Annotated in this window: 100 protein-coding genes and 1 pseudogene (2 of these 101 running past the window's edge); 51 read left to right on the forward strand and 50 right to left on the reverse strand. The window is 63.4% G+C overall.

All coding sequences use genetic code 11. The annotated features are described in order from the left end of the window. A protein-coding gene (locus tag M1E17_RS00285; protein ID WP_457964616.1) for an acetyl/propionyl/methylcrotonyl-CoA carboxylase subunit alpha crosses the window boundary here: on the forward strand, positions 1–552 show its 3' portion. It extends 1212 nt beyond the left edge of the window; 552 of the gene's 1764 nt are visible here — the last part of the coding sequence; its start codon lies off the left edge, out of view; its stop codon occupies positions 550–552. Between the two features lie 147 nt (positions 553–699). Beyond that, entirely contained in the window at positions 700–1389 is a 690-nt protein-coding gene (locus M1E17_RS00290; protein WP_457964617.1) for a GntR family transcriptional regulator, read from the forward strand. Positions 1390–1511: 122 nt separating this feature from the next. Here M1E17_RS00290 and M1E17_RS00295 read toward each other — a convergent pair whose 3' ends face one another. From M1E17_RS00295 to M1E17_RS00310, 4 genes and pseudogenes are all read right to left on the reverse strand, one after another. Continuing rightward, positions 1512–2336, reverse strand: a complete 825-nt coding sequence (locus M1E17_RS00295; RefSeq protein WP_457964618.1) for a putative hydro-lyase — start codon at positions 2334–2336, stop codon at positions 1512–1514. Between the two features lie 6 nt (positions 2337–2342). Next, positions 2343–3578 (reverse strand): NRAMP family divalent metal transporter, encoded by a 1236-nt coding sequence (locus M1E17_RS00300; RefSeq protein WP_457967914.1) that lies wholly within the window; start codon positions 3576–3578, stop codon positions 2343–2345. Positions 3579–3763: 185 nt separating this feature from the next. Further along, positions 3764–4767, reverse strand: a pseudogene (locus M1E17_RS00305) (IS481 family transposase). Positions 4768–4876: 109 nt separating this feature from the next. After that, on the reverse strand, positions 4877–5266 hold the full coding sequence (locus M1E17_RS00310) for a DUF5997 family protein (RefSeq protein ID WP_457964620.1): 390 nt from the start codon (positions 5264–5266) through the stop codon (positions 4877–4879). A gap of 95 nt (positions 5267–5361) precedes the next feature. On the opposite strand from M1E17_RS00310, the gene M1E17_RS00315 reads away from it, so the two are divergent. Continuing rightward, a complete protein-coding gene (locus M1E17_RS00315; RefSeq protein ID WP_457964622.1) occupies positions 5362–6108 on the forward strand; it encodes a LysR substrate-binding domain-containing protein in 747 nt (248 codons plus the stop codon). A 528-nt stretch (positions 6109–6636) separates the two neighbouring features. On the opposite strand, the gene M1E17_RS00320 is transcribed toward M1E17_RS00315, so the two are convergent. Continuing rightward, positions 6637–10152 carry an SIR2 family protein gene (locus M1E17_RS00320; RefSeq protein WP_457964624.1) on the reverse strand — a complete coding sequence of 1172 codons (3516 nt, stop codon included), beginning with the start codon at positions 10150–10152 and terminating at the stop codon, positions 6637–6639. A 196-nt stretch (positions 10153–10348) separates the two neighbouring features. Here M1E17_RS00320 and M1E17_RS00325 point away from each other — a divergent pair, with 196 nt between their 5' ends. Beyond that, the gene (locus M1E17_RS00325) at positions 10349–11275 is read left to right on the forward strand and encodes a hypothetical protein (protein WP_457964625.1); all 927 of its coding nucleotides are present in this window, start codon (positions 10349–10351) and stop codon (positions 11273–11275) included. A gap of 330 nt (positions 11276–11605) precedes the next feature. On the opposite strand, the gene M1E17_RS00330 is transcribed toward M1E17_RS00325, so the two are convergent. Beyond that, on the reverse strand, positions 11606–13084 hold the full coding sequence (locus M1E17_RS00330; protein WP_457964626.1) for a serine/threonine-protein kinase: 1479 nt from the start codon (positions 13082–13084) through the stop codon (positions 11606–11608). A gap of 899 nt (positions 13085–13983) precedes the next feature. Beyond that, on the reverse strand, positions 13984–14241 hold the full coding sequence (locus M1E17_RS00335; protein ID WP_457964627.1) for a hypothetical protein: 258 nt from the start codon (positions 14239–14241) through the stop codon (positions 13984–13986). A gap of 409 nt (positions 14242–14650) precedes the next feature. Here M1E17_RS00335 and M1E17_RS00340 point away from each other — a divergent pair, with 409 nt between their 5' ends. Together M1E17_RS00340 and M1E17_RS00345 are read left to right on the forward strand one after the other, a co-directional pair. After that, positions 14651–14926, forward strand: coding sequence for a type II toxin-antitoxin system Phd/YefM family antitoxin (locus M1E17_RS00340; protein WP_457964629.1), 276 nt, complete (start codon positions 14651–14653; stop codon positions 14924–14926). Continuing rightward, entirely contained in the window at positions 14923–15204 is a 282-nt protein-coding gene (locus tag M1E17_RS00345; protein WP_457964631.1) for a type II toxin-antitoxin system RelE family toxin, read from the forward strand. The genes M1E17_RS00340 and M1E17_RS00345 overlap by 4 nt, the downstream gene beginning before the upstream one ends. Before the next feature lie 308 nt (positions 15205–15512). Here M1E17_RS00345 and M1E17_RS00350 read toward each other — a convergent pair whose 3' ends face one another. Then, positions 15513–17075 (reverse strand): amino acid permease, encoded by a 1563-nt coding sequence (locus tag M1E17_RS00350; RefSeq protein WP_457964632.1) that lies wholly within the window; start codon positions 17073–17075, stop codon positions 15513–15515. A gap of 618 nt (positions 17076–17693) precedes the next feature. On the opposite strand from M1E17_RS00350, the gene M1E17_RS00355 reads away from it, so the two are divergent. The 4 genes from M1E17_RS00355 (at position 17694) to M1E17_RS00370 (ending at position 21709) form a co-directional block, all read left to right on the forward strand. After that, entirely contained in the window at positions 17694–19097 is a 1404-nt protein-coding gene (locus M1E17_RS00355; protein WP_457964633.1) for a DUF6421 family protein, read from the forward strand. Then, complete coding sequence (locus M1E17_RS00360) at positions 19094–19843, forward strand: SDR family NAD(P)-dependent oxidoreductase (RefSeq protein ID WP_457964634.1); 750 nt, start codon at positions 19094–19096, stop codon at positions 19841–19843. Before M1E17_RS00355 ends, M1E17_RS00360 begins: the two co-directional genes overlap by 4 nt. Beyond that, positions 19840–20934: a threonine aldolase family protein gene (locus M1E17_RS00365; protein ID WP_457964635.1), complete on the forward strand. Its 1095-nt coding sequence runs from the start codon at positions 19840–19842 to the stop codon at positions 20932–20934. The genes M1E17_RS00360 and M1E17_RS00365 overlap by 4 nt, the downstream gene beginning before the upstream one ends. 247 nt (positions 20935–21181) lie before the next feature. Further along, a complete protein-coding gene (locus M1E17_RS00370) occupies positions 21182–21709 on the forward strand; it encodes a MarR family winged helix-turn-helix transcriptional regulator (protein WP_457964637.1) in 528 nt (175 codons plus the stop codon). Between the two features lie 39 nt (positions 21710–21748). On the opposite strand, the gene M1E17_RS00375 is transcribed toward M1E17_RS00370, so the two are convergent. Next, complete coding sequence (locus M1E17_RS00375) at positions 21749–22084, reverse strand: hypothetical protein (RefSeq protein ID WP_457964639.1); 336 nt, start codon at positions 22082–22084, stop codon at positions 21749–21751. Positions 22085–22244: 160 nt separating this feature from the next. Between M1E17_RS00375 and M1E17_RS00380 the strand changes: the two genes are divergently transcribed. After that, positions 22245–22514, forward strand: coding sequence for a hypothetical protein (locus M1E17_RS00380; protein WP_457964640.1), 270 nt, complete (start codon positions 22245–22247; stop codon positions 22512–22514). 10 nt (positions 22515–22524) lie between these two features. Here the strand turns inward: M1E17_RS00380 and M1E17_RS00385 are convergent, their stop codons facing one another. Further along, on the reverse strand, positions 22525–23781 hold the full coding sequence (locus M1E17_RS00385) for a D-arabinono-1,4-lactone oxidase (RefSeq protein ID WP_457964642.1): 1257 nt from the start codon (positions 23779–23781) through the stop codon (positions 22525–22527). Between the two features lie 153 nt (positions 23782–23934). Between M1E17_RS00385 and M1E17_RS00390 the strand changes: the two genes are divergently transcribed. Continuing rightward, positions 23935–25215 carry a glycoside hydrolase family 27 protein gene (locus M1E17_RS00390; protein ID WP_457964644.1) on the forward strand — a complete coding sequence of 427 codons (1281 nt, stop codon included), beginning with the start codon at positions 23935–23937 and terminating at the stop codon, positions 25213–25215. Positions 25216–25291: 76 nt separating this feature from the next. On the opposite strand, the gene M1E17_RS00395 is transcribed toward M1E17_RS00390, so the two are convergent. Next, a complete protein-coding gene (locus tag M1E17_RS00395; protein WP_457964645.1) occupies positions 25292–26161 on the reverse strand; it encodes a pentapeptide repeat-containing protein in 870 nt (289 codons plus the stop codon). Between the two features lie 315 nt (positions 26162–26476). Here M1E17_RS00395 and M1E17_RS00400 point away from each other — a divergent pair, with 315 nt between their 5' ends. The 5 genes from M1E17_RS00400 (at position 26477) to M1E17_RS00420 (ending at position 30981) form a co-directional block, all read left to right on the forward strand. Then, on the forward strand, positions 26477–26857 hold the full coding sequence (locus M1E17_RS00400; RefSeq protein ID WP_457964647.1) for a hypothetical protein: 381 nt from the start codon (positions 26477–26479) through the stop codon (positions 26855–26857). A gap of 64 nt (positions 26858–26921) precedes the next feature. Beyond that, positions 26922–27644, forward strand: coding sequence for a TetR/AcrR family transcriptional regulator (locus M1E17_RS00405; protein ID WP_457964648.1), 723 nt, complete (start codon positions 26922–26924; stop codon positions 27642–27644). A 1-nt stretch (position 27645) separates the two neighbouring features. Beyond that, entirely contained in the window at positions 27646–30177 is a 2532-nt protein-coding gene (locus M1E17_RS00410) for an MMPL family transporter (RefSeq protein WP_457964650.1), read from the forward strand. A gap of 90 nt (positions 30178–30267) precedes the next feature. Then, on the forward strand, positions 30268–30654 hold the full coding sequence (locus M1E17_RS00415) for a hypothetical protein (protein WP_457964651.1): 387 nt from the start codon (positions 30268–30270) through the stop codon (positions 30652–30654). Positions 30655–30687: 33 nt separating this feature from the next. Beyond that, positions 30688–30981, forward strand: a complete 294-nt coding sequence (locus M1E17_RS00420; protein ID WP_457964653.1) for a DUF4287 domain-containing protein — start codon at positions 30688–30690, stop codon at positions 30979–30981. 78 nt (positions 30982–31059) lie between these two features. Here M1E17_RS00420 and M1E17_RS00425 read toward each other — a convergent pair whose 3' ends face one another. From M1E17_RS00425 to M1E17_RS00435, 3 genes are all read right to left on the reverse strand, one after another. Then, positions 31060–32979, reverse strand: a complete 1920-nt coding sequence (locus tag M1E17_RS00425) for an alpha-amylase family protein (RefSeq protein ID WP_457964654.1) — start codon at positions 32977–32979, stop codon at positions 31060–31062. Between the two features lie 14 nt (positions 32980–32993). After that, the gene (locus tag M1E17_RS00430) at positions 32994–33698 is read right to left on the reverse strand and encodes an alpha/beta fold hydrolase (protein ID WP_457964655.1); all 705 of its coding nucleotides are present in this window, start codon (positions 33696–33698) and stop codon (positions 32994–32996) included. Between the two features lie 83 nt (positions 33699–33781). Further along, on the reverse strand, positions 33782–35254 hold the full coding sequence (locus M1E17_RS00435) for a glycoside hydrolase family 43 protein (protein WP_457964656.1): 1473 nt from the start codon (positions 35252–35254) through the stop codon (positions 33782–33784). A 310-nt stretch (positions 35255–35564) separates the two neighbouring features. Between M1E17_RS00435 and M1E17_RS00440 the strand changes: the two genes are divergently transcribed. The 6 genes from M1E17_RS00440 (at position 35565) to M1E17_RS00465 (ending at position 42340) form a co-directional block, all read left to right on the forward strand. Next, positions 35565–36896, forward strand: a complete 1332-nt coding sequence (locus tag M1E17_RS00440; RefSeq protein ID WP_457964658.1) for an ABC transporter substrate-binding protein — start codon at positions 35565–35567, stop codon at positions 36894–36896. A gap of 132 nt (positions 36897–37028) precedes the next feature. Beyond that, positions 37029–37931, forward strand: coding sequence for a carbohydrate ABC transporter permease (locus M1E17_RS00445; protein ID WP_457964660.1), 903 nt, complete (start codon positions 37029–37031; stop codon positions 37929–37931). Positions 37932–37942: 11 nt separating this feature from the next. Continuing rightward, positions 37943–38896, forward strand: a complete 954-nt coding sequence (locus tag M1E17_RS00450) for a carbohydrate ABC transporter permease (RefSeq protein ID WP_457964662.1) — start codon at positions 37943–37945, stop codon at positions 38894–38896. 2 nt (positions 38897–38898) lie between these two features. Continuing rightward, the gene (locus tag M1E17_RS00455; RefSeq protein ID WP_457964664.1) at positions 38899–39579 is read left to right on the forward strand and encodes a YesL family protein; all 681 of its coding nucleotides are present in this window, start codon (positions 38899–38901) and stop codon (positions 39577–39579) included. A gap of 135 nt (positions 39580–39714) precedes the next feature. Continuing rightward, a complete protein-coding gene (arfA, locus tag M1E17_RS00460) occupies positions 39715–41265 on the forward strand; it encodes an arabinosylfuranosidase ArfA (protein ID WP_457964666.1) in 1551 nt (516 codons plus the stop codon). Position 41266: 1 nt separating this feature from the next. After that, positions 41267–42340, forward strand: coding sequence for an arabinan endo-1,5-alpha-L-arabinosidase (locus tag M1E17_RS00465; RefSeq protein WP_457967916.1), 1074 nt, complete (start codon positions 41267–41269; stop codon positions 42338–42340). A gap of 80 nt (positions 42341–42420) precedes the next feature. Here the strand turns inward: M1E17_RS00465 and M1E17_RS00470 are convergent, their stop codons facing one another. Next, positions 42421–43428 (reverse strand): LacI family DNA-binding transcriptional regulator, encoded by a 1008-nt coding sequence (locus M1E17_RS00470; RefSeq protein WP_457964667.1) that lies wholly within the window; start codon positions 43426–43428, stop codon positions 42421–42423. Between the two features lie 121 nt (positions 43429–43549). Further along, positions 43550–44734: a ribosome small subunit-dependent GTPase A gene (rsgA, locus tag M1E17_RS00475; RefSeq protein WP_457964668.1), complete on the reverse strand. Its 1185-nt coding sequence runs from the start codon at positions 44732–44734 to the stop codon at positions 43550–43552. Positions 44735–45168: 434 nt separating this feature from the next. On the opposite strand from rsgA, the gene M1E17_RS00480 reads away from it, so the two are divergent. From M1E17_RS00480 to M1E17_RS00490, 3 genes are read left to right on the forward strand one after another with little or no spacing between them, the layout of a single operon-like run. Continuing rightward, positions 45169–45393, forward strand: coding sequence for a hypothetical protein (locus tag M1E17_RS00480; RefSeq protein WP_457964669.1), 225 nt, complete (start codon positions 45169–45171; stop codon positions 45391–45393). Positions 45394–45412: 19 nt separating this feature from the next. After that, positions 45413–45799, forward strand: coding sequence for a hypothetical protein (locus M1E17_RS00485; RefSeq protein ID WP_457964671.1), 387 nt, complete (start codon positions 45413–45415; stop codon positions 45797–45799). A gap of 38 nt (positions 45800–45837) precedes the next feature. Then, the gene (locus M1E17_RS00490) at positions 45838–46224 is read left to right on the forward strand and encodes a VOC family protein (protein WP_457967918.1); all 387 of its coding nucleotides are present in this window, start codon (positions 45838–45840) and stop codon (positions 46222–46224) included. Here the strand turns inward: M1E17_RS00490 and M1E17_RS00495 are convergent. Both M1E17_RS00495 and M1E17_RS00500 read right to left on the reverse strand, forming a co-directional pair. Then, positions 46195–47136 carry an NAD(P)-dependent alcohol dehydrogenase gene (locus M1E17_RS00495; RefSeq protein ID WP_457964673.1) on the reverse strand — a complete coding sequence of 314 codons (942 nt, stop codon included), beginning with the start codon at positions 47134–47136 and terminating at the stop codon, positions 46195–46197. The genes M1E17_RS00490 and M1E17_RS00495 overlap by 30 nt on opposite strands. Positions 47137–47219: 83 nt before the next feature. Beyond that, the gene (locus tag M1E17_RS00500) at positions 47220–47870 is read right to left on the reverse strand and encodes a DUF2306 domain-containing protein (RefSeq protein WP_457964675.1); all 651 of its coding nucleotides are present in this window, start codon (positions 47868–47870) and stop codon (positions 47220–47222) included. A 106-nt stretch (positions 47871–47976) separates the two neighbouring features. On the opposite strand from M1E17_RS00500, the gene M1E17_RS00505 reads away from it, so the two are divergent. The 5 genes from M1E17_RS00505 to M1E17_RS00525 all read left to right on the forward strand — a co-directional run bounded on the left by M1E17_RS00505 (position 47977) and on the right by M1E17_RS00525 (position 53095). Beyond that, positions 47977–48720 (forward strand): TetR/AcrR family transcriptional regulator, encoded by a 744-nt coding sequence (locus tag M1E17_RS00505; protein ID WP_457964676.1) that lies wholly within the window; start codon positions 47977–47979, stop codon positions 48718–48720. Positions 48721–48795: 75 nt separating this feature from the next. After that, a complete protein-coding gene (locus tag M1E17_RS00510; protein WP_457964677.1) occupies positions 48796–49410 on the forward strand; it encodes a DM13 domain-containing protein in 615 nt (204 codons plus the stop codon). Positions 49411–49514: 104 nt separating this feature from the next. Beyond that, a complete protein-coding gene (locus M1E17_RS00515; protein ID WP_457964678.1) occupies positions 49515–50666 on the forward strand; it encodes a diguanylate cyclase in 1152 nt (383 codons plus the stop codon). A gap of 170 nt (positions 50667–50836) precedes the next feature. Then, complete coding sequence (locus M1E17_RS00520) at positions 50837–52102, forward strand: MFS transporter (RefSeq protein WP_457964680.1); 1266 nt, start codon at positions 50837–50839, stop codon at positions 52100–52102. A 36-nt stretch (positions 52103–52138) separates the two neighbouring features. Continuing rightward, positions 52139–53095 (forward strand): LysR family transcriptional regulator, encoded by a 957-nt coding sequence (locus M1E17_RS00525; RefSeq protein ID WP_457964681.1) that lies wholly within the window; start codon positions 52139–52141, stop codon positions 53093–53095. 121 nt (positions 53096–53216) lie between these two features. On the opposite strand, the gene M1E17_RS00530 is transcribed toward M1E17_RS00525, so the two are convergent. The 4 genes from M1E17_RS00530 to M1E17_RS00545 form a co-directional block, all read right to left on the reverse strand. Further along, entirely contained in the window at positions 53217–56417 is a 3201-nt protein-coding gene (locus M1E17_RS00530; RefSeq protein ID WP_457964682.1) for an RICIN domain-containing protein, read from the reverse strand. Positions 56418–56516: 99 nt separating this feature from the next. Then, positions 56517–57863 carry an ABC transporter substrate-binding protein gene (locus M1E17_RS00535; RefSeq protein ID WP_457964683.1) on the reverse strand — a complete coding sequence of 449 codons (1347 nt, stop codon included), beginning with the start codon at positions 57861–57863 and terminating at the stop codon, positions 56517–56519. A 48-nt stretch (positions 57864–57911) separates the two neighbouring features. After that, entirely contained in the window at positions 57912–58862 is a 951-nt protein-coding gene (locus M1E17_RS00540) for a carbohydrate ABC transporter permease (protein WP_457964684.1), read from the reverse strand. A gap of 3 nt (positions 58863–58865) precedes the next feature. After that, the gene (locus M1E17_RS00545) at positions 58866–59792 is read right to left on the reverse strand and encodes a carbohydrate ABC transporter permease (RefSeq protein ID WP_457964685.1); all 927 of its coding nucleotides are present in this window, start codon (positions 59790–59792) and stop codon (positions 58866–58868) included. A 109-nt stretch (positions 59793–59901) separates the two neighbouring features. Between M1E17_RS00545 and M1E17_RS00550 the strand changes: the two genes are divergently transcribed. Further along, positions 59902–60960: a LacI family DNA-binding transcriptional regulator gene (locus M1E17_RS00550; RefSeq protein ID WP_457964686.1), complete on the forward strand. Its 1059-nt coding sequence runs from the start codon at positions 59902–59904 to the stop codon at positions 60958–60960. A 612-nt stretch (positions 60961–61572) separates the two neighbouring features. Here M1E17_RS00550 and M1E17_RS00555 read toward each other — a convergent pair. Genes M1E17_RS00555 through M1E17_RS00575 form a run of 5 tightly spaced genes read right to left on the reverse strand, consistent with a single transcriptional unit; the run spans position 61573 to position 67318 of the window. Beyond that, positions 61573–62649, reverse strand: coding sequence for a LacI family DNA-binding transcriptional regulator (locus M1E17_RS00555; RefSeq protein WP_457964687.1), 1077 nt, complete (start codon positions 62647–62649; stop codon positions 61573–61575). A gap of 29 nt (positions 62650–62678) precedes the next feature. Then, positions 62679–63584: a carbohydrate ABC transporter permease gene (locus M1E17_RS00560; protein ID WP_457964688.1), complete on the reverse strand. Its 906-nt coding sequence runs from the start codon at positions 63582–63584 to the stop codon at positions 62679–62681. Beyond that, the gene (locus tag M1E17_RS00565) at positions 63581–64462 is read right to left on the reverse strand and encodes a carbohydrate ABC transporter permease (protein WP_457964690.1); all 882 of its coding nucleotides are present in this window, start codon (positions 64460–64462) and stop codon (positions 63581–63583) included. The genes M1E17_RS00560 and M1E17_RS00565 overlap by 4 nt, the downstream gene beginning before the upstream one ends. A 43-nt stretch (positions 64463–64505) precedes the next feature. Then, complete coding sequence (locus M1E17_RS00570) at positions 64506–65840, reverse strand: ABC transporter substrate-binding protein (RefSeq protein WP_457964692.1); 1335 nt, start codon at positions 65838–65840, stop codon at positions 64506–64508. A 41-nt stretch (positions 65841–65881) separates the two neighbouring features. After that, entirely contained in the window at positions 65882–67318 is a 1437-nt protein-coding gene (locus M1E17_RS00575; protein WP_457964694.1) for a GH32 C-terminal domain-containing protein, read from the reverse strand. 277 nt (positions 67319–67595) lie between these two features. On the opposite strand from M1E17_RS00575, the gene M1E17_RS00580 reads away from it, so the two are divergent. After that, positions 67596–68180, forward strand: coding sequence for a TetR/AcrR family transcriptional regulator (locus tag M1E17_RS00580; protein ID WP_457964695.1), 585 nt, complete (start codon positions 67596–67598; stop codon positions 68178–68180). Positions 68181–68527: 347 nt separating this feature from the next. Here the strand turns inward: M1E17_RS00580 and M1E17_RS00585 are convergent, their stop codons facing one another. Next, positions 68528–68893: a hypothetical protein gene (locus M1E17_RS00585; protein ID WP_457964696.1), complete on the reverse strand. Its 366-nt coding sequence runs from the start codon at positions 68891–68893 to the stop codon at positions 68528–68530. A gap of 130 nt (positions 68894–69023) precedes the next feature. Between M1E17_RS00585 and M1E17_RS00590 the strand changes: the two genes are divergently transcribed. The 3 genes from M1E17_RS00590 (at position 69024) to M1E17_RS00600 (ending at position 70627) form a co-directional block, all read left to right on the forward strand. Continuing rightward, positions 69024–69485, forward strand: coding sequence for a DUF4238 domain-containing protein (locus M1E17_RS00590; protein ID WP_457964698.1), 462 nt, complete (start codon positions 69024–69026; stop codon positions 69483–69485). A 214-nt stretch (positions 69486–69699) separates the two neighbouring features. Then, positions 69700–70290, forward strand: a complete 591-nt coding sequence (locus M1E17_RS00595) for an SMI1/KNR4 family protein (RefSeq protein WP_457964699.1) — start codon at positions 69700–69702, stop codon at positions 70288–70290. A 154-nt stretch (positions 70291–70444) separates the two neighbouring features. Continuing rightward, complete coding sequence (locus tag M1E17_RS00600) at positions 70445–70627, forward strand: hypothetical protein (protein WP_457964700.1); 183 nt, start codon at positions 70445–70447, stop codon at positions 70625–70627. A 147-nt stretch (positions 70628–70774) separates the two neighbouring features. Here M1E17_RS00600 and M1E17_RS00605 read toward each other — a convergent pair whose 3' ends face one another. From M1E17_RS00605 to M1E17_RS00615, 3 genes are all read right to left on the reverse strand, one after another. After that, positions 70775–71218, reverse strand: a complete 444-nt coding sequence (locus M1E17_RS00605; protein ID WP_457964702.1) for a hypothetical protein — start codon at positions 71216–71218, stop codon at positions 70775–70777. A 158-nt stretch (positions 71219–71376) separates the two neighbouring features. Next, positions 71377–71838 (reverse strand): Imm10 family immunity protein, encoded by a 462-nt coding sequence (locus tag M1E17_RS00610; protein ID WP_457964704.1) that lies wholly within the window; start codon positions 71836–71838, stop codon positions 71377–71379. Between the two features lie 287 nt (positions 71839–72125). Beyond that, entirely contained in the window at positions 72126–72425 is a 300-nt protein-coding gene (locus M1E17_RS00615; RefSeq protein ID WP_457964705.1) for a hypothetical protein, read from the reverse strand. Between the two features lie 471 nt (positions 72426–72896). On the opposite strand from M1E17_RS00615, the gene M1E17_RS00620 reads away from it, so the two are divergent. From M1E17_RS00620 to M1E17_RS00635, 4 genes are all read left to right on the forward strand, one after another. Next, complete coding sequence (locus M1E17_RS00620; protein ID WP_457964707.1) at positions 72897–73040, forward strand: hypothetical protein; 144 nt, start codon at positions 72897–72899, stop codon at positions 73038–73040. A 111-nt stretch (positions 73041–73151) separates the two neighbouring features. Continuing rightward, positions 73152–74885, forward strand: coding sequence for a choline dehydrogenase (betA, locus tag M1E17_RS00625; protein WP_457964709.1), 1734 nt, complete (start codon positions 73152–73154; stop codon positions 74883–74885). A gap of 31 nt (positions 74886–74916) precedes the next feature. Further along, the gene (locus M1E17_RS00630) at positions 74917–76470 is read left to right on the forward strand and encodes an aldehyde dehydrogenase family protein (RefSeq protein ID WP_457964710.1); all 1554 of its coding nucleotides are present in this window, start codon (positions 74917–74919) and stop codon (positions 76468–76470) included. A 120-nt stretch (positions 76471–76590) separates the two neighbouring features. Then, positions 76591–78318 (forward strand): APC family permease, encoded by a 1728-nt coding sequence (locus tag M1E17_RS00635; RefSeq protein ID WP_457964712.1) that lies wholly within the window; start codon positions 76591–76593, stop codon positions 78316–78318. A 182-nt stretch (positions 78319–78500) separates the two neighbouring features. On the opposite strand, the gene M1E17_RS00640 is transcribed toward M1E17_RS00635, so the two are convergent. The 5 genes from M1E17_RS00640 to M1E17_RS00660 form a co-directional block, all read right to left on the reverse strand. After that, entirely contained in the window at positions 78501–79403 is a 903-nt protein-coding gene (locus M1E17_RS00640; protein ID WP_457964714.1) for a glycoside hydrolase family 43 protein, read from the reverse strand. An 84-nt stretch (positions 79404–79487) separates the two neighbouring features. Next, the gene (locus M1E17_RS00645) at positions 79488–81962 is read right to left on the reverse strand and encodes a carbohydrate binding domain-containing protein (RefSeq protein WP_457964715.1); all 2475 of its coding nucleotides are present in this window, start codon (positions 81960–81962) and stop codon (positions 79488–79490) included. Between the two features lie 49 nt (positions 81963–82011). Next, positions 82012–82920: a carbohydrate ABC transporter permease gene (locus M1E17_RS00650; RefSeq protein WP_457964717.1), complete on the reverse strand. Its 909-nt coding sequence runs from the start codon at positions 82918–82920 to the stop codon at positions 82012–82014. Further along, positions 82920–83795, reverse strand: coding sequence for a carbohydrate ABC transporter permease (locus M1E17_RS00655; RefSeq protein ID WP_457964719.1), 876 nt, complete (start codon positions 83793–83795; stop codon positions 82920–82922). The genes M1E17_RS00650 and M1E17_RS00655 overlap by 1 nt, the downstream gene beginning before the upstream one ends. A 79-nt stretch (positions 83796–83874) precedes the next feature. Further along, complete coding sequence (locus M1E17_RS00660; protein ID WP_457964720.1) at positions 83875–85182, reverse strand: ABC transporter substrate-binding protein; 1308 nt, start codon at positions 85180–85182, stop codon at positions 83875–83877. A 361-nt stretch (positions 85183–85543) separates the two neighbouring features. Between M1E17_RS00660 and M1E17_RS00665 the strand changes: the two genes are divergently transcribed. Beyond that, positions 85544–87511 carry an alpha-L-fucosidase gene (locus M1E17_RS00665; protein WP_457964722.1) on the forward strand — a complete coding sequence of 656 codons (1968 nt, stop codon included), beginning with the start codon at positions 85544–85546 and terminating at the stop codon, positions 87509–87511. A 116-nt stretch (positions 87512–87627) separates the two neighbouring features. Here the strand turns inward: M1E17_RS00665 and M1E17_RS00670 are convergent, their stop codons facing one another. Further along, entirely contained in the window at positions 87628–88638 is a 1011-nt protein-coding gene (locus M1E17_RS00670; RefSeq protein ID WP_457964724.1) for a LacI family DNA-binding transcriptional regulator, read from the reverse strand. Positions 88639–88756: 118 nt separating this feature from the next. On the opposite strand from M1E17_RS00670, the gene M1E17_RS00675 reads away from it, so the two are divergent. Beyond that, positions 88757–89683: a hypothetical protein gene (locus M1E17_RS00675; RefSeq protein ID WP_457964725.1), complete on the forward strand. Its 927-nt coding sequence runs from the start codon at positions 88757–88759 to the stop codon at positions 89681–89683. Here the strand turns inward: M1E17_RS00675 and M1E17_RS00680 are convergent. The 10 genes from M1E17_RS00680 to M1E17_RS00725 all read right to left on the reverse strand — a co-directional run bounded on the left by M1E17_RS00680 (position 89667) and on the right by M1E17_RS00725 (position 100842). Next, complete coding sequence (locus M1E17_RS00680) at positions 89667–90482, reverse strand: universal stress protein (protein WP_457964727.1); 816 nt, start codon at positions 90480–90482, stop codon at positions 89667–89669. The two genes, M1E17_RS00675 and M1E17_RS00680, sit on opposite strands and share 17 nt — an antisense overlap. Positions 90483–90695: 213 nt before the next feature. Further along, a complete protein-coding gene (locus M1E17_RS00685) occupies positions 90696–91694 on the reverse strand; it encodes a fumarylacetoacetate hydrolase family protein (protein WP_457964729.1) in 999 nt (332 codons plus the stop codon). Between the two features lie 12 nt (positions 91695–91706). Further along, positions 91707–92792 carry an amidohydrolase family protein gene (locus M1E17_RS00690; protein WP_457964731.1) on the reverse strand — a complete coding sequence of 362 codons (1086 nt, stop codon included), beginning with the start codon at positions 92790–92792 and terminating at the stop codon, positions 91707–91709. Beyond that, the gene (locus tag M1E17_RS00695; RefSeq protein WP_457964732.1) at positions 92789–93913 is read right to left on the reverse strand and encodes an FAD-dependent monooxygenase; all 1125 of its coding nucleotides are present in this window, start codon (positions 93911–93913) and stop codon (positions 92789–92791) included. The genes M1E17_RS00690 and M1E17_RS00695 overlap by 4 nt, the downstream gene beginning before the upstream one ends. Positions 93914–93972: 59 nt before the next feature. Beyond that, the gene (locus M1E17_RS00700) at positions 93973–95010 is read right to left on the reverse strand and encodes a cyclase family protein (RefSeq protein WP_457964734.1); all 1038 of its coding nucleotides are present in this window, start codon (positions 95008–95010) and stop codon (positions 93973–93975) included. Next, on the reverse strand, positions 95007–95951 hold the full coding sequence (locus M1E17_RS00705; RefSeq protein WP_457964735.1) for a fumarylacetoacetate hydrolase family protein: 945 nt from the start codon (positions 95949–95951) through the stop codon (positions 95007–95009). The genes M1E17_RS00700 and M1E17_RS00705 overlap by 4 nt, the downstream gene beginning before the upstream one ends. Positions 95952–95957: 6 nt before the next feature. Beyond that, positions 95958–96977, reverse strand: coding sequence for a VOC family protein (locus M1E17_RS00710; RefSeq protein WP_457964737.1), 1020 nt, complete (start codon positions 96975–96977; stop codon positions 95958–95960). A 235-nt stretch (positions 96978–97212) separates the two neighbouring features. After that, the gene (locus tag M1E17_RS00715) at positions 97213–98034 is read right to left on the reverse strand and encodes an IclR family transcriptional regulator (protein WP_457964739.1); all 822 of its coding nucleotides are present in this window, start codon (positions 98032–98034) and stop codon (positions 97213–97215) included. A gap of 85 nt (positions 98035–98119) precedes the next feature. Further along, entirely contained in the window at positions 98120–99376 is a 1257-nt protein-coding gene (locus M1E17_RS00720; RefSeq protein ID WP_457964740.1) for an aminopeptidase P family protein, read from the reverse strand. A 59-nt stretch (positions 99377–99435) separates the two neighbouring features. Beyond that, positions 99436–100842: an MFS transporter gene (locus M1E17_RS00725; RefSeq protein WP_457964742.1), complete on the reverse strand. Its 1407-nt coding sequence runs from the start codon at positions 100840–100842 to the stop codon at positions 99436–99438. 506 nt (positions 100843–101348) lie between these two features. Between M1E17_RS00725 and M1E17_RS00730 the strand changes: the two genes are divergently transcribed. The 6 genes from M1E17_RS00730 (at position 101349) to M1E17_RS00755 (ending at position 110256) form a co-directional block, all read left to right on the forward strand. Continuing rightward, positions 101349–102452 carry an S-(hydroxymethyl)mycothiol dehydrogenase gene (locus M1E17_RS00730; RefSeq protein ID WP_457964743.1) on the forward strand — a complete coding sequence of 368 codons (1104 nt, stop codon included), beginning with the start codon at positions 101349–101351 and terminating at the stop codon, positions 102450–102452. After that, entirely contained in the window at positions 102452–103072 is a 621-nt protein-coding gene (locus tag M1E17_RS00735) for an MBL fold metallo-hydrolase (protein WP_457964744.1), read from the forward strand. Before M1E17_RS00730 ends, M1E17_RS00735 begins: the two co-directional genes overlap by 1 nt. 118 nt (positions 103073–103190) lie before the next feature. Then, positions 103191–105491, forward strand: a complete 2301-nt coding sequence (locus tag M1E17_RS00740; RefSeq protein WP_457964745.1) for an FdhF/YdeP family oxidoreductase — start codon at positions 103191–103193, stop codon at positions 105489–105491. 161 nt (positions 105492–105652) lie between these two features. Then, positions 105653–107629, forward strand: coding sequence for an amino acid transporter (locus M1E17_RS00745; protein ID WP_457964747.1), 1977 nt, complete (start codon positions 105653–105655; stop codon positions 107627–107629). Positions 107630–107677: 48 nt separating this feature from the next. Then, positions 107678–109588 (forward strand): DUF4118 domain-containing protein, encoded by a 1911-nt coding sequence (locus M1E17_RS00750; protein ID WP_457964749.1) that lies wholly within the window; start codon positions 107678–107680, stop codon positions 109586–109588. After that, positions 109585–110256 carry a response regulator gene (locus M1E17_RS00755; protein ID WP_457964751.1) on the forward strand — a complete coding sequence of 224 codons (672 nt, stop codon included), beginning with the start codon at positions 109585–109587 and terminating at the stop codon, positions 110254–110256. Before M1E17_RS00750 ends, M1E17_RS00755 begins: the two co-directional genes overlap by 4 nt. Before the next feature lie 48 nt (positions 110257–110304). Here the strand turns inward: M1E17_RS00755 and M1E17_RS00760 are convergent, their stop codons facing one another. After that, positions 110305–110772, reverse strand: coding sequence for a hypothetical protein (locus tag M1E17_RS00760; RefSeq protein ID WP_457964752.1), 468 nt, complete (start codon positions 110770–110772; stop codon positions 110305–110307). Between the two features lie 290 nt (positions 110773–111062). Continuing rightward, positions 111063–111464 (reverse strand): nuclear transport factor 2 family protein, encoded by a 402-nt coding sequence (locus M1E17_RS00765; RefSeq protein ID WP_457964753.1) that lies wholly within the window; start codon positions 111462–111464, stop codon positions 111063–111065. An 82-nt stretch (positions 111465–111546) separates the two neighbouring features. On the opposite strand from M1E17_RS00765, the gene M1E17_RS00770 reads away from it, so the two are divergent. Beyond that, positions 111547–111930, forward strand: coding sequence for a winged helix-turn-helix transcriptional regulator (locus M1E17_RS00770; RefSeq protein ID WP_457964755.1), 384 nt, complete (start codon positions 111547–111549; stop codon positions 111928–111930). 47 nt (positions 111931–111977) lie between these two features. On the opposite strand, the gene M1E17_RS00775 is transcribed toward M1E17_RS00770, so the two are convergent. Then, entirely contained in the window at positions 111978–112943 is a 966-nt protein-coding gene (locus M1E17_RS00775) for a GlxA family transcriptional regulator (protein WP_457964757.1), read from the reverse strand. A gap of 134 nt (positions 112944–113077) precedes the next feature. Here M1E17_RS00775 and M1E17_RS00780 point away from each other — a divergent pair, with 134 nt between their 5' ends. Next, positions 113078–113716 (forward strand): isochorismatase family protein, encoded by a 639-nt coding sequence (locus M1E17_RS00780; protein ID WP_457964758.1) that lies wholly within the window; start codon positions 113078–113080, stop codon positions 113714–113716. Positions 113717–113857: 141 nt separating this feature from the next. Continuing rightward, positions 113858–113859 carry a 2-nt sliver of a pyridoxamine 5'-phosphate oxidase family protein gene (locus M1E17_RS00785; protein WP_457964760.1) on the forward strand. 577 nt of this gene lie beyond the right edge of the window, so just 2 of its 579 coding nucleotides fall inside the window; only part of the start codon is in view: it crosses the right edge, with 2 bases visible at positions 113858–113859; the stop codon falls past the right edge of the window.

Raw genomic sequence — 113859 nt, forward strand, 5'->3', positions numbered from 1 at the left:
TTGGACGAAATGCAGATCAAGGGCCTGCCTACCGTGCTGCCGTTCCACCGGGCCGTGGTGCGCCACCCAGATTTCCTGGCCGAAGACCGCCTTGGCGTCCACACCACGTGGATCGAGAACGAGTTTGCCGAACCCCTCGCCGCGTCGCCGGAGATTGCCCGTACCGCGCCCGACGCCGCGCGGAACACCATCACGGTGGAGCTGGACGGAAAGGCGGTGCAGCTTGGGCTGCCGGCCAGGCTCTATGAGGCTTTGCTGAGTGGCGGCGGTGGTTCGGGGGCGCTTGCCGGTTCTGGCTCCGTTGGGGCTGGGCTGTCCGGAGGTTTGGTCGGGGCCGAGGACACCGGCCTCACCTCGCCGATGGCTGGGTCGCTGGTGAAATGGCTGGTGGAGAGCGGTGATGCTGTGGTGGCCGGGCAGCCTGTGGCGGTGCTCGAGGCCATGAAGATGGAGACCACCGTTGCCGCCCACCGGTCAGGCACTGTGGCCAGGGGCCCGCAAGAGCCGGGCACCGCCGTCGGGCGTGGAGACGTCCTGGCCAAAATCAGCTGACGACCCCCACCCCTCACATGGAGTTTTTGTCCAGATATAGCGACTTGCCCACGTTGTAAGTCGCTACAACTGGACAAAAACTCCGGCGGGTGCCAGCGGAAAGGGCGGGTGCACTGATCCATCTCCCGCTTTAGGTAGATTGGGATCATGCCCATGAACGCTGCACTCCAAGGGATCGCCGACGGCGACCATGCAACCCACGCCCACACCGGGGCGTGGGTTGCCGGCGTGCTGCGCGCACGCATCTCCGCCGGGCAGCTTCCGCCCGGGACCAAGCTGTCCGAGCAGAAGCTCTCAGAAGCCCTGGGCGTTTCGCGGAACACGCTGCGGGAGGCGTTTACGGTATTGGCTGGCGAGTCGGTGGTGCAGCGCATCCCCAACCGCGGCGTGTATGTTGCCGCGCCGGATGCGGAGGATGTGCGCGAGATCTACCGGGTGCGGCGTCTGATCGAACCCGCGGCGGTGCTGTGGGGCGAGAAGACAGAGGGAGTCCTGGACCGGCTTGACGCGATCATCGCGGGGGCCCGGGAGGCCCTGGCCGCCGGCTCCATTCCCGGCATGGCGGACGCCAACCAGGAACTGCACAAGGCGCTGGTCTCACTCTCCGGCAGTGCCTCCTTGGATGAGCTGATGGAAAAGGTCCTGGCCGAGATGCGCCTGGTTTTCCATGCCATGGCCACCACTCCTGATTTCCACAGCCACTATGTGGAGCGCAACGCGGCCCTGGTGGCCCAGATCCGCTCCGGCCAGCGTGAAGAAGCGGCCGCGGAGCTTCGCCGTTACCTTGACGCCGCCGAGCAGGAGCTGCTGGCCCACATCGGCGCCGTCCCCGCCTGACCCTCTGAAACGCAGCAGTGCCACGGCTCCGGAGACGGAACCGTGGCACTGTATAGAAGTGGCACTTTGCGGAAGCCGCAGAAGCCGCAGGAACTGCAGAGGCGGCAGCCGACAGGCAGGGGCTAAGGCACCAGGTAGCTACTGTCCCTGGCGTCGGTGATCAGCATGTGCCCAGGAGCATGCCCAATGGCCAGGGCCGGCCTGGACTCCATGACGGCGGCCTGCGGCGTCACCCCGCACGCCCAGAACACAGGCACATGGCCGGCGGGGATGTCCACGGCATCGCCAAAGTCCGGGCGGCCAAGGCTGGCAATGCCGAGCTCGGCCGGATTCCCCACATGCACGGGTGCACCGTGGACTGCCGGATACCGCGAGGTGATCCGGACGGCGTCGGCCACCTGAGACGCCGGAACGGGCCGCATGGACACCACCAGGGGTCCGGCCAGGGAACCGGCCGGTTCACAGCGCACCGCGGTGCGGTACATCGGCACATTGACCCCCTGGTCGATGTGGGCCACCCTGATGCCGTTCTCCTGGAGGGCAGCCTCAAACGTGAAGCTGCAGCCGACAATGAATGTCACCAGGTCATCGCGCCAGTAGCCTGAGATGTCCGTGGGCTCGTCCGTCTTTTCGCCGTCGACGTACACGGCATAACGGGGAACGTCGGTGCGCACATCGCCGCCGGCCAGCAGCGCCCCGGTGGTTTCGCCGGCGTCGAGCACTCCCAAAATGGGGCAAGGCTTCGGGTTGCGCTGCGCGAACAGCAGAACGTCGAACGCCTGGGCTTTGGGAACGATGATCAGGTTGGCCTGTGCGTATCCGGCGCTCCAGCCGGAGGTGGGTGTCACCAGGCCCGACCTGAACAGTGCGCGGGCCTGGGACGGCAGCAGCGCTGCCGGATTGTGGGGAAGTTCGACGCCGGCAGGAAGGTTTGTTGAAACAGTCACCGTCGCCTAGGCCCACAGCTTGGCGAGGCCGGCCAGTGAATTCCAGCCAAGGAACAGGGTGAGCAACCAGGCCAGGACGCCGATGATGAGCAGCCATTTGGGGTAGGCATAGCCCTGCATAAGATCGCGGCGCCGCCAGGCCACCCACAGCAGGAGGGCGAAGCCCACGGGGAGGATCAGGCCGTTGAAGGCACCGGCGAAGATGAGCAGCTGCTGTGGTGCCTGGCCGATGAGAAGGAAGGCGACAGCACAGAAGGCAATGAAGCCGACGGTGATGAGGTTGCGGGTGCGTTCCTTGGTGGAGGACTTCGTGACAAAGGAAACGGAGGTGTAGGCGGCGCCGATCACCGAGGTGATGGAGGCGGCCCAGAGGATCACGCCGAACATGCGCAGGCCCACTTGGCCGGCTGCGGCTTCGAAGGCCGAGGCGGCAAGGTTGTTGTTGGCCAGGGCCACACCGCCTGCCACCACTCCGAAAATTGCCAGGAAGAGCAGGACGCGCATCACGCAGGTCACCAGGATGCCCAGGATGGAGCTTCTGGTGATCTCCTTGACGTGCTCCACGCCGGTCGCGCCGGAGTCGAGCATCCGGTGCGCGCCTGCGTACGTGATGTAGCCGCCGATGGTGCCGCCGATGAGGGTGGTGATCACCAGGAAGTCCACTTTCTCCGGCATTACTGTGTTCCGGAGGGCCTCACCCAGGGGCGGGGCCGAGACGATGGCCACGTAAAGGGTCATGAGAATCATCAGTGCGCCCAGGATTACGACGATTTTGTCGAGTGCCACGCCTGCTTTTTTGCTCAGGAAGATCAGGATGGCAATGACAGCGGAGATGGCACCACCGAGCTTGGGATCCAGCCCCATCATGGCGTTGGTACCCAGGCCGGTACCGGCGATGTTGCCGATGTTGAAGACCAGGCCGCCCAGGAAGACCAGGCCGGCGAGGAACCAGCCCACACCGGGCAGGACCTTGTTGCCGAGCTCCTGGGCCCGCATCCCCGAAACACCGATGACTCGCCAGACGTTGGTCTGCACCGCGATGTCCACGAGGATCGAAACGAGGATGGCGAACGCGAAGGCAGCCCCCAGCTGCACAGTGAACGCTGCCGTCTGGGTGATAAAACCTGGACCGATTGCGCTGGTTGCCATGAGGAACATGGCTCCCAGGAGAGCCGAGCGCCTGCCGGCTTTCGTTGTGCTTGGTTTGAGTGTTGCCGTACTTTCCACAGGAGCCGTCCAAATGGGTGCGGGTGACCGTAGTCACAGGATGGGGTGTCACGGGCAACACTACAGACTGTTGAACAATCTTGGCAAGAGATTGTTCAACAATGATTAAGTTTCTTTCCCACGACGATGTCCGCTCCCTCGGGTGTGGACGTTGCACGCAACTCAAGCATGCGCCGCCCGGAGAAGCCCGGCTAGCTGTACTAACCCGGTTGGTTGATAACGCGGCTGACCGGTGAGGCGCCTTTGAGTGCGGTGTGAGGCCTGCGCTGATTGTAGTACTCGATGAAGTCTGGGTAACAGGCTTGCCGTGGGCTTCGGAGCCATAGGATCTGGCGTAGGCCCACTCCTCTTGGAGGATGCGGTTGAAGCGCTCGACTTTGCCATTGGTTTGGGGTCGGTAGGGCCTGGTGCGTTTGTGCGTGATCCCGGCTTCGGCCAAGACAGCGGCGAAGGAGCGGGAGCGGTAGCAGGAGCCGTTGTCGGTCAGCACTCGCTGGATCCTGACGCCCTGGGCGGCGAACGCGGCGATGGCGTTGCGCATGAACGCCGACGCGGTCTCCTTGGTTTCATCGGGCAGGATCTCGGAATAGACAAACCGGGAATGGTCATCCACTGCGTGGTGCAGGAACGTGTAGCCCCGGACCTGGCCGCGGTCCTTGGGTCGGCCTTCGGCGAGGTTCCTTGCCCGGGAGTTCGCTTCGCCCCGAACCCTCCCCTGGACGCGGTGTCCGCCGCCGTGGGGGATGCGTCCGAGCTTCTTGATGTCCACGTGGATCATTTCGCCCGGCCAGGCATATTCATACCGTCGGGCGCGGTCCCGGCCGCGGACCCTGATCCCTGTGGCCGGATCGGTGAAGCGCAGCGGCGGGCAGAGGTACCGGGTCAGGATGCGGTGAACCGTGGAGACGTTCAGGTGCAGGTGGTACGCGATCCGCGCCGGACCCCAGCGCCTGTTCACCCTCAGTCCGAGCACCCGCCGCTCAGTCCGCATCCGGGTTTGGTGCGGGCACGTCAGGGGCCGGCTCCTGCGATCCTCAAGCCCCGCCTCACCGAACTCCCGGTAGCGGCGGGACCAGCGCGCGGCCGTCGGGACAGAAACGTTGAACCTCTCCGCTGCCCGGCGCAGCGGCCAGCCATCAACCACAATGCACCGGGCCAGCTGCAGACGCCCTGAATGAGCCAAAAACGCGTTACGGTGGGACACGAGGACCTCCTGGTTTGTGTTCGCTCTCGACAAGCACCACACAACACCCGGAGGTCCTCTTATTGCGTCAAATCAATTCCCGTGTCACGAACCTGCCGGGACAGTACAGCTAGCCCTTCTTGGCCGCCTTCTTGGCGGCCTCGTCCTTTACGCGCTGGGCCTCGGCACGCACAGCGGCGTGCGTGGCGCGTTCCGTGACCAGCCACTGCGGAGGAGCCTGCAGCAGCGCGGTGATTTCGGCCGTCGTTAGTGCTTCCTCAACACCGCCGCGGGCCAGGCCGCTGATGGAGACGTTCAGCTTCTGGGCCACCACGGGGCGCGGGTGCGGGCCGTTCCGGCGGAGCTCGATGAGCCACTCGGGCGGATTGGACTGGAGTTCGGCGAAATCTGCGCGGCTGATGGTTGAATCCTGGAACTCCTGCGGTGTTGCGGGCAGGTAGATGCCAAGCTTCTTGGCAACGGTGGCCGGCTTCATGGACTGGGAGTTATCAGAGGTCATGGTTCAAGGGTATCCGGGTCACTGCCCCCGGGGCACCAGCACCGTATCGCCCCGGACACCGTACTGACGCAGCGTGCGGGCGGTACTGTGAAGACGTGCCCGCTGACATTGACTCCCAGAACCCCAGCTCCTTCGAAACTTCCGCACCTGAGGCCCCGCGGGTGCTGCGGTTTGCATACGTGGCCGGAGTTACTCCGGGGAAGTGGATCCGCCGCTGGGAAGAGCGCGTGCTGGATATCCCGCTGCAGTCCTTTATGACCGACGACGGCGCGCAACTGGAAGTGTTGCGGGACGGCACCGCCGACCTCAGCTTTGTCCGGCTGCCGGTGGAGCGCGAAGGCCTGAACGTCATCCCGCTCTACGAAGAGCAGCCGGTGGTGGTTGCGCCCAAAGGCCACGAAATTTCAGTTTTTGAGGAAGTGGCCCTGGCTGACCTGTCCGAGGATACGTTCCTGGACGTCGCGGCACTTGGTGGCCCCGAGCAGGCACTTCAGGTTGTCGCGACGGGCGCCGGCCTGGCGATCCTGCCCATGTCCGTGGCGCGGCACTTCAACGTCAAAGACACCGTTGCGCGCCGGCTTACAGGGGCGCCCGTGACAGAGATAGCGCTGGCATGGCCAAGCGGATCCGAGGACGAGATCATCGAGGAGTTCATCGGAATAGTCCGGGGACGCACGGCGCAAAGCTCCCGGCAGCCGTCCGCGCAGCAGGAGAAGCCCAAGAAGGAACCCAAGCCGGACCGGCGCGGCACCGGCGTCAAGAAGCCAAAAGTGGCGCAGCGATACGCCCCCAATCCGGACAAGGGCCGGGGCAAGGGCTCGCGGAAAAAGGGCAAGCGGTAGTCGTTCGGCGTCGGAGCTGGGGGCTGTCGTGGTTCAACCTTCTTTTACGAGCGCGGATTGGCATCCGTATGGCCGATCTGGTTGTGCCACAGGCTGTTGCACAATTGCCTTAGGCTGTCAGGTTTCGATCTAAGAGTTTCTCGGCCCGTCGTCAGAAAAGTGGAATTCAACCCTACTCTGACGGCCTCTGGAGTCCCTGCCTGACGTCAGGTTGGGGTGTAGCTCACCAGACATCGCATTCCGATGGTTTTCGGTTTTTCGCGCGCGCCTGCACTGGCTGTCCAGAGTCCTACGCAGCCATGATCTGGTGGGGTGGGTCTTTGTCAGGGTGCGGCGGGCTTCACGGTCCTGACCGGTAGGGGACCCATGTTCGGGCGAGGTGAGCGACCATCTCGTCTCGCGCCGGTTGTGGCAGGCAGCAGCGAATGGCCTGGAGAACGGATCAGCACGCTCGCATGGCTTCTGGGGTTTTACATGGCGCGTAAACCATGGTTCGAAAGAAGCGGTTCGGTCGCCTCGGCTCAAGGGCTAATCAGGCCAATCTGTGGCCGCCTCGATACCCAACCGCAGTGATTGCTCTCGGATGGTGCGTAGATGTGTTCTTTCAACTCGCGTGTCGGCAGCAAGGATCATGTACAGCTTCTCTAGATCCCTTCCCAAGTATTGAGGGCGAGCGGTGTTCGCCAGTAGATGAGCCAACAGCTTCGCGTATGCGTTGGGGGCCGACTTGACGCGGCTGTCCTCCATCTTGCGGAGTCTCGGAGGGAAGCTCAGTGCAGCTGGCATCAGGCGGATGTACTCGATGGCCCTTTCGATACTTTGTGGGGAGTCCAAGACTTCCACCCACTCGGCTAGGGCCGAGGCCTCTTGTGCATCCACGGTTCTTGGACGTCCCTCGACCCGAGCCGCTAAGTAGGCTTTCATCCAATCGTTCCAGCATTTTGAGAGCACTTCGTGCGTAGCCTCTGCCAGCTGCTGGCGGATTGACCGGATAATGATTGCGCAAAATTCGGGGGTTGATGCACGTGTTAGCTCCAAGAGCCACTGGAGTTTGATATTGACGGACCACACGCTGTGGACTGTCACGGAAGCGCAGAGCTTGGACAGTTGACGCTGAGCGGTTTCGGCTAGGTCCGTAGAGCGTTCAACTGTCTTTATCAGCTCTGGCTTCAGGCCATCGTCCAATAGAGCTTGATTGATGCCAGCTGTTTGCACGACCACCGTCCACGCGGCCGCTGCCACTGGTGACGAGCTCCATTTCAGTAGAGGCACGATATGTGCGGTGGTCCACTCGGCGTCGGCTGAGTGGAGGAACCGAAGGTGCCGTACAAGGATTGCCCATCCGGTTGTGTTGAGCAGAACCTCGCGACTACATATGCAATCTACTGCCTCACGGATTTGGCCTTGGATGCCTTCCCAATCGTCCTTGTGGAGGCGCCAATCATGGCGTATTGCTTCTATCCAAAATTCGGCCAAATGTCCGTCGTCGCTGTTGAGCGCGGAGCCGAATGGGTCCGCGCTTGTACTCGGTGACCGACCAAGTTTGTACCAGGCGGCAAAAGCCAGGTCTCGGGCTTGGGGGAGTGCCGGCCAGGGTGGTCCTGCTGTTTGATTACTCGCTCGCGGACTCAGAAGGGAAGCCACTGCTGGCCCGCTTTCCTTAAGGTCCAACGTTGAAATAACGCTGATCACTCGTTCGGCGTAGGCCGCGTCTGCAGGGTTTCCGGCCCATCCATTCATAATGCTGGCCAGCAATCTCGGTTCACTGAGGGCGTTGTTCCATAGCAGGAAACCGTCATCTGGCCATCGGGAAACCACCGCTGCCACCTGCTGAGTGACTCCTGACCAACGTATGGAGGACGAGGAAAGCGCAAGTTGGCTAGTGATTTCGTTTGCCGCTGATGCCGGGTCACCGTTAATAAGACTGTGCAGATACTCTTCGGACCAGGGGCTCTCGTTTGTAGAGGTTGCCCAGTCAAAATCCACCTCCGGCGCGTCCAGATCTGCATACGGAAGCCTCCCGAGATCTGGATACTTTTCTTTCAAGTCGGTCAGTGCTCTTGCTGCCTCGACCAAGGCCGAATCGAGATTCAGCAGCCATGCCAACACATCATGGGTTTCGTAGTCTCGATAGGGCTGCTTGGCATGGGAACCATGGAGCACCACGGTTACAAGCCTTGAGCGCATGGATTGGTCCGTTTTGGGAAGGGCCGCCCGAATAAGCTTTAGCGACTCGTACCGGAGCTGAGGTTCGAAGAGCAGGTGTCCGTCCTCTTGGTCAAGCAGCCATTCGAGCTTCTCGGCCTCTGACACATCTGACCGCTGGCGCCATCCGAATACAGCAAGGCGCCTAAGCATGGGCACCGGGCCGGCCAGCCACCTGTTCAGGCTACTTCCCAGATTAGGATCCCGTGTCTGGACGAGACACAGGATGCAGTCCCGGGCCAAATCGATAACCAGGTCTGCAGACTCGTCAATTCCATTCTGGGGCGAGTCTTCTATGGATCTTCTGCTGAAGGCCCATGAGTCGTAGTCCGAGCCGGAGAGAGAACGGTTCCTGATAAAGATGCCGTACATGGTACCTTCAAGAATCCTCAGAAGCTCTAACGCACTCGAAGCTTCAGATGTCAGGCTCGAGCATCTTTCTTGCAGCGAATCCATCCATGTAAGGCTCACCTCGACGACATATTCTGTTCTGTCACCCAGCAGCTGATTGGTTGTCCGCGGCCGGGGCTTGAGTAGCTCTTCAAGAACAACGAGCAGATCAGCTGTCGATAGGCACTTAGCCTCCGCAATCAGCCAAGCCAATCCCTCGAGTTCAGCGGCATGGTCGGGGGATAGGTGATCCAGTAGCCAGAAAACCCACGGTGTAACCCAATCACGACGTTCAGTTACGTCGATAAGTTCCATACAGACGGCGCTCCAGAGCGCCCGGCTTGGTCGCTTGTTTTGCTTTGTGAGGAGAGAGAGTGCATAAAGGGACTCCGAGTCGGAAACGACGAAATCCTTAGCAAACCAGTTCGCTAAGGCGGCTTGGCTTAAGGAGAAAGTCGTTTCAGATGCGTCTGTAAGTCGCCGGAACGCGTTCTTGCTTACGACCCAGTCCAACCATTCCCTGCCCCGGGCCTTCGTGCAAAATGCCCGGGCAAGGACATCGTCATCCAAGGCCTTTTCAAGGAAGTCGTCTTCATCCGGGATCCCCGTTGGCGGATTGCCCACCATTTCTCGCACCAGCTCGTGCTTATCTAAAAGCCCGGATGCTGCCCAGATGCCCCAGTCTTGAATCGCAGTCAGCAACTGCTCATGAGAGTTGTCCGTATCCGCGTACAAAATCGGAACGATGCCTAAACTGGACCAGCGCGCACTGCCTGAGACTCCCTCGGAGGTGAAGGCATATCGCTTGGACCCTGGTCGAAGACCTCGCGCCAGATAAGAAAGCACCATGTCGTGATGGCTGTACCCCACAAAGCACACGACATATTGGTGGAACATCCGCTCGAGAAACCTTGCCGCCCACGCATCGCTTAGATATGCACGCCCAAAGTCCTTGTCTGTGAGGACCAGTTTTCGCGAATCCTGATGCACCGAACCATGCAAGTAGACCAGGCCTTCGAAATCATCGCCCATGGGCAATGCGGGCGCGCGAAACTCCTCAAGTTCTGCTCCCGCGGTCTCGAGGGCTAATGACAGGAACGGGTCGTAGTTTGTGGTTACAACCTTTGGGGCCGGTCCCGCCGAGGCAAGCCTTGCTAAGGCTGCATGCAATGCATTTCCCTGCTTTGCCCGCAAAATGTGTCGTTGGACTATCGTGTGAACGTCTTGCTGCGGGTCATCGTCGAGTTGCCCCAGTACCAGATCTTCCGCCCCTGTTGCCTCCGAGATGTCGGCTCCGAGGTCCGCCGCAACATCGTCTGCGAGTTTAGTGAAGCTAGGAAGTTTGCTAGGAGCTCCCATTGATACTCCTGCACCCACAAAGAGGACCAATCGTCCGGCTTCATGGGCCTCCAGAAGCTCTAAGGGAATATCCACGCCGGAAAAATGCATCGACCATGCTCCCTACGGTTGCAACCGAAATATGCCATTAGGTGAGCTTACGCACTCGTTGCCTTGCACCATGGGAGGAAGTCCTCTCGAAAAGGCGCCATCATGGCCAAGCATTATGTGCTGATTCTCAGAAACAATCACTAGGATTCGTAACCGGTACGCGGTTCCGATACCACCTTCCTGAGAGAGAGCAACCATGCCGACCAACCAGCTGCCCCCGACTATTTGGAAGAACCTTGTCGTCGAGACTCAGTTCGCCACAGAGCTGACGTTGACCGGCCTCCGAAGGTTATGCTCCGTCCCTACCGATCCTGCGCTCGAGCAGTGGGGGAGTGATGAGCAGAACTATGCACTCCACGTCGGGATGTACTCATACTCGTCCGGCTTAGAACGTCTGTGCAAGCTGGCCATCGCCTGCAACGGGTACGCGGCCACGAAGGAGTTCCCCAAGCTCCGCAGCTACTCGCACAAAATAGGGAAACTGCTTGACGCTGTTGAGGAGTTAACTCCCGCAGGCCCTAAGGCCACTTTCCACGACGCAAAGTACGTCGTTCGACCTGTGGATGGCCTCGATCCTGACCTTACGAACACGGTCGAGCGGTTCGCTAACGGAGCCGGACGGTACGAACACCTGGACTCGCTATGGAACGACGATGCTGAGGTCAATACCTATAACGAGTGGTCTGAACTTGCCGCAAGGTCTTCGGTCTCAGAAGAAGTGAGCCAACTAATCTCCCTCAGGGATGCCATGGCGCGCGCGATCCGATCCGAACTGAGCGACGTCGGGCTCGAATCTGCCGGGGAGACCGTGATGGAAGATCTGGAGCTCCCGATGTTCGAGCCATCGGTAGGCGTGGTGATCAGCCTGTTCCGGAAGGTCCGATGGGTATCAACCATCCTTGATGTTGCCACCGGCTACACGGATCCCGGTCTTCCGATTCTCGGCGATGTCGTCTCTCCAACCTTCATTCACCCGTCGGCGGACTTTTTCAACTACCACATCGCCAGATTCTCAGATGATTCTGTCGTCCAAGAGGAGCTGGCAGAGGTGTACCCGCGGATTAATGCACGTGAGGAGGAAGAAGGCGAAGGGGAGTTCGAAGACAGCAGGATCAAGGTTTGAAATGCCAGAATCTTGATCTTGCCGCCACGTGTCAACCCTCCGATATGCACGCGCTTGTGTAGTACCCTCACCTAAGCACCCCAGCCGCCAGGGCGGTGAGTGACTCGATATGGTCTCTAGGAGTGTCGGATACTACCTTAAGGCAACCGAGGCCAGGAAGGCCCGAGCGGGGGCATCGGAGGTTGCTGAGAGAAGTAAGAACGGCCTGAGCCGCTAAAATTTGGCCTACGAAGGAGTGGCTGCTATCGAAGGCCCCTCCTTTAGTGCGCCAATTCAGGGGTCGCCACTGCTTCAGCTGGCCCTCTGGATCCAAAGGGCCAGCTTCTCGCTCTACTTCGTGCGCCAGGATCCGCTGGGGATTCGTTCTGGCATGGTGCTGGGTTGGCCCAACGTTCCCACTCCTGCGTCTGCAAACCAGCCCAGCCATCTATTGAGGAACTCGCTGGGATCGTCCCTGTCCACTTCGGTCACTGGCCAAGCAAGCTGGCCGGTTCCCATAACCATGGCAAAGTGATCTGAAGCCAATTTTGGTTCCAGCGAAAAAGGTTCAATTTGATCCTGCGGCCCTCGGAAAAACGTTTTCATGAAAGCCAACTCATACCACCCGTACTGCCCTCGCCTATGCGCATCACAGAACCAAAGCGAGTGGCTTCGTCCTAGCCATCCACGACTATTGGGGCGTTGCCGAACGACGCTGACCACCGCGCTGCCGATGACGTCGAACGGGCCATCCCATTTAGGCTCTTGTTTAGGGCGGCTGAGCCCCAGTTTTGCGCCCATGAGTTCGGCCGTGAATATCTGGTTCCCGTTCCCCAATCCTCTTTTGATCGACGCAGTCGGAGCATTGTCCTCAACTGCTTCGATTAGCGGTTGGGCGAATGATTCAAACATGCCTGCTGATGATGCAAAGAGGCGGGCTCTGCTTGCAGCGTGATCCTCCAGTACCCGTTGTTCGGCGTGCGCCTGGGCCCGGCGTGCAACTACTTCGGTGTTGACGTTGGCCAGCTTCTGTATGCCGGCGAGAGCTGGTTCAATAGTGGATTTTTGAAGCCGAGACAGAATGTTGGCTGCTCTCGGCCGCGCTTCAGGGGCCTTGTTTAAGCACTCGGAGATGATGTTGCGCAGCCGACCAGTCCCACCGGTAAGTGGCGGGGGGAGCACTTTGAGGTGCTGTTCCCGATAGTCTGCTGGACTCGGTCCAGGAAACGGCAAATGTCCCGCAACCACTTCGTAGGCCATGACCCCAAAGGCATAGATGTCTGTGGCGGCCGTGGCCCGTTCCGCCAGCCATTGTTCTGGGGCCGCATACATGACCGTGGCAGTGTCTTTCCATGTATGCTCCGCCGTGGCAGCTTCCGTGTATCTGGATGTTCCAAAATCTGCAAGGCACCACGTACCATCCAACAATAGGACGTTCGCGGGTTTCAGGTCTCGATGGACAACATGACCGTCGAGGCTGACCAAGGCTTGAGCCACGTCGTCGAGAATCTTCAGGCACTCTGCGAGTTCTACGGGTTCGGGTTGAGCCAACCGCTGGGCGAGAGACATTTCTGCGCGAGGCATGACAATTACCCAAAAGTTCTCGTGTTCACCCGAGTCCAGGACAGGAACGACATTAGCGCAATTCGTGGCCTGCAAATACTCTCCAATGAGCATTTCACGGGTGGCGCCCGGAGTCTTTTCCACAAACTTCGCAACAGCATCCTCGGCCTCGGCGTTTGATGCGAGATATACCTTGCCGAAGCCGCCTTCACCTTCGGTCAAGGCAGGTCCTCGGGTCCACGTTTTTCTGTCGAGCTTGATCTGCATGAATCTACGCTACGTGGGGATAGTGCACGACGCGAAAAGGGAGGGCTGCCTCTTAGTGGCGAGGCTAAAGTGCCGTGAGAGCACCCCCCGGCAGTTTGGTGGGTGGGTTATACGAGATCCACCCGACCGGATTCGCGCACTCTCTGATGACGGCAGCACATTCGCTGCTGAGTTCGGCTGACTTTCGGGCGCCCGGCACCCTTGTTTAGGGATGATGGAGGAAGTCGGGCAAGTCAGTTCCTCAACCATGCTTGGCGTAGTCTCAGGCTGAGGAGCGTGCAACGTGGAGGAGCTGGAACCGGCCGAGGTGATCGCGCTCGAAGTTGCCCGGATCGACAACCTTATGTGGCGGCGACGTTGTTTCATGCGCCGCCAGAGTTGGCCGTGCGGAGATCGCGCTGGTTCTGTAGGGGCTATGGCTGCATACGAATCGCAGCTGCATTTCGCGAGAACGCTGGGGTGGAAGCTGGAGGCCAAATGGACTCCGGGCTACTGCGAAGGCTGCTCGGATGAGCGGCAAGTTCTTCGCCGACAACAATCGTAACGTTTCATCAAATGCATCATCGCAGCATATCCGTAGTTCAGGGGCTTTTTCTGCTCCTTCAGCCTGCTCGCGGCGGAGCGCCGCCCTAAGGCCCCGGACGCCCCATCGGTATCGGAGAAACCCTTAAATATCGCGCCCGACGCCCGGCGCCGAACCCCGCGGGAGAGAGCCAGAATGATTCATCTGAGGAGACACGCAGAGTACTACTGGTAACGTCCGATATCGGCGTTCGAAAATGCGTGGGGGAATGGCCTCGAAAGAGGCTCGCGAATGCTCCGTTCCTGGCCTTGACGGCGTTGTTTCCGGCAACTCTTCAGGAGTGTCCCGAGTCGGATCGAAGAAACCGCGGGTGCGCTCAGACGATATCCGGTGCGCTGGCGACGATGTAGTCCGCGGCCGCCGGTCCTTTCATGACCAGGTGATTGTGTGCAGGCGCGATGCGGTGGGCCTTCAGTGCGGCCCATAGGGCTGCGGGAGCCTCGGGTTCCTCGTTGTTCAGAAGGCACCAGCTGGTATAGACCCCGTAAAGCTCGTCTGGGCTGAGGCCTGCCTCGTTGTCGCGCTCCTCGTGGATGGTCTGCGCGAGAAAAACCTCAAAATGGGACTTGCTCATGGCAGCTCACTTCCTCAATCACAACGAAAAGGACGTCCCTGATGTACGCCTGCGATGTTGGCAATCTACACGGAATATGGGCCTCTGTGAGTCATTTATAGCCTCGTCGATTTGAGTGGGAGACCCTGGCTGCAAGGCACCGGCCACAGGAATATGGGGAACTTGAGCGTCAAATCTTGTCCTCTCGGACAAGTCAACATCCCTGCTGCTGATTCCCAGCCAATTCCAAAGTTTAAGCACACGTAATGGACCGGAGCTTCGGTCAACAGCTATTTTGACCGGAGCTTCGCCAATCGAGCAACCACGTGGCGCCTCATTGTGTGCCATTACTCGGAGTCGGTGAACGAGGCTCACCTATAGGCCAAAACATAGGCTAGTTGGTGGCCTAATGTCAGGCTATAATTCAAGCATGAGAACTGTACCGCTCAGCGAGGCCAAGGACAAACTCTCAGCCCTCGTGGAGGAAGCAGACAGAACCCACGAAATCATTCAGATCACACGGCACGGGCACCCATCAGCGGTGCTGATGTCAGCGGACGACCTGGAATCCCTGCAGGAAACGATCCACTGGCTGTCCCAGCCAGGTATCCGCGAGGATGTGGATCAGGCGCGGCGCGACATCGCCGAAGGCAACACGACCAGCGGCGCCGACCTGCGCCGCGAGTTCGGACTGCCGCCGCGGTGAGCGAAACAGAATCAGACGACACGGCCGCGTGGAAGGTCGAAGTCACGAGCCCGGCCCTGAAAGGATTCCACCGGCTTCCCGCGAAGGCGGCAGCAGCCATCGTTGAATTCGTCACCGGCCCGCTGGCCGACAATCCCCGTCGGTTCAGCAAACCCCTCACAAACGAACTGCTTGGCCTGCGAACGGCACGACGCGGCGACTACCGTGTGCTGTTCACCCTCGACGCTGAAGACCACATCCTGTACGTCCACCGCATCGAACACCGATCCGACGTATAGAAGCCGCGATAGCCAACTCTTCGAGGAAGATCTGCCGCTGCGGCGCCTCTCCCCTAGCTCAGGCTGACCGAGCCTTGATGACTTACGTGCCCGGGTCAGGACCTGACGCGCAAAGGCGTGCGGGCGGAGTTCGTCAAGAGAGCCTGTCTTCACCGGCGAGGAGCTAGTCCGAAACGTTCCATATTGACCTGCGCATGCAGACGGAAAGCCGGGTGATGTTTTCACCCGGCTTTCCTTTTGTTCGTCTAGTCCCGCGTTTAGTCTCTATATCCGTGCGGTTTCCGAAAGGTAGCCGTGCAGCAGCATGGCTATTGGGTGCCGTCCCGAGGTCCGTCCTCGAGGTCCTTTGGTCCCGTGAGATCCATCTCGAGCAACGGTACGACCTTTGATTTGGTGATGTAGCGGTGAGTCAGCCATAGGGCGATGAAGATCGGCAGTCCAATGTAGGAGGAAAGTACCTCCAGGCTCCGTCCGGCAAGCACTGCCTCGTAGTTCTGTCCTGCGATTACCAGGATCAACAAGGCGAAGGCCAGCAGTGGGCCGATGGGGAACAGGGATGCTCTGTATGGCAGGTCGCTGACTTTATTTCCCTGGGCGAGGAAGCCGCGCCTGAAACGGTAATGGGAGATTGCGATTCCCGCCCAGACGATGAAGCCGCACAGGCCTGACATGTTCAGCAGCCACGAGTACGCCGCGCCCTGGCCGATTATCGCCGAGAGGAACCCGAAGAGTCCCACGGATGCGGTGGCGAGCAGGGCCGGGATCGGCACGCCGCGCCCATTCGTTCGGCCGAAGATTTTCGGGGCCATGCCGTCATGGGCCATCGCGTAAAGCATCCGGGTGGAAGCATACAGCCCGGAGTTGCCAGCGGACAGGATGGCGGTCAGGATCACCGCGTTCATCAAGGCCGCTGCGAAGGCGATCCCTGCATTTGAGAAGACCAAGGTGAAGGGGGAGGCTGCGATATCGGCTTCGCCGGATGCCAACAGGCTCGGATCGGTGAAGGGGATCAGGCAGCCAATGATGAAGATGGCGCCGATGTAGAAAAGCATGATGCGCCAGAAGACGGTGCGGATAGCCTTTGGCACCTCGCGTCGTGGGTTCTTGGCTTCGCCTGCCGCCACACCCACCAGCTCGGTGCCTTGGAACGAGAACCCGGCAATCATGAAGACCGAGATGATCGAGACCCAACCCCCGTGGAATACGTCTTCGCGGTTTTCCCAGTTGCTTAGTCCTGGGGAGGAATTGCCGAGGATGCCGAAGATCATCAGCACGCCGGCGACCAGGAAAATCACCACTGCGCTGACCTTGATCAGGGAAAGCCAGAACTCCGACTCACCGAAGGCTTTCGCCGAGAGGGCGTTGAGCCCGGTCAGCACCAGCAGGAAGATCCCGGCCCATACCCAGCCGGGGACCCCCGGGAACCAGAAATCCATGATGATTCCGGCCGCGACCAGCTCGGCTGCCACGGTGATGGCCCAGTTGAACCAATAGTTCCAGCCGATCGCGAACCCAAAGGACGGGGAGACGAAACGGGTGGCAAAGGACTGGAAGGAACCGGCGACCGGGATTTTGGCCGACATTTCGCCCAGTGACTGCATCAGCAGGAATACCATCAGCCCGACCAGCGCGTAGGCGGCCAATGCACCGCCGGGACCCGCCTGTGCAATGGTGCCGCCCGAGGCAACAAACAGCCCCGTACCGATCGCACCGCCAATGGCAATCATCTGCAGGTGGCGGCTGCTTAATCCGCGCTTGAGCTCATTGGCGGTACCACCGGAGCTAGGATCCTCCCGTGTCGCAAGGGAAGAACCGTGTTGCGCCGCTTTGTCTGGCTTGATATCTGCGGAAGTTTCGTTCGTTAGCGTCATGCAACACCTCCGAAGGGCATCAGTGCGCTCCGGCTCAGGTTCCCCGTACTGCCAGCGGCTCGACCGGTGCAGGCATCTTCGCCTGCCGTTCCGAGTGGGTGGGCAGGAGCAATGGCCCGATCATTTGTTTGCGTGTGGGAACCAAGTCCCATGGTGCCTCCGAAAAGGTAGCTGCGGTTAGGAAAAGCTTTCCGGCGCCCTGGCCGGGAAGAAGAAGGTGATCAAGCTAACACAGGAGAAGAAGGCGACTTCGGGCGAGGCGAATGTTGCACGTCGAACCCACCAAGTCCTTACGAAAAGGCAGGCATTAGACATCACGAGCATAAGAATTGCTGATCTGGTCCACAAAAATGAGTAAGCAGCGCTAAGGGGCTGCTACGAGACGCGGCACTCAGTTGCAGGAGTTGAGCGGCGGACTGTTCCGTCTTCGGTTCGATGGAAACCGCGAGGAGGGCGCCTCCGGAGTGTCTGAGATGGACGACCGCAAGGCCCATCTCATGCCCAGGGGCGAAGGAACCGCTTTGAGCAACAGAATCCCTTACGCATTGGGCTGCCAGCTTTCACCTCTGCTTATGCATTGCTACGTTCTTCAGGAATCCCCGAACGGAAGGAACGAGCATGTCTGTAATTGCAAACCTGGAAGTGGCACCCACCCAGGTAGAAGACCTGGTGGCGCTCCCGGCATGGCAGGCTCTGAAGGCCGCCGTCATTGGGCTGCAGCAGGTTCAGGTCCAGGACGGTTCCGTTCCGGAACCAGCTGACCATGGCCAGGCGCGCCAGTATGTGGGCATCATCACTGATTCCGTCAACGAGCTGCGCGCCCATCTTCCCCACGACAGCGAATACCTGGAACTGCTCGTGCAGGACTTCCAGCGGTGGGAGTCTGAGGGCTTCGTCGGACCTGACTTCCTCGACTCGTTGGTAGCCTTCCACCCCGAGCAGTGGCGCATCGATGGGCTGCCGCACCTGGTTGTGTTCCCCATGTACACGCAAAACGGCAGCACCAACCGCTACATTGAGGCCGTCATCGTCGAGGTTATCTGGCCCTCTTTCGTCGCTGAACTGGAGGCGGGCAACTACTCGAACAAGCTGTTTGTCCCCATTAGGTTCGTGGATTTCACGCCCGGCTACGACACGAACTCTGCAGTGCTCTTCCCCGAGAGCGTTGCGGTCCGAAGCACCCCCTCGTTCACCTGGGGAGGCATATTTGCGGACCGCGAAGCTGCCCGGTTCCGCCGCGTCCTGAAAGCTGCTGCCGACATTACCTCGTTGGACCTGCCTGCTGACGCCGCGGAATTGATCGAAGACCACCACCTCACGGAGAAAACCTTCGTGATGTGGGATCTGATTCATGATCGGACCCACATGCGCGGGGACTTGCCCTTTGACCCGTTCATGATCAAGCAGCGGATGCCATATTTCCTTTACTCTCTGGAGGAACTCCGCTGTGACCTGACCGCTTTCCGCGAATCAGTCCTCATCGAGCGGGATGAAACGGCTTCCGAGGATGCACGCAAGCACGCCAAGCTGGTCCAGTACGCCGTGATCTTCGACCGCATTTTCCGCTTCGCCATTACCGGAAACCGGGTTCGTAACTACGACGCCGTGGGCGGCCAGTTGCTGTTCGCGTGGATGCACCAGCACCGGGTCCTGCACTGGACCGATGGGAAGTTGAGCATCGACTGGAAGGACGTCGCTGACGTGGTCGTCGAGCTGGGCCGGCGCATCGAAGAACTCTACTGGCGTTCGATCGACCGGCCGAAGACGGCACACTGGCTCGCTGCCTATGAGCTGGTCTCCGAAACCCTCACCCCCCACCCGGCATCCGTGTGGGCCAAGGGACCGGAGGCACTTCCGCTGGACGGCCCGCCCCGGGGTCTGACGGATCAGGTCCTCGATGACGAATTCCCCCTGTCGATGTTCTACGAGGCACTGGAGAAGAAGATGCGCCCTGTTATTGATTCAACTGCGGGAATCACCGGCAAGAGCCCCGTGAAGACTGAGGGCGAGGCGGGCGCATGAGCCAGGATCTCTCGGAGCGTACGATCGTCGTCGCCGGTTCAACAAGCGCTGCCGGAGTGGCAGTAGTCCGCGCTCTTTCGCAGGCAGGGGCACGCGTAGCCGCAGTGGACATTCTTGAGGACCGGGTGCAGGAGCTCTCTGGCACATACGCCAACGTCGAGGGCTATGTCTGCAACCTCGCGGACCTGCAGGCCGTTGAGGACTTAGCGGCCTCGGTCCGGAACGATCTGGGTCCCGTGGACGGCCTTATCCACCTTGTAGGAGGGTGGCGAGGCGGTGCCGGCATCAGTGGCCAGGCGGATGAAGACTGGGACTTCCTGCACACCAGCGTCCTCACCACCCTGAGGAACACCAGCCGCGCGTTCTACGACGACCTGGCTGCCTCCCCTGTGGGACGCCTGGCCATCGTTTCCGCACAGTCCGCTTCCGCTCCGACAGCCGACGGCGCCGCTTACGGCGCCGTTAAGTCCGCGGCTGAGGCATGGACCCTGGCCGTGGCTGACGGCTTCCGGCAACCGCAAGGCGGAAAGGAAAACACCCAGCACTCGGCCGCCCTGATCTTCGTGGTCAAAGCTCTGGTCGACGACCGGATGCGGGCAGCCCAGCCGGAACGGAAATTCCCTGGTTTCACCGATGTCAGTGTCCTTGCCGACGCTGTTCAGCAGATCTTCGACATGGAGGCAGAAAAGATCAACGGGCAGCGCTTGCCCCTCACTGCCGGCCAGCTCGTGGGTCTGCCGGCATGAGCGTCAGCATTGATTCCACAGCAGGGCAGCTACTGTCGGCGCGCCTGCACGACCCGACCTACCGGGGCTTCGCTTCGGATAACTACGCCGGGGCTCACGCCGAAATCATCGAAGCGGTTCAGGCGGCCAACGAAGGCCACGTCACCGCATACGGCGAAGATGTCTACACGGCCGCGCTACAAGAGCTCGTCCAGTCCCACTTCGGGTCAGCTGCCAGCGCATACCCGGTCTTCAATGGCACCGGTGCCAACGTGCTTGCCCTGCAAGCCCTGCTCCCGCGCTGGGGCGCTGTCATCTGCGCGGCGACAGCCCATATCAACACCGACGAAAACGGCGCCCCGGAACGCATCGGCGGAATAAAGCTCCTCCCGGTCCCCACACCCGATGGCAAACTAACCCCGGAATTGATCGACGCCGAGGCCTGGGGGTGGGGAGACGAGCACCGGGCGCAACCGCTGGTGGTATCGATCACCCAGACCACCGAGTTGGGGACCTGCTACACGCCAGGTGAAATCCAACGGATCGCGGAACACGTCCATGCCAAGGGCATGAAACTGCACCTGGACGGTGCAAGACTGGCCAACGCCGCAGCACATCTCGGCCTTCCTCTGCGGGCATTCACCACCGACGTCGGTGTGGACGTCCTGTCCTTCGGCGGCACCAAAAATGGGCTGCTGTTCGGCGAAGCCGTCATCTGGCTCAACCCACAGTGTGACCCGGGCATGAGCTACCTGCGCAAAATGAACATGCAGCTCGCATCAAAAATGCGGTTCGTCTCGGCACAACTGATAGCCCTGCTGACAGATGGGCTGTGGCTGCGCTCCGCCAGCCACGCCAACGAGATGGCGAAACGCCTCAGCGAAGGGATCTCCGCCATTGACGGTGTTTCCCTGACGCAAGCCACACAGTCGAATGGCGTCTTTGCCGTCCTCCCACCGCACCCAGCCGCGAAAGTCAGGGAATCCTTTCGCTTCTACGACTGGGACCAGGCACGCGGGGAAGTCCGGTGGATGTGCTCCTGGGACACCACCGAAACGGATGTCCAAGCCCTTCTTGCCGCCGTTCGGGATGCCATAGACTCCCCGACTTAACATAAGAAACGACCGATTAAGGAAACGTACCCGCCACCAATGGCGGAACCCTCAGCGGGAGCGGTCTCACGAGGCCGCTCCCGCACCAGCATCAGGGAACAACAAAAGACGAATGCGGAACCTCGACGGCAGAAATTAGTAAGCATACTTGCAAAAGGGATGGTAAGCATGCTTATGGTAGTGGCTGAAGCGACGCAAGAAATGGTGGTAGCTCCGCCGATTCGCCATCCACAGGAAGGCCGCGGCCATGACAGGCAGTCTCGATCCAGATGCCCGGAACAGCTACCGCTTGCTCACCGTGGCGGCCCGGCTGGTACAGCGGCGGCAGGACGATGCGCTGGCTCCGCTCGGACTGACACGGGCTGCCGTGATCGCCTTGGAAGGACTTGCCGCGGGGCCGTTAAACCAGGAACAGCTCGCCGCGGTGATCCACGTCCAAAGCCAGACCCTCGGCAGGGTCCTGACCCGGCTGGAAGGCAGCGGCCACATCACCCGGGCGCGGCAGGCCGCGGACCGCAGGCAGTTCAAGGTGGAGCTGACGGAGGCGGGGTGGGCGGCGCTGGTGGCAGCGCGGACTGCCGAGGTCAACGCCTATCCAAGCGATCCGGACATCAGCTGGAAAGCACTCCGGGAGGAACTCACAAAGTTCGTCAGTTCCTTCCCGGCAGCCCAGCCCGACTCCGGCGTTCTTCCGTTCTCCAGCCCTGATCACAAGGGCCGGCGGTCCGGCTGGCACGGCTCCATGCTCCACGGCGTGGACGACAGCGGCGAATGAGTGGCCGGCGGCCCGGCCGTCCGGCATCCGGCTTGGCCGTTAAGCTGTGCAGGCGTCCTTCAATGCGGTGACTGACTCAGCCGGCACCTGGTCGCCGGCATCGGCGATCTGGCCCAACGGCGTCGTGATTTCTGCGGGAACGCCAGCTGTCTCCGCGGCGGAGACCAGCCCGCCCAGCAGGGCCTTGTCCTCAACGCTGACCAGTCCGTCCTGCACCACCGCGCACACCTGCTTTTTCACTTCGTCAGCGGCGGCGGTGGCCACCTTCGATGACGCATCACTCGCGGCGGATTCGGCGGCTTCCTGTACGGAGGCACAGCTGGAAAGAAGCAGCATCAGGGGGAGGGCGGACAGGGCGGCAAGACGGCGATTCATCGTTCCAGCCTAACCGCTCATCCCGAATCGGCCCGCGAACGGCCTTTTGCGGAAGAGCTGGGCAATGAGTTCCGCGGGTTGCCGCCTGGCGTTAATTCAACGTTCACCCGCCGGCTCTACGGTTTACCTCTAGCCATCACCCGTTGGGAGGGGACCCATCATGACCGATATAGCTGCTGTGCTTGGCAGGCTGTCGCAGGATGAGCTTGAAGAGCTCCGGACCATTGGACCCCAGGGGCATCTGCCAAAACATCTGGTTGCGGCGCTGGACACGGCGGCCGGCGGACCCGGTGCCGGACGGGGGTACTACGTTCCCACTGGAAGTGTCAGTGAGACCGGGGGCCCCCACGTGGCGCTCCGCAGCGATGTTTCACGCTGGCTCTTCCCGCCGATCCTTCACGCTGGCCAAACGACTCCTGAGGACCGGTAGGGTAACGCCGCTACCGGGCGCTCGCCGCGGGGACCCCCAGGATGCTGTCCAGCAGGTCGTTGCGGAACTTGCCCTCCGGATCATGTGCCGAGGCCAGTGACCGGAAGTCACCGAACCTGGGATAGAGCGCTTCCCAGTCGTGGCCGGCAGGGGTAAAGAGCTTGCCCCAGTGTGGCCGGGCACCAAACGGACGGAGCAGGTCCTCGAGCTCCGGAAGGACAGCCTCAACCTCAGCCTGCAGGGGCTTCCAGGTGAAATGCAGGGCCACGCTCTGTTGCCGGTAGAACGGGCTCAGCCAGAACTCGTCAGCCGCGCCCGTGCGGATCTCGGACACGAACAGCAGCGGCGCCACCTTGGCCGCCAGGGTGCGTACCGCCTGCAATGCGGCCGGCGCCTGCTCCAGTGGCATGATGAATTCACTTTGCAGCTCCGCGCCGTTGCTGGGAGTGAACTCGTGCCGGAAGTGCGGCAGGCGGTCCAGCCATGGCCCGGGTTCGTCCAGTTGGGGTGTGCACGTTTCCGCCGACATTCCGGGCAGGGGATGCCGCGCCTCTGCGGCCGCGGTGGCGCCAAAGAGCCCGGTTAGGGCAGGTTCGGAATCGAGGGCCTTCAGCCAGACCTGATCGATGACGTCTCCCGCGTAGTCAGTAAAGAGGCTGACGCTGTACGCGCTGGAGACCAGGGCGGAGAAGTTCTCCAGGGCACTGTCCCACGGCAGATTTTCGAGGACGCGCTGCCGCATGTGGAAGCTTGGCCGGACGGACAGTTCCAGTCCGGTGACGATTCCCAGGGCGCCGAGGCCTACAACACTGCCCAGGAACTGGTCCCCGTCCGCGGCGGACAGCGAGACCTGTTCACCCGAGGGGCGGACCAGGTCGATGCGTTTGACGGCGCCCGCCAGGGAGGGGTTGTTGACTCCGGAGCCGTGGGTTCCGGTCTGGATGGCCCCCGCCACGGAGATGTGGGGCAGGGAGGCCAGGTTGTGGATGGCGACGCCGGCCTGGTCCAGCCTGCGGCACAGCTCGCCGTAGCTGACGCCACCGCTCACCCTGACGGTCCGAGCCTCGGAATCCAGCTCGATTTCCTGCGGCAGTCCGTCGAGGAGCACGTGGACGCCGCTGGTGTCGCCCACCCGGTTAAAGGAGTGCCGGGACCCCAGGGCCTTAACCCGGCTGGCGCCTGCCACCACCTCAGCGAGTTCCTCCACAGAGCGTGGACGGCGAATCTCCGTAGAGGAGTATTCGAGGTTTCCTGCCCAGTTTTGCATTGACTCGACTCTCTGTTGGGGTGGGGTTGGCTCCATCAACACTCAACGCTAACAATCGCGGCTGTCAAGGCAGTTCCAGCCTTGGTAGCTCGTTCTGAAAGCCATTTCCGAGATGGGCTGGCGCCCCATTCTATATCGTTGTAAATTATCCCGATGACTCTCGCTCAGACACCGCCCATGGGCTGGAACAGTTGGGACTGCTACGGCACCACGGTCACCGAGGAGGAGGTGCTGGCCAACGCTTCTTTTATGGCTGAACACCTGCTGCCTCATGGCTGGGACACGGTGGTGGTGGACATCCAGTGGTACGAACCCGCAGCCCGCGCCGGCGGCTACAACGATGGCACCGCCCTGGAACTTGATGCCTTCGGCCGGCAGTTGCCTGCCGTCAACAGGTTCCCGTCGGCCGCTGAGGGAGTTGGCTTCAAGGACCTTGCGGACAGGATCCACGGCCTGGGCCTCAAATTCGGCGTACACATCATGCGCGGCATCCCGCGACAGGCTGTCAGGGACCGTCTTCCGGTGGAAGGCACGGACTTCACGGCTGACCAGGTTGCCGACCAATCGTCCGTCTGCAACTGGAATACGGACAACTTTGGGCTGAACCACCAGCATCCGGGTGCCCAGGCCTACTACGACTCACAATTGCGCCTCTTTGCCGCCTGGGGAGTGGACTTCGTCAAGGCTGACGACATGCTGGGTCCCTACTACGCGGAGGAGATAGCGGCCTACCAGCGCGCCATCTCGAATTCTGGGCGGGAAATTGCCCTGAGCCTGTCGCCAGGCCGCGCGCTGTCCCTGGCCCACCTGGAACACCTGCAGGGCAACTCACAGATGTGGCGGGTATCGGATGACCTCTGGGATGTCTGGGAGGACGTGGAGGCCCAGTTCGCCCGGATGGCCCGCTGGGCACCCCACCAGCGCGCAGGCGCCTGGGCAGATGCCGACATGCTGCCCGTGGGCAGGATCGCCCTCAGGGCCGAGCGCGGTGCCGAGCGGCTGAGCCGGCTGACCATGGATGAACAGCGGACCATGATGACCCTCTGGTGTGTGTCCCGGTCGCCGCTGATGCTGGGCTGTGACCTGCCGTCCTCGCCCCCGGAAACGCTTGAACTCCTCACCAACCGTGACCTCCTTGACGTCCTGAACGCCAGCCGAAACAACCGCGAACTGCTGCGGGACGGCGATCTTGTCCTGTGGGAAGCGGAAAGCGCGACGTCGGAGGACCGTTTTGTTGCGGTCTTCAACACCGGGACAGGGGACTTGGTCCGCTCGCTTCCGCTCGGTGACCTTGGTTTGGCCTCCGCATCATGGAAGGCGAGGGAGGCCTGGAGCGGCAACAACGCCGTGCCCAGCCTGAAGGATGGCCTGCCCGCGCTCGACGTGAAGCTGCCTGGCCATGGTTCACAGCTCTTCCGCTTCACGGCGGAATAGGCGCGAACGGACACTTAAGCCCCGGGGCTTAAGTGTCCGTTCGCGCGTCATCCAGCGTTAGGGAGAGCTCCCCTGTTTAGCCAACCAGCCAGTGCGACGGCGGCGTAAGGCGCGGCGGGAGGACGGTGGCCCTGTTGCCCCTGGCTGAGTTGAGTTGCGGCTGGGTGAGGAACAGCGCGGCGGAAAGATCAGCGCCGTCCAGCCGTGCATCCCGGAGGTCGGCCCCCAACAGGTCCACGCCGGCGAGGTCGGCGCCCCGGAGGTCGGCACCAATAAGATAAGCGCCCCGCAGATCCGCCCCGCAGAGCTGGCGCTGGCGGAGGTTGGCTCCCATCAGGTCCGCGCCCGGCTGCAGGTCCGGATCAAGGTGACCGCCGCCGTCGGCAAAGCGGGCCGCCCGCACCTCTTCGCTGATCTCCATCAAGGTTCCCCTGACTTCGCCGTGAAGGCTTTCCATGTCGCAGTTGAGGAGCCCGGAGACAGTCCCGCCGGCAATCGCCTCGATCCTCCCGGCCAGTTTCTTCGCATCCCCGGCGGCATAGGGATCGAACGTTCTTGCCTGGGCCTCGGCCAGGTGCCACAGCATTTCGTGCAGCTGCCTCATGGATTTGAACGCGGCGAACATGTCCTGCTGTGAGCCCGGGTTATCCCGCCAGCTGATGCCGCCGAAAAGCCGCTGCGAGACGGCCTGCCCCGCACCAAAGCAGTCAAAGACCGTGCAGCCGGAAAAACCCCTGGGCCGGAGTCGGTCATGAATGGTGCAGGAAAAGTCCTGGCCCAGGTTCCGGCAGGGTGTGCCGGCGGGCTTGTCGATGGCGAAGTCCGCGGAGCGGGTGAAGCCGAAGGCTGTGCAGCACAGGGCGAAGCAGCTGCCACAGTCAGGGCGCAGCCGGCCCAGGTCAAGGGTGGGGGTGGCGGGGTTCTGGGGTGTACGTGTGATGTTCATGGGTTCTCCCGAAGATGATTTCCGTCAGTGTGCAGGGGAGGAGGGGACTCAGCATTGAGTTCCCTTTTCGGGCACACGGAATCACCGCTCCAGCGAGCGTCCGGCAAAGGCTGCGGAGGCTCTGGGTCACGGAAAAACGGGTCACAGAGAAGAAAGAAGAATCACTGAAACTGAGCATACTCCCACACCGGCCATTGAAGCCTCCGCCAGGCCGGCAACTGTAGACGGGGCGCACCACGGGGATGACAATGATGGAAAGTGGGCTTTGACCGGGTGCAACGGCCTCCGAGGCCCACCAGCAGGCGAGGAGGAGTAATGCGAATTACCTTGATCAGAACCGCTTTGAGCCTAGGCCTCTTTGCGGTTTTCCTTCTTCCGGGACCGGCGCTGGCCATCACGGCAGAACCAGTTGCCGATACGCCGGCCCTGCAGGCAGCCGCTACGCAGACCCAGCAGCCCACGGCTACCCGGCAGCCCACCCCGACCGAAGCGCCCACAGGAGTAACGCCCGCCCCAACGGGACAAGCAACCGCCCCTGAAACCTCGCCGCCTGTGCCGGGGGAGGGTGACAGAACGGAGACTACGCAGACCGGCAATGACATGACGCCGCTCGTAGTGGGGGCGATACTGCTCCTCATCGTGTTGGCCGCTCTTTTCTACTTGTGGAGGCAACGCCGCACGGACACGGAGGTATGACCGGATCTTTGGCAGGACAAAAACATAGTTGCCCGTAGTGCAAGTTTGCACGTAGTGTAGCTATGTGACCTCTGAATCAACCACATCAGCCGAGCCGGCAGTTCCCCAGCTGTCCCGGCGCGAACTCAACAAAGCGGCAACCCGGCAGGCAATCACGGATGCCACCATGGAGCTTGTCCGGCAAAAGGGCCTGGGCAACTTCACGGTGGAGGACATCGCCGACGCCGCGGGCGTCTCGCGCCGCACCTTCTTCAACTACTACGCCAGCACCGAGGCGGCGATCGGAAACGTCACCCACGGTTTCCTGGACGTAGCGCTCCAGCAGTTCCGGTTGCGCCCGGCGGGTGAGCCGGTGATCGTTTCGGCAAGGGAAGCCCTGATGGCCCTTGCCGATCCCATGGCCGTGGCGCCCGTTGCCGAGCTCTTCAGCCTGATTCAGCAGAACCAGCAGCTCGCCCGTACGGAGCTCGAAGCGTGGGACCACTGCGCCGGGCAGATTATTGAGGCGGCACGTGAGCGCATTGCCGGGAACACCGGCGTCGAACTGGATGAGCTGTACCTCCGCGCGCTGGCAGGCTCGGTCATTTCCTGCGGCAAGGCCGCAGTGGAGGTCTGGTTTGCCCGCTGCGGCGCCGACCTCTCCGAGGCCTCCATGGCCACGCTCCGGCAACTGATGATCGATTCCATGGATCTGCTGGCCTGCGGTTTCGGCACAACGCCAGACACCTCACAGACTTCCCAGGCTGCTGAAACCCCGGCATCCGCACTTCCCACAGATCGGCACTGACATGGCCTTACTCCTTTACCGCCTGGGCAAGTTTTCCTACCGCCACCGCTGGCTAGTGATCTCGGCGTGGCTTGCCGTCCTCGTCGCCGTCGGCGGCTCGGCTGCCGCCTTCCACGGCACCATGTCCAACAACTTCCAGATCCCCGGGACCGAAACCCAGCGGATGCTGGACAAGCTGAAGGCAGACCTGCCGGCTTCCTCGGGCGGCACCGCCGGAATCGTTTTCGAGGCCGACGGCGATGGGTTCAGCCAGGAAGGCAAGGCCGCCGTGACTGCCGCGCTGGCCAAGCTGGGCACCCTGCCGGACGTCCAGGGAACAGTGGATCCGTTCGCCATCCAGGCCCAGCTTGACCAGGGAGCAGCGGACCTGGCAACCGGCGAGCAGAAAGCTGCGGCCGGGAAGGCGCAGCTGGACAAATCCGCCGCAGAACTCGCGGCAGGAGCTGCCCAGCTGGCCCAGGCTGAACAGCAGATGAAGGCCGCCGGGCTTCCCGACGCTGCCATCGAGGCCCAGCTGGGCCAGCAGAAAGCGGCGATTGCCGCCGGGCAGCAGCAGCTCGACGCCGGCCGGAAGGATCTCGAGGCGGGCACCGCTGAGCTGGAACTCGGCAAACGCCGGATCGCGGCTTCCGAAGGCATGCGTTTCGTGTCCGAGGACGGGAAGGCAGCCCTCGCCCAGGTGCAGTTCAAAACCTCCATCAATGCGATCGATCCGGCTGTCCGCGAGGAAGTCCAGGAGATCGCCCAGGAAGTGTCGTCAGCAGGCGTCACGTCCTACGCCAGCAAAGAGATCACCGAGGATGTTTCCGACCTGTTCGGAATTTCCGAGATCCTCGGCATCGCCATTGCAGCCTTGGTGCTGATCGTCATGCTGGGCACGCTGATCGCTGCCGGATTGCCGCTGCTGATGGCAGTGGTGGGAGTCGCCGTCGGCGTGGGCGGCACATTCGCCCTCACCAGCGTGGTGGATATGAGTTCCATTTCACCCATGCTTGCCCTCATGCTGGGCCTTGCCGTGGGCATCGATTACTCCCTCTTTATCGTCAACCGGCACCGGAACCAGCTGCTGGCGGGGATGGACGCGGAGGAGTCCGCCGCCCTGGCCACCGGCACGTCCGGCAACGCCGTACTGTTCGCCGGGCTTACCGTCATCATCGCGCTCGCGGCTCTGGTGGTGCCCGGGCTCCCCTTCCTGGCGGTGATGGGCCTTTCCGCCGCGGCCACTGTGGCAGTCGCCGTCGTGGTTGCCCTGACCCTCACCCCGGCCGTCCTGTCGCTCGTGGGCCGACGCCTGATCTCCCGGCGCAGGTGGGCGAAGGCCGAAGCGCACAACGCGGCACCCGGCCACGAAGAAGCAGACCGTACCAAGGAAGAGCACCGGAGCAGCCATGGCTGGGGAGGCCTGGTCACCCGCCACCCCATCCTGGCCCTCCTGGCCGGCGTTGTCCTGTTGGGTGTGCTGGCCCTGCCGGCCAGCCAGCTCCGGCTGGCCCTGCCCGACGGCGGCTCCGAGCCCGTGGCCTCCCAGGCCTACAAGGCGTACGACGCCACCAAGCGCAGCTTCGGCGAGGGCATGACCGGACCCATCGTGGTGGTGGGCGAGTTCCCCGCCGGCCTGAACGAAGCCGAAGCAGTGTCAAAACAGTACGACGTGGCCGACGTCCTGCGGGGTGTGGACAACGTCACGGCGGCCGTCCCGGTTGCGCTGAGCGAGGATCGCCGCACGGCCGTATTCCAGGTGATCCCGCGGGAAGGGCCCGCCAGTGCGAGCACCGTCCAGGTGGTCTCCGAACTCCGTGCGAGGAACGCCGAAATCAAGGACTCCACGGGCGTTACCGTCGGTCTCACCGGGCAGACCGCCGGCAACATCGATGTCTCCACGAAACTGGGCGACGCCCTGCCCCCCTACCTGGCGATCGTCGTCGGGCTCTCCCTGATCCTCCTGCTCCTGGTGTTCCGCTCCATCGTGGTGCCGCTGCTGGCCACGGGCGGGTTCCTGCTGTCCCTGGCGGCCGCGTTCGGAGCCGTCGTCGCCGTCTACCAGTGGGGCTGGCTGGGGACAGTGTTTGACGTTCCCAACCCCGGCGCGGTGCTCAGCTTCCTGCCCATCATCCTGATCGGCGTGCTGTTCGGCCTGGCCATGGACTACCAGGTGTTCATCACCTCCGGCATGCGGGAGTCCTACATGCACGGCGAAACCGCCAAACACGCCGTGCGGACAGGTTTCAGCCATGCCGCCGCTGTGGTCACCGCCGCCGCCATCATCATGGTCAGCGTCTTCTCCGGGTTCGTCTTCAGCCACCTGACCATGGTGCGCCCGCTCGGTTTTGCCATGGCGTTCGGCGTCCTGGTGGATGCGTTTGTGGTCCGCATGACCATTGTTCCTGCCGTCATGTACCTGCTCGGCGAAAAGGCCTGGTGGCTGCCCACCTGGCTGGACCGCATCCTGCCCGATGTTGACGTGGAGGGCGCGAAACTCCGGGCGGACATACCGCCGGCCGCGCTCAGGGAAAAGGAGGGCTCCATCCGCTAGGCTGGCGCCGTGGCTTGCTAGATGGATTCGGCCTGCCCAGATTCAGCATGCTGTGCGTGCCCGGGGAATGAATAACAGGATGGATTCTTGATGCCGTTGGATCAGCTAGCCGCGATCTTTGCCTGCGTGATTCTGGGTGGCCTGGCAGTTTTCCAGGCCGCACTGGTTGCCGGGGCTCCGCTGGGGAGAATGGCCTGGGGAGGGCAGCACGAAGTGCTCCCCGGCCGGCTCAGGGCAGGCAGCGCGGTGTCCATTGGGCTGTACGCACTTTTTGCCTACGCAGCCCTGGCCAAAGCCGGCCTGGCCCCGCCCCTGGTCAACGAATCCTTCACCTCGGTCTTTTCCTGGGTGCTGACAGGCTACTTCGCCCTGGGCGTGGTGATGAACGGTATCTCCCGGAGCAAGCCGGAACGCCTCGTCATGACCCCCACTGCACTGTTACTCGCAGCCTTGTACCTGGCGCTGTCCGTCAACTGATTGTGGCTCTATCAGAAGAAGAAAGGCACCAACATGTCATTCCAGGCTTACCTCGACGCCATCGAGGACAAAACAGGTCTCACCCCCAGGCAGCTTGTGGAGAAGGCGCGGGAGCGGGGCTATCACCTGCCTGATACGAAAGCCGCAAACATTGTTGATTGGCTGAAAGAGGACTACGGACTGGGACGTGGGCATGCCATGGCGCTGGTCCATGTCATCAAAAAAGGTCCAGTAATTGATGACAAACACGTCGGCTCCGCGGGCACCCATGCCGACGCATCAAATGTCCTGTGGCTTGACGGCAAAGCCACCAAGCCGTCTTCCTAGGCCCTGTACCCCGGTGCTCTGGGGCTCAGGCCGTGCGGTCCACCGCAGAAGGCGATCGCCGCCGGTCAGCAGCAGCTTCTAGGACGATTGCGGGTTCACCGGCACAACCCGGAGCCAGGCGTACTCCAGCCCCGGGAGGACTATTCCGTTGTTGAGGCTTACCGGGTTGCCGGACAGAATGTCCACGGCCTCCGGTGCGAAGCCTGAGAGTGTCCCGGCCTGGATGATCTGGGGATGGTCGCTGAAGTTGGCAAGGGCAAGTACCAGTGTTCCCTCGCCGGGCCGCTGGTAGCCAAGGACGCCCGGGTTTTTTGTGTCGAACGGAATGAGGCGGGTGCCTGCCAGTTCAGGGGTACTGGCCCGGGCATCCGCCATTCTGCGCAGGCCTGCGAAGATGGCGCCCTCGGGGGTTGACGGGTCATGGCGGTGTGCGTAGCGTTCGGCCGGAAAGTGGGGCCGGTGCACCCAGCGGCTGTCGGCTTCGTGGCCTTCCTCCGCGGCGTACTCGTAGTCATTGAGCTGGCCCACCTCGTCGCCCAGGTACAGCAGGGGTATGCCCCCGGTGCTGAATGCCACCGAGTGGGCCAGCAGGATCCGGTCCACCGCCTGGACCGAATCATGCTCCAGCCCGCAGAGCGAGGCAGTTGTTCCCGAGATGCGGCAGTCGCCGGTGTTGGGGTTGTCCTGGAAGGGCACACCGCGTGCGAAGCTGCCCGGGAAGCGGTTGACGTAGAAGGAGTTCAGGAACCGGCGATGGTCGAAGCCGTTGATTCCGAGCTCTGCGGCGTCCTCATCGCCGAACGTCCAGCCGATGTCGTCGTGGCTCCGGACATAATTCACCCAGGATGTCCCAGGGGGAATGTTGTGGCGGCGTTCCAGGGCCTGGGAGAGCAGCGAAACGTTCCGTGTGGCCAGCGACTCCCAGATGAGCGCCATTTGAAGCGGGTTGTAGGAGAGCTGGCACTCCGCCGGATCGATGTACAGGGCCACCTCGTCCGGGTGGACAATGGCTTCGGATTTGAAGAGCAGTGACGGGGCGGCCAGCCGGCAGACCGCGTTGAAGGCCCGCAGCAGGGTATGTGCCTCGGGCTGGTTTTCGCAGGGTGTTCCCAGCTTCTTCCAGATGAAGGCGACGGCGTCCATCCGGAGGATGCTGATGCCCTGGTTGGCGAGGAAGAGCATCTCGGCCGCCATTGCCCGGAACACTTCAGGATTGGTGTAGTTCAGGTCCCATTGGTAGGTGTGGAACGTGGCCCATACCCACCTGCCGTCGGGCAGCTGCACGAAGGAGCCGGGGTGGTCTTCCGGGAAGATCTCCCGCACGTTCTGCTCGAACGCGTCAGGCATTCTCCGGTCAGGGAAAATCCAGTAGTAGTCGCTGAAGTCCGCATCGCCGTCGGCAGCTTTCCGGGCCCACTCGTGCTCGTTTGACGTGTGGTTGAAGACGAAGTCCACAACCAGCCTGATACCGTTGGCGCGCAGTTCGGCGGCAAGCCCGCGCAGCTGTTGCATGGTTCCGAGCCGCGGATTGACCTGCCGGTAGCTGGACACCGCGTAGCCGCCGTCGGACAACGGTTCGGGTGCCAGGAAAAGCGGCATCAGGTGCAGGTAGGTAAGGCCCAGTTCCTTGAAGTAGGGGATACGGGCACGGACACCTTCAAGGTCGGCGGCGTACCGGTCCACGTAGCAGACCCCGCCGAGCATACGGTTGGACTCGAACCAGCCGCCGTCGCTTTCGGCGTCCTGGATCTTCAGGTCCGCCGCCCTTTCCTGCCAGGACCTTGCCGCCTCAAGCACAAGGGAAATCAGCTGATCCTGGAAGTCAGGCCGTGAGCCGTAGAGTGCGTGAAAAAGGCGCGCCAAGTCGGGGAAATGGACGTGGAAGCGCCGTTCGAAATCGGCCCAGTCCCCGTCCCCTGGACGGATGCCGGCTTTCTCTGCGACGGCGGTGAGCACCTTGGCGCTGTCGAAGTGTTCTGCGTTTGCGGGTTCAAGCATGGGTTTTTGCTCCTTCACACCTTGCGGTCCACCGCTGCCAGGATTGCCTGGCCCAGTTCCGCCGGTTTGGTGAACTGGGGCCAGTGCCCCGTGGGAAGGTCCACGTACTCCACGTCCCGGATGCGGGCCAGCTCCGCCACGTAGGGATGGCCGGCGTCGATCCACTCCTGAAGCAGTGAGGAGGGAAACTCGCACGCGATCACGGTGGCGGGGACGTCATAACGGCGCACGTCGTGCAGGTGTTGCTGATCGAACGCCACGCCCTTGGGCTGCGGGATGGCGCGGGCCCGGAATTGGGCACGAAGATCCTCCGTGAGGTCCGTGAGATCGGCGTCTTCGAAACCCTCCCAAGGCGGCAGGGGAATGTCGTCGCCCTCCGCCGGCAGCTCATCGTTGATGACGCCGCCTTCGCCCAGGGGGCCGCTGTCCACGTAGATGGCCCGCTCCACCCGGTCCGGCCGCGCGTCAACCACACCGTGGATGATGGCGCCGCCGCCCGAATGGCCCACCAGCACCACTTTCCCTTCCATCCCGTCCACGGCCTTCACGACGGCATCGATGTGGTCACGCAGGCCAATTCCGGCGCGCGGGGCGTCTGCAGACTCGAGGCCGGGAAGGGTGAGCGGATGGGGCGTGTGCCCTGCCGCCTCCAGGGCTGGCGTCACCTCCGCCCATGACGAGGCGTCCAACCAGAAACCGGGTACCAGGATGATGTCCATGACGGAACCCTACCCGGCCCCCGGCACAGCGTTAAGCCCCCACGCTGTGCCGGCCCATGGACTAAACCCGGAGTTTCAGGGCTTTACCGCACCGAAAGTCCGACGGCGTCGGTGGTCACCGAGCCGTGTGCGTTGTGGAAAACGGCACGCACCAGAAGCCCCGGCTCTGGGGAGTCGTCCTCCGTGGAAGCGGCCGCCAACTCGAGGGTGGACCGGTACGTGCCTTCGTCCGTCCGCTTGGTGATGGGCTGGGATTCGAGCTGCTCCCAGGTGGCCCCGCCATCGGAGGACGTCTCCCAGACAGCCACCGGGCCTGGCGTCCCGGTGGCTGTGGCGGCGAATACGGCCGTCTTCCCGGCGTTTATGGATACCGGCTTCGGCTGCTTCTGTACCGCCGGCAGCTCCAGGGTCTGGTCAAAAGCGGGCCAGCCGTCCACCCAGTTGATCTTCTGCAGGCCCAGGGTGGGGAAGTACGGGATGTCCTGGTTGGACCCGTCGTAGTAGTGGAACGCCAGGTAGTCGCCAAAAACCGACTGTCCGCCCGGGCCCGTGATTGCACCGTGCGAATCCAGCACCACAGACCCGCCGCCGCCGAACATGTCGCGGCCGTCCTTGTCCAGGTAGGGGCCCTTCACGGACGTGGAGCGGCCCACCGCCACTTTGTAGGTGGAGTCCCCGCCCCGGCAGCAGGAGTCGAAGGAGACAAACAGGTAGTAGTAGCCGCCGTGCCGGGTGATGTACGGCGCCTCGACCGGGTTGCCCGGCATAAAGCGGTCCGCGATGTTGACGGTCTTGGACTGCCAGTCGGCCACAGGCTTGCCGGTGGGCCACTCGATGGGCACCAGGAAGATCCCGTACCAGAACGAGCCGATGGCCATGTACGGGGTGCCGTCCGCATCTTCGATGATGCCGGCGTCGATCGCGTTGAACGTCTTGCCGGGGTTGTTCGGATCCAGCCCCGTGGCGGGGGAGGAGACCACCAGGCCCTGGTCCACCCACTCGTAGTCGGGGTCGTTGGGGTCAAGAGTGGTGTTGGTGGCGAGGGCGGTCAAAGAGTTGTTCCCGCCAAAGCGCGACGCCGAGTAGTACAGGTAGTAGGTCCCGTTGTGTTCGGTGATTTCCGGTGCCCACAGGTTGCCCGGCAGCTCGCCGTCGGCGAAGTGTTCATCAATCCACGCCGGAATCTTGTCCCAGACCGTGCCGCTGTACTCCCACGTCGTTCCCTGGTCCGAGGAGGACCAGATCTGGATGGTCCCGCCGTTCTCCCTGTTTAGCAGTCCGGTGGAATAGACGTACCACGTGCCGTCGTCGGCGATGATCAGCGCGGGATCGTGGATTGGCGAGGTCTGGCCCACCACCGTTTTGCCGCCCGGCAGGTCGGCCTGCTGCTTGTGTGCTCCGGCCTGCTTCTGGTCAGCAGCCAGCTGGTGTTCTATCGCTGGTCTGTTTTCAATGGCGGCGCCCGCGGCCGGCGGCAGCACCGCCGCTGTCAGCGCGATGCCGAAAGCCGCTGCCAATCCCGCTGCGCGCGTTGTCCAAGATCGTGACTTCGTCATCACGTGGTCCTTCCGAAAAGGGTGGTTGGGGGATAAGTCGACGACGGCAGCGGGGATGCGCCCGGCCGAAAAGTTGCAACGTTGTAACGAGAAATATGGCATGGGCCGGCGGGGGCGTCAAGGGAACGGGCCGCGGGCTTAAAAAGAAAACGCCGCGCCCCCTTGACGTTCTTTACATCGTTGTGTGAAAGTTCTTACAACGTTGCAAAAACAGTCTCGGATGCCTGTCCGCCGCCTCGCCGCTGCCAGCGGGACTGAGTCTCACCAGCAAGCAATCTTGATCCATTCACCCAACCGGAAGGACCACGTGATGACGAAGTCACGTCCCATGGCCGCTGCCTTGGCGCTTTTGACCGCAACAGGCCTGATGCTCGGCGGATGCTCCGCCCCAACAGGCGGGGATGCCGGCGAAAAGAAACTCACCTTTATGTTCCGTGGGGGTGAGGACGAAAAGAAGGCCTACGAAAAGGCCGTCGCGCAGTTTGAAATGGACAACAACGTGGACGTGGACATCATCGTCACCACCGCGGACCAGTACGCCACCAAGCTGAAGGCTGCCATCGCCGGCAAGCAGGTCCCGGACGTCTTCTACATCGGCCCCGGCGACGTCCAGGCGTACGTGCAGAACGGCATCGTCAAGGACATCACCGAGTACGTGGAGAAGTCCGACACCATCGACCTGGACAACATCTGGGAGTACGGCGTCGACAGTTACCGCTATGACGGAAAGCGGGTGGGCGAAGGTGCCATCTACGCCCTCCCCAAGGATGTTGGACCGTTCTCCTTCGGCTACAACAAGACCATGCTGGAGAAGGCAGGCATCCCGCTTCCGGACAAGGACAAGCCCTACACCTTCGACGAATTCGTGGCCGCGGCCAAGAAGCTGACAGCCGACACCAACGGGGACGGCGCCCTGGACCAGTGGGGCACCGGCCTGAACGTCCAGTGGAACCTGCAGCCGTTTGTCTGGTCCAACGGCGGCGACTGGCTCAACGAGGACCGCACCAAGGTCACGGTGGACACGCCGGAGTTTGCCGAATCCCTCCAGTGGTTCGCTGACCTGCAGAACGTCCACGGCGTGACGCCGTCCGTTGCCGAGGCACAGACCCTGGACACGTACCAGCGCTGGATGAAGGGCGAAATCGGCTTCTTCCCGATCGCTCCGTGGGACCTCTCCACCTACCAGAAGCTGGGCTTTGAATGGGATGTGATCCCGTACCCGGCCGGCGACACCGGCAAGACCGCCAGCTGGATCGGAACGCTGGGCGTCGCGGTGTCTGAGAGCACCAAGCACCCGGAAGACGCCGTGAAACTGGTGGAATACCTGACGGCCAACAAGGAAGCCCAGCAGAGCCTGGTGGATGCGGGTATCCAGATCCCCAACCTGAAGGACATGGCTGAGACCTGGGCCGCCGACACCACCACCAAGCCTGCCAACAAGGCCGAGTTCCTGCAGATCGTGAAGGACTACGGGCGGGCCCTGCCGGGCGGCAACACCTTCAACGCCGAGTGGTACGACGAACTCTTCACCAACATTCAGCCCGTGCTGGACGGCAAGCAGACCGCAGCCGACTACCTGAAGGAAGCCCAGCCGCGGATGCAGGAATTCCTGGACGCAGCCAACCAGCAGGCCGGCAGCTAACCCCCACACCAGGTGTCGCGGCTGCACCGGAAGGCAGCCGCGGCACCGTTCCACCCGTCTTTTGAAGTGCTGCCCTTTGCCGGGCAGCACCGTCCCGAATCAAAGCAGTCCCGAATCAAAGAGGATCCAGCGATGTCATCAACCATCACGCGCCGCTCGCGGCTTCACCGGAAGGAACACCAGGCCGCCCTTGTCTTTGTTGCCATACCGGTGATCGGGTTCCTCCTCTTTACGCTTTTCCCCTTGCTGTTCTCCGTGTATGCGTCCTTCACCAACTGGAACGGTATCTCCGCTCCGGTGTTCAAGGGCCTGGACAACTACACCAAGATGTTCGGCGACAGGTATTTCCTGAAGTCGCTGTGGAATACCGTCTTTATGATGATCGGCATCCCCGTGGGCCTGGTCATTTCGCTGGCCCTGGCACTTGCCATGAACCGCAAGATGCGTGGCACCACGTTCTTCCGCACGGTCTACTACCTGCCGGTGATCTCCTCCATCGCGGCCGTGGCCATCCTGTGGCAGTGGGCCTTCAACGGCGATTTCGGCCTCATTAACCAGGGGCTGGGACTGCTGGGAATCGACGGCCCCAACTGGCTGCAGGACACTGCCACCGTGAAGCCTGCCCTGATCATCATGGCGGTGTGGAAGGGGCTGGGGTATTCGATGCTGCTTTACCTGGCCGCCCTCCAATCGGTGCCCCGCTACCTGTATGAGGCCGCCGCCCTGGACGGCGCCTCGGCCTGGCAGCAGTTCCGCCACATCACCATTCCGATGGTCCGGCCGGTTACTTTCTTCCTTATCGTCACCAGCATCATTGGCGGTTCCCAGATCTTCGTGGAAATCAACATCATGACCCCCACCGGCGGCCCGGAGTTCGAGTCCGCTTCCATCGTCTGGTACATCTGGCAAAAAGCGTTCGACAACCTCCAGATGGGCTACGCCTCCGCCATGTCCGTGGTCCTGGGGCTGCTGGTCTTCATCATCACTTTCATCCAGTTCCGGCTTAACCGCCGCAACCAGTTTTCGATCGATTGAGGCAGGCAGTCATGTCCGCGCAGAATGTCATCACCACCCCTCCGCTGAAAACCACCGAGCCGATCCCCGGCCACCGGCGGGACAGAACCGGCAACCAGCCGCACCGTGCCAAGGATGGCCAGCGTTCGACCAAAAACGGGCTCAGGCTGGGCAATATCCTGACCACCCTGATCCTCAGCGTGGGCGCCATCATCATGATCGCGCCGCTCGCCTGGACCTTTTCCACGTCACTGAAAACCAAAGACGGCGTGTTCGAGCTTCCGCCGCAGTGGATTCCGGACCCGTTCGTCTGGGAAAACTATGCGCGGATCTGGACGGCCGGGCCGCTCCTCACCGGCATCCAGAACAGCCTGATCGTGGCATGCTCCGTCACCATCATCGGTTCCCTGACCTCGGCGCTTGCCGCCTTCGCGTTCGCCAAGATGCGGATGCCCTTTAAGAACGTCCTGTTCCTGGGGCTGCTGTCCGGCCTGATGATCCCGTTCCCCACGCTGATGATTCCGCAGTTCACCATCTTCGCCAGCATCGGCTGGGTGGACACCCTGCTGCCGCTGATCGTGCCCGGGCTGTTCGGCAACATCATCATGATCTTCTTCCTGCGCCAGTTCCTGAACAGCGTGCCGGACTCCATCGTGGAGGCGGCAAGGATCGACGGCGCGTCCTACCTGCAGATCTTCTGGACCCTGATCATGCCCGCCATCCGCCCTGCCCTTGCGGCCCAGTTCATCCTCTGGTTCATGGCCATGTGGAACGACTACCTGGCACCGATCATCTACCTCAACTCGCCCGGAACGCAGACCCTGCAGCTGGTGATCGCCAACTTCAATGCCCAGTACGCCATCCAGACCGATTACCCCCTGATCATGGCGGCATCGTTCATCGCGCTGCTGCCCGTCCTGATCGTTTTCATCGTGTTCCAGCGCCAGATCATCGAATCAATCGCCCTCTCGGGATCCAAGGGCTGACCATGACGGGCAACAACCTCGCCGTTACACCGAACGAATTGCATCTGGGCTGGGCCGGCCGGGTGATGCAGTGGCTGGGTTTCGCCACCCGGCTGGTGCTGGTGAACATGCTGTTTGTGGCCGGGGCGCTGGCTGGACTGCTGGTTTTTGGACTGTTCCCCGCGGCCGTCGCGGCCACCACCATCCTGGCCAGGCTGCGTGCAGGGCTTGCCGGGGAGCATCTGGTGCGTGACTTCATCAGCGTGTACCGCTTCCAGTTTTGGCACGCCAACCGGGTGGGCAGCATATTCTGGCTGGCCGGCGTCGTACTTGGCCTTAACGTCCTCAGCGTGCTGGGACCGGAGGGCGCCGTGTTGCTGTCCTCGCCAGTCCACGCCGTCCTTCTTCTTGTGGCGGCGATGGCAGGCACTGCCACCTTCCTGGCGGCCGCGACGGCGGTGGCCATCTGCAGCCGCTACCGTGACTCGATAGTACGGACCTGGCGGACGGCCTTTGTGCTTCCGCTGGTGTCGCCCGTGATGAGCATTTCGCTGCTGCTGAGCCTGCTGGCATGCGCCGTCATCTTCTCCGGAACGACCGTCCTGCTGCCGCTGGCAGGGGCATCGGTTCCCCTGCTGCTTTCCGGATGGCTGGTGGAACGCCGGCTTTCCACCCTCCAACAGGGGCGCACCGTCCCCGCCTGACACGTTCAAGCCCTATCCACACGCTCTTGCCCAACCAGGTAGCGCCAACTGTCGTTTAGACAGCTCAAAACGACACTTGGAGCTACCCAGTTGGGCGGGGCTTTTACTACAACGTTATACAGAACAGGAAGAACCGTGACCATCACCTCCGCTGCTGCTGAACAGACCGACTTGGCTGTTGTGGCACCCACCGTCATCACCATCGACAGGTCCGCCGTCGTTGCCCCCGTCAGCCGGCGCATCTTCGGCTCCTTCGTGGAGCACCTGGGCAGGTGCGTCTACGACGGCATCTACGAGCCCGGGCACCCAACCGCCAACGAGGACGGATTCCGGCTGGACGTCATCGAGCTGGTCAAGGAACTCGGCTCCAGCACCATCCGCTACCCCGGCGGAAACTTCGTTTCCGGCTACCGCTGGGAGGACGGCGTGGGACCGCGGGACCAGCGGCCGGTCCGCCGCGACCTCGCCTGGCACTCGCTGGAATCGAACCAGGTTGGCCTGGACGAGTTCGCCCGCTGGTGTGAGCTCACCGGCTCCGAGCTGATGATGGCCGTGAACCTGGGCACCCGCGGCATCGACGCCGCCCTTGACCTGCTGGAGTATGCCAACCACCCCTCCGGCACCGCCCTCAGCGAGCAGCGCATCGCCAACGGAGCCAAGGATCCCTACAACATCCGGATGTGGTGCCTCGGCAACGAAATGGACGGCCCGTGGCAGATCGGCCACATGTCGGCAGACAGCTACGGCAGGCTCGCAGCCCGTACGGCGTCCGCCATGAAGACCGCGGACAAGGACCTGCAGCTGGTGGTGTGCGGCTCCTCGAGCTCCTCCATGCCCACATTCGGCGAATGGGAGCGGGTGGTCCTGGAGCACAGCTACGACTACGTGGACTACATTTCCTGCCACGCCTACTACCAGGAGCGCAATGGCGACCTGGGCTCCTACCTCGCATCCTCGCTGGACATGCAGTACTTCATCGAGACCGTGGTGGCCACCGCCGACCACGTCAAGCACAAGCTCAAGAGCAAAAAGACCATCCAGCTCTCCTTCGACGAGTGGAACATCTGGTACCTGGACGAGCACCAGGCCTCCGACGAGGTCAACGAGGAATGGACCCACGCCCCGCGCCAGCTGGAGGATGTCTACTCCGTGGCCGACGCCGTGGTGTTCGGCAACCTGCTCATCACCCTGCTGAAGAACCACGACCGCGTGGCTGCGGCCTCGCTGGCGCAGCTGGTGAACGTGATTGCGCCCATCATGACCGAGCCCGGCGGCGACTCCTGGCGGCAGACCACGTTCTTCCCGTTCTCCGTCACCTCGCGCCTGGCCCGTGGCGAGGTGCTCCGCCCGCGCATTGAGGCAGGGACGTACACGACGGCGGTCTATGGCGAAGCGCCGCTGGTGGACGCCGTGGCAACCGCCGACGCCGCCACCGGCCAGTCGGCGCTGTTCCTGGTGAACCGCAGCCAGACGGAGGCGATCGACGTCAGCATCAACGTTTCAGAGTTGAAAGCCACCGTGGTCACCGAGGCCGTCACCCTCCACGACGAGGACGTGTACGCCAAGAACACCCTCCAGGACCAGAACCGTGTGGGCCTGAAGCAGCTCAACGGTGCCGTCCTGGAGGAGGGCACGCTCACGGTGACGCTGCCGCCGGTGTCCTGGTCCGCCGTCGCGCTTGGCTGACGTGCGCTCCCGGAACGTTAGCCCTGCAGCCGGCCGCCTCCCGGGCCATTCTTCATCAGCGGTCCTTCACCTCAGGGCGGTGGGGCTGGCTGCGGCGCTGGCCGCCGTCGTCGTGGTCCTGTCCGCGTGTGCCGCCGTTCCCGGCGCCACAGCCAAACAGGAACCAACGGAAGCTGGGCTGACCGGGGATATTTTCACCCACGATCCTGCCCTGGTGAAGGGCGGGGAGGGTAAACCCTGGTTCATCTACTCCACCGGAAACGGCCAGGTGGCGGACGGAAACATCCAGATCAGGCGCTCCACCGATGGCAGGAACTGGGAATACGCCGGCGAGGTCTGGCAGCAGAAACCGGCCTGGCTTGCGGCGGCGGTTCCCGGTGTGGACAACCTCTGGGCGCCGGAGCTGTACCACCAAAACGGCACCTGGTACCTCTACTACTCCGCCTCCACCTTCGGCAAGAACCTGTCCGTGATTGCGCTGGCCACCAACACCACGCTTGACCCGGAGGACCCGGGCTATGAATGGGTGGACCGGGGGCAGGTGATGTCCTCGAAGGGGGAGCGGTTCAACGCCATTGATCCCGGCATTGCCGAGGACGCGGACGGCACGCCGTGGATGACCTTCGGTTCGTTCTGGACCGGGCTGCAGCTGGTGGAGCTCGAGTGGCCCAGCGGGCTGCCCGCGGCGGGTGCAGAGCCGGTGACAATAGCCGACCGGAAGGCGCCGCCGAATGCGATCGAGGCGCCCTACATCCTGCCGCACGACGGTGCCTTCTACCTCTTCTTCTCCCGCGATTTCTGCTGCCAGGGGCTGGAGAGCACCTACAACATTGCCGTCGGGAAATCGGACAGCATCAACGGCCCGTATGTGGATGCCGAGGGCAAGGCACTGCTCGACGGCGGCGGCACACCGCTGCTGGGCACCGACGGCGGGCGCGTGGGGCCGGGCGGCCAGTCCGTTTCCGGCGGCACGCTCGCATTCCACTACTACGCCGAGGAACTTGACGGCGCCTTCCGGCTGGGCCTGGCCGAGCTGGAGTGGAAGGACGGCTGGCCCACCGCCCGCTGGCAGTAACCACCCGAGTTTTTGTCCAGTTACGGCGACTTCCGGTCGGTTTAACTCGCCGTAGCTGGACAAAAACTCTGAGGGGGGCGTCAGCTCGCCGTTGATTCCCGCGGCACCACGCGGAAGGCAGCTTCGATCTGACGCGGCGCGCCGCCATCCGGGTTCTTAATCCGCTCCATGAGCATCCGGATGGCGGTCTCCGCAATCTCCACCCGCCCCGGGTCCACGGTGCTGAGCGTGGGGAGCGAATAGCGGGTTTCGTCCAGGTCATCGAAGCCGATCACGGCGACGTCGTCCGGCACACGGAAGCCCGCTTCCTGCAGGACCCGCATGGCGCCCTGCGCCAAGGTGTCGTTCAGCCCGAACACCGCGTCGAAGGATGCGCCGCGGTCCAGCAGATCGTGCATCGCCGCAGCGCCGTTGGAGCGATGCCAGTCCCGGACGTAGGCAACGAGCCCGTCGTCGTACGGGATGCCCCGGGCCTCAAGCGCCTCGCGGTAACCGCGGAGCCGCAGCCCGGCAGAACCAATGACTTCCCCCTGGTGGGCGCCCACCACGGCGATTCGCTTCCGGCCGATGTCCAGCAGGTGGTCGGTGGCTGCCCGCGCCGCGGTGACGTTCTGCATGGTGACGTGATCCGAGCCGCTGCCGAAGATGCGTTCACCCAGCAGGACAATCGGCACGTCGGCCTTAACCAGGTCGGCGTCTTCCTGGCCCATGGCGAGCGGGCTGAAAATCAGGCCGTCCGACATCTTGAGCCGCGGGCTGGACATCACTTCGAGTTCCCGCGCGCGGTCAGCGCCTGTCTGCTCGATCAGCACCACCAGGCCGTGCTTCGCGGCGGCTTCGATCACGGCATCGGCCAGCTCGGCGAAGTAGGGCAGGCTGAGCTGGGGGAGCGCCAGGGTGACGGCACCTGTCTGTCCGGAGCGCAGGCTGCGGGCGGTCAGGTTGGGGCGGTAGCCCAGCTCGGCGATGGCCTGCTCCACTTTGGCGCGGGTGGTGTCCCGGACATGCGGGTGGTTGTTGATGACGTTGGAGACCGTCTTGAAGGACACGCCGGCGACCCGGGCCACGTCGTGAAGAGTCGCTGCCATGGTGGATCTCCTTGCTAAGGTTCCCGGCCGTTTGGCCAGCTAGGAAAATATTACAACGTTGCATGTGCCGGACGGCAGCGGGAAGCCCTGCCGCACAGAGCCGCGCAGGGCTTCCCGGTGTTTAGCGCCGCTTCCGTTTAGACCGCTGTTCCTCTTGCCGCTCCGACCTGGCCCGCTCCGCGGAACGCTGGGATGTCCCTCCTCCCACCACCTTTTGGTGCCACTCGCGCTGGTACGCCCGGGTGGCTGCGGCATCCTTGCGGCGGGCAAGTGCTGCCAGTTCGCGCTGGAGTTTCAGGTAGTTGTTCCAGCGCCGGTCCTCGAGCGTGCCGTCGGCGAGGGCCTGCCGCACCGCACAGCCGGGCTCCCGCTCATGGGCGCAGTCCGAAAACCGGCAGAGGCCGGCCAGTTCGTCCACGTCGCCGAACATCTGCTCCATCCCGTCGTCGGCGTCGAAAAGCCCAAACCCGCGGACGCCGGGAGTGTCCATCAGGACGGTGCCGTCCGCCAGAGGCACCAGTTCACGGGAGGTGGTGGTGTGCTTGCCCCTGAAGTCACCGGAGCGGACGGCGCCAGTGTCCTGGACGTTGTGCCCCACCAGCGCGTTGATCAGGGTGGATTTGCCGGCACCGGAAGGCCCTAGGAGGACCAACGTGCTGCGCGCCGGCAGGCGGCCCAGCAGTTCATCGATTCCGTCCCCATGCTCGGCGGAGGTGGTGACCACCTCAACTCCCGCCGCCTGCAGGATGACCTGCCCGACGACGTCGTCCGCTATGTCCGCGAGGTCCGCTTTGGTGACGATCACCAAGGGAACGGCTCCCGAGTCCCACGCGGCAACCAGGGTGCGTTCGAGCCGGTTGTGCGTGAGCGGCCGGTCCACCGGCACCACCACGCCGATCACGTCCATGTTTGCGGCCAGCACCTGGGCGGCCGACGAGGCCTCGAAGGCGCGCTTTCGGCTGAGTTCCGAGCGCCGGGGAAGGATCGCGACTATCTGCCGGTCACCGGCACGGTTGGGTCCGATCCATACCCAGTCGCCCGTTACCGGCACGCCGGCATCCAGCGGGTAGGGCAGGTGCAGGAGTTCCGCGCCGACCGCCACCAGCACCATGCTGCGGTCCACCCGGACCACACGGCCAGGCTCGCAGGCCGTACTGCTGACCGGGGGCGGATTTTCGTCGAAGTGCCGTTCCACGGCGGGGTTATAGCCGTACAGGCTGGGCCCGTTGTGGCCGGAAGTGGGCCCGTTGTGGCCGGAAGTGGGTAAAGCAATGCTGTCCAGGCTGTTGCCTGAAGAATTTTTCAATGTGATACCTCGGGGAAAAGTCCCCTGGCACCGGCCAGTACCCGGGCTTTGCCCAAGGAGTGATGGCGTGCGCGGTCAGTGCCCTACGCGGTGCGGCTGGAGACGGGGGTGGTTAGGGTGATGGTTGCAAAGCGCCCGGGGCGCGCGGCAATGACAGTCATCAAAAACACCTCCGCTCTCTCGTGTGGTCCATCGAAGTGAATTACCGGACCGGTCCCAACTTTAGCCTCCACCTGAGGGTTCCGCCAGAGGCGGCGTTCCATGGACTCCATTCCAGGCGGGCGGCCGCTGTGAGCCCGCGAAAGCCTGAATGAACTGGTGACCTTAGCGACTGAATATGGGACGATGGTTATCTGCTCCAGCAGTGGCGGCAATCGGCGAGAACGATTCGAACGCCCGGCCGGGGGGCCGGCCTCAGCAACAAGGTACCCCTGATGGAAGATCCACGACTGACGGCCCGAAGGCTTATTGAGCAGGATGCGCGGTACCTCCGTGAGCTGTGGCTCAGCTACTGGTCCAACGGCGGCGAGGCACAACTGCTTGAGTTCGAGTCGTACCTTCACGGCGTGTACGAGCGCAGCGAATCGGACCTGAAGATTCTTTCCTGGGCGATACACGACGTTCAACCCTCGAGCAGGCCGCCACAGCGCCGCTACTGACCCATGATTAGCTGGGCGCATGGAACTGATTTTCGTGCGCTATCAGGCAAGTGCCCCCAACGCCCGTGGACGGTACCCGGGGATCTTCGCCTTGGCGAACGGTCTGGCAAGGGGCGGCAGGCTCAGCGGTGAGGACTGGGCTTCCTGGCGCGCCGCGAACGATCACTACGACGCCGCCTACACGGACCCTTCGACAGTTGACAGGTCCGTCTACGACCCCCACATCAACCCGTCGGCGCAGTCCTGGTTCAAGGGCAGCGCCGCACACCTGCTGGAAGGAGTGGCTTTTTACACGGATCTTCTGGGCCGGTATGACGTTGGCTGGCAGGTGCTCTATTCCGCCAACCCAGGAAAAATCCTGTACGAAGACGATGTGCAGGTAGTTGTTGCACCTTATGAAGGATGATGGACCATCACCGCGGAGGAAAAATGGACGAAGGCCGAATAACCCTGCTGCAGGTTGCCCAGCGGGCCACCGACCTCCAGCGTGCTGCCGGCTTCTACACAGACCTGCTGGGCCAACCTCCCACAGCACTCTTTGATCCTCCCGGCCTGCTGTTCTTTGACGTTGACGGTGTCAGGCTCCTGCTCGAAAAGGGCGCCCAGTCCGCGGTGCTTTACCTCCGGGTGGCTGATGTCAGGGCCGAGGTAGAGCGCCTTAAAGGCCTGGGAGTGGAGATCGTGTCCGAGCCGCATGTCATCTTCAGCCATGCCGACAGCACCCTGGGCCCGGCCGGAACCGATGAATGGCACGCGTTCATCCGTGACAGTGAAGGAAACACTCTGGGGCTGGTCAGCCAGTTAGCCCCCGACGGCGGCACGCTGGCCTGAGTGCTCAATGTCAGGTGTGGCAACGCCGCCAAATATCTGCAAAACGACGCTTCCCTTCTTGCGTCCCGTATCGACAAACCGATGGGCCTTCACGACGTCGGCCAGCGTATAGGTGCGCTCTATGACGGCCCGAAAACGCCCGGCTTCGGCCAGCTGGACGAGGTACTCGAGATCCTTGGCGGTGTACTGGACGTTGCCGGCGCTGACCAGCTTCCCGCTGATCCGGCTACGCCACGACGACCAGATGATTCCCTTCAGATCCGCGACCACCAGCAACAGCGAGCCGCCGGGCTTGACGGAAGCCGCCGCCCGCTCGAAGGGGGCGTTCCCCGCACAGTCCATCACGGCGTCGTACGTGGTGGCCTCTGCGGTGAAATCAACCGTGGCGTAATCAATCATCCGGTCCGCCCCGAGCGAGGTGACGAGTTCCCGCCCGGCGTCACTGCAGACAGCAGTGACATGCGCGCCGAGCTGTTTGGCGAGCTGCACCGCTGCCGCGCCCACAGCCCCGGACGCGCCGTTGACCAGGACAGTGTCACCCGGCTTTAGCCCCGCGCGGTTGAGGAAAACGAGGGCTGTCAGTCCTCCGAACACCAGGGTCACCGCCTCCTGGAACGTCATGTTGGACGGTTTGGCCGCAATGGCGGCTTCAGCAGGGAGGCATACGTACTCTGCGTGGCCGCCGAACCTGCTGCCCAGCATCGCGATCACCTCGGTCCCCGGCCTGACTGATGTCACCCCCGCGCCCACAGCCTCAACAACGCCGGCGACGTCCATGCCCAGGACGGCGCGGCGCGGTGTGAAGACGCCAAGGGCCAGCGCAGCAAGCAAACCCAGCCCGCGCGGGACGTCGCGGCTGCGCGCGCGGAGGTCGGCGGCACTCACCGTGCTCGCGTGGACTTTGATCAGCACTTCCCCCGGTCGCGGGGAGGGCGCAGGCACCTCTTTCACCGGGACCACGTCCGGCCCGCCAAAACGACTGTGAACGGCGGCCTTCATCGCGCAACCCGCCGCTGGATGACGCACTCGGCCACCGCCACGTTGATCACCCAGGCTGCCCCCATCAGCAGTGCCTTGGTCAGTTCGCTGGGCGGCCCCGCCAGGAGTATCCAGGGGCCGATCACCAGGGCCTGTGTCCCCGCCGCGACGCCGATGGCGTAGCCGCGCGTCATCCACATGCTGTGCCGCACGTAGTCACGGCGCCGGACAGCCACGACTCCCAGGATGAGGCTGACCAGCATTGCCGAGCCGAAAAGCAGCCGCAGCGGCACGTCCGTGTCGCCGTCGGGCAATGGGTAGAAGGCGGACATCCACAGGCCTGAGAGTGCGGCGAGCAGGCCGGCAGGTATAAGAATTCCTCCGGCCATGCGGTGCCAGCCCCGCCTGCCCCGAAGTGACGGGACGAACTGGAATGCCCCGAGGAGGCTGTAGACAGTGACGCTGACGATGTGGATCACCACGGGCACGGGCGAGGCGAAGAAGCGGGCGTTTTGCGGCGTGATGGCCGCCCCTCCAGTCAGCTCCGTGAGCCGTGCGGCCCCCGCGATGACCGGGATAAGGCTGAGGAGAATGAGTCCGGCGGGAACGGGCCATTGCGCCCGCATGCGTTTGGCGGGCGGAGCGGCTGTGACTGTCAGCGGAGTCATGGTTGTCCTTTAGGTTGGAGGTGTACGGTGTACACCCTGCTGGCAGCAACGGTAGGTGTACGCAGTACACTTGTCAAGGGAAACCCGGTAAGGAAAGGTGTGCCAGATGACTGAGCAGCTGGAAACGACGCGCCGCATTCCGCTGAACAGGGACCGTGTCCTGCAGGCCGCCGTCGTGCTGGCAGACGAAACCGGCATCAGCTCACTGAGCATGCGAAGGCTCGCCCAGGAACTCAGTGTGGTGCCTATGGCGCTCTACAAGCACGTAGCCAACAAGGACGAGCTGTTCAACGGAATGGTGGACGCCGTCATTGCCGAGATCGGAGCGCCTGCCCCGGCGGCAGACTGGAAAGCCGGGGTGCGGGCGCGGGTCCTCGCCGCGCGCCAGGCACTCCTGCGGCACCCCTGGGCTCGCCAGGTGGTCGAGTCCCGCACCACCAAGTCCCCTGCGGTGCTTGGGTATATGGACGATTTCATCGGGCTGTTCCTGGCCGGCGGATTCTCGGTTGACCTCACCCATCACGTGATGCACGCCCTGGGCAGCCGCATGTGGGGGTTCACGCAGGAGCTGTTCGACGACCAGGCGGGCCCCGCCACCGAAGGCGCAGCCGCCGAAAGCAATGCGAACGCCGCGGAACAAGCGGCGATGTTGCAGGAGATGGCCGCCCGGTATCCGAACATCCTGCAGGTGGCCATGGCTGCCGGGCATGAGGAGGATTCTGTGGTGGGGCGCGGCTGCGACGACCAGTTTGAATTCGAGTTTGCCCTTGATCTCCTGCTGGACGGGTTTGAGCGGCTGCATGCCCAAAGCTGGACATCGCGGCGGGCAACCCCTCCGGGTCCGGGGTAGGCGCCCCGGGCAATGTTCTCAACTGTTAATCTTCTGGCGTAGCCCCGGGTTGCCGCTTTGTCAGAGGATGATTCCATGGATGGAGACAGAAGGACAGGCAGGCGCCGAAAGCTGATGGCGATCGCGGCGGCAGTAGCGGTGGCCGGACTCGTTATTGGCTTGGTGGTGTTTAAACCCTGGCTCCTGTTTGTGGACGTCCGCGTGGACGAACAGCTCCCGGCGGTGGCGGCACCAGCCGTCACGGAACCCACCGCCACGGCCTCGTCTCCCGCAGCCTCTCCCCAGACTGCCTCTCCTTCAACCGCGCCGCCCCCTGCCCAGCCAACTCCAGCAGGCCCCGTGGAACTGGCAGTAGGCAAGCTGATCAGCCACGAACACGCCACCACCGGGACGGTCCGGCTTGTTCAGCAGCCGGACGGCTCACGGGTGCTGACCCTGGAGAACCTGGACACCTCCAATGGTCCTGATGTGCACGTGTGGCTTAGCGCTGCGGACGTGGTGGAGGGAACCGCAGGCTGGTACACGGCTGGATCGGCGGAACACTATGACCTCGGCCTGATCAAGGGAAACCAGGGCAACCAGGTCTACGCCATCCCTGCGGAGGTTGATCTGTCGAAATACAGGTCCATTGACCTCTGGTGTGTCCAATTCAGTGTTTCCTTTGGCGCGGCACAACTAATTCATAACTGAAATGCCGAATTACGGGCGCGTCGCAGGGGACCGGTGCAATACTGGGCGTGCAGCACCAAGCGACTGGGCGTGCGGCACTTCGCGTTCGGGGGGACATTCGGAAAATGGTTCTGGATACAGCGACGCTGAGGTTCGCCTTCGGGCTGATGGCGTTGGCGCTTGGGGTTTTGTTCTACTTCTCGGCGTACCGGACCACACGCTCCCCGTATAGCGGCTGGTGGTGCCTGGCCCTGGTGTTCTTTCTGACCGGCTCCGGCGCCTTCCTCCTCGACGGCACGGCGCACCAGTGGTGGGCCAACCCGCTGGGAAACGTGCTGCTGGTCCACGGCGGGGTGGCTGTCTGGGCGGGTGCCCGTTCGCTGCGGACAGTGCGGCCACCACGATGGGCTTTCACCGGGCTTCCCCTGATCACCCTGATCGCCTCCGCCCTGGACAATCCCGCCACTAATGTCTGGGCCGGCGGTCCCGTTTTCCTGGGCGCGATGGGGCTTTCGATCGGGCTGGGGTCCCGTGAGCTGTGGCGGCTGGAACCCGGGTACTCGCGGGCCCGGATCCCCATGGCGGCCGCGGCAGGTGCGGTCTCCGTCTTCTACTTTGGCCGGCTGCTGGCCTTCCTCCTCGACGGGCCTGGCGGGGACACCTTCGAAACGTTCTTTGGCTCTGGGGTCACCACGCTGGTCACCATGGTGATGCTGGTTGTGGTTTCCTTCAGCATGGCCGGGCTCAGCAGCGAGCAGCAGACCCGGGCGCTGCGAATGGTGGCCAGCAGGGATGACCTCACCGGCCTCCTCAACCGCAAAGCCTTCCTGGACCTGGCCTCAGAGCAGCTGGCGGAGACTGCCGTCACCAAGCCGTCCGGGGTCCTGATCCTTGCTGACCTGGACCACTTCAAAGCCGTCAACGATACCTACGGCCACGCCGCCGGGGACCTGGTCCTGCAGGCCTTTGCACTGGCATGCCAGGACACCATCCGCTCCACCGACCTGGCCGGACGATACGGCGGCGAGGAGTTTGTCCTCCTCATCCCCGGCGGAACAGCGGACCGCGCAGAAAGGGTGGCAGACGCGATCAGCCTTCGGTTGACCCAGGCGTCAAAGCCGGAGGGGCCGCAGATGCCCACCGTGAGTTACGGGATTGCCCTGTACGACGCCGATACCCCCGGCCTGGAGGCGCTGATCGCCGCCGCCGATACTGCCCTTTATGCGGCCAAGTCATCGGGACGGAACCGCACCGCCCGCAGCGACAGGGCGGGGTAGCCGGCAGTTCCGCCCGTGCCGCCCGTGCCAGAGGCATCCGTCCCACGAATACCTGCTATGCCAAAGGCGCTATTCCCCGATACCTCATGCCTTGCCACAGTGAAGGAAGTCACGTCCCGTGTCCAGCGACGCGGGCCCCTCCGTGACCATCATGAGGCGAAGGAAATTCAATGGAGAATATTCATCTCACGGGCACCGAGTCCCGTACTGCCGTATCAAGTACCGCCGTATCAAGCCCGGCCGGTCCGAGTACCGCCGCACCCAGCCCCTCCGCATCCCGCACCGCGGGGCGGCTCCACGCTGCCCTTCTGGTCGCCGGCAGTTGCATGCCGGTGCTGGGCGCGGTCCTGCTGGCCCCGGTGCTGCCCACCCTCAGCCAGGCCTTTGCCGGCACCCCCGGTGTCGCCATCCTGGTACCGCTGACCCTGACGCTGCCGGCCCTCTTTGTCGCCCTGTTCTCACCGTTGGCGGGATACGTCGCGGATCGGGTGGGACGCAAGCAGCTGCTGATCTTCGCCATGCTTGCCTACGCGCTTTTCGGGACGGCACCGCTGTGGCTTGAAACCCTGGAATCGATCGCGCTCTCCAGGGTGGGCGTCGGCATCGCCGAGGCTGCCATCATGACCTGCTGCACCACCCTTATCACCGACTACTACGCCGGGGAGCAGCGCAACAAGTACCTGGGGCTGCAGACCATGGTCAGCGCGCTCGCGGCCACCGCTTTCTTCGCCCTCGGAGGAGCCCTGGGCAGCATCAGCTGGCGCGCACCGTTCTGGCTCTACGCCGTCAGTGCGGTCATTGTCATTCCGATGATCTTCAAGCTCTGGGAACCGGCCAAGACCCAACGCACGACGGCGGCCAGGACTCCGGTGCCGTGGCGGCAGATCGGCGCACCCGCCGCCGTGACGCTGTTCGGCGGCATCGTCTTCTATGCACTCATCGTCCACCTGCCTTACGTCATCACGGGCCTGGGCGTGGCTGATGCCGCCCTGATCGGGCTCGCGGCGGCCATCGCTTCCCTCGCCACCGCGGCAGGGGCCATCTCCTTCCGCTTCCTGGCGAAACTGGGCACCCGCAGCCTGCTGGCGCTCGCCTTCGGACTCGCCGCCGTCGGACTTTCCATGGTTTCCCTGGCCGGCAGCGTGCCCCTTGCCATCGCCGGAGCCGTGGTGGCCAGTGCCGGAACCGGTGTGCTGCTGCCAACCCTCCTGACGTGGGCCGTCAGCGGCCTGGAACTGCGGCAGCGCGGGCGTGGCACAGGCATCTGGACCGGAACCCTGTTCGTGGGGCAGTTCCTGACGCCCATTGTCCTGGGAAGTGCCGCCACGGCCCTGGGCAACCTCAGCTTCGCCTTGGGGGCGCTGGGCATCGCCTGTGCTGTCGCCTTGCTGGCTGTGCTGGTCCGCGGACCGCGGATGGTGCCGGCCAGCCATTAGGAACGGTCCGGAGCCCTGGGTGGATAACCTATGGGTATGAAGAACCTGGACCTGAACCTGCTGCCGCAACTGCAGGTCCTGCTGGAACTGCGGAACGTGTCCAGGGCGGCGGAACGGCTTCAGCTCAGCCAGCCCGCCACCAGCGCGGCCATGGCCCGGCTGCGGCGGCACTTCGACGACGAACTCCTGGTCCGGAACGGCCGCACCTACGATCTCACGCCGTTCGCGCAGGCACTGGTCCCGCTGGTGGATGAAGCGATGCTTCACATCCGGCGGGCCACGCGCGTCCGCTCCGGTTTTGACGCCGCCACGAGCGAGCGGGAGTTCGTCATCGCGGCTTCGGATTATGCGTCAGCGCTGATGGTTGGCCCGCTGCGGGGAATCCTTCAGCAGGAGGCGCCCAACGTGGCCGTGGACTTTGTGCCCACCGCCGGCATCCAGGGCAAGCTGGCTGACTACTCCAGGCTGGATCTGCTGGTGGGGCCCACCGGTTACCACATGCAGGGCACCAGCAAACAGCTCTTCCGGGACAGTTTCGTAGCGGTCCTGGACGCCGGCAACCAGCTCCTTCAGCAGCCCCAGCTGACACTGGAGGACCTGACCCGGGTTCCCCACGCCGTCGGCTATTTCGGTGAGGGAATCAGTACCCCGGCGGACAGGCTTTTCGAATCACGCGGCCTCCAGCGCCGGGCTGCTGCGGTAGTGGCCGGCTTCCTGTCCCTGCCGCTGCTGGTGGAAGGGACGGACCTTGCGGCGCTGGTGCCGCGGATGCTGGCGGCACGTGCCCAGCGGGGTGCGAACATCGCGGTGCTGGAGTTTTCCGAAGAAGGTGAAGCGTCCCTCGTGGAGGCGATGTACTGGCACCCGTCCCAGACGGAGGATCCGGCGAGCATCTGGCTGCGTTCGGTGGTGCAGCGGGCATGTTCACGGCTGCAGGAACTTTTTCCTGCCACCGTTCACCCGGTCACGGTAACGGTGGGTCCTTCCGGCTAGCGGGCCGCAGGCAGAAAAACAGGCAGGCAAAAACCGGACGACAGGCAAGAACAGGCCAGGCAAAAAGCAGACCGGGGGCGCGGCTTTCGCCACGCCCCCGGCCTGTGATGGTGGACCTGGGCTAGCGTCCGATTCCTACCTCATACGTCCGTGACTGGGTGCCGTCCTCGCTGGTCACGGTGACCACGGCTTTCCGCGTCTGCTGGTCGGGCTGCTGGACCGCTACGGTGGCGTACGGGTCCGTCGCCGTTGCAGTCACCTGGGGCAGTGCGCCGCCCCATTCCACGCTGTACGTGCTGGTAGCCGGGTCGAAGCCGGGCACTGCCTGGCCGTCGACGGCGATCCCGGCGGCGGAGGCGTCAGAGGACTTGCCCGCCGACAGCGCCATCACCTGGATCTCGCTGACGGTCATGTGGGTGTTGGGTCGGGCCGTGAGTATGGCGCGGACCTCCTTCGTGTCCACGTTGGCCACGGGCACGGACACCACGGGCGCCGGGCTGCCGCCGGGCACGGAGACCGCCGGGCCGGCGTTCACCCAACTCCCGCTGGCTGTCCTGGTCTGGACCTGGACGGTCTGCGCATAACTGTCCGTGGACCCGTCGCGGTAGAAGTGCACCTTGAGTTCCTTGACCGTCCTGGTGGCCGGAAGGGCCACCGTCAGGGTGTCGGCAACGTTCTTGCTGCTGGACTTCCAGTTGGACCACGCCTTGTCCGTCAGGTTGCCGTTGCGGAGGCCGGCGGTTCCGTAGCCCGGCTCCGTGAAGGTGGCGCTGATGGAGGCGCCGTCGTCGTCGGCCGCATTGTCAACAGCGGCCTCCGTGACCTGGACGCGGACAGTTGCCGGAAGGGTGGTGCCGTCCCCGGCATCAGCGGCGCCGTTAACCGTCAGGATCCCCGCCGCAGCGGCAGGCCCGACGGCGTCCCACGCCACCGCGCGTTCGACTGTTCCGCCGTGTTCGGCCACCGCTGTGATGGTGGACGGGAGAACGGGTGTGCCGCCCACGTAGGTCTTGGCACGGGCAGGAAGCGTGGAAACCAGGGTGTCCACGGTGACGCTGGCGCGGACTTCGTGCACGGCGCCCAGTGCGTCCGTCACGGTTCCCTTGACCGCCACTGTTGTCCCCGGAGTCTTCCAGAGGCTGTCCGGAGGCATTTTCCACGTCACTGCAAGCTCGCCGCGGGCACCGCCCGGGTAGAGCGGAGTGGCGGTTGCCGGAAGCTGCGGAACGGATCCCGGGACGGTGAAGATGTTGATCTCCTGGAAGCCCTGGATGGTTTCATCCACAATGGTCCAGCGCTGGTTGTCGGCGGAGTTGGCCATCCACGTGGTGACTGCTGATCCCTCGGCGGTGGCGTTTCCGCCCACCTCCAGGAGCCTGCCCCTTGCAGCGTTCACCAGGGTGTAGGTGCCGTCGCCGGTGGTGGACAGGATCCACTGCGCGTTCTCGGCCGGAATCTCGGCTGCGTCCACAAGCGTCACCGCGTTCTCCACCGATGCCAGTTCCCGCGTGCCGTCTGCAGTTCCCACGGCATAGCGGGCCTGGTTGCTGTTTTCGCCGCTGAGCAGCCGGATGGTCCACAGCTGCTCTGCGGCAGCGCCCGAGCGGATGACGGCGGACGTTCCGTTAGGGGCAACGGCGATGGACTTGCCGCTTTGCACACCCTGGAGCCGGTAGACGTGGCCTGCCTGGACCAGGGATGCGTCCTTGGACACGCCCTGGACGCCGTCAATGATGAACGTAGTGACGGATTCCTTGGGCACTGTCAGGGTGGCTGTGGCGTTGCGTCCGACGGCGATGGGCTGGCCCTTGACCAATGCCCCGTTGACGTCGCTGACCACCGGCGTGACTGTCGCGTTGCCCTGGATCGCTCCGAAACCTGACAGGTCCAGGACCACCGGGTGCTCCTGAGCGCTGTCGTTCACGTGGACCACGGTTGCGCCGGTGTCGGAAACGGCGGCAGCGCTCTTCGGATCATTGACCTTCACCAGGCGGTCGCCGGGCTCGATGAACTGGGTGAAGTTCCGGGCGGTGTTGTACTTGGTGTTGGTGTAAATGGGGCAGGTTTCCAGCGTGTCCTCGGCGGTGCAGTCAAAGGGGAGCTGGATTTCGCCCCAGTTGGACCCGGCTTCGCTCTCCCCGCCGGGCTTCATGTTGTTGTAGTCCTCCACCGGCTGCCAGAACACCCAGGCCTTGGGCTCGAGCTCGCGCAGGTCATCCACCATCTGCTTGGCCAGGCCCAGGCCGGGCTGCATGCTGACGAAGTTCTGCCCGGACATCCAGGCGCCGCCCACTTCGCTCATCCAGAGGGGTTTGCCCTCGCCCTTGGCGATGTCGCGGGCCGAGGTGCGCTGGCCGGTGCCGTAGGTGTGGACGTTGAGCTGGTCAACCAGTGCCCGGCTCTCCTCGGAGTAGCTGTTCCAGTTGTTGGTGAAGATGGACGGGTTGGTCTCATCCATGGCGGAGATGACAGCGTCGGTGTCAGCTTCGGCGAGCTGGCCAGCGAGGGACTTCAGGACTTTCTGCTGCAGTTCGGGCCCAATGTGGGCTCCCTCCTGCCGGCCTCCCACAGGCTCACCGTCGGCCCCGAGCTTGGTGCCCCAGTAGGGTGTGTTGGGTTCGTTGAAGGGGTCCAGGGTATCGATCTTGATGCCGTGGGCGTCCTCGAGCTCTTCAACAACGCGCAGGAGATAGGTGTTGAATTCGTCGATGCTTTCGGTGCGCAGCTGGTCCTCTGAGGAGTTGAAGCCGCCGGACACGTAGCCGCTGACGGTCTGGAACCAGGGCGGGGAGTTGCTGAAGGCTTCCCATTTGGTGACGTCGGCCTTGATACGGTCGATCCACCAGCGCTGGGTCTGGTCCGCGTCCAGGTTCCAGTGTTCCGGGTTCTCCGGGTCCCACCAGTCCTTGTCCGTCCGGGTGGTTCCTTCCGGTGCCTTCCACCATCCCTCGACGGCGCCGCCGGCCCGAAGGTAGTCCTTGACGTCCGGCGCGTTCCCGCCGCCGATGTTGTACCTGGCAATGTTCAGGTTCAGGCCTTCATCGCCGAACACCATCTCGGCAAGCCGTTCCCGCACCTCATCCGGGTAGTCACCGGTGGCGTTGGCGAACCAGACCAGGCTGGTTCCCCAACCCTCAAAAGGGTCACCCTGATAAGAGGGATCCGGCTTCACCGTCACCGCGCCGGCCGGGACCGGCTCCGTAACTGCGGGGCCAAGCGCGGGGACGGCCATCGCAGGGCCGGCCAGGAGGCCGGCAGCCATGACAGCCGTTGTTGCCCCGACGGCGGTGGAGGCCCAGAGGCGTCTGCATCGATTCGTCATTGAATGCCTTTCTGTAGGTTCGCCTTTTCGGCGGGAAATTTGAGCGGGAAATCTGAGCGCGAAATCCGTAGCTATTCCTTGACGGTTATTCCTTCACGCCTATTCCTTGACGGTGAAACCTTGCTCGGTGCCGTACTTGGCGGATGCCTTCTGCCAATCGGCCAGGCCGTCCACCAGCTTGGTGTCAGAGACGTAGGCCTGGCCGACGGTGTCGTTGAAGATGCTGTTGGCGTACACCTGGAAGGGCAGGTAGGACCAGCCCTGGACCACGTTCTGGGCTGACTCGGCGAAGATCTTGTTGGCCTGCTGACCGCCGAAGTATGCGAATTCAGCGTTCAGGAACTCGGGGGAGGAGATTTCCTTGGCGGTGGCGGGGAAGGAACCGCCGTCGATGCGGGTCTTGACGCCGTCCTCGACGTTGGAGTACTTCAGGAAGCCGTACGCGAGGGCGGCCTGGCTGCTGGCGGCGGGGATGGCAAGTGAGCTTCCGCCGTTTTCCGAGCTGCTCTTGCCGCCTTCCTTCCACTGGGGAAGGGGCGCCACGCTCCACTTGCCTGCGCCTTCGGCGACACCGGAGGAGAGGTTGCCCGGCATCCATGCCCCGGTGGACAGGGTGGCGATGGTGCCGTTGCCCAGTCCCTTGTACCACTCATCGCTCCAGGAACTGATGGGCGCAAGGAGGTCCTCGTCGATGAGCTTTTGCCAGGTCTCGGCGAACTTCTTTGACCCGTCGTCGGAGAAATTAACGGTTACGTCGTTGCCGCTGACCTTGTACGGCTTTCCGCCGGCCTGCCAGATCATGCTGGTGGTGAAGCCTGCGTCGCCGGTGTCGTTGGCAATGTAGGCGTTCGGATCGGCCTTCTTCAGTGCGCGGCCGGCTTCCAGGAACTCGTCCCAGGTTGTGGGTACTTCGATGCCGTGCTTGGCGAACAGTTCCTTGTTGTAGAATATGGCCATGGGGCCGGAGTCCATGGGCAGGCCGTAGACCCCGCCTGCCGCCTGGACCGAGGCCCACGGTCCCGGCGTGAACGCGTCCTTGAGGTCCGAGGCGCCAAACTGGCCAAGATCGGTGACGGATTTGGCCAGCGAGAATTGCGGCAATGCGTAGTACTCCACCTGGGCAACATCGGGAACTCCGGAACCGGCCGAGATCGCGTTCTGCAGGGCCGTGTACTGATCATTGCCGGTGCCGGCGTTGACCAGTTCCACGTCCACGTTGGGGTATTTCGCTTCGAAGCCTTCCACGACCTTCTTCAGCGTTGGCTCCCACGCCCACACGGTCAGCTTTCCGCCCTTTTGAAGGGCTTCTTCGACGGCGTTGCTGGACACCGTCTGCTGGGCGGCGGGGGCGGCGGCGCCGCAACCGCTCAGGCCGAGGGCGAGTGCGGCGGCAACTCCCACGGCCGAGCTCTGCAGCAGGCCGCGCCGGGTCAGGGTTTTGTTCATGGTTTTCCTTCTGATTGCCTCGTTGATGCGGGGTGGGGGAGTGGGTGGTTATTCTTTGACGCTTCCGGCCGCCAGGCCTGATTGCCAGTACCGCTGCAGGAGCAGGAACGCGGCGATGAGGGGCAGGATGGTGAGCATTGATCCGGTGATGACCAGGTTGAAGATGGCCTCGCCGCCGGCGGTGGCCGCCTGGGCGTTCCAGGCGTTCAGCCCCAGGGTGAGCGGGTACCAGTCCGGGTTCTTGAGCATGATCAGTGGCAGGAAATAGTTGTTCCAGGTGGCCACCATGGTGAAGAGGAGCACTGTGACGATGCCCGGCGTCAGCAGCGGCAGGCAGACCTGGAAGAACGTCCGGGCCTCGCTGGCTCCGTCAATGCGGGCTGACTCGAGAATCTCGGTGGGGATCGCCTCGGAGGCGAAGGTCCACATGAGGTACAGGCCGAAGGGCGAGATGAGTGAGGGGATGATGACAGCCCACGGTGTGTTGGTCAGGCCCATCTGGCTGAACATCAGGAAGGTGGGCACCGCCAGGGCCGTGCCGGGAACGGCCACCGCGCCGATCACCACGGCAAAGACCCCCTTCTTTCCCGGAAAGTCGAACTTGGCCAGGGCGTAGCCGCCAAGGACCGCCAGGAAGGTGGCACCCCCGGCGCCGAGCACGACGTACAGCACCGTGTTGCCCAGCCAGCGGAGGAAGATGCCGCCGTCGTAGGTGAACGTCCGGGTGATGTTGTCCCACAGGACAAAATCACCGGCGAACCACAGTCCAAAGGAGCTGAAGAGCCCTTCCTGGGTTTTGGTGGCGTTGATCAGCAGCCACACCAGCGGCGCCAGGCTGTACAGAAGGACCACCCCGGTCACAAGGGTGAGCATGACGCTGCGGCGGGACCGGCGCTTGGAGGTGACCCGTTGGGGGCGCAGCCTGGCAGGCGTGGTGCGCCTTTGACCGGCAGGGGCAGCGGTTGGGGTGGCGGGGCGGGAGGCAGTGGGGACGCTCATGGGTTAGCGTTCCTTTCGCATGCCGCGGGCCTGGACTGCGAAGGCGATAGCCATCGTGAGCAGGCCCATGATGATCGCCACCGTGGCGGAGTAGTTGTATTGCTGGCCTGAGAAGGAGAGGGAGTAGGCGTACAGGTTTGGCGTGAAGAACGTTGAGATGGTGTTCGGTGAAAGGCTCTTCAGAATGCTCGGTTCATTGAATAGCTGGAAGCTCCCGATGACCGAGAAAATGGTTGCCACCACGATCGCACCGCGAATGGCCGGGATTTTGATGGCCGAAATGACCCTCAGTTGCCCGGCCCCGTCAATCTCTGCCGCCTCGTACAGGGACTTGGGGATGACCGTCAGCGCGGAGTAGAAGATGAGCATGTTGTAGCCGATGAATTCCCAGGTCACGATGTTCCCGATCGAGACCAGGACCAGTTCGGCGGAGAGGGGGCTGGGCAACTGCAGCCCGAAGGCCTGGTTGATGTTCCCCACCAGTCCGAAGCGGGGACCGTACATAAATCCCCACATCAGGGCGGCCACCACGGCAGGCACTGCATACGGCAGGAAGATGGAGATGCGGAAAAATGCCTTGCCGTACAGCCGGCCGCTGTCCAGCGCGAGGGCAACCAGCAGGGCGATAAAGAGCATCACCGGAACCTGGACCGCCAGGAACATGGAGACCCGGCCCAAGGCCGACCAGAACTGCGGATCGGACAGTGCCCGGGTGTAGTTGTTCAGGCCAACGAAGGTGGTTCCGCCAATGAGCTGGGTGCGGAAGACACTGAGGTAGATCGAGTAGGCAATCGGTGCGAGGAACACCAGGGCGAAGACTGCCATGAACGGGCCGATAAACCACCACCCTGCCCAGGAGCGCCGGCGGGGTTTCCGCTGGACGGCAGCGGTAGCAGCAGGGGCTGCTATCGGCGGGGACACCATTGTCATGAAAAAGTCCTTTGTGGCCTGGAAACACGGGGAAACCAACGATGGTTACGCTAACATCAGGTGCGATAAGGGCTGTTGTTTACGTAAACATGATTGCTAAGATGTTGGCATGTCCTCACAGCCGGGTCAACCCCCCATCCAGGAAGCAGTTGCCTCCCTGGCCCGTCGGCGCGTCTCCATGGCCGACGTCGCCAAGCTTGCAGGGGTCTCCTCCCAGACCGTTTCGCGGGTCTCCAACGGCAGCCCCGATGTGGTGCCCGGGACCCGGCAGCAGGTTATTGCGGCAATGGACCAGCTGGGCTACCGGCCCAACAGTGCGGCCAGGGCATTGAAGCGCGGAAGCTTCCGAACCATCGGCGTCATTCTCTTTTCGCTGTCGTCCTTCGGGAACGTCCGGACGCTAGAGGCCATTGCCCTGCATGCCGCCAGGGAGGACTTTGCCATCACGCTCATTCCGGTCACGGCGCCCACCCAGGCCGGCGTGCAGGGAGCGTTTTCCAGGATGGGCGAGCTGGCCGTGGACGCGGTCATCGCCATCATGGAAGTCCAGCTCCTGGATGCCGCCACAGTGACAGTGCCGCCGGGAGTGAAGGTTGTGGTGGTGGATTCGAACGCCGGTTCCGACTACAGCGTGGTCGACACGGACCAGGCGGACGGCGCCAGGCAGGCTGTGGAGCACCTTCTTGGGCTGGGCCACCAAACGGTGTGGCATGTGGCGGGGCCGGAGAAATCCTTCGCCAGCGAGCGGCGGCAGGAGGCGTGGCGGAACACGCTGCTTGCCCGGGGCAGGACGGTGCCGCCCACCGTGCGTGGAGACTGGTCGGCCGGGTCAGGCTATGAAGCCGGCTTGTGGCTTGCAGAGCAGGAGGGGTGCACTGCCGTCTTCACCGCCAACGACCACATGGCCCTGGGTGTGCTCCGCGCCTTCCGCGAAAAGGGCATTTCCGTTCCCGGGGACATCAGTCTTGTAGGTTTCGACGACGTACCTGAGGCGTCCTCGTACACCCCGCCACTCACCACGGTCCACCAGGATTTCACGGAGGTGGGCCACCGCTGCGTGGACAACGTCCTCCATCAGATCCGCAGCAATACGGCTGATCCCGGGATGGTCCTGGTGCCCACGCGCCTGATCATCCGCGAGAGCACGGCGCCGCCACGCCTTCCCTGACCTGCGGCTATGCCGCCGTGTTTCCGCGCCCGGTGGCCTGCTGCGGCTGGAGGCATTCCGGATATGCCGCCGAAAGAGTAGAGTGATCGGCACCCCTCGTGTAGCAGGACGCGAGGAAGCGTTCGAAGCTCCGCCGGGATACTTCGCCGGGATGGCGGGCGGTACACCCGACGGTGGACACCTAGAGAACTTAAGACTGAGCCGGGGGCAGGTCACAAAACCTGGGGGCAGGCCGGCCACGACGTGAATGCGGGAAGCGTGATGCTGACAGCACCTGGACGACACGAGCACAACCTCCGGCAATCCGGGCCGGCGCCGGCAGCGCCATCGTTACCCCACTGCCGTCACTGCGGCACTGATGCCCATGTGAAAATTACGGGCTATGTGCCCGCTTCCTACGCCTTGGACAGGGAAAGTCTGTTGCCGCCTGTGGTCAGTTATGACTGCGGACGTTGCGGCTCGCACTACGCCCACAGGGCGCCGGAAGACTGGGCGCCGCCCGGTTGGGAATGGTACGCCTAAGCGCTTCCTGTCAGAGGCTTCCTGTCAGCGTGGGACGCCAGGCTGCCCGTTGTGACCGTGCGCGCGCAATTTGCCGGTGCCTGGGTGCCGTCAGGCGGGGGCCAAGGCCCGGACGGAGTTCCGTTCCACGGTGGGGCAGTAAATTTTCGCGGGGCCGCCGGACTGTGGTTCGTCAAGGCCCAGCAGCACTCTCACACCGGCTGCGCCCAGTTCGTAGTGCGGGAGGGAGACGGTGGAAAGTGGGGGCCGGAGGTGGGCGGCGATGACTTCCTGGTTGTCGAACCCCACCACTGCAATATCGTCCGGGATGGAGAGCCCATGCTCGCGGAGCCCGTCGTACAGTCCCATCGCCATTCGGTCGTTATAGCAATACACCGCTGTGACGCCGAGTTTGAGGAGTGCCTCGGTGGCCCCGAACCCGCCTTCCTGGTCCGGATAGGCTTCAAGGACCAGGCCGTCGTCGAAGACGATGCCTTCAGCCTCCAAGGCTTCCCTGTAGCCCTGGAGCCGTCCGTCCTTCGCCGGGGCGGGGATGGTGGCGTTGATGAAGGCGATCCGGCGGTGCCCATGCCTGAGCAGGATCTCCGTGGCCGAACGGCCGCCCTGGATTTCGTCCGGGACCACCGCCCGGGCGCCCGGTTCCTCGGCAAAGCAGTTGACGAGGACGAAATCCGATTCCCGGAGGGAGTCCGGGACGTCCGTGGCACGGTGGAACCAGGTGGAGTAGAGGATGCCTCGGACCTTGTATTCGAGCATCATGGCGATGGCGTCGGTTTCAAGCTCCCGGTTGCCTTCGGTGTTGGCGATGAGAAGGGCGAAACCATGTTTCCAGGCTTCGTCCTGGGCGCCGTGGATGATCTGGCCCGCGAACGGGGTGGTGGCGATGGCGTCGGCGACGAGGCCGATGAACCTGGAACTGCCGCTGACTAGGGTTTGGGCCATGGCGTTGGGCCGGTAGCCGAGGTCCCGGATCGCGTCATGTACCCGTTTGCGGGTCTCATCGGAGATCCGGGCGGCCTTTTTCTTGTTCACCACCAGGGAAACAGTGGCTGTGGAAACGCCTGCGGCTTCGGCTACCTGACGCAGGGTAACCGGCTGGGCGCGGCGGGCCTGCTTCAAGGGGGCAGCCGCCGACGGCGTACCCGAACTGTTCTCCTGCGAATCCATCTGCCCTCCTTCAGGAGTATATCGGCCGGTCATCCCTTGTTCGCCCCGCTTTCCAGGCCCTGGATCATTGCCTTGTTGAGCACGAGGAAGACCAGGAGGAGGGGGGTGATGGTGACGCAGACGGCGGCGAACGTGGCTGTCCAGTCTGTTTTACCCATCGCGCCGATGTAGTTCTGCAGGCCCAGCGGAATGGTCTTCAGTTCCTCGGAGAGGACAAAGGTGTTGGCGAAGATGAAGTCGTTCCAGATGAAGATGCTGTTGACCAAGACAACCGTCACAACGGTATTGACCGAAAGGGGGAGGGTGATGAGTCCGAAGATGCGGTAGGGCCCGGCACCGTCCAGCGACGCTGCCTCGTACGTTTCCCGGGGGATGTACTCAAAGAAAGAGGAAAAGAGGTAGATGGACATCGGCAGGGCGAAGCCGGCCAGGGGGATGATCATCGACGGGTAGGTGTCGAGCAGGTTGATGCTGGAGTAGTCGATGAACAGCGGGACGAGTGCGATCTGCACGGGAACGATGATGCCGATCAGGAAAAGGCTCCGGACAAACTTGCTGAAGCGGAAGCCGAGAACCTGCAGGGCATACGCGGCCATCATTCCCAGGAGCACAATCAGCACGTTGGCGCCCATGGTGACAATGAAGCTGTTGAGGATGTTCATTCCGAGGTTGCCGGTCTCGAAGGCGCGGGCGTAGTTCTCGAAAGTGATCGCCTTGGGGAGCGCGAACGGGTCGCCGGTGGCGAAGTCGTGTTCGGTGCGGAGGCTGGTGATGAAAAGCCAGGCCAGGGGGTAGACCTGCACGATGACGATGAGGGCGATGATTACCCTCGACAGGGTGCCGTGGAGGGTGGCCGGTTTCCGTCTGCGGAGCGGCGGCCGGCTCTCCGGCAGTGCTGTAACAGGCCGGGTGACTGGGGCTGCTGGCGCGGTCATGCGTCCGCCTTTCGCTTGAGCATGAAGAGGATCAGTCCGACGGCGACCAGGCATTCGACGACGATGAAGACGGCGATGGTGCTGGCGTATCCGAAGTCAGTGCTGGTGAATGCGGTCTTGTACATGTACGTGGTCAGCAGCTCCGAGGACTGCCCTGGGCCGCCGTTCGTCATCAGGTACGGGATGTCGAAGCCGCGCAGGCCGTAGGTGGTTGCCATGATCGTGGTGGTGATCCAGACGGGCATGATGTGCGGGAAGCGGATCTTGGTGAACAGCTGCCACCGTGATGCGCCGTCGAGCCTGGCGGCTTCCTCCAATTCCTTCGGGACGGACAGCAGCGCCGCGTAAATGATGAGCATGTAAAGGCCCGTGAACCGCCAGCCTTCCGGGGCGGAAACGGCGGCGAGGACCGTATTGATGTCCGAAAGCCACGGGCGTTCAAGGGCGCCGAGCCCGATCCAGTGCAGGAGCTGGTTGAGCAGGCCCACCGGTTCGATTGAGTAGATCCGCACGAACAGGAACGCGATGGCCACCGTGGAGATAACAGCAGGCAGGAGGTAGAGGGTTTTGATGAGCTCGCGGCCCCTGCTCATGGAGGTCAGGAGGCTGGCGACGAGCAGTGCGCCGCCGAGCTGCAGAACCAGGCAGATGGCCAGATAGCCGAGGGCATTGAAGAACGAGCGCCAGAAGATGTCGTCCGCTGTGAGCATCCGCACGTAGTTGGCGAGCCCCACGAACTCCATATCGCTGATGCCGTTCCAGGAGAAGAAGCTCAGGAACAGCGACTGCATGATGGGGAACAGCACTGCGACGCCGTAAAGCAGCAAGGGAGGGAGCAGGAAGACCAGGACGGAGAGTCGTGACCTGTTGGGAAGCATGGCTGGGCCTTTCGGGTGGGGGCCGGAGCCCCCACCGCTGTCATTACTTGAAGAACTTCGGGGCGTTCTGCGCGACGGCGTTATCCATCGTGCTGGTGAACTGTTCGGGCGTGATGTTGCCCTGGACCAGGAGCACAAGCTCCTGCTGCAGCCTGCCGTTAGTGGTGGGATCGAGCTGGGTATCCCACGGCATCGCCTGCTCGTCCCCGAGGTCGTTGGCCTTCTCCAGAGCCTTCTTGTACAGGGGAGTTGCGTTGGCCGGAACTATCGTCTCCACGTTCGTTGTGGGGGACAGTGCGCCGGTGGCAGCGTATTCGGACGGGTATTTTGTCAGGGCGAACTTCAGGAAGTCGCTCACCAGCGGGTCATAGGTCTTGGCATTGACGGCCATACCGATACCGGACGGAGAGACGAATTCGTTGGCGGCGGTGACTGATCCTTCAGTGGTGGGGAGGGTGAAGAAGTCGATGTCATCCCGCACTGCCGGGTTCAGCCTGTCAGTTGCCAGGCTGGGCAGTTCCCAGGTGCCGATGTTGTACATGGCTGCCTGCCCGGAGGTGAACTGGTTCTGTGCGTCGGAGTAGCCCTGTGAGGAGAATCCATCCTGGAAGCACTTGGCCTTGCCGAGCGATGCCAGCCATTGGACGGTCTTTTGGCCTGCGGGGTCGGAGAACTTCGCTTCGCCCTTCTTGAGCTTCTGGATGAAATCGGGGCCGGCTGCGCGGAACGGCTGGTACGCGACGTACCGCTCCAGGGGCCATTGGTCCTGGCCGTCGATGGCGATCGGCGTGATGCCGGCGTTGCGCAGGGCGGTGCACATGGCGGGGATGTCGTCGAGGGATTTCGGGGTGGACACCCCTGCCTTCTGCAGCAGGGCCTTGTTGTACCAGATAAATTCCAGCTCGAACTGGAACGGAATCATGTGCAGGGATCCGTCGTCGAACCGCTGGTAGTCCAGCGCGCTGGGCCGGTAGTCGTCATACACGTCCAGGGACTTGAGCAGCTTTTCGGCGTCGACCATCTTTCCCTGTTTGGCCAGCTGCTGGGCGAACGGTGTGGCGTCGGTGTCGAAAAGCTCGGGGAGCTTGTTCGCGGCCGCCAGGGTTTCAAGCTTCTGGATGTAGGAGGGCCTGTCCGGGGTGGTGATCAGGTTGAGCGAGAAGCCCGGGTGGTCCTTGGCGTAGTCGTCCGCGAGCTTCTTCATGATGTTGATGACCGCCCCGTCCGCCGGCCGGGACAGCAGCCACGAAATTTCGCGGGGCTTGACCTCCCCGGTGGGACTGACGTTGGAAGGATCAGTGGTTCCTCCGCTGCCGCATCCGGCGAGGGCGAGTGCTGCGGCCGTCGCTACGGCCGCCGTTCGGAATAACTTCTTCATGGGACAATCTCCTTTGATTTAAATCGAAATGGTGTGCGTGTTTAGTTGTTTGTGCGTTGGCGGACTTGAAGTTCCGTAAGGGTTGCTGACCCTTCCCCGGTGAAGACGCCGATCCGCCCTGCTGCCAGGTCGTAGATCCTGGTGCTGAGAGCCACCTGCCGATCCAGAACGGCAACGCACAGGTCCCCGTCCACAACGACTTCGAGCGTGTGCTGCCCGGGAGCAAGATCGCAGGGGCGTTCCAGTTCGATGGCGAACGGAACGTCCCCGGAGACGTGCCATTGGGCGTCACCGGTAACTTTCCGCGGCCAACGGTCGAACACCATGCGGCCGCGCTTGGGTTCCAGGCGCAGGACGTAGGATTTGTCCCCGTCCTGGCTGGAGCGAAGCAACAACCCGCATTCTGTGGTGTTGGGTTCGATGTCCAGGACTGCCTTGGCATAGAACTGGCCGGGCAGTTCTTCGTCAGAGACGACGGCGGTGTACGAGTCCGGGACGTGCAGTCGCACCGGCAGCCGGTTAGTCAGGGATACCGGGACGTCCTCCCAGAAGCTGTCGACGAGTTCGTCGGCGAAAGCGAACCCCAGGGTTCCGTCCGGGTTTTGCCGGGCTTCCAGGACGGACATCGTGCCGGCCCACTGCCAGGGGCCGTCGTCGTTGTTGCCTTCCTTGCTGGCGATCCATCCAAAAAAGAACCGGCGTCCGTCACGTTCGGCGGTCTTGGAGGCGTAGAAGGCGCGCCCGTCCACGCTGTCCAGGTCCGGTACGCTCCATGGGCCGTCGGGGCTCTTGGCCATGCGGTACCGGGTGGTGAATGATTCTGAGAACTCCGAGTAGACCATGTACCACCAGTCGCCCCAGGAGAAAACGTCCGGGCATTCATGGGTGATGTAGCGGCGCGGATCCCAGAACGGTTCAGTGTGCTGCCACGTCACCAGGTCGTTGGAGACGCAATGGGCTATGACACCTCGCCGGCGTTCCGGTCCTGCGGAGTGCCGCGCCGCCAGCAGCATCCTCCATTGCCCTGAGCTCTCGTCCCGGAAGACGAAAGGATCCCGCCAGTCGCCGGACTCGTAGCCTTCCGGGGCGCCGAAGGTGAGTTCCGGGTGCTTCACCCAGGTCTGCATCCCGTCGATACTCGTGGCGTGCATGACCAGCTGAAGAGGGGCTCCGTCCGGTCCGAGGTTGTGAGGGTTTTGACCCGTGTAGAACAAGTGGTGGCTACCGGTTTCGTCGACGACGACGCTTCCTGTGTAGGCGTTGAAATCCAGGTCGGCTTCGCCTCCGTGTTGGAGCGCAACACCATGGTTCTCAAACTGCGTGAGGTCCTTGGTGGTCACCAGGTGCCATGAGGTTCCCGGCTTCGGGTCTGCGCGTACCTCATGAAGGTAGAAGAGCCAGAACTCTCCGTCCTTCTGGAACGGGATAAGATCTCCAACCCATCCATCGGAGGGCTGAAAGAAGACTGAGTGTTTCATCGGCGCTGATGTCCATTCTGCTAAAGCGTTTTACCAAGATCAATGTAAGGGTCCCTTGTGCGCTTGGTCAAGCGTTTTAGCAAAATTCGGTTTGTTCTTTCGTTGGTCATATGCCGGGGGCGATTCCTCTCGTGGCCCGTTCCGCCGTCGCGACGCTGTTGTTGCTTTGGTGAAGGGCGCGACGACGGCGCCTCCGGGCCCCTGGGCAGAGAGCGCTGGCGCTCGCCATCGCCCTGGCGGGATGCGCCACCATGGCTTTTCCCCATAGTCTGGCCAGGTGGATACAAAGACCGTGAAAAACGGCGAACAGGTTGACAGACAGTCGCGCATTCTCGAAGCGGCGCTGGACCTGCTGTCGCGCCACGGCATTTCAGGAGTGAATATGCGGGCGGTGGCCCGCGAAGCGGGCGTGGCGCTCGGGCTGGTGAACTACTACTACGAAGACAAGATGAGCCTGATCCGTGCGGCCCTGCACCGGATAGACCAGCATGACCTGATGCTGGTCACGCCCGATCCGGACTCGCCCCCGGACGAACAGCTGAAGAAGGCCCTCCAGCGCGTTGCAGGCCCGGAATTGCTGACCACACAATATCTGTCCCTTCGGCTCCACCTCTGGGCGCTGGCACAAGCCCATGAAGACTTCGCCTCCATCAATGCGGCGGCGTTCGAGCGCTATCTCCAAGGGCTCGCCACGCTGATCGGAAATGCCAGGCCCGAGCTTTCCAATGACGAATGCAGGGAGCGGGCGGCTGACATCGTCGTCGTGCAAAACGGGATGTGGCTTACGGCGCTCCTTGGTGTTGACAAGGAATCCATCCGGCGGAGCATCGCCCGCACCGAAGAGATCGCCTTCGCCGCCTAGCGCTTGCTGGAACACTTCTCCACGCCACCTTCTGGCGGCCAAACACAGATGCCAAGTACCACCACCACGCCGATACCGGCATCGAAAACGTCGGCGCCTGGCTCAAACACCGCCTCAGCAAGTGGACCCGGCCCGAGGGCGGTTTCTACCGCTCCCGCAGCCAGAAGCAGGCAGCCGCAAAGGCCCAGCGCGTGGCCGAACGGCGGGCCGCACAGGAACGCCGTGACCGGGAACGCGCCGAACGTGGCCAGTACACACTTCCAGCAGGAGGCTGGCGATCACTGCGCTACCAGGACCACGCCGCGCAAAGCGGGGTTTGCCGAGCACGATAGAACCGGTTGCGGGGTTCAGTCCTGTTCGTCAGGCGAAAGAACTTCAATGCTGCGGTCGTTGCCCGCCTGTATTGTCACGACGACGCCACTTGACCAGTCCGCCATTCCGGCCTCGACTTCGGACTTCAGCGCGCTGAGGCGCTCATCGTCGGGCGCATACTCTTTGGTCGTCGAGAAGTCGATTCGGCACCATGGCCTCATCCCGCCGTCGCCCCAAGTGCTGTTTATGGATGGCGCGGACCCGATGGACTTCTCGATGACCGGAGAGAGCTCGTTCGCAAGATCATCGCAGTCGCCGGATGCGAAGTAGTCGCCCACACAGCCAGCCAGCAGTGGGGTCAGCAACAGAAGCAGCCCACCGGACGCGAACGCGCGTTTCATGCTCCGACCATAACAGTCACGGCTCCTACCGAAAGAGATCCAGGACGCGCGGGCGCCCACCCTCACGGTGCCCAGCAGCTGTTCGTGATCTCGGTAGTGACACGGGACGGCGAAGTACTCTCAGCCGAAGATGCTGTGGAGTCGCCCGTGGGTGCTCTACCGGTTCTCGGCCCGGTTGCTTCTGACTTGCGATACTCCCGTCAGCCTCATTCCACATCAGCAAGGCACGATGGCTGATGAGGGCGGACCGGAGGGAGGTGTAGGTCTCATGACTGCCTGGGGCATCACGTTTCCTCTCACCCGGAAGATAGGTCTTTTGCTCGTCAGCCCTGATGAACTCATTGGGCACGTGGCCGGAGACGAAGTTGCGACCGGCCGCTTTGATCTCGCCCAAGCTCCGTCGACAGCAGCAGCCAATTTGTTCAATGACGCCACGATCAGGAACGCCCGCCAATGGATCTTCCACCACCCGGACGACTCGCACCTTGTGCCGGACGACCTGCCCGAGCCGAGAAATAGGGAAATGGAAGTGATCGGCGGACCCGTGGAGTTCTCGGGAAAACCACTCTTCGGGTCACTCCCGCCAGAGTAACCCTGCCATGAACGGAATCGGCGGTTCCGAGCATAAGACCTTCAGGCAGCGACACGCCGTGTGACTTTCGGCGGTAGATGGCGGCTTTTTTACGCCGCTATTTGTCGTATGGCGCTGCCCGCAAGGGGATCCTTCAACGGGCAGGCTCTGAGATTATTCTGCGTGTTGGTGGTGACGCGCAAGACAAGGCCATCGCACCAGTAGCGTATGGATCATGAGTGACCTTCTGACCAAATACGCCCTTGAGCGACTCGACGTTGCCTTGCAACTTGCTCGAGTTCCTACCGCTTGGGAGCTGCTGAACCCTGGCATACCTAAAAGCCAGGTCAGGGAGGCCGTGTCCTTACATGGCCTCCCCAATAGCCCGGAGCTCGAAACGTTGTATGAATGGCACGACGGTACGGGTTCCGGTTCTGGGGCAGCACTCTTGGGAGACCTGTGGCTCATACCCGGGTTTTATCTGCTCTCATTGGATGAAGCCATCACAAACTATGCCGCCTTTAGAAAGGACCAGCGCTGGAACCAGAACTGGTTTCCAGTGTTCGCAGACGGGGGTGGGGACTTCTACGTAATCGACTTCGCCAACGCTCCCGCTCGCGTTGTCCGTCATTTCCGTCTTGAGGAGGTGGAACACCCTGTCGAGTACGGATCTCTCGCAGCAATGATTGACACGTTCGCTGCAGCCTTTGCATCGGGGGCGATCTTTGTCGATGAAACCGGGTACGTTGGCGTGAACGACGAGGCTTTCAATGCCATCGCTGCCCGGATGAATCCGGACATTCCTTGGTGGACTGATTCGGTGTGATTTCGCTAATATCACCGGGATCCTGGCATTGGACCGCCCCGAGGATCGATCACCGTACTCTTGGTGCCCATTAGCCGAACCTCTACTAGGACGGTTATTCAGGTACACAATTGAAGGTAAGGGCTGACGAAGCACGGTGATGAAGGAGGGCCCGATGAGATTCCCCTTCCAGTTTCTGTTCTTGGCCTTCTCAATCGCCATGACCTACACATACATAATCCTCAGCGAGAATGCTGACACATTGGACCGGCGGGCCCTGTCCGGGGCGATCGGAGCCGGCATGGCCGTCGTCGTCGTAGGGTTAGTGATCTTCTGGATGCTGGGTATCTTACGATAGGCCCGAGTCCCCGCCCGCCGTTGGACCCTTCCGGGCGCTCACCACCCAACCAAACACAGCGAAAAATTTACCGCCCGCAAGCCGAACCTCTACCGGGCGGGCCGAGTTCTGCTCTGGGCGCGGCTTTACAAGGAGGTCGACTTCAATTCACCTTAGTGAAAATTGGTCTGTTGCAGGTGTGTAGCGAAGGACCGGCGCGCCACTCGAACCTTCGTCTCTAATCACGACATCTCGACCAAGCGTGGTTCCGAGCTTTCTCATCAAGTGGGCCAGGCCGTCCACTTTGGCCTGGTTGACTAGTTCCCGGAGGTCGATGTCGAAAAACACGGCGTGCGGCCCGGGGAAAAAGTTGACGCGTACGCCGTCGACGGGCCAAACGGCAAAACTCTCAAGTTCAGCGAGACCGTGTCTATTGGGCGGGAGCGGTGAATGGCCATCACTGGTTGACAGCTCCCAGCCGCTGCGGTGCAGCATCGCAAACACATCATCCCAGTCGTGTTCTGTACTTCCGAGTACCTCGCCATCAGGGAGCACGCCGGGGTCGTCCCCGAAGGCCTCACGGAAGCGCGCCCAATCAAAATCCGATGTCATGGCACAATCATGGCGCAGGTCGTTCAGAGGTCGTTAGCTCGCTGCGTCGGGACACGTGATAGCCGTGCCCGTAAGCCGGTCGATCACCGCATCCTTGGTGGCCCGGTAGCCGAACCTTGAGCGGACGCTTTTCTTCGACTGAAGGGGCCCCTTGGGAATCACGTCAGGAGACCGCCGAGGGCGGGACCGCGTGGCGAACCGAGCACCTGGCGCAAGCCAGTCACGAGCACATCTAGGGATGCCGCTTCCAGCTCGAGCTGGAGCTCGAGCGTCGAGTCGGTGAGCCCGAGCTCCGTCAATCGATCCGCAGGAAAGGTCAAGCGAAGGCGTTGCCCAGAAACACTCGCCGAAGCCAAGCATCCGTAGGCCGTAGCTCCGGTGGGCAGTACCAGGCAATAGGTATCAAGACCAAGCCGGCGATCCTGGTCGTCCGGGTCGAGCGGCCTCTGGATTTCCAATTGCCAGGTAGGCATATCGGCTCGATTGGCAAGCACGACCGCCTCGTAGCCCAGGTCTTCTTCGATCACGTGCTGCGCGACGCGAGCGACGATACCGGGGTTGTGGTCAATGTGGTCCAGCACGCCAAATCCCTTCAGGCCATCAGAAGAAAACGAATACATCAGTGCGATCCACACTAAGCCCGAGGTGTGAATCGCAGCGGTAGTCGTTGTTATGTCACCTCCGATAAATGCCCCCACTGGGCACGTAAGCCCATCCCCTTGCGGGCTACCCATGCGCCAAATAGCGCTGTGAAAACGTCGCCGATTACTGCCGAAAGTGTCCGTTTCAGGAGTCGTTTGCACTGGATCCCGCGTAAGTACAAAACGAGTGCAGTGGACTGTTGACTTAGGTTTGTCAGTCCCGTGCACCGCCCTGATTCTTAGTTTTCCCGAGCCCGTATCGGACGTCAAAGCCAGCGGACGGCGTGCCCCTCCATTCCGATCAGGTCAAGGCCATCGGTGGTTTCTACGCCATGGGCAAACCGTACCAAGATAGCGCCACCCTGCATGCGCTCGAACTCAGCTTGTATCCACAGTTCAAGCGGGAACGTCGACGCCGCCGTGATGTTGGCTCTGGTGAGGACAGGGACCTTCTCAACGATCCGATGAGTCCGACCCTCCGCGTCGACAAGGTCGACCTCGATCCATCCCGGGAAGTCGTCGTCTGCCCATCGCACCGCAGTAGCCCGAACGATCACATGCGTCATATCGCGATTGTTTCACTGGATCCAGTGGAGGGTGAGCAAGTCAGAGTACAGATGACAGGCCGCCGTGCCAATCCATTGCGGGGGAGGGGGCTTCCGAGCCAGGGTGAGATCAGGTCCTGGGGTGCCCGTAAGCCGGTCCTCGACCGGCCGCCGTTCAGACAAATTCAGCGTGCGTCAAAATCCCGGCATTCCTGAGTTCTCAGATTCCCGTAAGACCCGCCCGCAAAACTGCCCGGTCAGGGGGCCCTAAACGCTACACTCGCGCTTGCTGGAACACTTTTCCGCTGACACCGAAAGCGTCCGCCCTGGCGTCGCCGTGCCCTGGCCTTTCCATGACTTACTGCCCGTCACAATTAGCCCCCGCTGGGGCCTTTGGGCGTCCAGTTCACCCCGCTGTGTTTCATCGCCGTTAAATCTTGAACACTTGTTCAGTCAAACTATTGAACACTTGTTCAAGGTGCACTAGTCTGCATGAGTATGACCTACACCACACCACGTGGCCGCAGTTTCAACAGCATGGCCGGCGGCCCCGGCAGCGCAGCCGGTCCCCGGCAACGCACCCGGCACACCCAGATCAGCATCGGCCTATTGCCGGTAACGGTGCGCATCAAGTAACGCAGGAATTTCAAGGCTTTTCCGGGGCTCGGCGATGTACCGCCAGCCCCCGCATGAAGGACCATCAGCCCCAGCGGCTGTTCTGCACCAGGTAGAAGGAGAGTTTTCAGCATGACAAAAACCCATTACGACTACGTCATCGTCGGCGGCGGAAGCGCGGGTTCCGTGCTCGCCAACCGGCTGAGCGAAGGAGGCCAGAGCAGCGTCCTGGTTCTCGAGGCCGGACGCAGCGACTACCCCTGGGACCTTTTCATCCAGATGCCCGCCGCGCTGACGTTCCCCAGCGGCAACCCGCTGTACGACTGGCGCTACCAGTCCGATCCTGAACCGTACATGGGCGGCCGCCGCGTGGCCCACGCCCGCGGCAAGGTCCTGGGCGGTTCCAGCTCCATCAACGGCATGATCTTCCAGCGCGGCAACCCCCTCGACTACGAGCGGTGGGGCGCTGACGCCGGCATGGACACGTGGGACTTCGCCCACTGCCTGCCCTACTTCAACAAAATGGAAAACGCCCTGGCAGCGGACCCTGACGACGAACTCCGCGGGCACGACGGCCCGCTGGTCCTGGAACGCGGTCCGGCCACCAACCCGCTCTTCCAGGCGTTCTTCAAGGCCGCCCAGGAAGCCGGCTACCCCCTGACCGACGACGTCAATGGTTACCGCCAGGAGGGCTTTGCTGCCTTTGACCGCAACGTCCACAAGGGCCAGCGCCTCTCAGCCTCCAGGGCGCACATCCGCCCCAACGCAGGCCGCCAGAACCTCACCGTGCTGACCAGGGCGATGGTCACCAAGGTCAACTTCAAGGGCACCGTTGCCACCGGCGTCACCTACCGCCGCAACGGCCAGACCCACGTGGTCAACGCCGGCGAGGTCATCCTGTCCGGCGGCGCCATCAACACCCCACAGTTGCTGCAGCTGTCCGGTGTGGGCGAAGCCGGGCACCTGAACTCCCTGGGCATCAATCCCGTGGTCAACCTCCCCGGCGTCGGCGAGAACCTCCAGGACCACCTGGAGGTCTACATCCAGCACGCCTGCACCCAGCCGGTGTCCATGCAGCCAAACCTGGACCTGTGGCGCTACCCCCTGATCGGCCTGCAGTGGCTGCTGGGACGCAAGGGCCCAGCGGCCACCAACCACTTCGAAGGCGGCGGGTTCGTGCGCTCCAACGACGACGTGGCCTACCCCAACCTGATGTTCCACTTCCTGCCCGTGGCGGTGCGCTACGACGGCCAGAAGGCGGACGCCAAGCACGGCTACCAGGTGCACATCGGCCCCATGTACTCCGATGCCCGCGGCACCCTGAAGATCAAGTCCACCGACCCCACCGTCCACCCGTCCATGATCTTCAACTACCTCTCCACGGAGCAGGACCGCCGCGAATGGGTGGAAGCCGTCCACGTGGCCCGCGACATCCTGGGCCAATCCGCCATGATGCCCTTCAGCGGCGGGGAGCTCTCACCCGGACAAAGCGTCAGGACCGACGCGGAAATCCTGGACTGGGTGGCCAAGGACGCCGAAACCGCCCTGCACCCCTCCTGCACCGCCAAGATGGGCCCGGAGTCCGATCCGATGGCCGTGGTGAACCCGCTCGACATGTCCGTCCATGGCACCCAGGGCCTCCGCGTTGTGGATGCCTCGGCCATGCCGTACGTAACCAACGGCAACATCTACGCGCCCGTCATGATGCTCGCCGAGAAGGCCGCCGACCTGATCGCCGGGAAGGCACCGCTGGCCCCCCAGCACGCCGAGTTCTACCGCCACGGGATCTCTCCCCTTGAAAAGGACGGCACAGAGCGTAATGGCGCCGGTACTGCAACTGCACCTGCCCGTAAGGCAAGGGCCTAGGCATGATTGATGGACTGGAGAAGGAGAAACAATGACCGCCACCGTTGAGCAAATCCACCACGTCGGGAAAGGCCAGGAGGCCATTAAGGGCCTGTACTTTGACGGCGCCTGGCAACAGACATCCGACGGCGGGACAACAGTTGTGCGCTGCCCGGCGGACGGGCGCGAGGTGGCAGTTGTCGCCTCGTCAACCGTCGAGGACGCGGAGCGGGCGATCGCCAGTGCCCGGGCAGCGTTCGACGGCGGCGCGTGGCGCCGGCTGACGGACATCGAACGCGGCGAGGTCCTGCTTCGCATCGCCGGGCTGCTTGAGCGGGACAAGGCGGCTTATGCCCGGGCCGAGGCGCTGGACACCGGCAAGCGCCTCGTTGAGGCGGAATACGACATTGACGACATTGCCGCGTGCTTCCGTTACTACGGCAAGATAGCGGGCCTGGATGCGGGCAGGGTCATCGACACGGGCCGGGCGAACGCCATCAGCCGCGTGGTTTACGAACCGCTTGGCGTCTGTTCCCTCATCGCACCATGGAACTACCCGCTACTCCAGGCGGCCTGGAAAGTGGCACCGGCACTCGTCGCGGGAAATTCCTTCGTGCTCAAGCCCAGTGAGCTCACGCCGTCCACCTCCATCCTGCTCATGGAAACGCTGGCAGAGGCCGGGGTTCCCGCCGGCGTCGCAAACCTGGTCACGGGACGCGGATCGAGGGTGGGTCCTCTCTTGAGTTCGGACCCGCGTGTGGATCTCGTCTCCCTGACCGGAAGCCTGGCCACGGGCCAGACCATCATGGCGGCCGCCGCGGAGACCGTGAAGCGCGTCGCCTTCGAGCTCGGCGGAAAGAACCCCAACGTCGTCTTCGCTGACGCCGACTGGGACTCCGCCATCGACAATGCCCTGACAGCTGTGTTCCTGCACTCCGGCCAGGTCTGCTCGGCAGGGGCGCGACTGGTGGTCGAGGAGACCATCGCGGAGCGCTTCGTTGCCGAAGTGGTGGAACGGGCGAAAAACATCCGGATGGGCGGGCCGTTTGATCCCGATGCAGAAACGGGTCCGCTCATTTCCGCCAAGCACCGCGAGCAGGTCCACGCCTATGTCCAGGCCGGCATCGCGGAGGGCGCTGAGCTTCTGTGCGGCGGCTACATCCCCGACGACGGGACGCTCGCGGACGGATTCTTCTACCCGCCCACCGTGCTGGGCAACTGCCGCTCGGGTATGAGCGTGCTGCGGGAGGAGTCATTCGGCCCGGTGCTGACCGTTGAGACATTCCGGACCGAAGCCGAAGCCGTTGCCATCGCCAACGACACGGAGTACGGCCTGGCGGGGGCGGTGTGGACTTCGGACGCGTCAAAAGCGCAGCGTGTTGCGGGCGCCCTCCGGCACGGAACAGTATGGATCAATGACTACCACCCGTACGTCCCGCAGGCGGAGTGGGGCGGTTTCGGCAAGTCCGGCATTGGCCGTGAACTTGGCAGCGCGGGCCTCAATGAATACCGCGAGGCAAAACATATCTGGCAGAACATCCAGCCCGCACCCAGCGGCTGGTTCGGCTCATCTTCGGACGGAACGGGGGCGGGTCCGGCCGAATAAGCAACGGCAATGGGGGAACGGCCGGGTGCTGCCCAGCGCGGTGCCCGGCCCTGATATAAACCCGCGTCCAATGGCGGCCGCGGGTCATCACCATCGTGCTTTTCTCACTTAGGAGCTCGGATGTTAGAACCCACAAAGCGTGCAGACGCAAGCGGCATGGACGAATTCGGCTATGCCCAGACACTGGACCGCAGCATCGGCAAGTTCGCCAGCTTCGCGGCAGGAGTCAGCTACATCTCCATCCTCACCGGCGTATTCCAACTCTTCTACTTTGGCTTTTCCATGGCCGGCCCCGCCTATGCGTGGTCCTGGCCCCTCGTTTTCGCCGGCCAGCTGATGGTGGCGCTATGTTTCGCTGAGCTGGCCGGCCGCTACCCGGTAGCCGGCTCGGTGTACAACTGGGCCAAGCGGCTCTCGTCGGGGACATTCGCCTGGCTGGCCGGCTGGCTGCTGCTCATTTCCTCGATCGTGGCGCTGGGAGCCGTGGCCCTTGCACTGCAGCTCACCCTGCCCCAGATCTGGTCCGGTTTCCAGATCATCGGCGACGGCACCGGCACCTACGATTTCGCCCTCAACGGCGTGCTGCTCGCCAGCATCATGATCTCCATCTCCACCCTCATCAACGCCTTCGGCGTGAAGCTGATGACCCGAATCAACAGCATCGGCGTCTTCGTGGAGCTCGCTGCCGCCGCGCTCCTCATCCTGGCCCTTGCCTGGCATGTGGTGCGGGGACCGGAAGTCCTTTTCAGCACCGAAGGCTACGGCATGGACCACGACCTTGGCTTCTTCGGGGTGTTCCTCATCGGCGCCATGGCCTCCGGCTACGTGATGTATGGCTTCGACACCGCCAGTTCCCTCGGCGAGGAGACGAAGGACCCGAAGAAGACTGCCCCCAAGGCCATCCTCCGTGCAATCACGGCGTCCTTCATCCTCGGCGGCCTGATTCTCCTTGGCGGACTCCTGGCCGCCCCCGACCTCAACGACCCCAAGCTGGGCGCTGCCGACGGCGGCCTGCAGTACATCGTGCTCTCCGTGTTGGGAGGCCCCTTCGGGAAGGCGTTCCTGGTGTGCATCGTCGTGGCCGTTATCGTCTGTACCCTGGCCGTTCACGCCGCCGCCATCCGCATGATGTTCGCCATGGCCAGGGACAACAACCTGCCCTTCAGCCGCCAGCTCAGCAAGGTGCATCCCGAGCGGAAGACGCCCACGGTGGCGGCCATCGTCATCGGAATCATCGCCATCATTCCGCTGATCGTCAACGTCTCCCAGCCAGCGATCTTCACCATCCTTTCCAGCATCAGCATTGTCCTGATCTACCTGTCCTACCTGCTGGTTACCGTTCCACTGCTCCGCAAGCGGTTCCAGAAGAAGTGGCCTCTGGCGGACGACAGCACGGAGCCGGGCTTCAGCCTGGGCAAGTGGGGGCTGCCCGTGAACATCGTGGCGGTGCTGTGGGGCGGCGCCATGACGCTGAACCTGATCTGGCCACGCCCGGAAATCTACAACTCGGTGCCCCCGTTCGAGTGGTACCTGCAGTGGGGCGGCGTCCTGTTCGTCGGCGCCGTCACCGGAGGCGGCGCGCTCCTTTACCGGTTGAAGATCAGGCACCAGACGGGTGTGCTCGCCGCCCACGCGGCACCCGCCCCGGCAGACCCCTCCCAGGGCTCCGCCGCCACAGGATCCACGGTTGCCCCCGAACTGGCACTGGCCCCTGTCCATGCCATGTCGGCACAGTCCTCTTCGGAAACGGACGTCTCTTCGGACACGAACGCCTCTTACAAGGATGGAGAGCTTCCTGACGCGCTGGCAGTCCAGGGTGCAACGTCAGGGAAAGGTCCGGGGTCGTAGTTTGGCCGCCTTTGAGGACTGAGCACGACGGCGGGGCGGCGCCGCCCCGCACGAGCATCCCTTCACCAAGGTCCGGTGAAGGGATGCTCGTCCGGCGTCGGAGATCATTACGGCATGGCCACCGGGCTCGGTCGCGCTGATGCCGGCCTCGCGTTGAACCGAGGACTGTGATTGAGGCAGTGCTATAAATGGGCCGCACTTCGTTCAGCCGTGCTGCCGGTTTCGAAGCCGGCGATTTCGATCATTTTGGTTCGTTCGTTGGGGAGGTCGTTGGGGTGGTGGAAGACGAGGATGGATTGGTTGGGGGAGGGATGGAAGAACATCCCGTGCCCACCGTCTTCGGCCCACAAGGGTTCGGGGTCGTGGTCCCAGGGACCTTCGATGGTGCCATTCTTTGACCGGGCCAGGCCCATGGCGTAGCCATCTTTTCCGTGGCTGGACCACAGCATCACTAATTCCCCGCTGCTGGTTCGCTGAAGAAAGGGCCCGTCAGTGACGTAGTTGGGGGTTTCCGGGGATCCCTCAGGGAGGGGAGTGCTCCAGGCAGCTTCGGAGGCGTTGAAAAGGAAGAACGGCAGGCCGATTGCTGTCTTCAGGTCCGGAGAGAGGCGCTGGGCGTAGATGGCGCCGTCGTTGATCTGGAGCCATTCGTGGCAGAAAACCATCCATGGCCGGTCCGCTGTGTCGATGTAAAGGGTTCCGTCCAGGCATGCCCAGTCTGCGGGAGTGACAGGCCCGTCGCTCCAAGGCAGGTACGGCCCGGTTGGTTCGTCGGCCTTTAGTACCTGGGTGCCGCGGTGGCCGTGGTCATCAGCGAAGGTGGCGAACATGAAGAAGCTGCTGTTGTATTCGTAGACCTCCGGGGCCCAGAACTGTGTGGTGCCCCAGAAGTCCAGGGGCGGGAGGAACGCGGAGATGGGCCCGTCCCAATCTTCCATGTCAGAGCTGGTGTAGCAGTCAAAGCCGGTTCCGGGGCCGGTCCAGGGCTGATCGTCCGTGGTTCCAAACAGGTAATAGGTGGACCGGCTCGGCAGGTGCAGGATGAACGGGTCTCGGATGCGGATGTTGCTGAGCTGCTGCGTCATGCGTGCTGTGTCTCTCGTGTGGAAGGGCAGGTGTGAGTGCGCGGCCAGGAAATGAGGGGTCCTGGCCGCGCACTGCAGGGGTGGTTAGCCGATGCGCGTCAGCCGCAGGTCATCGCAGGCGCCGGCACTGGATCCGTTGTTCTTGTAGCAGTAGATGCTGGCGCTCGTGACGTTCGTTCCGGCGGTGAAGCGCACGCTGGCGGGGGCGAACGCTGACCCGCCTACACGCTGGTACGTTTCGGCTGAGCCCATGTCCTTGACGCCGAGGGCAATCTCTTCCCCCGGTGCTGCGCGCAGGAAACCGGACAGCACGTAGCTGGCGCCCGGGACCAGGCCGGTGATGCTCTGGTTGGCACCGCTGTTGGCGGCTCCGGTCAGCAGGCCGTAGGTTCCGGTGTTGGCCGCTGAGGTTGCCGCGGCTGCGCCGCCTCCGCTGAGTGTCCAGGGGGCCAGGGACCCGCTTTCGAATCCTGGGTTGTTGGCCAGGTTCGCGGGGGAGGAGATTGCCTGGACTGCGAAGTTGTCGCAGTGTCCTGCTCCGCTGCCGGTGTTCTTGTAGCAGTAGATTGTTGCGCTGGTGTTGGAAGTACCTGTGGTGAAGTACGCCGTCTGCTGCGCCCACGCGGTTGAAGTGGTGCGGACGTAGGTTTCGGCTCCACCAAAGTCCTTGACCCCGAGTGCGATCTGGTCTCCGGCCGTTGCAACCTTCAGGGAGGCAGTGAGCATGTAGGTGGTGTTCGGGCTCAGCCCGTTGATGGCCTGCTGGATGCCGCTGTTGGTTGGGCCCGTCTGCACCGAGGTGGTTCCTGCCGCTGGTGATGTCCCGGTGGCCTGGGACGTGGTGCCATTGCCAGAGGTTGTCCAGGAGGACAGGGTTCCGGTTTCAAAGCCGGGGTTCGAGACCAGCGTCCCGGTGCTTTCGAAGGCGCCGACGGTGGGCTTGGAGGGGAGGGGTGTTCCGGTAAAGTCCCTGCCGCCATTGTTCGCGATTGTCACTCCGGCGTTGATGGCCGGGGAGGAGGGCCGGATCTTGAACGAGGCGGACCCCGAGGAGGCCTGGGCTGCGGTGGGCAGCGGCCCGGAAAGCTGCGGGTCCAGGATGATCGTTCCGGAGTTCGCCGGTTCGGTGGAATGCCGGTTCCCGTACATGAAGTTGTTGGCGTAGGTGGAGCCGCTTGTTTGGACGTAACCGCCGGTGCCGAAGTTTTCCACCAGGTTGTTCCGGAAAAGGAAAGACCCGGAGGCGTTCACGCCGCTGCGGCTGCCCACCACGTAGGTACCCCTGTTGGAGGGAATGAAGATGGTGTTGTTGTAGATGTCCGGCTGGGCGGTGCTGCTTCCGGATCTGTTCGCGATCGAGCCAGCGAAGTGGATGACGTCCCGTGGCCCGTTCCATGCAGGCTGCAGGGGACAGCCGGTGGTGTTGGCGTCGTCTTCACTGACGTTGTAGCGGACCACGGTGCCGTCGGAGGGGACCCGGGAGGTGGGCTCGTTGGAGACGCTGATCGGCGGCATGATGAGGATGAAGCCGCCGCGGTTGTTGCGGCCGTAGTTGTACTGGACGGTGGTGTTGTGGTTGCCCCAGTCCACGTCGAAAGCCTGACCGTCGGCTTCGTTGACGTTGCACACCACGCTGTTGCCCTGGACAAGGGTGTCGTTGGACCCGGCCATCCAGATCCCGGCCGAGGCGCCGTTGCAGTACTGGCCGCTGGGCGGGCAGGCGTTGATGGACTTCGCGCCACCAAAGGCTGTGTCGTTGCCTTCGATCAGGGCTCCCTGGCCTTTGACGACCAGGATGTCGTCGCCGCCGGAGTAGCGGATGGTGTTGCGCTGGATTTTCACCCCAGTACTCAGGCCCGTGCCTACCCCGTCATGATCCGGGGTGACGGCGACGGCGATACGGTCAACGTTCTCGAAGGTGTTGTCGCTGACCTGGATGTCGTTCCAGGTCGAAACGGTGCTGGTGTGGTTCGTTTGGATGCCGACGCCGGCGTTGGTGGAGTACCAGCCGCCGGACCAGCCGCTGATGTTGCGGATGGTCATGCCGCTGATCTTGAGGTGGTTGAGCGTGGTACCTGAAGAATTGATGGCGAGGATCCCGGAACGGTAGTCGGGGCTGCTGGCCTGGTTGCGCAGTTCAAGGCCGCTGATTTCCCACTGCTGGACGTTCTGCAGCAGAATCACGGCACCGGTTGCTCCGGCGGCGTCGAGGATGGGTTTTGCCCCCGTGCCGTAGCTGCCCAGGAGGATGGGGTTGCCGCTGGCGCCGGACCCTTTCGCGGTGAGTTGGCCGGTGCAGGAGGTACCGGCCCGGACGTTGATCCTGTCGCCCGCCCCGAAGGTCACGGCGTTCACGGAGCTCAGGGCGTTCCATGGGGACGCCTGCGTTCCTGAACCGTTTGTTGATGCCGAGCAGTCAAGGTAGTAGCTGGTGTTCAAGGCACTGGCGGGAGCGGCTCCTGCCAGGCCTGCTGCCGCGCAGATCGCCGTAGCGGTCAGTGTGGCCAGCAAGTGGACACGGGAGGGCCTTCGCCGAAAGCGGCGTTTGGTCAACGGCATTGTCGAGTTCCTTTCATCGGGGGAGGTGATGCAGGGTGGTGCGGGATGGCTACTTGACGGCGCCCATGGTCAGGCCGTCCACGACCTGGCGCTGCAGGAACATGAAGACGACCAGCAGCGGGGCGACGCCCAGCAGGGCTGCGGGGAACAGCACTGTCGGGTCAATGGAGTAGGTGCCGATCAGCGAGTAGGCGTTGACCATCACGGTCTTGAAGGCTGGGTTCTGCAGGAAGACCAGCGGGATGATGAGGTCATTCCAGATGGCGAGGGTCAGGAACGTCGCCAGAGTCGCGGTGATCGGGCGCAGCAGGGGGAAAAGAACTGTGAAGAAGATCCGGACGGGGCTTGCGCCGTCGAGGGCTGCTGCTTCCTCAAGCTCGATGGGGATCTGGCGGAAGAAGCTGGTGTAAAAGAAGATCGCCACAGGAAGGTTCAGGGCGGCGTAGGCCAGGATCACGCCGACGTGGCTGTTCAACAGGCCAAGGTCGCGCTGAAGCAGATACAGGGGTGCGATCAGCACGAAGACGGGGATGGTTGATCCGGCAATGAAAAGCCGGTACACCCATGAGGTCCAGTTCCTCGAGACACGGGCCAGGGGATAGGCGGCCAACGCCCCGAGGAGGATGGTGGCCAGCAGGGAGAAGACCAGGATGACGATGGAGTTCAGCAGCCCCGGTCCGTAGTTCATCTTCTGGAAGACCGCTGCAAAGTTCTCCAGCGTCAGCGAGGACGGGAACCCCAGCGGGTCGTTGGCTACGTCCTGGCTGGTCCTGAGGGACGTTAGCAGGGTGAAGAAGAACGGAACGATGATGGCTGCCACAACTATGACCAAGGCGATGTTCCCTGCCCAGTAGGCTCCGGCACCGCCGGCGCGGGAACGTTTGGGGAGCGGGCCCGGGCGCTGCGGCAGGGGCTCAGCCCTGAGGGTGGCCTGTACTTCTGTGATGGGGGCGGTCATTAGATGAGGTCCTCTCGGCGCCGCAGGAGCGTTTGGGTTCCGGCGGCGAGCACGACCACGACGACCAGAAGGATGATGGCGATGGCGGTGCCGTAGGCGAAGGTGCCCTGGCCGCCGAAGGTCTGCTCGTAAATCAGCAGGCTGAGAGTGGTTGATGATCCGGCCGGGCCGCCGCTGGTCATCACCAGGGGCAGCTCGAAGACCTTCAGTGAACCGATCAGGGACAGCGTGACGTTGACAGTGAGAGCGGGGGCCAAAAGGGGCCATTCCACGTTGGCGAACCGCCGCCATCCCGAGGCGCCGTCCACCCGGGCTGCGTCCAGGAGCTCCCCGGGCAAGCCGCTATAACCGGCAAGGAAGATCGCACAGGAGTAACCAGCGAACATCCAGATGTTCACCACCGCGATGGCCCAAATCGCCGTGGAGGGATCCCCGAGCCATACCCGGGTCAGGGAATCAAGACCCACACTGCGCAGCATGGTGTTGATCCCGCCGTTTGGGGCGTAAAGGTACGTCCACACGAACGCAGCCATAACTGCGGACATCAGCGTGGGCAGCAGAACAAGGATGCTGGTCAGCCGGCGTACCCGGAACCGGTAGTACAGTGCCCGGGCCAGCCACAGACCCACGCCGTTCTGAACGACTACCACAACCACTGCGTAGAGCACGGTGCGGAGGAGGGCCCCGGTCACCACCGGGTCAGCGAAGGCGTCGACGTAGTTCTCGGCTCCAATGAATTTCCCCGGGTTTCCAACCTTGCTGTTGGTGGTGCTGAGGGAGAACCCCTGAAGCAGCGGGTAGATCACGATCAGCACGTAAAGTGCCAACCCTGGTGCGAGGAAGAGGAAGGCCGTCATAGGCCGGCGATGGATCACGGGTATACCTTTGGAAGTCGAAATGGAAGCCGGGACGGCGCCGTACGAAACAGCGCCGTCCGCGGTAAGTGGGCTGCGGTTACTTCATGTCCCGGAGCTTGTCGAGGTTCGACACGTACTGGTTGACGTCCACCTGGCCGAGCCAGAGTGACTGTGTTTCCTGCTGCATCTGCTTCTCCCCGGCAGCTGCGAACCAGCTGTCTGAGGGCAGGATGTGGAAGCGCCCCGCGTCGACAGCGGCCACGAAGTCCTTGGTGGCGAGGGTGCTGGGGGTCTTGCCGTCCTTGAACGGGGTTACCGCGTTTTCAGCCTCCACAAACGGTGCAGCATTGGTGCTGTCCGACCAGAACTCCACGTACTCCTTCGCGGCGTCCTTGACCTTGGACTTGGCGTTGATGCTCCACATGGTTCCCACAAACAGGTTCGCCGAGGACTCCTGGCCCTTGTCGCCGGCGGGCCATGGGATGAACACATTGTTGATGCCGGCCTTGGTGACGGCGGACTGGTTCCATGCGCCCTGGAACCAGAAGGCACTCTTGCCGGACGTGAAGTCGGCCAGGCCCTGGCCCCACTCATCGACGCCAAGTTCGGTTGAGAAATCAACAAAGCCCTTGCTCTGGAGCTCCATCATCTGATCAGCCGAGCTCTTCCAATCACTGAAGGAGGATGACCCATCAAGGAACTTCTTGTCCCAGTCAGCATCATCCTGATAGACCTTGGTGGCCGCGATCGCGGTGACGACCGACGCGCCGGTCCAGCCGCCCTTGTTCGGCAGCGAGAGCGGGGTGATGCCCGCGTCCTTGAGCTTCTGCAGTGCTGCTACGAAATCAGGGTAGGTTGCGGGGACCTCGTTCACCCCTGCCTTCTTCAGCAGATCCAGGTTCGCGTACAGATCGATGCCTATCAGTTCCATCGGCAGCGCGTAGGTGGTGCCTTCTTCCTGGATGAAGGGGCTCACTGCCGGGATCACCGAATCGGACCAGTCACTGCCGCCAAGATCCTCCAAGTACCCGGCAGAACCCCAGTCCTGGACCTTGCTTGAGTCCGTCATGATGACATCGGCGCTGTTGCCGGCGAGGAGTTCAGGTTGAACGCGCTGGGTGTAGGAATCGTTTCCCGGAACGTATTCGAACTGCACGTCAATTTCCGGATGCGCCTGCTCAAAGGCGCTGTTGACCTTCTCCATGTTGGCCGGTTCAGCATCGCCGCCCTTCCACCCATATACCTTCAGAACAGTCTTGCCATCACTGGAGGTCGCGGCTCCGGACTGTGAGGAACAGCCCGCTACGCCAACCACCGAAGTCAACGCGATCAGGGCTACAGCGATACGACCGGCACGGCGGACCTTCGCGTTGACTGTGGCAGGCGCCAGATACTTCGAATTCATAATTTCTCTCCTTCGAGATTATTTGTCACGTTCCAAACCCAAAGACGGCGTCCACTGGCGCATTCTGAGTACGGGGAGATTTGTAGCGTTCCAAACGGTTGCTTCTAGCCTTGGGGGGCTGTTGAATGGCTAGTGATGGTTTGCACCGTTCCAAACCGTGATCTACATCATGATTGCGCATCGGCCCCTTGTCAAGAAACATCATATGTTATGACGATTGCTCGGCTCTCAGTTGTGGCGCCCTCCGGGAACGTGATCCTATTGACACCCTCAAATTTGCCCATAACATCGGATGTATCGCTGAAAACTTGTTTGCGCTCACAGTGCTGGTGCGGACCTTTATCAAACTTGGAGCTAGACATTGACGTCACGAAATTTTGGCCGCCGGCACTTTCTCGGCGCAGCCGGTGCCTCGGCTACAGGTCTGCTGGCCACGTCCGCCGGCGGCGGAATATCACCAGCCACAGCAGCTGAGGTGCTGACAACAGCTACCGGGTGGGATACACAGGATCTCCTGCAGAAGCTGATGGACATGCGTTTCGGTATGTTCAACCACTTCAACCTCGGCACCTACACCAACCAGGAATGGGCTGCGCCCAATCAGAATCCCGGGATCTTCGCACCGCCGTCGGTGGACACCGATCAGTGGGCCGACGTCGCTCTCGCGGCAGGGATGAGCTACGGGGTGCTTACCACCAAGCATCATGACGGATTCGCGCTGTGGCCCACCAAATACGGCAGCCAGAACGTCATGAACTCCGGCTACAAGCGCGACGTCGTCAGGCAGTACGTGGACTCGTTCCGCTCGCGCGGACTGAAGGTGGGCTTCTACTTCTCCATCTGGGACCGGACCTATCCCGTGCAGGCCACCGGCGGGTACCATGTCAACGACCCCGCCGCGGGTGTGGACTTACCCCAGATCACCTTTGTGCTGAACCAGATCCGAGAACTGCTCACCGGCTACGGCGAGATCGAAGTCCTGATGCTCGATGGCTACGCCTGGCAAATGGGCCACCAACAGGTCCCGATGCAGCGGGTCCGCGACCTGGTCAAAACCCTCCAGCCCAACTGCCTCATCATCGACATCTGCGCCGTCCTCACCCCTTGGCTGGCCGACGCGATCTTCTGGGAAGAACCCTTCGGGATCACCGCGCCGGCCGGAAACACGTGGGCCGGGATGCAGGGCCAGACCATCAGCAACGGCTGGTTCTGGCACCCCTCAACCCCCACGGAAGGACTGATGTCCAAGGACGCCATCATCACTCACCTCACCGAACTCGAATCGAGGTGGACCTCGTTTATTCTCAACTGCCCACCCAACCGGAACGGCAAGCTGGACCCCAATGTGGTGGCCCGCCTCGCTGAAGTCGGCGCGGCCTGGGCCCCCAACGCGGCACGCGGCGCACTCCCGGCGCAGCCTCTCCGTGCCGAACACCTGATCACTCCCGTGGCGGCCTACGCCTCCGCGTTCCGCGATCCCGAACCCCCGTACTTCGCGATCGACGGACGCGCCGACAACAAACTGCAAACCTGCTGGTCCACCTGGCCAGGCACCGGCGAACTCACCGCTCCAGTGTCCATAACGCTTGATCTGGGCGGAATCTACACCGGTGTCAGCACCCTGGAGTACCTTCCCAAGCAGTGGAACCGCGCGAACGGCACCGACGGCGACGTGACCTCCTTCGAGATCTCCACAAGCACCAACGGCGTGACATTCACAACCGTCGCGTCCGGCACCTGGGCCACCGGCCCCACCCCGAAGCTCGCCCAGTGGGCCCCGGTCACAGCGGGGTTCATCCGGCTCACCGCCAAGGCTGGCTCCGGCGGTTACACCAACGTCGCCGGCCTGCGGGTGGGCGGCCGCACCGCAAAGCCTGTCCGGCAGTCGTTCGCCATCGCTCCCAACCGCGCCTACAAACTCATCAATCCCGCCACCGGGAAGGCACTAACCGTACTCAACGGCTCCACTGCCAACAGGGCCGCCGTAGTCCTTGCCCCCGACACCAACGCCGCGAACCAGCGCTGGACGCTGACCGCCGACGTCGACGGCTACTACAAGCTAAGGGACGCCAATAGCGGAAAGGTCCTCGAGATCGGTTTCCGCTCACGGACCATCGGCGAGAAGGCAGCGATCTATTCCAGCGCCGACGTCCTGCAACAACAATGGGCAATAACACCATTAAGCATCGGAAAAGTCGCCCTCACCAACCGTTTCTCCACCTACGCCCTCGGCCTGACCGCAGCAGCCACCACTGACGGAACCACCGCGGAGCAACAGCTCTACCGTGGCGCCGGCCACCAGCAATGGACGCTTATCGACGTCACGTAAATCAAGTCCGTCCTGACACAAGCAAGTGCGGCCGTTCCAGGTTCACCCGAAACCGACCCCGTAAGGGAGAACGGTGAGTTGCCGCACTGGTCCGGGGCTCCGAAGCCCCGGACCGGTCAGGCGCCGGTGGATGACCTTACTTCCAGCCGGAACGGAACGTCCACCTGCTGGGGCGGGGAGAGGGGGTCGTTGAGTCTGGCGGTGAGGAAGGCGAAGGCCTTGTCCATCATCCAGGTCCGGTCGATGAACACGCTGGAGAGTCCAGGGTTGGCAAATGACGCCTCCTCGATGTCGTCCACCGCAATAATGGCCACCTCGGCGGGTACTGCGATGCCGCGCTTCGCCAATGTTTTCATGGCCCCCAGGGCCAGCAGGTCATTGGCGCAGAAGACGGCGTCGATTTTGTCCCCCCGCTCCAGGAGGGCCTCCATAGCCGCCTCGCCATCTTGGCGCGTCCAGTCCTGCACGTAGCCGATCGGTGTTGCTTCAGCGAGTCCGGCTTCTGCCAATGCCTTATGGAACCCTTCTTCTCGCTCGGAAACGACGAAGGGGTCCCCGGTGTCTTTGTGTCCGATCATGGCCACATGCCGGCGGCCCTGCTCAATCAGGTGCTGGGTGGCCAGCTTGGCGATGGCCACTGAGTCGATTCCCACCCGGTCCACGCTCTTGAGCTTGGAACGCTCGCCGAGCAGGACCAGGGGCATCCCGCCGCGCCGCTCCTCGATCTCCTCATCCGTGATGGTGGAGGGGCTGAAAATCAAGCCGTCAGCGGCCCCAAGGTTCCACGCGTCGGCAACCTCCCGCTCACGCAGCAGGTCATTATCTGTCTGCTGAACAATGAGCCGGAGTCCGTGCCGCGAGGCAGCGGCTACGGCAGCCCGGGCGACCTCGGCGAAATAGGGCTGGGCGAAGTTTGGTATCGCCAGGGCCACCACACCGGTACTGCCCGTGACCAGGTTCTGTCCGATAGCCAACGGCCGGTACCCGAGCTTGTCGATGGCATCGTAGACCCGCTTCCGGACCGACTCCCGAACATGAGGCTGGTTCCGGATCACATTTGATACGGAACTCTTGGAAACACCCGCCTCGGCGGCGACATCATGAAGGGTGACACGCCCTCGAACCATTACACACAACCTTTCTGCTGGATCGAGAGTATCAACAGTTGGTGGAACGTTCCATATGACACGGCCATTGCTGAAGGACCTCATGACGCAGGGAAAATCCGCGGTCTAGACTACAAGGATGAGTCACTCACAGCTGGCTCCGCGGATGCATTTCGTCACCGCTTCGGCTGTCCTGCTGACGCTGCTGGCTTCACTTCAGGGCTGCAGCAGCGATGGCGCGCAGCCAGGGCCCGAAGTAAGCGCCACTCCTGCCCTCACGGCCTCCCTCAACCAGTTCAGGGACAACTACAGCAAGCGGATCATTGAAATCCAGCTCACCAACAACACCGCCGATCCTGTCACAGTGACGGACGCGGAGCTGGACAGCGCCCTGTTCAGCTCTGGCATCAGGTGGCACGCTCCCGCCGAAGGCACCGTGCTGCCGCCCAAGCAGCCCAAGAGCCTGCCCGCCCAGCTGCCGGAGCCCAGCTGCACGGAAACAAGCGGGGGTACCGGGACAGGCAGCAACAGCCCGGACACCCGGCCCACCGTACGTGTCAGCACCCGCCCCGACAGCCACGGGGCCGGGCCGCTTACGGTTGAGGACCCGTTTGGGGTCCTTGCCCGGAACAACAGCGAGATGTGCCTGGACAAGGCAGTTCGTGAGATTGCCGCCTTCCAGCCGTCCCCCGAGCTGGTGGTCGCAGACGACGGGACAACCGCCGTCGTGCGTGTCCTTATCGTCCCCAAGCCGGCTCTTGAAGGGCAGGAGGTGCTGAGCATTGACCGGATCGACGGCACAACGCTGATTGCGGAGGACGCGGCCCGGCCTTGGCCGCGCGGTGTTCAGGTATCCGCTGGCGGTCCACCGGTGGAGCTGTCTCTGGCCATCCGCCCGGCGCGCTGTGATCCGCACGCTGTGGCAGAGGACAAGATAGGAACGCTGCTGCCCTTCCGCGTCACGGCAGGCGGGCGGAACGGAGTCCTCAAGGTCGACACCGGTGACGTGCTCAGGCACCGCATTTATGACTTCGTCACTGCTGCCTGCGCTACCTCGCGATCATGACGTTGCATCGCGCGTGGGTCAGAACGTAGGTCAGCGTTCCCTTATGTCCTTCGCGCCCGTGGGCACCCAACACCAGAAGCGCCGCGTCCGCTCCGGCCTGAGCCAGCACAGCCGCCACGTGCTGGCCGGAGAGAAGCTCCTCCGATACCGCCAGATCCGGGTTGAGCTCCTGCGCCCGGAGCGCGGCGTTGTGGAGGACGTCGCGTCCATGGAACTGCGAGGGAGCATGCCGCCCCTTCGGCAGCTGCGGCTCAACGTGGACAATCCGCAGCTTCGTCTGCAGGGTCTGGGCCACCATGACAGCCTGCTCCAGGACTTTGCTGCTCCTCACCCGGCCGTCGAGGCAGGCGACCACGGGTTTTCCTTCCTCAGGTGCGGCCCGGACCACCAGTACGGGGCAGGGGCACGCCCCTGCCAGGTCAACGGAAACAGACCCCACCAGTTTGCCGAGGAATTTGCCCAGGCCGCGGCTGCCAACCACCAGCAGGTCCGCATCAAGGGTTTCCTGGCGCAGGACGTCGGCGGGCAGGCCGGCAACCATTCGCGGTTCGAGCTCCAACCTGGGTGAGATCCCGCGCGCAAGCTCCACGCCCTCGGCCAGAAGATCCTCGGCCGCGCGGCGAAGGCCGCTGTCCGCCACGCCCTTCACAGGACCTACATGGTGGGTGAACATGGGCCAGATCCAGGCATGGATGATACGCAGCACCGCCTGGGACGACGCGGCGTATTCCGCAGCCCATCGAAGGGCCAGCTTGGACGCATCCGAGCCGTCATATCCGACCGCCACCCTGGTTCGCATGGCCGGAAACTCCTTCCTTAGGTTCGATCCTGGACCCGGAATCCATTTACTAAAACATCAGGGCACCGCTGAAACTTCCCGAAAGGGTACGTGGCGCAGGGCGTCAGCGACGGACTTTGCCCCGCCGTGGCCTGACTGGCCGCCGTCCACCGGGATCTCGGCCCCTGTCACGTAAGAGGACAACGGTCCGAGCAGGAAGCTGGAGGGAGACCATCAGGCCCCGGAAGGAGCCGCAGATGCAACCCGGTTGCGCGGCCGCCGCCGGGCAGGAACCCGGGTCACCGCCTCCCGCCGGGCACCCACCGTGTTCTCGATGGTCCCGATGCCTTCAACGGTCATGCGCACCACGTCGCCGGTCTTTAGTGGCGGGGGAGTCTTTGAACCATTCCGGCCCCAGAGCTCGGCGAGGCAGCCCGTGCCGCAGGTGCCGGAGCCCAGGACGTCGCCTGGCCGTACCACCGAATCCTGCGACGCGTACGCCACCAGTTCCGCGAACGGCCAGCCCATGTTGGACAGCAGGTCCTGCCCGATGGCTTGCCCATTGACCTCGACAGCCATGGAGATGGGCAGGAACCCTTCGGCATCGTGCCGGTCCTCGAACTCGTCGGCAGTGACGATCCAAGGGCCCAGCGTGTTGGCGAAGTCCTTGCCCTTGCACGGCCCGAGGCTGACCTTCATTTCGCGGCGCTGCAGGTCCCGCGCGGACCAGTCATTGAGGACGGTGTAGCCGAAGATATGGCGGTGCGCCTCCTCCGCGGTCAGGTTCCGGCCGCTACTTCCGGGAACGCGTCCGACGACGGCGGCCACTTCCGTTTCAAAGTCCAGGTCCGTACAGCCGGCCGGAATACCGATCACCTCGCCGGTGTCGGTCACCGTGTGCGGGTTGGTGAAGTAGAACGTGGGCGCCTCGTACCATTCGGGCACCACGCCGGCCACGCCGTCGATGCTCTTCCGCACCCCTTCAACATGCTCCTCGAACGCCACGAAGTCCCTGATGGTGGCGGGCACCAGCGGGGCGAGCAGGTGCACATCAGCCAGCGGAACAGCAGGGACGGAACCAATGGTCTGCCCGGCAAGATTCAGGGTTTCCGTGAGTCCTGACTCCAACAGGGTCTGGACGCCCTGGCCCGCGGGCAGGGCGTAGCAGCTGACGCCGTCTACGAAACCGGACTGCGTCCCGCCGTCGTGATTCCAGCGTGCAATCTTGACCATGGCGAAGGTTCCTTAGGCTGTGCGGCGGGCGGGGACTGAAGCGGCCGTGATGCCCAGCGCGGCGGAGTTTCCCGCCAGGACCTGGGCTTCATCCGCTGCTGGCAAACCGGCGTCACGGACTTCCCGTACGGGATGGTCGGAGCCCATGTCGAAGGGGTAGTCCGAGCCGAGCAGCACCCGTTGCGGGCCGGCGGCGGCCACCAGCGCTCGCAGCTCGGCGGCACTGTGGACCAGTGAGTCGAAATAGAGCTTCTTTAGGTAGGACGACGGCGGCTGGGCGCAGCCGTGTGCCTCCGGCCGGACCCTCCACGCGTGGTCGGAGCGGCCCAGGCTGGTGGGAAGGTAGCCGCCGCCGTGTGCGGCCAGGACTTTCAGTTCCGGGTGCCGGTCCAGGACTCCGCTGAAGATCAGGTGGGACAGGGCCACGGCGTTTTCGGCTGGCTGGGACACCGTGTTGGCGAGATAGAACCGGTCCAGTCGCTCATCCAGTGAGCAGCCGAAGGGGTGCAGGAACACGAGGGCGCCCAGCTCCTCCGCCCGGCTCCAAAATGGTTCGAGCCGGGCGTCGGAGAGCTCGACGGTGCTGCGTGCCGGGTTGTCCGGCGTTGCCGCGAACGAGCCGAGTTCCACCCCGAGCAGACCGCATTCCAGCACCGCGTGCTCCAGGGCTTCCACCATCAGCGCCGGGTGCTGCAGCGGAACCAGGCCCAGGCCGTTGAGCCGCTCCGGCGCCCGGGCAACGAACTCGCGGACCGCCTGATTGGCGGCCTTCGCCAGCTGCAGGGCCAGCTCCTGGCCGGCGAAGTAGTAGAAGTGCGACGGCGACGGCGAGACCAGCTGCACGTCCACGCCCTGGGCATCCATGTCAGCAAGCCGGCGGTCCAGGTCTGTCAGCTGCGGCCAGCGCTCCTGGATCATCCGGCCCGAGGCGGCCATCGATTCCGGTCCGTTGCGCCGTACCTCCAAGCCCTGCTGCGCGCCGAAGCCTTCGGGATCGGCCTCAGCCACCAGCTGCTGCAGGGCCGGAAGCAGGATGTGGGCGTGGACGTCCACCGTGGGTGCTTCTTCCCGAAGTTCTTCCAGAGGGCGGGTGCTCATGCGGGCTGCTTCAGCATGGTGGAGAGGGAGTGCATCAGGCCCGGCACATCGGCGTCCCGGACGCCGTCAAGCATCCACTGGCCCAGCTGGACCGAGCCCTGCACCACGGTGCGCGCCCGGTCCAGGCGCCGGTCGGAGAACTCCTTCCAGAGCGTCTCCGTGATGTGGTCGGCGTTGATAAGCAGCTCAGCCAGGACGGCGGCGTCCTCCAGGGCCATGGCGGCGCCCTGCGCCACCGTGGGCGGGCAGCTGTGCGCGGCGTCCCCGATGATGACGGTCCGGCCCCGGTGCCACGGTCCGTCCACGATGTGGCTGGTGAACCTCGTGTAGTTGATGTTTGCCGTGTGATCCAGGTTTTCGCGGATTTCATTCCACGGGCCGCCATAGGCTGCGGCGAGTTCAGCCATGATGCGGGGGCCGTCCTCGTGCCGGCGCTCCTGCGCCTTTTCGACCAGGAAGGCGTAGATGGTGTCCGGGCCGGTGGGGGTGTACCCGGCAATAAAGCAGGGCCCGCCGTAGGTGAGGTCGGTGCGGACTACCTCCTCCGGCCGTTCCACGAACGCCCGCCAGATCCCCATGCCGGTGCCAACGGGCTCCACGTCGATGCCGATGGCCTTGCGGACAGCGGAGTGCAGGCCGTCGGCGCCGATGAGGAGGTCGTAGGTGGCGGAGGCACCGTCGGCCGTGCTGACGGTGACGCTGCCGCCGTCGTCCGTTACCCCCGTGACAGTCTTTCCGTACGTGATCACGGCGCCGGCCTGCAGTGCGCGCTCGCGGAGGATGGCGGTGAGGTCCGGGCGGTACATGCCCAGGGTGGCGGGCAGGTCCTCGCCCCCGGTCCGGATGTCCTCCAGGACCGCGATGACGGTCCCGGCGGGATCCGGGGCGCGCAGTCCGAGCGTGCTGAAGGCATAGCCCTTCGCCTCGACCTGCTCCCAGACTCCAAGCTGCTTGAAAACGCGCAGGGCGTTCCCCTGCAGGGTGATTCCCGAACCAACCCGCTGGGGTTCGTCGGCCTTTTCCAGGATTTCGACGCGGACCCCGGCGTCTGCCAGGAGGATGGCAGCGGTCAGTCCCGCGGCTCCCGCTCCGACGATTCCGACATTCTGTACTGCTGCCATCGTTGACTCCTTTGTATTGACGGCTTACTGCTGATGATGACGCTGTTGGCTGCTGGACGCTACCTGAGGGCGATGGGGTTTACGGGTGAGCCCACGGCGCCGGTGATGGGAAGCGGCGCCGCGGTCAGCAGGAAGTCGTACCTGCCGTCCGCTGCACATGCCTCTGCCAGGAGGTCCGGGTCCCACATCTCGCCCAGGAAAAGCCCGAGGTTGGGGATGGCGATTTGGTGCAGGGGCTGGAAGGCGCCGTCGAACTCGTTGGGGCGGACTTCGAAGCCCCAGGTATCGGTGGCGATCCCGGCGATTTCGCTTTCGTGCAGCCAGGGCGCGGTGGTGAAGGACAGCCCGGGTGCCGAGCCGCCGGCGTAGTCGCCCCAGCCGTCACGGCGGACCCTGGTGTGCTGCCCGGTGCGGATCACCACGATGTCGCCGCGGCCTACCCTGGAAGTGGCGCCCTGCAGTTCGATGGTGCGCTCCAGGTGCTCCGGGGTGATGGCGAAACCGTCCGGCAGCTCGCCGTCGTTCCTTCCCAGTTCCGGCCCGAGCGCACGGCCAACGTCCAGCAGGACGCCGCGGGTGACGATCTTGGCTGCGGCGGTTTCGATGCCGGTCACCAGGTCGCCTTCGGAGGTGACCACGTCGCCGGCGGCGCGGCCGTTCCAGGCCTTGCCCTGGTCGAAGATGTGGCCCAGGCCGTCCCACTGCGTGGAGCACTGCAGCGGCATGGCGATCACGTCGTCTGCACCGCCGAAGCCGTGCGGGAAGCCCTGGTTGCCGCGTTCGGCGTCCACCCCGGTGTCCGTCATGGTGTGGACGGGGTTGGTGCGGCGGCGCCAGCCCTTCTGGGGGCCGTTGGTGTCGAACGGCTGGGACAGTGAGAAGGCCTCGCCGGTCTTCACCAGTGCCGCGGCTTCGATGCGCTTGGCCGCGTCGATGAAGTTCAGGGTTCCCAGGACGTCGTCCTCGCCCCAGCGGCCCCAGTTGTTGTGGGCCTTGGCCATGGCGCGGATGCTGCCCAGCGGGTCGTCACGGCGGATCACCGGGGTATCGGCCGATTCTCCGGTGGCGGTGGTTGGTGCTGTGTCCTGAGTGGTCACTGGACTTCGTCCTTGCAATGGATCAGCTGGGTGCCCAGGCCAGTGATGGTGCCTTCCATCACGTCGCCGTCCCGGAGCAGCCGGCCCCAGTGCTGGCCGTTGCCGGCCGGGCTGCCGGTGAGGACCAGGTCGCCGGCCCGCAGCGGCATGATCTGCGAGGCTTCGCTGACCAGCTTGGCCACGCCGAAGATCATGTCCTGCGTGGACTCGTCCTGCATTGGCTTGCCGTTGAGCTTCAGTGTCACCTGGACGTCCTGCGGATCGCCGAAGAACTTGGCGGGCACCAGCAGCGGTCCGGTGGGCAGGAAGCCGGGCGCGTTCTTGGCGCGGTACCAGTCCGAGCCGATAGCCGGCATGTCCTTGCGGAAGACGTATTCCCGGGTGGTGATGTCGTTGACCATGGTGTAGCCGAACACGTAGTCCAGGGCTTCCTCCGGGGTGACCCGGAACGCTGTTTTGCCGATCACCGCAGCGAGCTCCAGCTCCCAGTCGTGCGACGTGCTGTAGGACGGAAGGGTGAGGTCGTCCGTGGCGGAAGCGATCGCCGTGGGGAGCCCGATAAAGAAGTATGGCGTTCCCTGGCCTGCGCGCTTGTCCATCATTGCCGCCGTCTTGGCGCGCACTTCCTCTTCGTCCTGGCCCGGTTCGCGGTGCGCGGCGGCGAGGTCGATCACGTGCTTGCGGTAGTTCGCGCCGGTCTGCAGGACCTGGACTGGCTCCACCGGGGCGAGAACCTCGACGTCGGCCAGCGCCAGGCCGGTATCCCCGCCTGCCGAGGCGGCCAGGGCGTCCAGTTGAGCTTCGGTTGTTTCCCAGTGCTCGATCAGGGAGTTGATGTCCCCGTCCAGCGGAAGTACCCGGTCACCCACCAGCAGGCCCGCACGGGCTTTGCCGTCGCCCGCCTCCTGGAAGCGGATCAGGGCATATGTTGCTTCAGGCATATCTCTCTAGCCCCGTCCTTGCTTGGCGTAGGGGTTGAGCAGGGCTTCCTTCATCTCGGGGGAGGCGCCTTCTTCGGTGGCGGTGAAGCCTTCGGCCGGCGGGAAGGATTCGGTCATGGAGTGCGGCATGGCGCCGTTTTTGTAGAAGTTGTTGGAGCCCAGCGACGGCTTCCAGGTGTTCGCTTCCCAGTCCGGGACGTAGTTGCGGTAGCCACCGGAGTTGAGCTCCACCCGCAGGCCGGAGGGGTCGCGGAAGTACAGGAAGTTCTGCTCGCCCACACCGTGGATGGAGGGGCCGTATTCCATCGGGGTGCCGTTTTCCATCATGACGTCGGCGGTGCGGAGTAGGTCCTCGGTGGCGTCCACCCAGAACGCGATGTGGTTGACGCGGCCGGCGCGGCTGGAGGTGTCCAGGACCACGCCGAGGTCGTGGGACTTTTCGTTGGTGGTCAGCACGGAGAATACGGTGATGGGTGCCTCGTCCAGGTCAACGAATGCCATGACGCGGAAGCCCAGGGCCTCGTTGTACCACTTGGCGAAGCCGCGGACATCGGAGGACGCCACGGTGACGTGGTCCAGGAAGCGGGGTGCGGCGGCGTGGCTGCTGCGGCGCTCCGGCCGGTCCGGGTAGGTGGACTCGAAACCGGGTTCCGCGACGAACTTCTCGACATCGAAGAACAGGCGCATGCGGTGCCCGTAGGGGCCAGTGAATTCGTAGGCCTTGCCGTAGCCGTGGCCGCCGGCAGTCCAGCTGCCCTGGACACCTGATGCTTCGACGCGTTGGGCGGCGGCCTCGAGGGCAGCTTGGGAGTTGGTGCGCCACGCCATCCGGCCCAGCGACGCCTCAGGTCCTTCGGTGATGACCAGGCTGTAGCGGTAGTAGTCGCCCCAGCAGCGCAGGTAGACGTTGCCGCCCACGCGGTCGATGATGCGCATGCCGAACTTTTCCTCGTAGAACTTGGCGGAGGCTTCGACGTCGGGGGTGGTGATCTCGAGGTGGGCAAGATGGGAGAGGGGAGTTTCCACGCTGAATTCCTTCTGGATACTGGCTGCGGTTGGGTTGCTGCAGGTCTTGCAACTACTGTGACGCAACGCATGTATTCGGGGAAGGCGAACCTTTTGATAGCAAGTATCTGTCTGGCAAATACGATTGCCGGTCAGCTGATGCTTACTAAACCCGGCTGGGTTCCCGATAGTTCAGAAGCCCAACTGGGTCGCGCTAACTGTCGTAATAGGCCCCCATAACGACAGTTAGTGCGACCTAGTTGGGACGGGCAGAAGGTTCCTGAGCGCGCCCACCCAGGCGGGCGGTGACTTTCTGCGCGGCAGCGGCGCAGGCTTCCCCCAGGCTCTGCAGCCTGTCCGGGGAGACGCGGAACTTGGGCGCCGGGATCAGGACGGCGGCCACCACGTCGCCGCGGTGGTCATGGACGGGGGCCGCGACGCCCACCTCGTCGATGGAAGATTCCCCGTAGTTGATTGCCCAGCCCCGGTTCAGGTCTTCCTTGAGCCGGATGAGGTATGCCTCCAGGCTGCTGTCGTCCAGGCCGGGATACGTGATGGCTCCGCCGCGCAGCAGCGACCGGACGCGCTCGGCTGGTTCCGCGGCCAGGAAAACCTGCACCGAAGAGCTCATGGCGTCCCGGTACCTGGCACCCAGCGGGGTGGTGTGTTTGATCTGCTGGTGGCTGGCAATCTGTTCCACACACATGGACTCCAAACCGTTCCACACCATCAGCGCACTGGTTTCGCCGGTCTGCTCCGCGAGCTCGCGCAGGACCGGATAGGCCACCCGCCGCTCTTCAAGCTCAGCCAGGAGCGGGCCGGCCACCGCGATCAGTCCCAGCCCCAGCCGGAACCGGCGCGTCTCCGCGTCCCGTTCCACCAAATGTTCCTGCTCGAACGTGGCGAGGATCCGCGACACCGTGCTTTTGTGCAGCCCAACGCGGTTCGCGATCTCGGTGACGCCGAGCAGGGGCTCCTCAGCGGTGAACGTGCGGAGGACGGCGATGGCGTTCACGATGACGGAGGCGCCTTTGGTATCGCCGTTGCCTGGGGTCTCACTGGATTCTGCTGCAGTCATGGTGTTCCCATCATTCCCTACCTGAACGCCGGAAAGCGGCGCCGCAGGAAAATGCGGCGCCGCTTTGCGGGGGGCTATTGAAGGCCTAAGCGCCCACGATGTTGTGCTCGGGTCCAAACGGGAACTTAGTGATGTTCTCCGCGCCGTCCTCGCCTACCACCAGAATGTCGTGCTCGCGGTAGCCGCCCGCGCCGGGCTGGCCATCAAGGACGGTGATCATGGGCTCCATGGACACCACCATTCCCGGTTCCAGCACCGTGTCGATGTCCTCGCGCAGTTCCAGCCCGGCCTCGCGTCCGTAGTAGTGGCTCAGGACGCCGAAGGAGTGGCCATAGCCGAACGTGCGGTTGGCCAGCAGGCCATGGCCCACATAGATTTCGTTCAGTTCCGCGGCGATGTCCTTGCAGACAGCGCCTGGCTTGATCAGCTCAAGGCCGCGCTTGTGGACCTCCACGTTGATGTTCCACAGCTCCAGCGACCGCGCGTCGGGTTCGCCGAAGAACAGCGTGCGCTCCAGTGCGGTGTAGTACCCGGAGGTCATGGGGAAGCAGTTCAGGGACAGGATGTCGTGTTCCTGGATCTTCCGGGTGGTGGCCCAGTTGTGGGCACCGTCGGTGTTGATGCCGGACTGGAACCAGACCCAGGTATCGCGGATTTCCGAATCCGGGAAGGTCCGCGCGATCTCGTGGACCATGGCTTCGGTGCCGATCAAAGCCACCTCGTACTCGGTGATCCCTGCACGGATTGCATTGCGGATGGCCTCGCCGCCCAGGTCGCCGATCCGCGCACCGTGCTTGATGACCTCGATTTCCTCTGCTGACTTGAACATGCGCTGGCGCATGGCCGCCTGGGCCACGTCCACCAGGGTTGCCGACGCGAAGGCCACCTGGATCTTGTTCCGGTTGTCCAGCGGCAGGGAATCGTCCTCGACGCCGAGGCGGCGCGGGTTGATGCCGCGGGTCCGCAGGACCTCCTGGATGGCAAAGATGTAGTTGTCCCGGCGCCAGTCGGTGTACACGAGGTTGTCGCCGTAGCTGCGGCGCCAGGGCATCCCGGCGTCGATGTTGGCCGTGACCGTGACGGTGTCGTCCTTGGTGACAACCATGGCGTAGGAGCGGCCGAAGTAGGTGAACAGGAAGTCTGAGTAGTACTTGATGGAGTGGTAGCTGGTAAGGACGACGGCGTCCAGTTCCTTCTCTGCCATGATCCGGCGGAGACCGGCCAGCCGGCGTTCAAACTCCGTATCCGAGAAGGTCAGCCGGACCTTCTCGCCGTTGTTAAGGACTTTCGTGCGCTCCAGTTCGGCGACGGACGTGGCGTTATCTGATGCTGTGGTGGTCATGTTGGTGCCTTTCTGTGGTGCTGTTTTCGTGAAGGGGAAATCTTGGTGCTGGCCAGCGCCTATTCGTGGCGCAGCGGTTCATTGCAGGTTTCGCGGGAGAGGGCGACGGCGATCAGCGAGATGACGGCCGCGGCCACGAGGTACCACGCCGGAGCCAGGTCACTGGCGGTGGCCGCTATCAGCAGCGTGGCCATAAACGGGGCGGTGCCGCCGAAGAGCGCATTGGAGAGGTTGAAGCTGACCGCGAAGCCGCTGTAGCGGACCCGGGTGGGGAACATCTCGGCCAGGAAGCTGGGAAGCGTCCCGTCGTTGAGGGTGAGCATGGCGCCCAGCAGGATCTGCACCAGGACGATGACCAGGAAGTTTCCGGTTCCCAGCAGGGCAAACGCGGGCACGGTCAGCAGGATGAAGGTGACAGAGGCGGTGATCAGCACCTTCTTGCGCCCGTAACGGTCCGAGAGCATGCCGGTCAGGAAGATAAAGCCGATGTAGGTAACCAGCGCGATGGTAGTGGCGAGGAACGATTCGGTCGCGCCGAGGCCCAGTTCCGAGGACAGATAAGTGGGCATGTAGCTGAGGATCACGTAGAACCCGACGGCGTTGAGCAGCACTGCTCCGACGGCCTGCAGCAGCTGCCGCCAGTGGTTCCGGAACAGGCTGGACACCGGTGCCTTCACGGCCTCGCCTTCGGCCGCCAATTCGCGGAACACTGGGGTGTCTTCGAGCCTGGTCCGGATGTACCTGCCGATGAGGCCCATGGGTGCTGCCAGCAGGAACGGCAGCCGCCAGCCCCAGCCTTGCATGGCGTCGGAGCTCAGCAGGACTGTCAGCAGGCCCGCCATCAGGGAGCCGAGGAGCAGGCCGGCGGCGGTGCTGGCCGGAACCACGGCCGCATACAGGCCGCGCCTGTTGGCTGGAGCGTACTCCACCAGGAAGGCTGACGCCCCGGCGTACTCACCGGAGGCGGAGAACCCCTGCACCACCCTAATCAGCAGGAGCAGGACGGGGGCCCAGATGCCGATCGTGGCGTAGCCGGGGATCAGGGCAATACAGAATGTTGCCCCTGACATGATCAGGATGGAAAGGGAGAGAGCTGTCCGCCGGCCCACCCTGTCACCGATATGCCCCCAGACGAACCCGCCGAGTGGGCGCACCAGGAATGAAATCGCAAACAGGGCGAACGTCAGCAGCAGTCCGGTTTGAGGGTCTGAGTCTGGAAAAAAGACAGTGGCGATGGTTACGGCCAAATAGCCGTAAACGGCGTAATCGAACCATTCAACAAAGTTGCCGATAAAGCTGGCCGCCACCACTCTGCGGCGGGTGTCTTTGCTGACGCCGTTGCTGGTCTGGTCAAGTCTCCGGCCGGTCAACGTGCTGCTTCCGGACAAAGAGCCGTCATACCCGCTATTCGACTCTTGGCCTGCACGTCCCGCAAGAGGAGACGGGGAGGGAGTTTCGTTACTCATAGGTCCACCAGGGTGTGTTGGGGTTGCAGTGAACGCAACGCTGTTGCACCAGAGTAAGCGTGACTTGCACCACAAGTCAATGGGTTGTGTGCTCTTCAAATAGAAAATGCAGCATGCCGCCGGGAGTAGGGCGCGCAGCCAGGGCGGGTGGCAGTTGGGTTTGGATTGTTGCATTGAACGGGATACTGTTGCGGCTAGAGCCTACTTGCGGCCCTTTTTGGTGCATTCTTGGGAGTGTGCGGCCAAGGTCTGCTATTGACACCGCAGGAGTCGGCTGCCATATTCGTCATAACGCGCTATGTGCGTCTAGTTGTGTAATACGCAATTTGCAGGAGTGTGTGAACGTAGTGTCTCCACGTGATGAGGACCTTGAGTTGCCCCGCTAACCACCCCTTTGGGTACCCCTGGCCATACCTTTGGGTAGCCGCAGGCAAACGCTCAAGCTTCTAGTATTTGTTAGTCGGGTCGGCGCTCTTCGCCCGGCCAACGAAAGGAACACAGGAAATATGGTTCACAAAGTCAAGGCAGTCATCGCCAAGGAAAAGAATGCTCCGGTTTCGGTGGAGACCATCCTGGTGCCGGACCCGGGACCGGGCGAGGCCTTGGTGGACATCCTCACCTGCGGCGTCTGCCACACTGACCTGCACTACAAGCAGGGCGGAATCACTGACGATTTCCCCATCCTGCTGGGCCATGAAGCCACCGGCGTGGTCAGTGCAGTAGGCGCCGGCGTCACCGACGTGGCGCCAGGGGACCGGGTGATTCTTAACTGGCGTGCCGTGTGCGGCCACTGCCGGGCCTGCGCCAAGGGGCAGCCGCAGTACTGCTTCAACACCCACAACGCCACACAGAAGATGACCCTCGAGGACGGCACCGAACTTTCGCCGGCCCTCGGTATCGGCGCCTTCGCCGAGAAAACGCTGGTGGCCGCCGGGCAGTGCACCAAAGTGGACGACGACGTGGATCCCGCTGCCGTGGGGCTGCTTGGCTGTGGGGTGATGGCCGGCATTGGCGCCGCGATCAACACCGGCGAGGTCAAGCGCGGCGAGTCCGTGGCCGTGATCGGCTGTGGCGGCGTAGGCATCGCCGCGATCGCCGGGGCGAAACTGGCGGGTGCCACCACCATCATTGCGGTGGACATCGACGCCAACAAAGTGGAGCTGGCCAAGTCCCTGGGCGCCACCCACGGGATTGATTCCTCCACGACTGACCCCGTCGAGGCCATCCGGGCCCTCACCGGAGGCAACGGCGCCGATCTGGTGATTGACGCCGTCGGCCGTCCTGAAACGTACAAGCAGGCGTTTTACGCCCGCGACCTTGCCGGCCGCGTGGTGCTGGTGGGCGTCCCGACGCCGGACATGAAGCTTGAGCTGCCGCTGCTGGATGTTTTTGGCCGGGGCGGCTCGCTGAAGTCCTCCTGGTACGGGGACTGCCTGCCCTCCCGGGACTTCCCGATGCTGGTCCAGCATTACAAGCAGGGCAACCTGGACCTGGACGCCTTTGTGACCGAGCGGATCACCATCGACCAGGTGGAGGAGGCGTTCGCCAAAATGCACGAGGGCAAGGTCCTCCGCTCCGTGGTTGAACTCCCTGCGGCGGTGCAGCTCTGATGGCCGCCACCATCGAGAACCTGGTCACCTCGGGCACGTTTTCGCTCGACGGCGGCACCTGGGACGTGGACAACAACGTCTGGATCGTGGGCAATGACGAGGAATGCGTCATTATCGACTCGCCGCACGACGCAGCAGCGATCATCAGCCAGGTCCGCGGCCGGAGGGTACTGGCCATCCTGCTGACCCACGCGCACAACGACCACATCGGCGCCGCGCGGGAAGTTGCCGAGGCAGTGGACGCCCCGATCTGCCTGCATCCTGACGAACTGATGCTGTGGGAACAGGTCTATCCCGGCGGCAAGCCGGACCGGGATCTGGCCGACGGTGACGTGTTCGAAGTCGCAGGCGCCACGCTGCGGGCCATCCATACCCCCGGCCACTCGCCCGGCTCCACGTGTTTCTACCTGGAAAGCGAAGGGACAGTCTTCACCGGAGACACCCTCTTCAACGGCGGCCCCGGCGCCACCGGCAGGTCCTACAGTGATTACCCCACCATCCTGGCGTCAATCCGGGATCGCCTGCTGACCCTCCCGCCCGAAACGGTGGTGCGTACCGGCCACGGCGACAGCACCACCATCGGAGCGGAGCGGGAGACGCTGGCGAAGGTTTCGCAGTAGCCAGCGAATTCGCAAGAGCCTGTTACAGGGTGCGCCGGGAAATGCCCGGCGCGCCTCGATGGCACCCAAACAAAACACCAGTACAAGCAAAACGTTGGCCGGTAAGGAAGTTGGAACAATGAAGTTCGGGAAACAGCCCGCCCCCGTCGCGGACATCAACGAGGACGAACTCTCCGTCCACAAGCCCAAGACCGAGGCCGCCGGCGTCAAAGCTGTGTTTGTGGCCCTGGAGCGTGCCGTTGCCCAGGCCGGGGTGCCCCGCACGGCACAGTCGCTGCTGCGGCTCAACCAGCGCGGCGGGTTTGACTGCCCGGGCTGCGCCTGGCCGGAGTCGGACAAGAAACGCAAGGCCGCCGAGTTCTGCGAGAACGGTGCGAAGGCCGTGGCCGAGGAAGCCACCCTGCGGACCGTGGGGGCTGAATTCTGGGCCCGGCATTCCATTGCCGATCTGGCCGGGAAGACAGAGTACTGGCTGGGCAACCAGGGCCGGCTGAGTGAGCCGGTGGTGATCCGCGAGGGGGAAACCCACTATTCGCCGATTTCCTGGGCTGACGCGTTTGAACTGATCGGCGAACATGTCCGGGCCAGCACGCCGGAACGCTGCGTCTTCTACACCTCCGGCCGAACAGCCAACGAGACAGCATTTATGTACCAGCTCTATGCCCGGGCCTTGGGAACCAACAACCTGCCGGACTGCTCCAACATGTGCCATGAGTCCTCCGGCTCGGCCCTGAACCCGACCATCGGGATCGGCAAGGGCACGGTGTCGCTGGATGACATCCACGATTCCGAGCTGATTTTTGTGGTGGGGCAGAATCCCGGCACCAACCACCCCAGGATGCTCTCGGCGCTGAAGGACTGCAAGGACAGGGGCGGCAAGGTGGTGGCGGTGAACCCGTTGCCGGAGGCCGGCCTGTTCAACTTCAAGGATCCGCAGACCGTTTCAGGTGTGGTGGGCGGCGGCACGCCGCTGGCCGACGAGTACCTGCAGATCAAGGTGGGCGGGGACCTGGCGCTGTTCCAGGCGCTGGGCCACCTGCTGTTCCTGGAGGAGGAACGGAACCCGGGTTCCGTCGTCGACCGTTCCTTCATTGACGCCCAGACGGACGGTTTTGAGGCTTACCGTGAGGCCCGCAAGGAACTGGACTGGGCCGAGACGGAGAAGGCCACCGGCCTGTCCCGGGAGCAGATCGAAACTGTGGCCGGGATGCTTATCAGGTCCAAGGCCACCATCTTCTGCTGGGCCCTGGGTGTGACGCAGCAGCCGCATTCGGTGGACACCATCAAGGAAATGGTCAACGTCCTGCTGCTGCAGGGCAATTTCGGCAAGCCGGGCGCTGGTGCCTGCCCGGTCCGCGGGCACTCCAACGTCCAGGGCGACCGGACCATGGGGATCTGGGAGAAGCCAAAGGAGTGGCTCCTGGATGCGCTGGATTCCGAGTTCGGGATCCAGTCCCCGCGGCACCACGGCTATGACGCCGTGGAGGCCATGGAAGCGTTCGAACGGGACGAGGTGGACGTTTTTGTGTCCATGGGCGGAAACTTCTCCCTGGCGTGTTCGGACACCGAAACCCTGGAAGCCGGAATGCAGCGGATCGGCCTGACCGTCCACATTTCCACCAAGCCGAACCGGTCCCACGTGGTCCACGGCCGCACGTCCCTGATCCTGCCCACGCTGGGCAGGACGGACAAGGACGACAAGCACCCCAAGGGCGCCCAGTTCCTGTCCGTGGAGGACTCCATGTCGGTGGTCCACTCTACCCAGGGCAGGCTTCAGCCTGTGTCCGAGCACCTGCTCGCCGAGCCTGTCATCGTGGCCAGGATGGCAGAAGCCACCTTCGGCCCGGGCCACTCCGTGAACTGGAAGGCCATGGCCGAGGACTACGACGTGATCCGGGAGCACATCGCCCGCGTCCTGCCCGGGTTCGAGGATTTCAACGCCAGGGTCCGGACCAAGAACGGGTTTGTGCTGCCCAACCCGCCGCGCGACACCCGCTCCTTCGCCACGGACATCGGGCGCGGGCGCTTCACGGTCAGCCCCCTTGAATACCTCAGCCCGCCCGAGGGACATCTGGTCCTGCAGACCATGCGCAGCCACGACCAGTACAACACCACCTTCTACGGGCTGGATGACCGGTACCGCGGCATCTCCAACGGCCGCCGGGTGATCCTGGTGCACCCCGAGGACCTGGCTGAGCTCGGCTTCCAGGACCGCGACCTGGTGGACGTGGTCAGCACGTTCCGGGGCCAGGACCGGAAGGCCGACAGTTTCCGGCTGGTGGCCTACCCCACGGCCAAGGGCTGCGCCGCCGCATACTTCCCGGAGGCCAACGCCCTGGTCCACAAGGAAAACGTCGCCCGCGAATCCAACACCCCCGGCTTCAAAGCCATGTTCGTCCGCTTCGTGCCGCACGCCTGAGGACCAGCGGCTGCGGGCGGAGAGGACCGGCGTTTCCCTTCACATAGACGGGGCGGCATAAAGGATGCATTAAGAAAACCCCGTTCCGGTCTGCGCTTTCTCTGCCGGTGCTAGCTTCGATTCCTGTTACGGCGCCTCCAGTGCCGTGGAGAAAGGAATTGATGACCACCTTGACCAGGCCTCCGGCGGACCCTTCGGCCCCGCGGCCGACGGCAGCGGCAGGGCTAAGGACATGGCTGCTGTCCGGCCTCCAGGACAGTAAAGGTTCGCATCAGGGTCCGGGCAGCGTGGGCCCGGCGCAGGAAGAGAAGCATCCTTGGTGGCAAGTGATGTGCCTGACCGGTGTTGACTACTTTTCCACCCTTGGCTATCAGCCGGCCATCGCAGCCCTGGCTGCCGGTGTCATTTCTCCGCTGGCGACGCTGGTGCTGGTTGCTGTCACGCTCTTGGGCGCCTTGCCTGTGTACCGCAGGGTGGCGCGGGAGAGCCCGCGGGGGGAAGGGTCCATCGCGATGCTTGAGCGGCTGCTGCCACGCTGGGGCGGCAAGCTGTTCGTGCTGATTCTGCTGGGGTTCGCGGCTACGGACTTCATGATCACCATCACCCTCTCGGCGGCGGACGCCAGCGAACACCTGATTGAAAACCCTCTTGTCCCGGGATGGCTGCATGGGCAGAACATCCTGGTCACCCTGGTGCTGCTGGCGCTGCTGGCCGCCGTGTTCCTCCGCGGATTCAGGGAAGCAATCGGCGTGGCCGTGGTTTTGGTCATCGTCTACCTTGGCCTTAATGCCGTTGTGGTGGCTGTGACCATGGCCGGGGTTATCAACCACCCGGCTGCTGTTGACGACTGGTGGACAACCTTGTGGACTTCCCACGGGAATCCTCTGATGGCTGTGGCTGTCGCGCTGATCGTCTTCCCGAAGCTGGCACTGGGACTGTCCGGCTTCGAAACCGGAGTGGCCGTCATGCCCCAGGTCCGGGGCGGTCAGGATGACACCGAAGACAATCCTGCGGGGCGCATCCGGGGGACCCGGCGCATGCTGACCTCGGCAGCGGTGATCATGAGCTCGTTCCTGATCACCACCAGCTTCATCACCGTGGTGCTGATCCCGGCGCACGAGTTCCAGGACGGCGGCCAGGCCAACGGCCGTGCCCTGGCTTACCTCGCCCATGAATACCTGGGCGTCGGCTTCGGCACGCTCTACGACGTCAGCACCATCGCCATCCTTTGGTTCGCCGGCGCCTCGGCCATGGCAGGACTGCTGAACCTGGTCCCGAGATACCTTCCCCGTTACGGCATGGCCCCTGAATGGGCCAAGGCAGTCCGGCCCCTCGTGCTCGTGTTCACCCTCGTCGGGTTCCTGATCACCTGGCTCTTCGAGGCCGACGTCGATGCCCAGGGCGGCGCTTACGCCACCGGCGTGCTGGTCCTGATGACGTCCGCGGCTGTTGCCGTGACGCTCTCTGCCCGCCGCCGGAAGCAGCGCAAACGCACGATTGCTTTCGGTGCCATCGCTATGGTTTTTTCGTACACCACGGTGGCAAACGTCGTCGAACGTCCCGATGGCATCAGGATCGCCGGGCTCTTCATCCTGGGCATCATCGTGATCTCCCTTCTCTCCCGCGTCCGGCGTTCCTTCGAACTGCACGCAACCCACGTGCACCTGGACCGGCAGGCATTGGAGTTTCTGGCGCCCAACCTTGAGGGCCCGATATCGATCATCGCGCACGAACCGCTGCGGATAACCGCCGAGGCTTACCGGGATAAGCTCGCTTCCGCCATTGAGGTCAGCCACCTGCCCCTGGACCAGGAGGCATTGTTCCTTGAAGTCATCGTCGATGATTCCTCCGACTTCGAAACCACACTGGAGGTTCGTGGTGTGACGCGGCACGGATACCGCATCCTGGAGGTCCACGGCCCGGTGGTGCCGAACACCATCGCGTCTGTGCTCTGTCACATCCGGGACGTCACGGGATTGATGCCGCACATCTATTTTCGCTGGACAGAGGGAAACCCGCTCACGAACCTCCTCCGTTTCCTGTTCCTGGGCGAGGGCGAGATCGCACCTGTCACCCGCGAAGTGCTGCGCGAAGCAGAACCGGACGTCACTAAGCGCCCGTGGGTCCACGTGGGCTGAACCGCTGGCAATGAAGGCATGCCGGGCGCCTGAGTGAACAATGGAGCCATGGCACAAGGCAATATGAGTAGTTTCCTGGGAGCTGCGCCGGGGGCCGGAACCACGATCGTCGTCGGCGTGAGCGGCCAGACCGGGGACGAGGCACTCGTCCGCCGCGGAGTGAGGATGCTGGCTGCTGCCGAAGGCGGGGAGCTCCATGTGGTGCATGTCCGCACAAGGACCGCCGCGACGGGGCCCTCAAGCAAAGACCTGGAACTGCCGCGCAATCTGGCCACCGAATTCGGAGGGGTGTTCCACGCCGTCGGCGGTGAGGAAGTGGCCGCGACGCTCCTTGAGTTCGCCAGGAGCGTGAACGCGAGCCAGATCATCCTGGGAAAGCCCCGGCGGCGGTCGATGCTCCAGCCCAGGCCCGGGACGGTGGCCTCTGTGGTGGCAAATGCCGGAACCATTGACGTTCACCTCATTGGCCAAGAGCCCGGGCCAGCCGGAGCTGCCCGCCGGAAACGGCCGCGGCTTGGGCGGCACCGGGAGGCGGCTGCGTTTGCCCTGGCTGTGGGTCTGCCCCCGCTGCTGCAGTTCGTCCTGGAGTTCCTCCCTCACGACCAGCTGTCCACGGACATGCTGGTTCATTTGACCGGGGTGGTTGGCGTGGCGTTGCTCGGCGGGGTGTGGCCTGCCGTTGCGGCAGCTGCTCTGGCGGGCCTGATCGTGAATTACTTCAGTGTCAGGCCAGTGGGTTCGCTGTCCGTGATTGACCCGGAGAATGTTCTGGCCCTGCTGGTCTTTGTTCTGGTGGCTGTGGCTGTATCGATGGTGGTCGACCGGTCCGCGAAGCTCAGCAAGGAGGCACACATTGCCCGCGCGGAAGCGTCCATCCTGGGTGAATTGAGCCGCAGGGCGGTAGCCGAGGGAAACAGTATTCCGGCGTTCCTGGATCAGGTCCGGGAGCATTTCCAGGCAGGCGGGGCCGCCTTGTGGACCCGGGAGGAGCCCGGTCCGGTCCGGGACGGCGACTGGGTCCTGAGGGAATTCTCGGGTTCGTCCCGGCCGGCTGCGGTCTCCGATGCAGACTCGGTGGAGCAGATGGACGCTGACAGGATGCTGACTCTGACCGGCAGGGAGCTCAACCAGGATGAACGGCGGCTGCTGGCCGCTTTTGGTGCGCACCTGCTGGCCATGCTGCAACGTGAAGAACTGACTGTGAGCCAGCGTGAAAACCTTCGCCTGGCGGAGGGAAACAAAATGCGGACCTCCATTCTGCGGGCCGTTTCCCATGACCTCCGCACGCCCCTGGCCGGAATCAAGCTGGCCTCCGCCACCCTGCGTGACAGGACCGTAACCCTTCGTGGGGAGGAGCAGGATGAGCTCCTGGCCACGATTGAGTCAGGGGCTGACCGGCTCGACGGGCTGGTGAGCAACCTGCTGGACATGTCCAGGATCACTGCGGATGCTGTTTCCCCGTTAATCCGTCCGGTGCATTGGGCTGAGGTGGTGGGCGTGGCCCTGCGCGGAATAGCGTCAGACCGGGTCCGCGTGCTCTTGCCCGGCAACATGCCTCCGGTGGATGCCGATCCCGGCATGCTGGAGCGGGTCATTGCCAATCTTGTCGAAAACGCCCTGAAGTATGCCCCTGATTCGGACGTCACTATCGCCGGCGCCGTCGGTGGGGCCGGGAGCGCAAGAATTGGCGACGTCCCGGCCAGCGAGCTTACCGTCGTCGATCATGGACTGGGTATCCCGGCAGAGGAGGTGCTGTCCATGTTCAGGCCTTTCCAACGGGCAGATGACACGACGGCAGGAACAGGGATCGGGCTTGGCCTGGCCGTGGCAAAGGGCTTCACCGAGGCTATGGGCGGAGTCCTGCTCGCAGAGCCAACCCCAGGCGGAGGCCTGACCATGGTGGTGCGCCTGCCGCTCTCCACCGGCGCACTCCCCGAGACCGAAACGGCGAAGCCATGACGACGGTGCTGATCGTCGATGACGAAGTCCAGATACTCCGCGCCCTGCAGATCAACCTGAACGCAAGGGGGTTCTCAACCCTTACGGCGCTCACCGGGCAGGCCGCACTGGACCAGGCAGCCGAACACCCCGTGGACGTCATCATCCTGGACCTGGGTCTGCCTGACCTGGACGGGGTGGAGGTGATCCACCGGCTCAGGCGCTGGAACGGCGTGCCAATCGTGGTCCTCTCAGCCAGGCACGGATCCGATGACAAAATCCAGGCCCTGGACGCCGGGGCGGATGACTACGTGACCAAGCCTTTTGGAATGGACGAGCTCCTGGCAAGGCTGCGCGCTGCGCTGCGCCGCGGGACAACGGGGGAGGCTCCCGTTGTGGAAACCGACAGCTTTACTGTGGACCTGCCCGCGCAACGGGTAACCCGGAGAGGCATGCCCGTCCGCCTGACTCCCACCGAATGGAACATCCTGGAACTTCTGATCCGGAACAATGGCGCCCTCGTCACCCATGAGAAACTCCTCACGGATGTATGGGGACCCGCTTACATCGGCGAGACAGCCTACCTCCGGGTCTACCTTGCCCAGCTGCGGAGAAAGCTTGAAACGGACCCTGCCAACCCCAGGCACCTGCTCACCGAAACCGGGCTGGGTTACCGCTTCCAGGAATAACCTGACGGCAGGATCGGGGCCGGACGGTCTTGCTGGCTGGATTTCCGGCTAACTGTCTGTTGCCACCTGGCTGGTCCGCCTGCGCCGCAGCCGCGACACGTGCGATATCAGGGCGCCCGACTGCGTGAGGACCAGGACGGTCAGCAGTGCCGCCGCCACATGCGTGTCCAACATGAGTTCCATCGCGTGGTGGCCGCCGGACGTTTGGGCCGGTGGGAGTGGCTGCCAGATCAGCACTCCGTGGGCATGCCCGGGCGATGTGCTGCCCGAGCCACCGGCGAAACCGGCGAACACCAAATGCAGCACCTGCTGAACCAGGCCCGAGGCCAGGAGCAGCGCCCAGAACCGGAGGTTCAGGCCCGCGAGCATGGATGCTGCCATGCTTAGCAAGGCGGCAATTGCCAGGAGAACCGAGGGGCCTGGGACCGCCGCGCCGCTCAGGAAATGCGCTGCGGCGCCCAATGTAACGGCCAGCGGGCCGGACGCCCTGGCGGCGTAGATTCGCCGTCGAGGCAAGTTCCTTGCCGTCACCGGCCACCTCCCAACCGCTGTCCCCTGACGCATCTGACCCACCCAGGCAAAAGTGCGTCCTCGGTTGGATACTTACCCCTTTCGGGGCCGCTCACACCAGGCTTTCACTGCAGGGTTGTGTTCGTAACTAGTACGAGGAGCTATCGGCGCAGCAACTCCGACGGCGCATGGCCGAACCGTTTGCCACGCCACAACCGGAATGCTCCGGCGCGAGCAGGCCTGGCAGCCGGCAGCACAGGTGCCAGTGCTGCCGGCCGCGGTGCCCGGGGGATCAGTTAGGCGCGTCCCCAGAAGGCGTCTTCCGCCTGGCCGTCCTCGGAGAATAAGCGCACTTCGGCGATTTTTCCGTTGCGTACCGTGAGGAGGTCTACGCCGGACATATCCATTGCCACGTCCGCTCGCTTGCCGGAGAACCTGACCGGGACTGCCACGAACTCGCCATTGACCATGGCGGGTCCGGTGACGGCGAGCTGGAAGGTGCCCTGGCTTGCTTCCATCATCCCGCCGAGCAATGAGCCCACGCCATCGATTCCTGAATGGTCGCCGGAGAACTGATTCGCACCGGGCTGGTGCCACACCACGTCGGGGCTTAGCAGTGCCATCGCCGCGGGTACGTCACCGCGTCCGAGGGCGTCAAAGTATGAGGCGGTCACGGCCGCCGGAGTCTGGTCAGTCATCTGGTTCTCCTTTGCTTGGGCTTACCCGCCTATGGTTACAGCCGGTAACCTGTTACATCAACGTAACTAAGGAGGTTTTGCCGTGACTGTGCCGGCTTGGAACGTCATGGTGGCAACGTGTCCCTCGCGGACTTCCTTGGCGAAGATCGCCAACAAGTGGACGGCCATGATCGTCATTGCTCTCAGCGGGGGCCCGTTGAGGTTCGGTGAACTGCGGCAGGCTGTGGACGGCATCAGCGGCAAGGTCTTGGCCGATACCCTGCGGGACCTGGAACGGGACGGGATCGTGGGCCGGACCGCCTATGACGAAATGCCTCCGCGCGTCGAGTATGAGTTGACCGCTCTCGGCCAAACCCTGCGTGAGCCACTGACGGCGCTGGGCCTCTGGGCTGAGGAATACATCGAAGACGTGATGTCAGCGCGTGAGTCCTACGACAGGCGTGTCACCCCGGCCGCGTTCACTTAGGCCGTTGCTTTCCGCGGCCCTGGGGGCGGTGGAACGGGCTGGCGTTGTCAGTACGACGTCGGACGCGTGAGCCGGGCGTCAAAGTGGCGCCTGTATTCGGTTGGGGTGGTGGAAAAGGCGGTTGCGAAGTTTTGCCGCAGGGTAACGGCGCTGCCGAAGCCGCAGTCAGCGGCAACCTGATCAACGGATAAGTCCGTGGTTTCCAGCATCCGCCGGGCAGCGTCGAGCCGCCGGGTGCGTATCCACGCAGAGGGTGTTGTCCCTGTTGTTGCCCGGAAGGCGCGGACGAAGGTCCGCCGGCTCATGTGCGCTTGGGCGGCGAGGCGATCGATACTGAGGGGCTCGCCCAGGCGGCCCAGCACCCATTCGAGCAGGCGTGCGATCGGGTCATCTGAGGAGCGCGGCGGAACGGGGTGTTCTATGTACTGCGCCTGTCCGCCCTCCCGATGCGGGGCGATGACGAGGCTGCGGGCTACCTGGTTAGCGGCATCCGCCCCGAGCCGGCCCCGGACAAGATGCAGGCACGCGTCCAGTCCTGATGCCGTGCCGGCCGACGTCAACACGTCACCGTGATCGATATACAGCACGGTTTGATCCAGGAAAACATCAGGGTGGCGGACAGCGAGGGATCCGAACGCTTGCCAGTGGGTGACTGCCCGGCGCCCAGAAAGCAGACCTGCATCGGCAACGGGGATGGCACCGAGGCAAAGCCCCAGGATTGTCACACCGCGCTGGTGTGCTTCCTGAAGCACGCGCCGCAGCGATTCGTTCGGAGCGCGGCCGTCATCGAACCAGGAGGGCACCACCACGACGTCCGCCGCTTCCGCCGCGGCAGGGCCCTGGACCTCTCCCAGTTGGTAACCCTCTGCTGTTCGAACATGGCTGGCCTGGTCTGAGAAGAGGACGGTCTTCCATTCCGCAAGTCCCTGACGTGTCACCTCGTCGAAAACCATCTGTGGCACAGCAAGGTGGAACATGGTTACTCCGTGGAAGGCGTAGATCGCGATGCGCATTCGATTCCTCTCAGCTTTGGCCTGAATCCATCGTATATGGGCCTCCGTGCCACTGGTTGTGGTTGCCTGTGGCGGGAAGGATGGAATGGTTGCCACCCGGCGGCAAGCGAACCACTATTTGGGAGAACACCACCATGAGCACCCCTCGCCGCGCCCTTATCCTCATCGATGTGCAGCAGCAGTACTTCGGCGGACCCTTCGAGATCCAGTACCCGCCGCACCAGGAGTCCCTACCGATGATCGCGCGGGCTGTCGACGCAGCGACCGCCGCGGGCATCCCTATCGTGGCCGTACAACACAGCGCGGGTGAGGGTGCTCCGGTCTTCGCACCTGGCACCCCCGAATTCGAACTTCACCCACAGATCGAAGGCCGCAGAACCGAGGCATGGAAGGGTGTCGTCAAACAGTATGGTTCCGTCTACGCAGACACCGACCTCACTGGGTGGCTGCGGGAGCAGGACGTCGACACCGTCGCACTGGTCGGTTACATGACCAACAACTGCGTCCTCGCTTCGGCCGTTGAAGCTGAATCCCTGGGCTTCACCACCGAGGTCCTTTCGGATGCCACCGGGGCTATCAACCTCGCCAACGATGCGGGCTTCGCGGACGCAAAAACAGTTCACACCACTTTGCTCACCCTGTTGAACTCAAACTGGGCAGCTGTCAGCACCACTGATGAGTGGGCAGATGCCCTTGAAGCGGGGCAGACGCTGAAAAGAAGTGATCTCGGCAGCTCGGCAATGGCCGGGGCCGCGCGCCTGGCCCGCGCCTAACCTGCTCCCTCGGCTCCTCCCTAAGAGGAGCCGAGGAGCCCGCCAGATGTCCCAACTTCCCTTTGTCTGCTCGCCTATTTCTCCGATGCCGTTTCTGAGACGGTGTTTGAAGGCCGCTCCTGCCCGTGGGAGCGTGTTCTCAT

The sequence above is a fragment of the Arthrobacter sp. D1-29 genome (assembly GCF_054130585.1).

Excerpts from the sequence above, each read along its gene's own strand:
- M1E17_RS00290 (WP_457964617.1), top strand. The coding sequence starts at position 700 with ATGCCCATGAACGCTGCACTCCAAGGGATCGCCGACGGCGACCATGCA.
- M1E17_RS00310 (WP_457964620.1), bottom strand. The coding sequence starts at position 5,266 with ATGACCTCTGATAACTCCCAGTCCATGAAGCCGGCCACCGTTGCCAAG.
- M1E17_RS00320 (WP_457964624.1), bottom strand. The coding sequence starts at position 10,152 with ATGCATTTTTCCGGCGTGGATATTCCCTTAGAGCTTCTGGAGGCCCAT.
- M1E17_RS00325 (WP_457964625.1), top strand. The coding sequence starts at position 10,349 with ATGCCGACCAACCAGCTGCCCCCGACTATTTGGAAGAACCTTGTCGTC.
- M1E17_RS00330 (WP_457964626.1), bottom strand. The coding sequence starts at position 13,084 with ATGCAGATCAAGCTCGACAGAAAAACGTGGACCCGAGGACCTGCCTTG.
- M1E17_RS00335 (WP_457964627.1), bottom strand. The coding sequence starts at position 14,241 with ATGAGCAAGTCCCATTTTGAGGTTTTTCTCGCGCAGACCATCCACGAG.
- M1E17_RS00340 (WP_457964629.1), top strand. The coding sequence starts at position 14,651 with ATGAGAACTGTACCGCTCAGCGAGGCCAAGGACAAACTCTCAGCCCTC.
- M1E17_RS00350 (WP_457964632.1), bottom strand. The coding sequence starts at position 17,075 with ATGACGCTAACGAACGAAACTTCCGCAGATATCAAGCCAGACAAAGCG.
- M1E17_RS00355 (WP_457964633.1), top strand. The coding sequence starts at position 17,694 with ATGTCTGTAATTGCAAACCTGGAAGTGGCACCCACCCAGGTAGAAGAC.
- M1E17_RS00360 (WP_457964634.1), top strand. The coding sequence starts at position 19,094 with ATGAGCCAGGATCTCTCGGAGCGTACGATCGTCGTCGCCGGTTCAACA.
- M1E17_RS00365 (WP_457964635.1), top strand. The coding sequence starts at position 19,840 with ATGAGCGTCAGCATTGATTCCACAGCAGGGCAGCTACTGTCGGCGCGC.
- M1E17_RS00370 (WP_457964637.1), top strand. The coding sequence starts at position 21,182 with ATGACAGGCAGTCTCGATCCAGATGCCCGGAACAGCTACCGCTTGCTC.
- M1E17_RS00375 (WP_457964639.1), bottom strand. The coding sequence starts at position 22,084 with ATGAATCGCCGTCTTGCCGCCCTGTCCGCCCTCCCCCTGATGCTGCTT.
- M1E17_RS00380 (WP_457964640.1), top strand. The coding sequence starts at position 22,245 with ATGACCGATATAGCTGCTGTGCTTGGCAGGCTGTCGCAGGATGAGCTT.
- M1E17_RS00385 (WP_457964642.1), bottom strand. The coding sequence starts at position 23,781 with ATGCAAAACTGGGCAGGAAACCTCGAATACTCCTCTACGGAGATTCGC.
- M1E17_RS00390 (WP_457964644.1), top strand. The coding sequence starts at position 23,935 with ATGACTCTCGCTCAGACACCGCCCATGGGCTGGAACAGTTGGGACTGC.
- M1E17_RS00395 (WP_457964645.1), bottom strand. The coding sequence starts at position 26,161 with ATGAACATCACACGTACACCCCAGAACCCCGCCACCCCCACCCTTGAC.
- M1E17_RS00400 (WP_457964647.1), top strand. The coding sequence starts at position 26,477 with ATGCGAATTACCTTGATCAGAACCGCTTTGAGCCTAGGCCTCTTTGCG.
- M1E17_RS00410 (WP_457964650.1), top strand. The coding sequence starts at position 27,646 with ATGGCCTTACTCCTTTACCGCCTGGGCAAGTTTTCCTACCGCCACCGC.
- M1E17_RS00415 (WP_457964651.1), top strand. The coding sequence starts at position 30,268 with ATGCCGTTGGATCAGCTAGCCGCGATCTTTGCCTGCGTGATTCTGGGT.
- M1E17_RS00420 (WP_457964653.1), top strand. The coding sequence starts at position 30,688 with ATGTCATTCCAGGCTTACCTCGACGCCATCGAGGACAAAACAGGTCTC.
- M1E17_RS00425 (WP_457964654.1), bottom strand. The coding sequence starts at position 32,979 with ATGCTTGAACCCGCAAACGCAGAACACTTCGACAGCGCCAAGGTGCTC.
- M1E17_RS00430 (WP_457964655.1), bottom strand. The coding sequence starts at position 33,698 with ATGGACATCATCCTGGTACCCGGTTTCTGGTTGGACGCCTCGTCATGG.
- M1E17_RS00435 (WP_457964656.1), bottom strand. The coding sequence starts at position 35,254 with ATGACGAAGTCACGATCTTGGACAACGCGCGCAGCGGGATTGGCAGCG.
- M1E17_RS00440 (WP_457964658.1), top strand. The coding sequence starts at position 35,565 with ATGACGAAGTCACGTCCCATGGCCGCTGCCTTGGCGCTTTTGACCGCA.
- M1E17_RS00445 (WP_457964660.1), top strand. The coding sequence starts at position 37,029 with ATGTCATCAACCATCACGCGCCGCTCGCGGCTTCACCGGAAGGAACAC.
- M1E17_RS00450 (WP_457964662.1), top strand. The coding sequence starts at position 37,943 with ATGTCCGCGCAGAATGTCATCACCACCCCTCCGCTGAAAACCACCGAG.
- M1E17_RS00455 (WP_457964664.1), top strand. The coding sequence starts at position 38,899 with ATGACGGGCAACAACCTCGCCGTTACACCGAACGAATTGCATCTGGGC.
- M1E17_RS00470 (WP_457964667.1), bottom strand. The coding sequence starts at position 43,428 with ATGGCAGCGACTCTTCACGACGTGGCCCGGGTCGCCGGCGTGTCCTTC.
- M1E17_RS00480 (WP_457964669.1), top strand. The coding sequence starts at position 45,169 with ATGGAAGATCCACGACTGACGGCCCGAAGGCTTATTGAGCAGGATGCG.
- M1E17_RS00485 (WP_457964671.1), top strand. The coding sequence starts at position 45,413 with ATGGAACTGATTTTCGTGCGCTATCAGGCAAGTGCCCCCAACGCCCGT.
- M1E17_RS00500 (WP_457964675.1), bottom strand. The coding sequence starts at position 47,870 with ATGACTCCGCTGACAGTCACAGCCGCTCCGCCCGCCAAACGCATGCGG.
- M1E17_RS00505 (WP_457964676.1), top strand. The coding sequence starts at position 47,977 with ATGACTGAGCAGCTGGAAACGACGCGCCGCATTCCGCTGAACAGGGAC.
- M1E17_RS00510 (WP_457964677.1), top strand. The coding sequence starts at position 48,796 with ATGGATGGAGACAGAAGGACAGGCAGGCGCCGAAAGCTGATGGCGATC.
- M1E17_RS00515 (WP_457964678.1), top strand. The coding sequence starts at position 49,515 with ATGGTTCTGGATACAGCGACGCTGAGGTTCGCCTTCGGGCTGATGGCG.
- M1E17_RS00520 (WP_457964680.1), top strand. The coding sequence starts at position 50,837 with ATGGAGAATATTCATCTCACGGGCACCGAGTCCCGTACTGCCGTATCA.
- M1E17_RS00525 (WP_457964681.1), top strand. The coding sequence starts at position 52,139 with ATGAAGAACCTGGACCTGAACCTGCTGCCGCAACTGCAGGTCCTGCTG.
- M1E17_RS00530 (WP_457964682.1), bottom strand. The coding sequence starts at position 56,417 with ATGACGAATCGATGCAGACGCCTCTGGGCCTCCACCGCCGTCGGGGCA.
- M1E17_RS00535 (WP_457964683.1), bottom strand. The coding sequence starts at position 57,863 with ATGAACAAAACCCTGACCCGGCGCGGCCTGCTGCAGAGCTCGGCCGTG.
- M1E17_RS00540 (WP_457964684.1), bottom strand. The coding sequence starts at position 58,862 with ATGAGCGTCCCCACTGCCTCCCGCCCCGCCACCCCAACCGCTGCCCCT.
- M1E17_RS00545 (WP_457964685.1), bottom strand. The coding sequence starts at position 59,792 with ATGACAATGGTGTCCCCGCCGATAGCAGCCCCTGCTGCTACCGCTGCC.
- M1E17_RS00550 (WP_457964686.1), top strand. The coding sequence starts at position 59,902 with ATGTCCTCACAGCCGGGTCAACCCCCCATCCAGGAAGCAGTTGCCTCC.
- M1E17_RS00555 (WP_457964687.1), bottom strand. The coding sequence starts at position 62,649 with ATGGATTCGCAGGAGAACAGTTCGGGTACGCCGTCGGCGGCTGCCCCC.
- M1E17_RS00560 (WP_457964688.1), bottom strand. The coding sequence starts at position 63,584 with ATGACCGCGCCAGCAGCCCCAGTCACCCGGCCTGTTACAGCACTGCCG.
- M1E17_RS00565 (WP_457964690.1), bottom strand. The coding sequence starts at position 64,462 with ATGCTTCCCAACAGGTCACGACTCTCCGTCCTGGTCTTCCTGCTCCCT.
- M1E17_RS00570 (WP_457964692.1), bottom strand. The coding sequence starts at position 65,840 with ATGAAGAAGTTATTCCGAACGGCGGCCGTAGCGACGGCCGCAGCACTC.
- M1E17_RS00575 (WP_457964694.1), bottom strand. The coding sequence starts at position 67,318 with ATGAAACACTCAGTCTTCTTTCAGCCCTCCGATGGATGGGTTGGAGAT.
- M1E17_RS00585 (WP_457964696.1), bottom strand. The coding sequence starts at position 68,893 with ATGAAACGCGCGTTCGCGTCCGGTGGGCTGCTTCTGTTGCTGACCCCA.
- M1E17_RS00590 (WP_457964698.1), top strand. The coding sequence starts at position 69,024 with ATGCTGTGGAGTCGCCCGTGGGTGCTCTACCGGTTCTCGGCCCGGTTG.
- M1E17_RS00595 (WP_457964699.1), top strand. The coding sequence starts at position 69,700 with ATGAGTGACCTTCTGACCAAATACGCCCTTGAGCGACTCGACGTTGCC.
- M1E17_RS00600 (WP_457964700.1), top strand. The coding sequence starts at position 70,445 with ATGAGATTCCCCTTCCAGTTTCTGTTCTTGGCCTTCTCAATCGCCATG.
- M1E17_RS00605 (WP_457964702.1), bottom strand. The coding sequence starts at position 71,218 with ATGACATCGGATTTTGATTGGGCGCGCTTCCGTGAGGCCTTCGGGGAC.
- M1E17_RS00610 (WP_457964704.1), bottom strand. The coding sequence starts at position 71,838 with ATGTATTCGTTTTCTTCTGATGGCCTGAAGGGATTTGGCGTGCTGGAC.
- M1E17_RS00615 (WP_457964705.1), bottom strand. The coding sequence starts at position 72,425 with ATGACGCATGTGATCGTTCGGGCTACTGCGGTGCGATGGGCAGACGAC.
- M1E17_RS00620 (WP_457964707.1), top strand. The coding sequence starts at position 72,897 with ATGAGTATGACCTACACCACACCACGTGGCCGCAGTTTCAACAGCATG.
- betA (WP_457964709.1), top strand. The coding sequence starts at position 73,152 with ATGACAAAAACCCATTACGACTACGTCATCGTCGGCGGCGGAAGCGCG.
- M1E17_RS00630 (WP_457964710.1), top strand. The coding sequence starts at position 74,917 with ATGACCGCCACCGTTGAGCAAATCCACCACGTCGGGAAAGGCCAGGAG.
- M1E17_RS00635 (WP_457964712.1), top strand. The coding sequence starts at position 76,591 with ATGTTAGAACCCACAAAGCGTGCAGACGCAAGCGGCATGGACGAATTC.
- M1E17_RS00640 (WP_457964714.1), bottom strand. The coding sequence starts at position 79,403 with ATGACGCAGCAGCTCAGCAACATCCGCATCCGAGACCCGTTCATCCTG.
- M1E17_RS00645 (WP_457964715.1), bottom strand. The coding sequence starts at position 81,962 with ATGCCGTTGACCAAACGCCGCTTTCGGCGAAGGCCCTCCCGTGTCCAC.
- M1E17_RS00650 (WP_457964717.1), bottom strand. The coding sequence starts at position 82,920 with ATGACCGCCCCCATCACAGAAGTACAGGCCACCCTCAGGGCTGAGCCC.
- M1E17_RS00660 (WP_457964720.1), bottom strand. The coding sequence starts at position 85,182 with ATGAATTCGAAGTATCTGGCGCCTGCCACAGTCAACGCGAAGGTCCGC.
- M1E17_RS00670 (WP_457964724.1), bottom strand. The coding sequence starts at position 88,638 with ATGGTTCGAGGGCGTGTCACCCTTCATGATGTCGCCGCCGAGGCGGGT.
- M1E17_RS00675 (WP_457964725.1), top strand. The coding sequence starts at position 88,757 with ATGAGTCACTCACAGCTGGCTCCGCGGATGCATTTCGTCACCGCTTCG.
- M1E17_RS00680 (WP_457964727.1), bottom strand. The coding sequence starts at position 90,482 with ATGCGAACCAGGGTGGCGGTCGGATATGACGGCTCGGATGCGTCCAAG.
- M1E17_RS00685 (WP_457964729.1), bottom strand. The coding sequence starts at position 91,694 with ATGGTCAAGATTGCACGCTGGAATCACGACGGCGGGACGCAGTCCGGT.
- M1E17_RS00690 (WP_457964731.1), bottom strand. The coding sequence starts at position 92,792 with ATGAGCACCCGCCCTCTGGAAGAACTTCGGGAAGAAGCACCCACGGTG.
- M1E17_RS00695 (WP_457964732.1), bottom strand. The coding sequence starts at position 93,913 with ATGGCAGCAGTACAGAATGTCGGAATCGTCGGAGCGGGAGCCGCGGGA.
- M1E17_RS00705 (WP_457964735.1), bottom strand. The coding sequence starts at position 95,951 with ATGCCTGAAGCAACATATGCCCTGATCCGCTTCCAGGAGGCGGGCGAC.
- M1E17_RS00715 (WP_457964739.1), bottom strand. The coding sequence starts at position 98,034 with ATGACTGCAGCAGAATCCAGTGAGACCCCAGGCAACGGCGATACCAAA.
- M1E17_RS00720 (WP_457964740.1), bottom strand. The coding sequence starts at position 99,376 with ATGACCACCACAGCATCAGATAACGCCACGTCCGTCGCCGAACTGGAG.
- M1E17_RS00725 (WP_457964742.1), bottom strand. The coding sequence starts at position 100,842 with ATGAGTAACGAAACTCCCTCCCCGTCTCCTCTTGCGGGACGTGCAGGC.
- M1E17_RS00730 (WP_457964743.1), top strand. The coding sequence starts at position 101,349 with ATGGTTCACAAAGTCAAGGCAGTCATCGCCAAGGAAAAGAATGCTCCG.
- M1E17_RS00735 (WP_457964744.1), top strand. The coding sequence starts at position 102,452 with ATGGCCGCCACCATCGAGAACCTGGTCACCTCGGGCACGTTTTCGCTC.
- M1E17_RS00740 (WP_457964745.1), top strand. The coding sequence starts at position 103,191 with ATGAAGTTCGGGAAACAGCCCGCCCCCGTCGCGGACATCAACGAGGAC.
- M1E17_RS00745 (WP_457964747.1), top strand. The coding sequence starts at position 105,653 with ATGACCACCTTGACCAGGCCTCCGGCGGACCCTTCGGCCCCGCGGCCG.
- M1E17_RS00750 (WP_457964749.1), top strand. The coding sequence starts at position 107,678 with ATGGCACAAGGCAATATGAGTAGTTTCCTGGGAGCTGCGCCGGGGGCC.
- M1E17_RS00755 (WP_457964751.1), top strand. The coding sequence starts at position 109,585 with ATGACGACGGTGCTGATCGTCGATGACGAAGTCCAGATACTCCGCGCC.
- M1E17_RS00765 (WP_457964753.1), bottom strand. The coding sequence starts at position 111,464 with ATGACTGACCAGACTCCGGCGGCCGTGACCGCCTCATACTTTGACGCC.
- M1E17_RS00775 (WP_457964757.1), bottom strand. The coding sequence starts at position 112,943 with ATGCGCATCGCGATCTACGCCTTCCACGGAGTAACCATGTTCCACCTT.
- M1E17_RS00780 (WP_457964758.1), top strand. The coding sequence starts at position 113,078 with ATGAGCACCCCTCGCCGCGCCCTTATCCTCATCGATGTGCAGCAGCAG.